Origin of the sequence: Micromonospora sp. WMMD712 (genome assembly GCF_029581295.1) — a bacterium.
Taxonomy (GTDB): Bacteria; Actinomycetota; Actinomycetes; order Mycobacteriales; family Micromonosporaceae; genus Micromonospora; species Micromonospora carbonacea.
In genome coordinates this window covers 3234773-3349690 of record NZ_CP120743.1, presented here as the reverse complement: position 1 = coordinate 3349690, position 114918 = coordinate 3234773, and the positions used below count along the sequence as shown (strand labels likewise).

Here is a 114918-nt window from a genome sequence, read left to right as displayed (position 1 = left end):
GCATCACCTACGAGCACCGGCTCATCGACGACATGGTGGCCGCCGCGCTCAAGTGGGAGGGCGGCTTCGTCTGGGCCTGCAAGAACTACGACGGCGACGTGCAGTCCGACACCGTGGCGCAGGGCTTCGGCTCGCTGGGCCTGATGACCTCGGTCCTGATGACGCCGGACGGCCGCACCGTCGAGGCGGAGGCCGCGCACGGCACGGTGACCCGGCACTACCGGCAGTACCAGAAGGGCGAGAAGACCTCGACCAACCCGATCGCCTCGATCTACGCCTGGACCCGGGGCCTGGCCCATCGGGGCAAGCTGGACGGCACCCCCGCCGTCACCGAGTTCGCCAACACGCTGGAGCAGGTCATCATCGACACCGTCGAGGGCGGCCAGATGACCAAGGACCTCGCGCTGCTCATCTCGCGCGACGCCCCGTGGCTGACCACCGACGAGTTCATGAACGCGCTGGACGAGAACCTGGCGCGTCGGCTCGCCGCCTGACCGTACCGTCGCACCTTCCGAAGCCCGCCGGCCGCCCGCCGGCGGGCTTCGGCGCGCCTGCGGCCGTCCCGCCGTCACTCGGGGTGAGGCGGCTCGTTGTGCAGGATGGACGTGGTGCCAGTCGCGTCCAAGGGGGGTTGACCGCGGTCGCCGCGCGGCACGAGTGCCGACGAAACCAGCCCCCCCGGCTGTCGCACACAGCCAGCCGTCCCTTCCCTGCGGGGGGCCCGTCCCGGGCCCCCCGCGCCCTGTTGCGCCGCGCCCGGCTGTCCCGCCTGTTAACAGGGGGCCCTTGCCATACAGAAAGCGTTAACGAGGGGCCCCTGCTTTCAGCAGGGCGGCGGCGCGCTCCGGGGCGATGTCGTTGATGAACACCCCCATGCCCGACTCCGAGCCGGCCAGGAACTTCAGCTTGTCCTTCGCCCGCCGGACGCTGAACAGCTGGAGGTGCAGGTGCCCCAGCTCGCGGTCGATCCGCACCGGCGCCTGGTGCCAGGCCGCGATGTACGGCATCGGCATGTCGAACAGGGCGTCGAAGCGGCGCAGCAGGTCCAGGTAGAGCGGGCCGAACGCGTCGCGCTCGGCGTCGGTCAGCGCGGGGATGTCCGGCACCGGCCGGTGCGGCGCGAGGTGCACCTCGAACGGCCACCGGGCCGCCGCCGGCACGTACGCCGTCCAGTGCTCGTTGGCCGCCACCACGCGCGTGCCGGCGGCGCGCTCGGCGGCGAGCACGTCGGCGTAGAGGTTGCCGCCGCCGGTGCGCTCGGCGTGGCGGCGGGCCGCGCCGAGCATCGCCCGGGTGCGCGGCGTGACGAACGGGTACGCGTAGATCTGGCCGTGCGGGTGGTGCAGGGTCACCCCGATCTCCACGCCCCGGTTCTCGAAGCAGAAGATCTGCTCCACCCCGGGCAGCTCGGCCAGGGCCGCCGTCCGGTCGGCGAGGACGTCGAGCACCGTGCGCACCCGGCCCGGCGGGAGGCCGGCGAACGAGGCGTGGTGGTCGTCGGTGAAGCAGACCACCTCGCACCGCCCCTGGCCGGGCCGGACCGGGGTGAACGGGGTGATCTCCGCCGGCTCGTCGGCGGTGCGCTGGCTCAGCGACGGGAACCGGTTCTCGAAGACGGCCACGTCGTAGTCCGGCGCCGGGATCTCGCTGAGCCGGTCGCCCCGGGACGGGCAGAGCGGGCACTGGTCGGCCGGCGGGAGGAAGATCCGGCTCTGCCGGTGCACGGCGACCGCCACCCACTCGTCGGTGAGCGGGTCGTAGCGGAGCTGGGACGCGGGCGGCGGCGGCGGAAGCTCGCGCCGGTCCGGCTGGTCGCGGACCGCGTCGTCCCGCTCGTCGAAGTAGATCAGCTCCCGGCCGTCGGCCAGCTCGATCGTCGTACGCTTCACTCCGCCGTTCCCTCCCTCGTCGCCGCGGCCACGCGGCCGGGGCCGCGATCCGCCGGGGCCGGCGTCCGACCCGGCGTCGGTCTGCTCGTCGTCCCCGCCCCCGCGACCAGGACCAGCTCGCCGACCCGCTCGTCGAGCACCTGCCGGGCCTGCGGGTCGAGCCGGTCGTCGGTGACCAGCACGTCGGCGGCGGAGAGCTCGACGATCGAGGAGATGCCGACGGTGCCCCACTTGGTGTGGTCCGCGAGCACGACCAGCCGGTCGGCGGCGGCCACCAGGGCCCGGTCGGTCTCGGCCTCCATCAGGTTGGGGGTGGTGAAGCCGGCCCGCTCGCTGATCCCGTGCACCCCGAGGAAGAGCAGGTCCAGGTGCAGCGACCGGATCGCCGCGACCGCGAGCGGCCCGACCAGCGCGTCGGACGGCGTCCGCACCCCGCCGGTGAGCACCACGGTCTGATCGGTGCGGCCCCCGGCGTGCAGGATCTCGGCGACCGGCAGGGAGTTGGTCACCACGGTCAGCCCCGGCACGTCGACCAGCCGGCGGGCCAGCTCGGCGGTGGTGGTGCCGGCCGAGAGGGCGACCGCCGCGCCGGGGCGCACCAGCTCGGCGGCGCGGGCGGCGATGGCCGCCTTCTCCGGCAGCTGGCGCACCGACTTCGCGTGGAAGCCCGGCTCGTCGGTGGAGCCGGGGCCGGTCGTGGTGGCGCCGCCGTGCACCTTGGCCAGCACGCCCTGCTCGTGCAGCGTGTCCAGGTCGCGCCGGATCGTCATGTCGGAGACGCCGAACTCGGCGGCCAGCTCGGTCACCCGGACGCCGCCGGTGGCCCGGACGCGGTCCAGGATGGCCGCCTGCCGTTGCCGCGCGAGCATTCCCGTACCTCCGACTCCCGCGCCCACTTCTCACGTGGTCGCACGCGTTCCAACAAAGCTGAACACTAGCGCGGCGGGTGGCCGTTGCGGAAGCGGAGCCGTAGGGGCGGTGGGCGCCGACACGTGCCCGGCACACGCCGCCGCCCGGCCCCCCGGCGAAGGACGGAGGAGGACCGGGCGGCGGCGACGCGGCGGAGGAACGGCGGTCAGGTGGACTGGAGGCGTGGCTCGACCCAGCCCGTCTCGGTCAGGTGGTGCATCACCGCCTGCACCGCCTCGTCGATCGACATGCCGGTGGTGTCGACCACGACGTCGGCGTCCGTCGGCACCTCGTACGGGTCGTCGATGCCGGTCATGCCCGTGAGCAGGCCGGCGCGGGCCCGCGCGTAGAGGCCCTTGCGGTCGCGCTGCTCGCACACCTCGATCGGGGTCGCCACGTGCACCAGCACGAAACCGGCCCCGGCCGCGTGCGCCATCTCCCGGGCGGTGGTCCGCGCCGCCGCGTACGGGGCGATCGGGCAGCAGATGCCGACCCCCCGGTGCCGGGCGATCTCGGCCGCCACCCAGCCGATCCGCCGCACGTTCAGGTCCCGGTCGGCCTTGCTGAAGGTCAGCCCGGCGGAGAGCTCCCGGCGCACCACGTCGCCGTCGAGCAGGGTCACCGTGCGGTCGCCGCCCTCGCGCAGCACGTCCGCCAGGCCCCGGGCGATCGTCGACTTGCCGGAACCGGAGAAGCCGGTGAGGAACAGCACCAGCCCCCGGTGCCGCCGGGGCGGCCGGGCCCGCACCAGCTCCTTCGCCACGGCCGGCGGGGTGTGCCACTCCGGCAGCGGGAAGCCCCGGTCGAGCAGGTCGTCGATCTCCGCCTGGCTGAGCGCCAGCCGCCGGTTGCGCGGCGGGATGTCCTCCCGCCAGCGCCACTGCCCGTCCCGGTTGTCGTAGGCCAGCTCGCGCGGGACCAGCACCCGCAGCCCCGCGCCGGAGAGCATCTCGCCGGTGGAGAGCAGGTGGGTCACCCCGTACGCGGCGGCCACCCGGGCCTGGAGCAGCGCGTCGCTGATCTCGTCCCGGCGGCGGGCCAGCGGCACCGCGACCAGCGTCGCCGGGGGCATCCGGTCCCGGGCGGCGAAGACCGCCCGCACCAGCGCCTCGGAGGGCAACCCGTTGATCGTCCCCTCGGCGACCGGGATCATCACCAGCAGGTGCGCGCCCAGGGTGCGCGCCGCGTGGGCGATCTGCGCGAGCTGCGGCCGGTGCAGCGGCCGGTCGGCGACCACCCCCAGCACCCGGCCCGGGGGCAGCAGCGCCCGGATCTCCTCCGGGCTGCGGCGCAGCCGCTGGAACGGGCCGTGGCCGCCGTCGCCGAGCCGGCGCACCGTGCCGCCGACCCCGGCGACGCCCTCGCGGGCCGACCACACGTCGGTGACCTCCAGCGAGGCCACCGGGGCGCCCTCGCCGTCGGAGAGCACCAGCACCCGGCGGGCCGGATCGGCCGGATCCAGGTCGCCGGCGAGCGACGCCGGGATCTGGAGGGCCACCGGCACCTGCCACGGCGCGCCGTCCGCGAGCCTGCCCCGCCGACTCACGGAGGCCAGATCCGCCCGGGTCATGAAGCCGGTCAGGGGCGCGTACGCCCCGGAGACCAGCAACTCCAGGTCGGCCAGTTCCCCGGGCCGCGGCGTGTACGCCGGCGCGTCCCGAAGCACCTCGTCGGGCAGCACCCACCCGTTGCTCATCGCACCCCCACTTTCCGGCCGGCTCACAGTTTCTCAGCCCGTCGCCGATCGGTCGAGAGTGCCATTCCCATCACTAGGGGTTGATCCTCGCCACGGGATCAGGTGGCGGCCCGCAGCGGGGCCGCGCCGAACGAGACCGAGAACCGCTTGCACCAGATCGAGACGCTGGTCAGGGCCGTCAGGTCGGTGCCCGCCGGGATGTCGTACGCCTGGTCGCCCCGGTTTCCCTTCAGCCGGCCCAACTCCACCCAGCGACCGTCGTCGAAGACCCGCCAGCCGGCGACCCCCTCGCGCACCGGCTGGTCGGTGAGCCAGACCCGGAGGTCCGGCCCGTTGCTGGTGTCCAGCCCGACGAGTTCCAGGCGGTGCCGCCCGTCGGCGGTCCGGACGATCCGGGCGCTGCCCGACGTGTCGTGCTCGTGGGTGACGAAGTCACCCCGGCTCACCAGCGTCGGCCCGGTCGGTCCGGTCGCGGCGGCCGGGCCGGTGGCGGAACCCGGGCCGGTCGCGGGCGGGCCGGCGGGACCCGCCGTCGCCGGGGCGGAGGTGGTCGCCACGGCCGACAGCGTCTCGTCGACCTCGGTGTCGGTGACCAGCTTCCAGGGCTGGAACCAGGCCAGGCCGACGACGGCCCCGGCGGCGACCACGGCGGCCGCGACCCAGGCCAGCGGCTTGCGCAGCAGGCGGGTGATCATGCGTCCAGTCTCGTCCGGCCCGCGCCCGGCGGCACCGGTCGCGCCGGTTACGGAACCCTTACCGGCGCGTCGGCCGCCCGTCACCTGCCGTCCATAGCCCATCCACAGGTCGTTCATACGCCGTTCGCATACCCGACCGGTTGGCTGCCCTTCGACCGATCCGCGCCGCCACGGAGCGTCCGCGCCGCCAGACCGGAGGAAGTGCGTCCATGCGTCTACGGTTCCCCCGCCGAGCCCGAACCCCGGAGCCGGCCGCCGACGACCGGGGTGGACCGGCCCCGGCCGTCCCGCCCGACGGCGATCCGGCCCCCGCCGCGGGCCCACCCCCCGCCGGCGCGGACCGGGCGGGGCACGCGCTGCGCGCGCCGAGCAAGCTGCACGCCTTCAACCGGTACGAGATCAAGTACCTCGTGGACGCCGCGAAGGTGCCGGGGCTGCGGCGGGAGCTGGCCGCCCGGCTGGCCCCGGACAGCTTCGCCGGCACCAGCGGGTACGGCGTGTGGAGCGTCTACTACGACACCGCCGACCTGCGGTTCTACTGGGAGAAGATCGAGGGGCTCAGGTTCCGCCGCAAGCTGCGCGTGCGCCACTACGGCGACCGGTCCACCATCGACGACGACACCACCGTGTACGTCGAGATCAAGCAGCGGGTCAACCGGGTCACCCAGAAGCGCCGCATCGCCCTGCCGTACCGGGTGGCGAGGCGGCTGCTCGACGAGCGGGCGCTGATCGAGCACGACCCGTCCCAGCGGGGGTTCGTCGAGGAGGTCCTCGAACTCGTCTCCGGGCTCGACCTGCGGCCGGTGGCGATGACCGGGTACCACCGCGAGGCGTACGTCGGCCAGGACGCCGACCTCGGCCTGCGGGTCACCCTCGACCACCGGGTCCGGGGCCGGGACCGCGACTTCCACCTCGGCGCGGACGCCGAGAACCGGCTCATCGTGCCGGCCCGCCTCGCGGTCGTCGAGATCAAGGCCAACGAGCGGGTGCCGTACTGGCTCACCGACCTCGCCGCCCGCGCCGAACTGTCGGTGGTGCGGGTCTCCAAGTACTGCCAGAGCGTCGAGGCGTTCGGCCGCGCCCCGCGCTCGCTGCACCACGTCCAGGACGACGACCCCGCCGCCGCGCTGGCGGCGGCCACCTTCGAGAAGTGAGGCCCGAACCCCGATGGACATCACGTTCCAGGATCTGTCCGGCACGTTCAGCGTGGGCGACATCGCCATCGCGCTGTCGCTGTCGTTCCTGCTCAGCGCCATGATCGGCTGGGTCTACCGGGCCACCCACCGCAACGTGTCCTACAGCCAGTCGTACGTCCAGACGCTGATCATCCTCGGCATGCTGATCTCGCTGATCATGCTGGTGGTGGGCTCCAACATCGCGCGGGCCTTCGCCCTGGTCGGGGCGCTGTCGGTGGTGCGGTTCCGCAACGCCATCAAGGAGACCCGGGACGTCGGGTTCATCTTCCTGGTGATGGGCGTCGGGATGGCCTGCGGCACCCGTTTCTACACCCTGGCGGTCGTCGCGGCCGTCGCGATCAGCCTGATCATCGTGGTGATGTACCGGTTCAACTGGTTCGCGCTGAACGTGCAGCGGCAGGTGGTCAAGGTCCAGGTGCCGGCCGGCGGCAACCACACCGCCGACATCCAGGACGTGCTGGTCCGCTACACCACCGAGTTCGAGCTGGTCAGCCTGGAGTCGATCCGGGCCGGCGCGCTCACCGAGCTGATGTACACCGTCCGGCTCAAGAAGGGCACCGAGCCGGGCGACCTGATCTCGGCGCTGAGCGAGCGGACCTCCGGCCAGCGGGTGACCGTGCTCACCGGCTACGACCAGACGGACCTGTGATGGCCGAGCCGCCCCGCGCCCGGTCCCCGCTGCCCCGGGCGCTGCGCCGCCGGCTGCCCGCCCGGGTCCGGCAGAACTGGAAGCTGCTCACCACCTGCGCGGCGTTCCTCGCCGTCCTCACCCTGGTGCTCGGCACCGAGCGGATCCGCCCGTACGTGACCAGCGCCGGCGACGTCGCGGCGGACTCGGTGACGGTGGACATCGCCGGCACGACCGACCTGTTCGACGCCACCGTCGCGCACTCGGTCTCGCTGACCTTCCGGGACACCGACTACCAGCAGATGCTGGAGACCTACTGGAAGGAGGGGGAGAAGGGGTACGTCGAGGCGGACCTGACCGTCGACGGCGTCAGCATCCCCAGCGTGGGCATCCGGCTCAAGGGCAACTCGACCCTGCAGGGCCTGACCTGGAAGGGCGAGTCCCGGCCGCGCGGCACCGGCGCCGGCCCGGAGGGCGGGATGCCCGGCGGCGGCGAGCGCCCCGCCGGAGCCGGCCAGCGGGCGGGCGGTCAGCAGGGCGGCCAGCCGGACCAGACCGGTCAGCAGGGCGGCCAACAAACGGGCCAGCAGGACGGCCAGACCGGCGGGCAGACGGGCCAGCGGCAGGCCGGCGGCGGGTTTCCCGGCGGCGGGATGACCCGCACCGCCCTGAAGGCCGAGGAGCCCGAGAAGCTGCCCTGGCTGATCAGCTTCGACGAGTTCGTCGACGGCCGCCGTTACCAGGGGCACCGCGAGGTGGCCGTCCGCGTCGCCGGCATGGGCGGCGGCTCCACGGTGCTCAACGAGGCGCTGGCGCTGTCCCTGCTCGACAGCACCGGCGAGGTCGCCCAGCGGTACGCGTACTCGTCGTTCACGGTCAACGACCGGCCCAGCACGGCGCGGCTGCTGGTCGAGCACCCGGACGAGAACTTCGCCGACCAGATGGGCGGCACCGGCGTGCTCTACAAGTCGCTGGCCAGCAGCAGCTTCACCGACCAGGGCGACGACCAGACCGACTACGCCGACGACTTCAAGCAGATCACGATGAAGGGCAGCCAGGACCTCCAGCCCGTGATCAACCTGATCAAGTGGGTGAACTCGGCCAGCGACGAGGAGTTCGACGCGCAGCTCGCCGACCGGGTCGACGTGGACTCGTTCGCCCGCTACGTCGCGTTGCAGAACCTGCTGCTCAACTTCGACGACATGTCCGGGCCCGGAAAGAACTACTACCTCTGGTACGACCTGGAGACGAAGAAATTCAGCGTGATCAGCTGGGACCACAACCTGACCTTCAGCGGCAACGCCTCCCAGGGGCCGCACGACAGCGGCGGCTTCGGCATGCGGGGCGGCGGGCAGGCCCCGGGCGGGACGCAGCCCTCCGAGGGCATGGAGCTGCCTGAGGGCATGGAGCTGCCCGAGGGGATGCAGCCGCCGGGCGGCGGGGCCACGGAGCAGGAGGGCGACGCCGCCGGGCCGGGCCGCGCGGGCGGCATGATGACCGGCCACAAGCTCAAGGAGCGGTTCCTGGCCAGCGACGCGTTCCAGGAGGTCTACGAGGACGCGTACCGCGAGCTGTACCAGCAGGTCTACGCCAGCGGCCGGGCGACCGGGGCGCTCGACGCGATCACCGGGGTGCTGAAGACCGTCGACGGGGTCGACGCGACGGCGGTGGACTCCGACGCCGAGCGGCTGCGCACCCTGGTCCAACAGCGCACCGAGAGCCTCAGGAACGACGAGGTGATCACCCGGAGCTGAGCCCGGGCAGCCGGGAGCCGGGGCGGCCGGGCGGCCGGGCGGCCGGGAGGCGGGGGAGCCGGAAGCGGGGGAGCCGGAAGCAGGGGAGCCGGGAAGCGGGGGAGCCGGGACGCCGGGCCCGGCGCGCCGGCTCCCCACCCGGCTGCCGGAACGGACAAGGTAGGGCCTGCCGGATGGTCCCCGCCCGCGCCGCCCGGCAGGCTGGGGGCATGGTGGCCGACACGGGCCGGGCGACGCCCCGGCGGACGTACCCGAAGCACGCCCGGCACTGGGCGACCAGCCTGGCGGCCGCCGGCGTGGCCGTGGCGGCGACCACCTCGGTCGCCCAGACGATCGACCGGTTCCACTGGTGGGCGGGCTTCGTGCTGATCCCCGGCGCGCTGATCGGCGCGGCCGGCGGGGCGCTGCTGACGCGCGGCGGTGGCCGGGCCTTCGCCGGATACGTCGTCGGCTGCGTCGGGCTGCTGGTCTTCACGGTCGGCGCGCTGCTGATGACCGGCACGATGGGCGGGGGCTGGCCCGTCCTGGTCATGCTGCCCTGCCTCGCGGGCGTCGGCACCTACCTGTGGCGGCCCGCCGACCCGCTGGCGCGCGGGCTGCACCGCACGGTCGCCCTGCTCGCCCTGGCCGGCGCGGGGGTCGGCGTGGCCCTGCTGCTGATCCGGCACCGCCTGGTCGACCCGGGGCAGACGCACTGGTGGGGCGGCTTCGTGCTGGCCGCCGGCCTGCTCGTCGGCGCGAACGCCGTCGAGGTGGCCCGGCACCGGATGCCGTACCGGCTCCAGGCGGTCACCCTGCTGCTCGGGCCGGCGGTGGTCGCCGCCCTGCTCGGCGTGCGCATGCTGCGCGGCTGGTGACCGGCCCGTCGCCCCGCCGCCGGTGCCCCCGCCGCCGGTGTTAAGAGGGGGCCCCTGCTATGCAGAATGCGTTAACAAGGGGCCCCTCCTTGCTACACGGCGCAGGCGATCACCAGTTCCGGGGTGCGGCCCGGCAGCAGGTCGAGCCGGCCGATCCGCCCCGCCGCCCGCACGTCGTCGACCACCAGCGTCAGTCGGTCGAGCAGGTCGGCCGGGCCGAGCGCCTCGGCCAGCGGCACCTCCGCCTTCATCGACAGTTTCCGCTCCGTCTTGGCGCGGCGCACCTGACCCAGCGCGTCGGACGCCAGCCGCAGCAGCCCCGCGTCGGCCGCGCCGCCGATCGCCCGGTCCACCTCGTAGGTGGTGGGCCACGGCGCGCGGTGCACCGAACCGTAGCGCCACCAGGACCACACCTCCTCGGTGACGAACGGCAGCACCGGGGCGAACAGCCGTAGCTGCACCGACAGGGCGGTGGTCAGCGCCGCCCGCGCCGAGTCGGCCCCCGGCCCGGTGCCGTAGGCGCGCTCCTTCACCAGCTCGATGTAGTCGTCGCAGAACCGCCAGAAGAACGACTCGGTCGCCTGCAACGCGGCCGTGTGGTCGTAGGCGTCGAAGGCCGCCGTGGCGGCGGCGACCACGCCGGACAGCTCGGCGAGCAGCGCGGTGTCCAGCGGCTGTGTCGCCGACAGCTCCAGGTCGCGGCGCGGAGTCCGACGCGCCGAGCTGGAGCTGTCGTTCGGGGCGCGCAGGGCGTCCGCCGCGCCCAGCCCGAGGGCGAACCGCGACGCGTTGAGCAGCTTGGTGGCCAGCCGCCGGCCCACCCGGATCTGCGCCGGGTCGAACGCCAGGTCCATCCCCGGCCGTCCGCTGGCGGCCCAGTAGCGGACCGCGTCGGAGCCGTACTGCTCCAGCAGCGCCATCGGGGTCACCACGTTCCCCTTGGACTTGGCCATCTTCTTGCGGTCCGGGTCGAGGATCCAGCCGGACAGCACCGCGTCCCGCCAGGGCAGCACCCCGTGCTCGGCGTGGGCTCGGGCCACCGTGGCGAACAGCCAGGTGCGGATGATCTCCTGCCCCTGTGGGCGCAGGTCCATCGGGAAGACCCGCCCGAACAGGTCCGGGTCGGTCTCCCAGCCGCCCACGATCTGCGGGGTCAGCGACGACGTGGCCCAGGTGTCCAGCACGTCCGGGTCGCCGACGAAGCCGCCCGGTCGCCCGCGCAGCGACTCGTCGTAGCCGGGCGGCGGCTCGCCGGACGGGTCGACCGGCAGCGCCGACTCGTCCGGTGTGAGAGGGTGGGTGAAGTCCGGCTCGCCAGTGTCGTCGAGCCGGTACCACACCGGCACCGGCACCCCGAAGAAGCGCTGCCGGCTGACCAGCCAGTCACCGGTCAGCCCGCCCACCCAGTGCTCGTAGCGGCTGCGCATGTGCCCCGGCACCCAGTGCAGCTCCCCGCCCCGGGCCAGCAGTTCCGCGCGCAGGCCGGCGTCGCGGCCCCCGTTGCGCAGATACCACTGCCGGGTCGAGACGATCTCCAGCGGCCGGTCGCCCTTCTCGTAGAACTTCACCGGGTGCACCACCGGGCGCGGCTCGCCCACCAGGTCGCCCGCGTCGGCGAGCAGCCCCACCACGGCCCGCCGGGCCCCGGCCACGGTCTGCCCGGCCAGCGCCGCGTACGGCCCCGCCGGCACCCCGGCCGGCGGCTCCGGCAGCAGCCGGCCGTCGCGGCCGACCACCACCCGCGTGTCGAGCGCAAGCTCCCGCCACCAGGTCACGTCGGTCAGGTCGCCGAACGTGCACACCATCGCGACGCCCGTGCCCTTGGCCGGGTCCGCCAGCGGGTGCGCGCGCACCGGCACCGCCACCCCGAACACGGGGGTACGCACGACCGCGCCCACCAGGTCGGCGTAGCGCTCGTCGTCGGGGTGGCAGACCAGCGCCACGCACGCCGGCAGCAGCTCCGGCCGGGTGGTGTCGATCAGCACCTCCCGCCCGTCCGGCCCGGCGAACCGCAGCCGGTGGTACGCCCCCGGCCGCTCCCGGTCCTCCAGCTCGGCCTGCGCCACTGCGGTGGCGAACCCGACGTCCCACAGCGTCGGGGCCTCCGCCTGGTACGCCTCGCCCCGGGCCAGGTTGCGCAGGAACGCCCGCTGCGAGGCGACCCGGGCCGCCCGGCCGATCGTCGTGTACGTCAGCGACCAGTCCACGCTCAGCCCGAGCCGCCGCCACAACGCCTCGAACGCCTCCTCGTCGACGGCGGTCAGCGTCTCGCACAGCTCCACGAAGTTGCGCCGGGAGACCGGGGTCGGGTTCTTCCGGGCGGCGTCGTCCACGGGCGCGTCCGGCGGCCGCCAGTGCGGGTCGTACGGCAACGTCGGCTCGCAGCGCACCCCGTAGACGTTCTGCACCCGGCGCTCGGTGGGCAGGCCGTTGTCGTCCCAGCCCATCGGGTAGAAGACCGTCCGGCCGCGCATCCGCTGGAACCGGGCCACCGTGTCGGTGTGCGTGTAGGAGAAGACGTGGCCCATGTGCAGCTCGCCCGATACGGTCGGCGGCGGGGTGTCGATGGAGTACACGTCGGCCCGCGCCTTGGTGCGGTCGAACGCGTACGTGCCGTCGTCCTGCCAGCGGCGCGCCCAGGTGTCCTCGATCCCGTCGAGCGTGGGACGCTCGGGGACACCGGCGCGGGCCGACCTGCCCGGTTCAGTCATCCGCCGATGGTAGGCACCGCCGACCGCGCCGGCCACGGCATATCGGCTCGCCGGGCGCCCGGTCAGCCCAGATCGGCGGGCGTCCGGTCAGCCCAGATCGGCGGGCACCGGTCAGACCAGCGAGTCGCGCCACTGGCGGCGCAGCGCCGCGTACCGGCCGCCGCAGGCGGTGAGCCGCTCCGGCGGGCCGTCCTCCACGACCCGGCCGCCGTCGAGGACGAGCACCCGGTCGGCCGTCTCGACGGTGGAGAGCCGGTGCGCGATCACCAGCGCCGTCCGGTCCCGCAGCACCGTGGCGAGCGCCCGCTGCACCAACCGTTCCGTGGGCACGTCGAGCGACGACGTCGCCTCGTCGAGGACCAGCACGCGGGGGTCGGCGAGGAACGCGCGGGCGAACGCCACGAGCTGCCGCTGCCCGGCGGAGAGCCGGCCGCCGCGGCGGCGCACCTCGGTGGCGTACCCGTCGGGCAGGGCGGCGATGAAGTCGTGCGCGCCGATGGCGCGGGCCGCCGCTCGCACCGCCGCGTCGTCCGCGCCCGGCCGGCCGAACCGGATGTTCTCCGCCACCGAGCCGCTGAACAGGTGGTTCTCCTGGGTCACCAGCACCACCGCCCGGCGCAGCTCGGCGTCGGCCAGGTCCCGCAGGTCGACCCCGTCCAGGGCGACCGCGCCCGCGTCCGGGTCGTGGAACCGGGCCAGCAGCTTGGCGATGGTGGACTTGCCCGCCCCGGTCGCCCCGACCAGCGCCACGGTCTGCCCGGCCGGGACGGTCAGGTCCAGGCCCGACAGGATCGGCGCGCCGGCCCGGTAGCCGAAGCGGACCGACCGGAACTCCACCGCGCCCCGCGCGCCGCCGCCGGGCAGCGGCACGGGGTGCGCCGGCTCGGCGACCCCCGGCCGCTCGTCGAGCACCCCGGCGAGCTTCTCCAGCGCCGCCGTCGCCGACTGGAGGGAGTTGTAGAACTGGCTCAGCTCCTGCATCGGCTCGAAGAAGCGGCGCAGGTAGAGCAGGAACGCGGCGAGCACCCCCACCTCCATCCCGCCGCCGAGCACCCGGGCCCCGCCGTAGCCGAGCACCACCGCCACGGTCACGTTCCCGATCACCTTGATCCCGGGGGAGTAGGTGGCGATCAGCCGGAACGCGTGCAGGCTGGCCTGGCGGTAGTCGTCGTTGACGGCCGCGAAGATCCGCTGGTTGCGCGGCTCCCGCCGGTACGCCTGCACCGCCCGGATGCCGCGCAGCGACTCGACGAAGTGCACGATGACCAGCGACACCGCCTCCCGGGTCCGCCGGTACGCGCCGGCCGAGGCGCGGGCGAACCAGCGGGACAGCCAGAACAGGAACGGGAACGCCAGCAGCGTCACCGACGCCAGCGGCAGGTCCAGCCAGAGCAGGATGCCGGCCACCGACAGGATCGACAGCGCGGCGAGGACCAGGTTGTCGACGCCCCCGTCGAGCAGCTCGGCGATCGAGTCCAGGTCGCTGGTGAGTCGGGAGATCATCCGGCCCGACGTGTAGCGCTCGTGGAAGCCGACGGACAGCCGCAGGAAGTGGCCGTACACCCGCTGGCGCAGCTCCAGCAGCACGGCCTGGCCGATCCGGGCGGAGAGGGTGAGGAAGCCGCGCCGGGCCGCGTACTCGACGACGGTGGCGGCGGCGAACGCGCCGGCGATGGCGGCCAGGGGCCCGCTGTCGCCGGCCCGCAGCGGCCCGATGGCCCGGTCGATGCCGAGCATCACCAGGTACGGCCCGGACATGGCGGCGGCGTTCTGGGCCAGCAGCAGCCCCACGGCCAGCCCCAGCCGGCCCCGGTGCGGGCGCAGCAGGTCGCGCAGCAGCGCCCGGCTGCGCACCCGCAGCCGCGCGACGGCCTCGGGGGTCGCCTCCTCGGCCCGGCTCCGGTCGGCCTCCGGGTCGGTGGCGCGCCCCCGCCACCGCTGGAGCTCCAGGCGCGTCGCCGGCTCGCGCCGGCCGGCGTCCCCGGCTGCGTCGGCTGCGGCGTCGTCGGCGGTCGTGGTCACGAGCGCACCAGCCCACGGCCGTCCGGCCCGGTCGACAGCGTGCCGGCGGGGCGGGCGTCGCCGGGCAGCGTGCCGGCGGGGCGGGCGTCGCCGGGCAGCGTGCCGGCGGGGCGGGCGTCGGCCGGGGGCGGCTCGGCCGCGGAGGGCTCGGCGGAGAGGACCGCCCGGTACGCCGGCACCGTGGCCAGCAGCCGCGAGTGGGTGCCGACCGCCGTGATCCGGCCCCGTTCCAGCAGCGCCACCCGGTCGGCCAGCGCGACGGTCGACGGCCGGTGCACCACGAGCAGGGCGGTGGTGTCCCGCAGCACCCGCCGCAGCGCCGCCTCGACCAGCGCCTCGGTGTGCACGTCGAGGGCGGACAGCGGGTCGTCCAGCACCAGCAGCGCCGGCCGGCCGAGGACGGCCCGGGCGAGCGCCAGCCGCTGCCGCTGCCCGCCGGAGAGGGTGAGCCCCTGCTCGCCGACCCGGGTGGCCAGCCCCCACGGCAGCTCGTACGCGAAGTCGGCCTGGGCCAGCGCCAGCGCCGCGCGGACCTCGTCCTCGTCGGCGTCCGGGCGGCCCAGCGTGAGGTTCTCCCAGACCGACATGGAGAACAGCGTCGGCTCCTCGAAGGCCACCCCGACCAGCCGGCGCAGCGAGGCCAGCCGCAGGTCCCGCACGTCGTGGCCGTCGAGGGTGATCCGGCCGGCGGTCACGTCGTGCAGCCGGGGCACCAGCGAGAGCAGGGTGCTCTTGCCGACCCCGGTGGCCCCCACCAGGGCCAGCGTCTCGCCCGGCTCCACGGTCAGGTCGATGCCGCGCAGCACCGGCGCGGGCGTGCCGGGGTAGCGGAACGACACGCCCTCGAACGCCAGCCGGCCCCGGACCCCCGCCCGGGCCAGGACGACGGCGTGCGGGGCGTCCACGATCGCCGGCTCGGTGTCCAGCACCTCCTGGATGCGGTCGGCGGCCGTCGCCGCCTCCTGGCCGTTGGCGATGATCCAGCCCAGCGACTGCACCGGCCAGACCAGCATCAGTTGCAGACTGACGAACGCGACCAGCTCGCCGATGGTCAGCGCGCCCCGGGCGGCGGCGACCGCCCCGGCGACCAGCACCACGCCGAGGGTCAGGTTGGGCACCAGGTCGAACAGCGCGGAGGTGCGGGCCAGCAGCCGGCTCTTGGCCACGCCGGTGTCGTGCAGCGCCCGCGCGCCGTCGGCGAACCGGGCGGCCAGCTCCGGCCCCCGGCCGTACGCCTTCATCGTGCGCAGGCCCTGCGCGGTCTCCTCGACGAGGGTGGCCACGTCGCCCTGCTGGTCCTGCATCCGCCGCGACGCCGCGTGGTAGTAGCGGCCGAAGCGGCGGCTGATCAGGAACAGCGGCACGGCGCTGGCCGCCACCAGCAGCCCCAGCGTCGGGTGCAGCCGGACCAGCAGCACCACCACGGCGACGTAGGTGACCAGGTTGAGCACCAGGAACAGCAGGCCGAAGGAGAGGAACCGGCGGATCACCGACAGGTCGCTGGTGACCCGCGACAGCAGCTGCCCGGTCTGCCACCGGTCGTGGAAGCCGGCCGGCAGCCGTTGCAGGTGGGCGTAGACGTCGGCCCGGATCGTCGCCTCCATGCCCACCGAGGACGAGGTCTGGGCCCACCGGCGGATGAAGATCAGCAGAGCCTCGGCGAGGCCGAGCAGCAGGGCCAGCCCACCGAGCCGGACCAGGCCGCCCGGGTCGTGCCGGGCGACCGGGCCGTCGACCACCCGCTGCATCACCAGCGGCACCGCCAGGCCCGCCCCGGTGGCCGCCAGCGCCGCCGCGAGCAGCCAGCAGAACGCGGCGGCGTGCGGGCGGAGGTAGTGGCGCAGCCGCCAGAGGTTGCGCAGCGGGCGAGCGGCGTCGCCACGGTGGGTTCGGACGCCGTCGCTCTCCGCAGGCACTAACCGACGGTAGCGCCTAAGTGGACGGTCGCCGCTGTCAACTTTCGGCAGTTCCCGTTGCCCGCAAGGGTTTCCGCCGTCGCGCCGGGCTCGTGTGCCGCGCCGGGCTCGTGTGCCTCGTGGGCGAGCAGCCAGCGCTTCACATCCAGCCCCCAGCGGTAGCCGCCGAGGCTCCCGTCGGTGCGCAGCACCCGGTGGCACGGGACGAACAGGGCGGCGGCGTTGCGGGCGCAGGCCGCCGCCGCGGCGCGCACCGCCGCCGGCCGCCCGGCCAGCGCCGCGTACGCCGTGTAGGTGACCGGGTGACCGGGCCCCACCTCGCGCAGCACCCGCCACGCGTGCGCCTGGAACGCCCCGCCGGTGTGCTGCTGCACGGGCACCGGGTCGATGGCCGTCAGGTCGCCGTCGAGGTACGCGGCTACGGCGGCGGTCACCGGCCCGAGGTCGCCGCGCCGCCGCACCGGGCCACGCAGCCCGGGGTGCACCAGCGGCAGCAGCGAATCCGGTTCGGCGGTGAAGCCGGCCGCCCGGACCGCCCCGTCGGGGCCGGTCACGATGCTCAGCGGGCCGGCCGGGGTGCCGACGACCGCGCCGTCGAGGGTGGTGGTCATGCTGCTCTCCAGAGTCGGATCACCGCGTACGAGCGCCAGGGGCGCCAGCGCCCGGCGTACGCGTCGAGGGTCGATGGGTCGTCGGGCAGGCCGAGCGCGGCGGCGCCGCGCCGCACGGCCAGGTCGGTGGTGAGGCCGACGTCCGGGTCGCCGAGGGCGCGCATGGCCACGTAGCCGGCCGTCCAGGCGCCGATCCCGGGGATCGCCAGGAGCCGCCGCACGGCCTCCTCCCGGTCCCCGCCCGGGTCGAGGTCGAGCGTGCCGTCGGCGACGGCCCGCGCGGCGGCGCGGATCGTCTCCCGCCGGGCCGCCGGCATCCGGAACGCCCCGTCGGCCGCCGCCAGCAGCTCCTCCGCGTCGGGGAAGCCCCGCAACCCGCCGTCGGCGGGGGCGGGCGGCAGCAGCCGGGTGAGGGTGGTGCGGGCCGAGGCCACCGAGACCTGCTGGGTGGCGACGGCGCGGACGAGGATCTCCAGGCCGTCGACGGCGCGGGGCAGGCGCACGCCCGGTTCGGCCGCCACCGCCGGGGCCAGCGCGGGATCGGCGGTGAGGGTGCCGTGGACGGCCGCCGGGTCGGCGTCGAGGTCGAACAGCCGGCGGCAGCGGGCCACCGCCGGGGCCAGGTCGCGCAGGTCGGCCAGCCGCAGCGTCGCCGAGACGTGGCCGTCCGCCGGGGTCAGCGCCACCTCCGCCGCGCCGTGCGGCAGCCGCAGCCCCCGGTGGTACGTCCCGTCGCGCACCTCCTCCACGCCGGGCAGCGCCCGCAGCGCGAGGAAGTCCAGCAGCGCCGCCGCGTGCAACGGCGGCCGGTACGCCAGCCGCAGCGTGATCGTGCCCGCCCCGCCCGGCGTCGGCCGGCCACCCCGGGCGGCCCGTAGCTGCGACGGGGCGAGGGCGTAGACCTCCCGCACCGTGTCGTTGAACTGCCGGACGCTGCCGAACCCGGCCGCGAACGCGATCTCGGCCATCCCGAGCCCGGTCGTCTCGATCAGGATGCGGGCGGTCTGGGCGCGCTGCGCCCGGGCGAGCGCCAGGGGCCCGGCCCCCAGCTCGGCGCGGAGCATCCGGTGCAGGTGCCGCTCGGTGTAGCCGAGCCGGGTGGCCAGCCCGGGCACCCCGTCCCGGTCGACGACCCCGTCGGCGATGAGCCGCATGGCCCGGCCCACCACGTCCGCCCGGACGTCCCACTCGGGCGAGCCCGGGGCGGCGTCGGGGCGGCACCGGCGGCAGGCCCGCAGCCCGGCCGACTGGGCGGCGGCGGCCGACGGGAAGAACCGGACGTTTCGCCGCTTCGGCGTCGTCGCCGGGCAGGACGGCCGGCAGTAGATCCCGGTCGACGTCACGCCCGTGTAGAACCAGCCGTCGAACCGCTGGTCGCGGCTGTCGACGGCCCGGTAGCAGCGCTCGAACTCCAACTCCACGCCCCCGATACTGCCCCGCCCTCCCGGCGCCCGGCTCGCGGAATTCGGACCTGGTTGCAAGGAAGGGCCCCTTGTTAACGCCTTCTGTAGAGGAAGGGCCCCCTGTTAACAACGGCGCTCCAGGCCAGCCCGCCCGTGTGCGCCGGGGCGGGCGGATCCGGGCGGGAAAGTGTCGGTCGTGGCCGGTACCGTCCCGCCACCAACTCAAGAAGGGGTGCGGCGATGGCGAGCCTGGTCGGGCGGGAGGTCCGCTGATGCGGTCGGGGCGGGCGCGGCTCGACCGCACGGTGGTCCAGGGCTTCTACGACCGGATGCGGGCGGTCGCCCCGGCGGCGTACGGGGCGATGGAGCGGGACCGGGCCGGCGACCCGGGGCGGGCGTTCCCGGACACGGCCTGCGGCCGGCTCGTCGCCTCGCTCGACGCCCCCGGCCTGCGCGCGCTCGGCATGTGGGCGCACCACTGGTGCATGCGGTTCTACGACGACGACACCCGGGTGGGGCTGCGCCTGGTGCGGGAGATCGCCGGTCGCCCCGGGCTGGGCTGGACGGTCGACGAGGTGCGCTGGATGCTCGGGGAGTCGGAGGCGGCCGGCCCGTCGGCGGCGCACCGGTTCACGCTACCGGGCGCGGCGGCCCGGGGCCTGCCGCCGACGGCCCGCCGGGAGTTCGCCGCCGCCGTGCTCTCCGGGGCCGGCAGCCGCGAGCCCGGATAGCCGGCGGGCGGCGACGCGTCTGCGGAGGTCGTCGTGTGCGCGGGCGGCGACGCGTCTGCGGAGGTCGTCGTGCGTGCAGGTGGTGCCGCGCCTGCGGAGGTCGTCGTGCGTGCAGGTGGTGCCGCGCCTGTGGAGGTCGTCGTGTGCGCGGGCGGCGACGCGCCTGCGGGCGGCGTCGTGCGGGGCCGCTGGTGGCCGGCGGCGCGTCGTCCGGGCCGGATGCCCGGCAGCGCCGGGAGTTGCCCGACGACGGTGGCGGCGATCGCCAGGGCGAAGCCCGCGAGCTGCGTCGCGCTCAACGCCTGGCCCAGCGCCAGCCAGCCGAGCGCGGCGGCGGTCAGCGGGCTCAGCGCGCCGAGCACGGAGACCTGGGTCAGGGGCAGCCGCGCCGCGCCGCGGAACCACAGGGCGTACGCGGCGGCGGTGCCGACGAGCCCGAGCCAGGCGTACCCGAGCAGGGCCGGGCCGTCGACGGGCGGCGGCGGTCCCTCGACCGCGACGGCGAGCGGCGCGATCAGCAGGCCCCCGGCGGTGAGCTGCCAGCTCGTCGCGGCGAGGGTGCCGACGCCGGCCGGGCGGCCCCAGCGGCGGGCCAGCACCAGCCCGGCCGCCATCGCGGCGGTGCCGGTGAGCCCGGCGGCGACGCCCAGCGGGTCGGTGCCGGCGTCGGGGCGGAGCACGACCAGCGTCACGCCCAGCGGGGCGACGAGCGCGGCGAGCACGGCCGGCGGCCGGGGGCGTTCGCCGAGGGCGCCCACGGCCAGCGCGGCGACCAGCAGCGGCTGTGCCGCGCCGAGCACGGCGGCGGTGCCGCCGGGCAGCCGGTACGCGGCGTAGAAGAGCAGCGGGAAGAACGCGCCGATGTTGAGCGCGCCGAGCGCGGCGGCCCGCCACCACCACGCGCCGTGGGGGCGGCGTCGGGTCAGGGCGAGCAGCAGCAGCCCGGCCGGGAGGGCCCGCACCACCCCGGACCAGAGCGGCCGGTCGGGCGGCAGCAGCTCGGAGGTGACCAGGTAGGTGGTGCCCCAGGCGGCGGGCGCGGCGGCGGTGGCCAGCAGGTCGGCGGTGCGGCGGGACATGAGACACCAATCATTAGCAACTAAGTAGCTTGTCGCTAAGCTAATCACCGCCGAGCCGACAGCGCCAGTGCGAGGTGCGGCACAATGCCGGGGTGACCGAGCGGGACGACGTCGACGCCATCGTCGAGCAGTGGCGGCGCGAACGCGCCGGGATGCGGCCCGAGCCGATGGCCGTCTTCGGCCGGATCTACCGCCTGGCCCGGCTGGTCGGCGACGAGCAGGAGCAGGTGTACGCGGCCTGGGGGATCAGCCGGGGCGAGTTCGACGTACTGGCCGCCCTGCGCCGGGCCGGGGCCCCGTACACGCTCGCGCCCAAGGCCCTGGCCGCCGGGCTGATGCTCACCTCGGGCGGGATGACCGGCCGCCTCGACCGCCTGGAGCGCGCCGGCCTCGTGCGCCGCGCCCCGGATCCGGCCGACCGGCGGGGCCTCCAGGTGACCCTGACCGACACCGGCCGGCGGGTCGCCGAGGAGGCCGCCGACGCCGGGCTGGCGACCCAGCAGCGGCTGCTCGACGTCCTCCCGCAACGGGACCAGGAGCGGCTGGCGGAGCTGCTGCGCGAGCTGCTCGCCGCTGCCGCCCCCGACCCCACCAGCCGCCGCCTCCGCCCGCGCCCCTGACCCCGCGCCCCTGACCCCGCGCCCCTGACCCCGCGCCCCTGACCCCATCCCACTCCTGACACCCCGCCCCGACCCACCCCCGCCCTGAGGCCGTGCCGCGCGCCCGACGCGCGTCGCGGCGGCCCGCCGAGGAGAGGACCGACCGCCGTGCCCGCCAGCGAACCCACCATCGTCGCCACCAGCATGGGCTTCCTCAGCCGCCGGCGCGGGCCCTACGACCTGCGCCCCGGGCCGGTCTTCGAGCTGGCCGCCGAGCTGGCCGAGGCCGGCCCCGAGCCCCGGCTGTGCTACCTCGGCCAGGCCGTCGGCGACCGGGACGCCTCCATCGCCGCCGTCCACGCGGCCTTCGCCGGCACCCGGTTCCGCGCGTCGCACCTGGCGCTGTTCCCGATGCCGAACGTCGACGACGTCCGGGCGCACCTGCTCGCCCAGGACGTGCTCTGGGTCGGCGGCGGCAGCGTCGCCAACCTGTGCGCGGTGTGGCGGGTGCACGGCCTCGACGAGATCCTGCACGAGTGCTGGCAGGCCGGGGTGGTGCTGGCCGGGGTCTCCGCCGGCTCGATCTGCTGGCACCTCGGCGGCGCCACCGACAGCTTCGGCCCCCGGCTGCGCGGCTTCACCGCCGGCCTGGGCTGGCTGCCGTACGGCAACGGGGTGCACTACGACAGCGAGGAGCAGCGGCGACCCCTGATGCACGCGCTGGTCGCCGACGGCACGCTGCCGACGAGCCACTGCACCGACGACGGCGTCGGGCTGGTCTACCGGGGCACCCGCCTGGTCGAGGCGGTCGCCGACCGGCCGGGCGTCGCCGCGTACGAGGTCACCCGCGCCGCCGACGGCGAGGTCCGGGAGGCCCGGATCGAGCCGCGCCTGTTGGCCGGGTGAGGTGAGCCGACCGGAGGTGGCCGGTGACCCGGTGGGGCGAGCTGACCGGAGCCGACGGGGGTCGGCCGCGTAGACTGGCCGGCCGTGAGCCTCACCATCGGGATCGTCGGCCTGCCCAACGTCGGCAAGAGCACCCTGTTCAACGCGCTGACCAAGAACGACGTGCTCGCGGCGAACTACCCCTTCGCCACCATCGAGCCCAACGTCGGCGTCGTCGGGCTGCCGGACGAGCGGCTGACCAAGCTGGCCGAGATCTTCTCCTCGCAGAAGGTCCTGCCCGCGCCGGTGTCGTTCGTCGACATCGCCGGCCTGGTCCGGGGCGCGTCGAAGGGGCAGGGCCGGGGCAACGCGTTCCTGGCGAACATCCGGGACGCGTCGGCGATCTGCCAGGTGGTGCGGGCCTTCTCCGACCCGAACGTGGTGCACGTCGACGGCAAGGTCTCCCCGGCCGACGACATCGAGACGATCAACACCGAGCTGATCCTGGCCGACCTCCAGACGCTGGAGAAGGCGCTGCCCCGGCTGGAGAAGGAGGCCAAGCTCCGCAAGGACCGGGCCGCCGCCGTGACCGCCGCGAAGCAGGCCGTCGAGGTCCTCGACGGCGGCACCACCCTGTACGCCGGCGCGGCCCCCGCCAAGATCGACCTGGAGCACCTGCGCGAGCTGCACCTGCTCACCACCAAGCCGTTCCTCTACGTCTTCAACGTCGACGAGGCCGAGCTGGCCAACGCCGGGTTCCTCGACGAGCTGCGCGCCCTGGTCGCCCCGGCCGAGGCGGTCTTCATGGACGCCAAGATCGAGTCCGAGCTGGTGGACCTGCCCGAGGAGGAGGCCCGCGAGCTGCTGGAGTCCATCGGGCAGTCCGAGCCGGGGCTCGACCAGCTCGTCCGGGTCGGCTTCCGCACGCTCGGGCTCCAGACGTACCTCACGGCCGGGCCCAAGGAGGCGCGGGCCTGGACCGTCCCGGTCGGCGCGACCGCCCCGGAGGCCGCGGGGGTCATCCACTCCGACTTCCAGCGCGGCTTCATCAAGGCCGAGGTCGTCTCCTACGACGACCTGGTCGCGGCCGGCTCGATGGCGGCGGCGAAGGCGGCGGGCAAGGTCCGCATCGAGGGCAAGGAGTACGTCATGCAGGACGGCGACGTCGTGGAGTTCCGCTTCAACGTCTGAGGCCGCTCCGCCGATGAGTTCGCCGGCCGGCGGCGGTCCATCCGACCGACCACCGACGAACGGAGCACCATGGCCAAGCTGCTGTACTCGGCGACGGCGTCGCTCGACGGCTACATCGCCGGCCCCGGCGGCGACATGTCCTGGCTGACCGAGCACCTGACGGGCGAGAACCCGACGGCGGACCGCCTGCTGGCCGAGGTCGGCGCGATCCTCGCCGGCAACGGCACCTTCGGCGGCGGCGACCCCAACCGGGGCACCGACAAGGAGGGCGCGTTCGGCGGGCAGTACCACGGGCCGGTGTTCGTCCTCACCCACCGGCCGCCGGCCGAGCCGCACCCGGGGATCACGTTCGTCGGCGACCTGCCCAGCGCCGTGGCGCGGGCCCGGGAGGCCGCCGGCGACAGGTACGTCAACGTCCTCGGCGCGGACGTCGCCCGGCAGTGCGTCCGCGCCGGGCTGCTCGACGAAGTCCTGATCTTCTTCGCTCCGGTGCTGCTCGGCGCAGGGGTGCGCATCTTCGACGACCCGGGCGGGCCTGCCGTTCGACTGACGCCGATCCCCGGCGAGACGGTCCACTGGTACCGCGTCGCGTACTGAACGTTGCCGCTGCTTGATCGACAGGGTGCCCCGACGCAGGACATGATGTCCTGATGCGAACTCGGCTCCTCTTCGTCCGGCACGGCGAGTCGGTGCACAAGGTCGAGGATGTCGTGGGCGGCCCCGGTGGCTGCCGGGGACTGACCGACTCTGGCCACCAGCAGGCGCGCCGGCTGGCCGACCGACTGCGCGACGAACTCGCCGTCGCCGGGCCGGTGGCGGTCTACTCCTCGGTGCTGCGCCGGACCGTCGAGACCGCGTGGCCCATCGCCGAGGCGCTGGGCGTCAGCCCGGTGCCCGACTGCGGGCTCTGCGCCTGGCACACCCCGCCGTACGCCGACGGGCTGCCCACCGCCCAGTTCCAGACCGAGCACGCCGTGGAGGGCGGCGGGGTGTTCCGGCCGTTCGAGGAGGGCAACGAGAGCTGGGCCGAGCTGGTCGTCCGCGTCAGCCGCGCGATCATGGACATCGCGCACCGGCACTGGGGCGGCACGGCCGTGCTGGTCGGGCACACCGAGACGGTCGAGGCGTCCTTCCACGCGCTCGCCGCCCAGCCGCTGTTCCGGGCGTTCGACATGGAGGTGGCGCCGGCCTCGATCACCGAGTGGACCACCGACGGCGATCCGACGGGCTGGCCGCCGCCCCGCTGGACCCTGCGGCGCTTCAGCGACGTCTCCTGAAGCCCTCGGGGGTGTCGGTTCCGACGTGCACACTGTGCGGATGACGGAACGACTGGCACCCGTGCTGCGGGTCGCGGACGCGGAGGCCACCGCCGGGTGGTATGCCCGGCTCGGCTTCCGCAAGCAGTGGGAGCACCGGTTCGCGCCGGAGCTGCCGAGATACGTGAGCATCGCGCGCGGCGGCATCGAGGTGCACCTGTCGGAGCACACGGGGGACGCCCGGCCGGGCACCTCGCTCTACCTGTACGTCGACGACGTCGACACGGTCGCGGCGGACTGCGGCGGCGTCGAGGTCGCCGAGCGGGACTGGGGCCGCGAGTTCCAGCTCACCGACCCCGACGGCAACCGCATCCGGGTCGGCACCGTCCCCGCCTGATCCCGCCCGCGTTCCTGGAGGGTCGGCGGGACGAGTCCGGCTCAGGCACCGCGCAGGGCGTCGTCGACGCCGGTCTCGCGGCGGCCGAGGTGCACGGGGTCGCGGCCGGAGAGCAGGTCGACGGCGGCCTTCACGCAGGCCCCGTACTCCCGGGTGGAGCTGACCTGCCACGTCCTGGCGTACGCGCGGGCGGTCTCGTCGCCCACCCCGCTGGCGTCGACGCCGAGCCGCCGGCACACCGCCACGGCGCGGGGCAGGTGGAAGGACTGCGTCACCACCGTGGCCCGCTCCACCCCGAAGATCCGCTTCGCGCGGGCGCACGAGTCGTACGTGTCGAAGCCCGCGTAGTCCAGCACGATCCTCTCCGCCGGCACCCCGTTGTCGAGCAGCCAGCGCCGCATCGCGGTCGGCTCGTCGTAGTCGGCGTTCATGTTGTCGCCGGAGAGCAGGACGGCGCGCACCTTCCCGGCGACGAACAGCCGCCGGGCGATCTCCAGCCGGGCGGTGAGGAACGGCGACGGCGTCCCGTCCGGGTGCACCTTCGTGCCGAGCACCAGCGCGACGGGGGCCTCCGGGACGTCCGCCTCGGCGAAGACGTGCCCCTGCGCGCCGTCGCGGATCCACGTCACGCTGGCCACGGTGCCGCCGGTCAGCAGCGCCGCCCCGACGACGCCCGCGACGGCGGCGCGGCGCAGCCAACGCCAGCGCCTGCGCGTGCCGCCGGCCGTGCGCAGCCTGCCGATCATGGTGGACAGTCGACGCCGCATGGGTACGAGTATTCCCGATCATCCGCGCGACTGAGCGTTGATCAACTCCATGTCGGGGACATGGCGGTATCAACCGGCCCCCGACCGGACCATGTCCCCGACGTGGTGTGGATCAAGGGTGATCAGGCGAGCCCTGACCGGCGCGGTGCGCCTCGCCCGGGTGGTGGCCCGCTGGGCGGGGGTGCTCTCCTGCGCGGACCCGGGGGAGACCACGGTGTCGGCGGAGGACGAGCAGGGCGTACGGCATCGGGTCTTCTGCGACCTGCGGCTGCCCGGCGGCCGGCGCTGCCTGCTCCGCGCCGACCACGACGGCCCCTGCGCCCGCCGTCCGGCTCGCTGAGGCAGGCGGCCGCCGCTCGGTTCGCCGGCATTCGGGGAATTCGACTACGAAGCTCCCGGTAGTCGCCCGGTGTCTTTGGGTGGCTGACAAGAGCGGTCGCCGACGGTACGCTATGGGCGCTCGAAATCAGAGCAAGCTATCCACCAGAGCCGCTGTGTCGAATCGCCACCAAGATGCATTGCGGGCAATGCTCGTGCGCCGATTGCTGCGACTGGCGACCACGCCTCCGTCCCCGTGGTGGCTGCATCTTTCGATGACCGACGCCATTGCCGTGCATCACTACTAATGGGCTTCGTTTGAGGAGAGGTTAGCGATGCATCGGCCCAGAATGTCTCGATGGCGGCTACTGTCCGCCGTGTTGCTCGGCGTCCTGCCGGTTCTCGTCGCCGTCCCGTCCGCGGCGGGTGCCGGGCGCGGCGTGCTGCTGCCGGACTCGACGCCGACCTTCCAGCACCAACTGCTGGCCAAGGCCACTCCCGACGAGTGCTTCGCCGGGGTCGGGGTGCCCTACCCGGCCGGGCCGCCCTGCGCGCAGGGGCAGGCCAAGGTCAACCAGGCGTACGTGTGGTCGCTCGCCCAGGCGAACGGCCGGCTGTGGTTCGGCACCGGGGCGAATGTGAACTGCATCGTCGCCGGCACCACTCTCGCCCAGCCGACGCCCCGGCTGTATGACGACTACGTGTGCGAATACGCGAGCAGTCAGATCGTGGTGCAGAATCCGACCATGCCGACAAATGTCGGCGATCACCGGCAACCCCGGGTCTACGTCCACGATCTCGCCTCCGGTGTGCTCACCGAGAAGACGGACGTCATCAAGAACCGGTCGACCGACGACCTGAACCGGTTGAAGCGGACGCTGGGACTGCGGGCCGGCGGGACCAACCAGGGAGTCGTCTTCCTCGCCGGGCCGGCCCTCGGCGCGACGGTCAACATGTTCGCTTTCGACACCGTCACCGGCGACTATCTCGGCTCGGCCAACTTCACCAAGTACGGCAACATCCGCCACTTCCTGGTGGCCGACGGCGTCCTCTACGCGGGCGTCGGGGTGGGTGCCAACGGCAAGGACGGCGGATACCTGCTGCGCTGGGCCGGCGACCGGACCAACCCGTTCAACTTCGTCGAGGTCGGCAAGCTCCCGGCCCAGATCGCCGACCTGACCGAGCACGACGGCCGGATCTTCGTCAGCACCTGGTCGGCGTGGAGCGGCGGCGGCTCGCTGGCGGGCGGGTCGGCGGGCGGGTCGGCGGGCGGTAACCCGCCGCACACCGTCCTCGACCCGCTGCTCGAACGCCTCGGCGTCCGGCCGATCCAGGACGTCGACCCCACCATCGCCGGGGTGTGGATGAGCCCGCCGCTGAAGAACGGCGCGCCCGGCCTGACCACGGACGACGTCACCGGCTGGGAGCAGGTCTGGAGCGTCCAGCAGTACGAGCCGGATCCGCTGATCGCCACCACCTACGGGCTCGGCGCGCTGGTCTCCTACGGCGGCTACCTCTACTGGGGCACGATGCACGTGCCGATGAAGTCGACGAGCGTGGTCGCCGCCATGTACCCGCCGGCCGACGAGTACGCGGCCCGGGACACGCTGGAGAACACCCAGCGGGCGGTCAGCATCTTCCGGGGCCGGGGGTTCGGCCCGCTCCTCGGCGGGATCGACCTGATCGAGGACGTGGACCTGCTCTACGGCGAGCCGCAACTGCCCGTCTACAACGCGCAGGCGAACGCCGGCGCGGGCGGCTGGGAGAACATGACCACCGGCTACAGCGCGCAGTTCGGGCGGATGGGGTTCGGCAACATCTACACGAACTACACCTGGACCATGGCCGTCACCGACGGCCGGCTCTTCGTCGGCACGATGGACTGGAGCTATCTCGCCAAGGACCTGCTGCCGCAGACGGCGGCGCAGCTGGGCTTCAGCGGCGCGGTCGAGGGGCTGAGCGACGGGCTGGACCCGATCACGATCGACCCGGAGCTCTACGGCGGCGACCTGTTCATGTTCGACTCGAACCTGCACCCGGCGACGGCGGTGGACACGAAGGGGCTGGGCAACCAGCTCAACTACGGCTTCCGCACCATGATCACTGACGGGAAGACCCTCTACCTCGGCATGGGCAACCCGATGAACCTGCGTACGGACCCGACCGACGACATCCCGGAAGGCGGCTGGGAACTGCTCAAGCTGACCTGGAGCTGACCCTGACCCCGGTGGGTCGCCCGGCAAGCCGGGCGACCCACCGGGGCGGGCTCGGGGCGGCGGGGCGGGCGGGTCGACGGGTCAGAGGTGGCCCTGCATCTGGCCGCTGCGTCCCACGTCGCCCTGGCGGCCGTGCCGCTCGGCGGCGTAGCGCTGCTGGTCGGCGGCTGCCGCACGGGCCGCCGCCGAGTCCTCCGGCGACGACTGCCGCCGCCGGTCGCGCCAGGCGACCACCAGGAACGCGCCCACGATCAGCGCCAGGGTCGCCCCGAAGAGAACCGCCAGTGTAGTCATGTCCTGACGGTAGGCCACCGGGTCGACCCCGGGACAGGGGCCGGAGCCGGCTTCGGGCCCGGTCAGGAGATGTAGTGCAGGATCACGTTGTGCACGTGGTGGCTCTTCTGCGCGCCCCGGAACTCGACCTCGTACGTGTGCGTGCCGACGTGGATGGCGATCGAGCCGGTGGAGAAGAACTCCCCGCCCCACGACTTGTTGCTCACCACGCTCACGCTGGTGATCTTCGAGTAGGGGATGCTGGTGATCGCGTACCGCTTGCCGACGAAGGAGCGGTCCTGGATGATCACCCGCCGGTCGGTGAGGCCGATGAACCCGGTGCCGGTGCCGACGGCGTCGTAGACGGCGATGATCTGCTCACCCGTGAGCAGGCCGCTCTGGATCTGCTGGAACTGCTCCTTGCGGTCGTATGTCGCATTCGCCATGACCCCACGGTAGGCGGGCCCGCCAAACAGGCGACCGCTCAGGAGCCGGTGACGGTGCGGTACGCGTCCTCGATGCGGGCGGCCAGCAGGACCTCGCCCTCGCTCAGCGGCGCGCCGTCGCCGTGCCCGACCCGGATCTGCGTCCGGTCGTCGCGGCGGCTGATCTCGGGGCGCAGGTGCAGGGCGTCGGCGACCACCTTGACCCGTTCGGTCAGCGCGGCGTGCTGGGTGTCGTCGATCTCCAGCGTGCGCCGGATCTGCTCGCCCTCTCGGGTCCACCCGGTCAGCAGGGTGAGTGCGTCGCTCAGGTAGTCGTGCTTCGCCCGGCTCCTGAACAGCACCCGCATCACCGCACCTCCCAGGCGTCGTTGCCGGCTTGTGGCCAAATCGTCGCCGTCCCGTGTCTAAGTCGGTAACCCCAGTCTGTCGTCCGACCGAGGGTGTGTCCACGCCCACACTTCCCACTTCTACTGGCCTAGCGGACGGCCACGGTACCCAAACCGCCTATTGATCTGGCACGCTGGGAGCCCGTGCGGACCGAACGGGCTAACGAAAGCGGACAGACCGAGCGACGGGACCCGAAGGTGGTCGTCGGCGCGGCGATCATCGCCGACGGGCGGGTGCTCGCCTGCGCCCGGTCGGCCCCGCCCGAGGTGGCCGGCATGTGGGAGTTCCCCGGCGGCAAGGTCGAGCCGGGCGAGAGCGAGACCGCCGCCCTGGTCCGCGAGTGCGCCGAGGAGCTGGCCGTACGCGTGGAGATCGGCGACCGGGTCGGCCGCAACGTGCGGATGGCCCACGGCCGTTCGGTGCTGAAGGTGTACGCGGCCCGCCTGCTGCACGGCGACCGGCCGAAGGCCCTGGAGCACTCGGCGCTGCGCTGGCTCTCCGCGGCCGAGCTGGACACCGTGACCTGGCTGCCCGCCGACGCCCCCATCGTCGCCGCCCTGCGCCCCCTGCTCGCCACCGACTGAAGCCGACGGGCAGCAGCGAAGCGGGGACAGCCGGGCAGCAGGGAAGCGGGGACAGCCGGGCAGCAGGGGCGGCAGGACCAGGCGGGCGACCCCGGAAACGCCGACGGGGGCCGGCGGCCTGCGCCGCCAGCCCCCGTCGTCTCGTCGTGGTCAGTGCTTGTCCTGCTCCGGGTGGGCGAAGTTGAGGTGCTCCGGGGGCAGCGGGAACTGCACGTCGTCGCCGAACGGCGACGGCGCGGCGGCCCGGTCGAAGGTGAGCTCCGTCAGCGGCAGCTTGCCGTTGTCGTCCACGGCCGGGGCGGTCGGCTTCGGCACCTCGCGGTGCCAGTTGACGCCGGCCTGGGCCTGCGCCTCGGCGGCCTGGTCGTGGGAGCCACCCGCGTGCGAGTGGACCCCGCCGGCGGCGGCGTGGGAGTGCACGGCGCCGCTGTGCGAGGCGCTGGTCACGCTGGTCTGAGGCACCTGACCCCTCCGGAAGATCTTGCTACCGAGCCATACCAGGGGATCGTACCTGCGGTCGACCACGCGCTCCTTCATGGGGATGATCGCGTTGTCAGTGATCTTGATGTGCTCGGGGCAGACCTCGGTGCAGCACTTGGTGATGTTGCAGAAGCCGAGGCCCTGCTCCGCCTGCGCGTACTCCTTGCGGTCGGTCTTCGCGTCGAGCGGGTGCATGTCCAGCTCGGCGGCCCGGATGAAGAACCGGGGACCCGAGAACGCCTGCTTGTTCTCCTCGTGGTCGCGGACCACGTGGCAGACGTTCTGGCACAGGAAGCACTCGATGCACTTGCGGAACTCCTGCGAGCGCTCGACGTCGACCTGCTGCATCCGGTACTCGCCCGGGGCGACCCCGGCCGGCGGCGCGAACGCCGGGGTCTCCCGCGCCTTCTCGTAGTTGAACGAGACGTCGGTGACCAGGTCCCGGATGATCGGGAACGTGCGCAGCGGGGTGACCGTGACGGTCTCGGCCTCCTCGAAGGTCGACATCCGGGTCATGCAGCCCAGCTTGGGCATCCCGTTGATCTCCATCGAGCAGGAGCCGCACTTGCCGGCCTTGCAGTTCCACCGGCAGGCCAGGTCCGGCGCGTCGGTGGCCTGGAGCCGGTGGATGACGTCGAGGACCACCTCGCCCTCGTTGACCTCGACCTGGTAGTCCTGCAGGTCGCCGCCGCTCTCGTCGCCCCGCCAGATCCTGAAGTGACGCTTGGTTCCCATTACTTGCCCGCCTCCTCAGCGAGGGCGTCGAAGTCCGCGAGCTCCTCGTCGGTCAGGTACTTGGCCAGTTCGGCCCGGTCGAACAGGGCGACCAGCTCGGCGCGCATCTTCGGCAGCGGCTTGTGGGTCAGCCGCACCGTGTCGCCGTCCAGGGCGCAGACCAGGTTCACCATGCGCCACTTCGGGTCCATCGCCGGGAAGTCCTCCCGGGTGTGGCCGCCGCGCGACTCCTGCCGCTCCAGCGCCGCCTTCGCGGTGCACTCCGAGACCACCAGCATGTTGCGCAGGTCCAGCGCGAGGTGCCAGCCCGGGTTGTAGCGCCGCCCGCCGGCCGCGCTGACCTTCGCCACCCGCTCGCGCAGCTCGGCCAGCCTGACCAGCGCGTCGGCCAGCTCGCCCTCCCGGCGGATGATCCCGACCAGATCCCCCATGACCGCCTGGAGGTCCTGCTGGAGGTGGTACGGGTTCTCCCCGGTGTCGCGCTGCAACGGCGCGAGCGCCGTCTCCACGGCCGCCTCGACCGCGCCGATCGACACCTTCGGGCGCGAGGTCAACTGATCGGCGTACGACGCCGCGTGGCCGCCCGCCCGCTTGCCGAAGACCAGCAGGTCCGACAGCGAGTTGCCGCCGAGCCGGTTGGAGCCGTGCATGCCGCCGGACACCTCACCGGCGGCGAACAGCCCGCGCACCGTGCCGTACGCGGCGCCCGAGTCCGGGTCCACCTCGACGCCGCCCATCACGTAGTGACAGGTCGGCCCGACCTCCATCGGCTCCTTGGTGATGTCGACGTCGGCCAGCTCCTTGAACTGGTGGTACATCGACGGCAGGCGGCGACGGATCTCCTCGGCCGGCAGCCGGGACGCGATGTCGAGGTAGACGCCGCCGGCCGGCGTGCCCCGACCGGCCTTGACCTCGCTGTTGATCGCGCGGGCCACCTCGTCGCGGGGCAGCAGCTCCGGCGGACGCCGGTTGTTGTCCGGGTCCTTGTACCAGCGGTCCGCCTCGGCCTCGTTGTCCGCGTACTGCTTGCGGAACACGTCCGGGACGTAGTCGAACATGAACCGCTTGCCGTCGGAGTTCTTCAGGATGCCGCCGTCGCCGCGCACCGACTCGGTGACCAGGATGCCCTTCACCGAGGGCGGCCACACCATGCCGGTCGGGTGGAACTGGAGGAACTCCATGTTGATCAGCGTCGCCCCGGCGCGCAGGGCCAGCGCGTGCCCGTCGCCGGTGTACTCCCAGGAGTTCGACGTGACCTTGTAGGACCGGCCGACGCCGCCGGTGGCCAGCACCACGGCCGGGGCCTCGAACAGGATGAACTCGCCGGACTCCCGGTAGTAGCCGAACGCCCCGGCGACCTTGTCGCCGTCGAGCAGCAGCTCGGTGATCGTCGTCTCGGCGAACACCTTGATCCGGGCGTCGTACGAGCCGAACTCGGCCTTGTCCTCCTGCTGGAGGGAGACGATCTTCTGCTGGAGGGTGCGGATCAGCTCCAGGCCCGTCCGGTCGCCGACGTGCGCCAGCCGGGGGTACTCGTGGCCACCGAAGTTGCGCTGCGAGATCTTCCCGTCCTTGGTGCGGTCGAACAGCGCGCCGTACGTCTCCAGCTCCCAGATGCGCTGCGGCGACTCCTTCGCGTGCAGCTCGGCCATCCGGAAGTTGTTGAGGAACTTGCCGCCGCGCATGGTGTCGCGGAAGTGCACCTGCCAGTTGTCCCGGCTGTTCACGTTGCCCATGGCGGCGGCCGCGCCGCCCTCGGCCATCACGGTGTGGGCCTTGCCGAACAGCGACTTCGAGATGATCGCCGTCTTCTTGCCCGCGAGCCGGGCCTCGATCGCCGCGCGTAGGCCGGCGCCGCCGGCCCCGATCACGACGACGTCGTAGTGGTGTCGTTCGATGCGATTCGTGGTCGTCATGTCAGGCCCTCTAGTTGATGAACCGCAGGTCGTTGAACCAGCCGGCCGCGACCGCCATGACGTAGAAGTCGGTCAGCGCCAGGGTGCCGAGGGTGATCCACGCGAGCTGCATGTGCCGGACGTTCAGCCAGGACACGCCGGTCCAGGCCTTGTATCGCACCGGGTGCTTGGAGAAGTGCTTGAGCCGCCCGCCGATGATGTGCCGGCAGGAGTGGCAGGAGATCGTGTACGCCCACAGCATGACCACGTTGACCAGCAGGACGACGTTGCCCAGCCCGAAGCCGAAGCCCTCCGGCGAGTGGAAGGCCAGCACCGCGTCCCAGGTGTTGATCAGCGAGATGATCGCGGCGGCGTAGAAGAAGTAGCGGTGCAGGTTCTGGCCCAGCAGCGGGAACCGGGTCTCGCCCGAGTAGCTGTCGTGCTTGTCCGGCACGGCGCAGGCCGGCGGGGACAGCCAGAACGACCGGTAGTAGGCCTTGCGGTAGTAGTAGCAGGTGAGCCGGAACAGCAGCAGGAACGGCAGGGTCAGCGCCGCGTCCGGGATGATCCACCAGCCGGGCAGGAACCTGCCGAAGTGGGCGGCCCCCTCGACGCACCGGTCCGTGACGCACGGGGAGTAGAACGGGGTCAGGTAGTGGTACTGCTCGACCCAGTACCACTTGTGCATGAAGACCCGGACCGTCGCGTACGCCACCCAGGCGCTGAGCCCGATGACGGTGATCAGCGGAGCGAACCACCACCGGTCCGTCCGCAACGTCTTCGCCGCTATGGCGGCGCGCGCTCGCGCTCCCCGCGGCCTCGTTGCCGTTGAAGTCATTCGGTCGTCTCCCTGACGGGGCCCTCACGGGCGGCAGTTGTTCCGGTCGGCACGCGGACCGGCGACCCCGTACCCGCTGCCACCTCACCGCGCACACCAACGACCACACCGGCCGTACCGGCGCAGCTAGTTGACACACGTTACGCCGATCTCCGTGGGCCGTCCGCGCAAGGGAGTGTCCCGTGTGTCCGGCCTGCGGAAAAGTCCCCGCAACACGATCGATGTCGGATGTTAAGAACCTCACTCTCCGGCCGCCGCCAGAACCGGCGAGGATCATCCGCGCGGGTCAGCCCGACGCGCCCCCGGTGAAGTTCCAGGACGCCAGCCGCAGCGCCGGCGCGTCCCACCAGACGCCGTCGAACCGGTCCGGCTGCCGGACCGCCCGGCGGCCGATCCCGAGCACGGCCCCCGGGCCCAGCGCCCGGGGGTAGGACTCGGTGAACCGGAAGTTCTGCACCGCCCGCACCGGCACCCCGCCCTCCACGAGCCACACCCCGTTGCGGGTCAACCCCGTGATCACCAGGCTCTTCGTGTCCAGCACCCGGGTGTACCACAGGTCGCTGACCAGCAGGCCCCGTTCCATCCCGGCGACCAGGTCGGCCGTGGCGTCGTCGACCAGCGGCCCCGCCGGCGCCGGCGACCCGTGCCCTGCCCCGTCGCCGTGCCCTGCCCCGTCGCCGTGCCCTGCCCCGGCGGCGTGCTGAGCCCGGTAGCCGCCGGCCGGCGCGTGCGCCGCAGCGCCGTCGCCGCCCGCCGGGGCGGGGCCCGACAGCCGCAGGTTGGCCGGCATCGGGCCGAAGGTGGCCGCCTCCGGCGACGCGTGCCCGGTCGAGCCCACCCCGGCCGCCGCGCCGCTGCGCCGGTCGTGCGCCACGGCGACGGTGGTGCCGGCGTCGACGAGCGTCAGGGCCCGCCGGCCCGTGCCCTCCACGTCGAACGGCAGCCCCGACCCGGCGAGCGGGTCGTCGACCAGCGTGACCGCCGGGTCGAACTGGGCCACGCCCGGCTCGGCGAAGGACTGCCGCTCGGCGTGCCGCTTGCCGTTGAAGCCCCACATGGCGAAGTTGTGCAGCAGGTCGGCGACGGCGGCCGGCTCCAGCACCACCTCGTAGCGGCCCGGGGGCAGCTCGACCGGGTCCACGGCCGCCCGCGCCTTCGCGGCGGCCCGGGCCCCCAGCGCCGCCCCGTCGAGGTCGGCCAGCCGGTCGACGTGCAGCCGGGCCACGCCGTCCGCGCCGCCGGTGCGGGCGATGCCGTCCATCGCCGCCGCGGCGGCGACGCCCTGCGCCGAGTGCCCGGTGGAGTTGGCGAACGCCGCCGCCCGGTAGCCGGTGCGGCAGTAGCCGGCGGCCTCCAGCCCGCCCACGGCGTCGACGAAGGCGCGCACCCGCTCGGCGCGCTCGCCCGGCTCGGCGAAGGCCGTGGCCTCGTCCCAGGCCGGGGCGGCGGGCACCGGCGAGCGCGGGGTCAGCCCCGGCCAGGCCGGATCCGGCGGGCAGAGGCGGGCCGCCGCGAGGACCCGCTCGACCAGGGCGGCCAGCCCCTCCGGGGTGACCAGGCTGCCGCCGCCGGCCGCCGTGCGCCCGTCGACGTGCACGCGCAGCCGCACGGAGACGCCCGACTCGGCGACGTTCTGGTGCACGAAGGAGTTGGCGAACCGGGTCAGCGCCAGGTCGGCGCGGGTGACCACCACCTCCGCCTCGGCCTGCGGCCCGGCCAGCCGGCGGACCAGGTCGACCACCTGGTCGGCGAGCCCCAGCACGTCCTCGCTCATGCGACCACCCCGCTGCGTTCGGCGGCCGCGGGAGACCTCACCGCACCGAGCCTGCTGATTCGCTCGCTCACGCGCGCACCCCCACTCGGACGTTGCGGAACCGGGCCGGCGCGGCCGGGTGACCCGTGTGGCCGACCTGGCCCGGCTGGCCCTTGCCGCAGTTGGGCGTGCCCCAGGCGACGGTCTCGGCCGAGAGCATGTCCATCGAGCGCCAGAACAGCGGGCCGATGCCCGTGTAGGTCGGGTTGCGCAGCATCCGCCCCCGCCGGCCCCGCTTCACCTCCCAGCCGATCTCGCAGCCGAACTGGAAGTTGAGCCGCTTGTCGTCGATCGACCAGGAGCGGTTGACGTCCATCAGCACCCCGTCGTCGGTGGCGGCGACGATCTCGTCGAGGGTGTGCGGGCCGGGCTCCAGCCCGACGTTCGTCATCCGCACCATCGGCAGCCGCGCCCAGCCGTCGGCGCGTACGCTGCCGCCGTAGTCCAGGCCGGCGACGGCGGCCGAGTCGCGGCCGGCGAGCACCCCCACCCACCGGCCCTCGCGCACCGCGTCGCGCCGCACCGCCGGGGAGCCCTCGTCGTCGAAGCCGAAGCTGCCCAGCGCGCCCGGGATGGTCGGGTCGATGGTGACGTTCATCAGCTCGGAGCCATAGCGCAGCGAGCCGAGCTGCGCCAGGTCCAGCCAGGACGTGCCGGCGAAGGCGGCCTCCCAGCCGAGGATGCGGTCCAACTCGATGGCGTGCCCGACGGACTCGTGGATCTGCAACGCGAGCTGCTCGCCGCCGAGGATCAGGTCGGTCTCGCCCGCCGGGCACTCGGGCGCGGTGAGCAGCGCGCGGCTCTCCTCGGCGACCCGGGCGGCGTGCGCGGCCAGGTCGAGCCGGGTGACCAGCTCCCAGCCGGTCGTGCCGTACTGGCCGCGGTAGCTCGGGTAGGACCGGCGCTGGGTCTCGCCGTCGCCGATCGAGGTGGCCGAGATGCCGCCGCCGCACTCGCGGATGCGCTGGTCGATGCGGTGCCCCTCGCTGGAGACGAACCACTTCGTCGTGTCCCACACCTGGTAGAGGCCCTCGGCCAGGTCGGCGCCGTGCTCCCGCATGGTTGCGGTCGCGCCGACCAGCAGGTCGCCCTTGGCCGACAGGGTCACCCCGAGCGGGTCGACCTCGCACGCCGAGGACCAGCTCGCGACGACCGGCTCGGCCGGCACCAGGTCGACCGGCGGGCCGGGGACCCGGGCGCTCGCGGCGGCGATCAGCGCGGCCCGCCGGCCGGCGTCGCGGGCGGCGGCGTCCGACAGCTCCGGTACGGCGTGGAAGCCCCAGCCCGACCCCACCAGCGCCCGGACGCCCAGCCCGAGGCTCTCGTCCTGGGTCAGCTCCTCGACGTCGCCGTTGCGGGCCGACATCGACTCGTAGCGGCGGTGCATCACCCGGGCGTCGGCGTAGCGCGCGCCCGCGTCGAGGGCGGCCTGCACGGCGGCGGACGCCGCATCGAATCCGGTCATGACGGCGCTCCGCCGCGCCGAGACACCGGGCCAGCCTGAGACACCGGGCCAGATGGATGGTTCGCTCGCTGGCGCTCGCTCATGCGCCCGACCCTAGGGGACGGGACCGACATCCGTCAGGGGACGAGATCCTCGGGCCGGATCTTCGCCCGGACGGGCTCGACCAACTCCAGCACCTCGCCCCGCTTGGCCGCAGAGTGCTCCACATAGTGGGCGTGCCGCCGCCGGTGCAGGCGCAGCGCGCCGGTCTCCTGCTCGACCAGCAGATACCAGTCGATCCCGGCGGCAGCGTAGTAGTGCATCTTCAACACCTTGTCGGTGGACGCGTTGCCCGGCGAGATGATCTCGCAGACCAGCCGGACGTCGCCCGCCGCCACGTAGACGTCGTCGAGGTCGACCGGGTCCGTGACGACGAGGTCGGGGACGGGGACGCGCCCGGGCCGGAGCCGGACGTTCACCGCCTCCAGCAGCTCCAGCCCGACCGCCTCGGCGGCCGGTTCGAGGATGTTGCCCAGCTTGCGGGAGATCCGCTGGTGGCGTGGGGTGGGGGCTGGGGTCACGTGGAGGCTCCCGTCGAAGAGTTCGACCCGTTGCGACGTCTCGCCGAGGGCGAGGTACTCCTCCTCGGTCCACGGTCCGTCGTGGTCGAACACCGCCGCGGTCATGGTCACCCCCACCTCGATCGATCGGGCACGGATCCTCTCCCGGCCACCCCCCATCATGGTCGCACCCGAGGTGCGACCTGTGCGGCTTCGCCGGTCTCGCGATCAGGGGTGTCGGAGGGAGTTGCCGAGTCGTTACGCTCAGCACCGCTGACAGCCCTCGGTCTGTAGCTTATTTTCAGCCTCAGTGATCTGTTGTAGTTTCTCTTCTTCGTCACTGGGGAGGTGGTCGTGGGCGAGCCGGCACCGGCGTCCGACCCGTACCTGCGGGTCGACGACCTGCGGGTGCGCTTCGACACCGCCGACGGCACCGTCCGCGCGGTCGACGGGGTCTCCTTCGCCGTCGAGCGGGGCCGCACCCTCGCCGTCGTCGGCGAGTCGGGCTCCGGCAAGAGCGTCACCTCGCTGGCGATCCTCGGCCTGCACGACCCGAGGCGCACCACCGTCACCGGCGGGATCTCCGTCGGCGGCCGGCAGCTCGTCGGCCTGCCCGAGGAGGACGTCCGCCGGCTGCGCGGCCGGGACGTCGCGATGATCTTCCAGGACCCGCTGTCGGCGCTGCACCCCTACTACACCGTCGGTCGGCAGATCGCCGAGGCGTACCGGGTGCACCACCGCCGGGCCGGGCGGCGGGAGGCCCGGCGGCGGGCCGTCGACATGCTCGGCCGGGTCGGCATCCCCCAGCCGGAGCGGCGCTACGACCAGTACCCGCACGAGTTCTCCGGCGGCATGCGGCAGCGGGCGATGATCGCCATGGCCCTGGTCAACGACCCGGCCCTGCTGATCGCCGACGAGCCGACCACCGCCCTCGACGTCACCGTGCAGGCGCAGATCCTCGACCTGCTCGCCGACCTCCAGGCCGAGTTCCGCTCGGCGATCATCCTGATCACCCACGACCTCGGCGTGGTCGGCCAGGTCGCCGACGAGGTGCTGGTGATGTACGCCGGCCGGGCCGTCGAGCACGGCAGCGCGGAGCAGGTGCTGCGCCGGCCCCGGCACCCGTACACCTGGGGTCTGCTCTCCAGCGTGCCGTCGCTGCACGGCGACGCCGAGGCGGACCTGGTGCCCATCCCCGGCAACCCGCCCAGCCTGATCGACCTGCCGCCCGGCTGCGCCTTCCACCCCCGCTGCCCGTACGCCGACCACACCGGCGGCCGCTCGCGCGCCGAGGTGCCGGCGCTGGCCCCGGCCGGCGAGCCCGGCCACCTGGCGGCCTGCCACCTGCCGGCCGACGAGCGCGCCCGGCTGCACGCCGCAGGCGTCGCGCCCACGGGAGCGGCCCGATGAGCGAGCCGCTGCTGCGGGTCAGCGGGCTGACCAAGCACTTCCCGGTGCGCACCGGGTTCCGCGCCACGGGCCTGGTGCGGGCCGTCGACGGCCTCGACCTCGCGGTGCGCCCTGCCGAGACGCTCGGCCTGGTGGGGGAGTCCGGCTGCGGCAAGAGCACCACCGGCCGGCTGCTGGTGCGGCTGCTGGAGCCGACCGCCGGGCGCATCGAGTTCGCCGGCCGCGACATCACCCACGCCGGGCGGCGCGAGCTGCGCCCGCTGCGCCAGGACCTCCAGATCATCTTCCAGGACCCGTACGCGTCGCTGAACCCCCGGCACACCGTGGGCCGGATCGTGGCGATGCCGCTGCGGGTCAACGGGATCGACCCGCCGGGCGGGGTGCGCCGCCGGGTGCAGGAGCTGCTGGAGCTGGTCGGGCTCAACCCCGAGCACTACAACCGCTACCCGCACGAGTTCTCCGGCGGGCAGCGCCAGCGCGTCGGCATCGCCCGGGCCCTCGCGCTGCGGCCGAAGCTGATCGTCGCCGACGAGCCCGTCTCCGCCCTCGACGTGTCGATCCAGGCGCAGGTCGTCAACCTGCTGCGCGACCTGCAACGCGACCTCGGGCTGGCGTTCGTGTTCATCGCCCACGACCTCGCGGTGGTGCGGCACTTCTGCCAGCGGGTCGCCGTCATGTACCTGGGGCGGATCGTGGAGATCGGCGACCGGGCGGACATCTACGAGCGGCCCCGGCACCCGTACACCCGGGCCCTGCTGTCGGCGGTCCCGGACCCGACGCGGCTCGGCCCCGGCGGGCGGATCCGGCTGACCGGCGACGTGCCGACGCCGCTGGACCCGCCGTCGGGCTGCCGGTTCCGCACCCGCTGCCCCAAGGCCCGCGACGTCTGCGCCACCGAGGAACCGGCCCTGGTGCCCCGCGACGGCAGCGGGCAGTCGGTCGCCTGCCACTTCCCGGAGCCGGACGGTGCCGGCGACCTCCCGGGGCACGACGGTGCCGGCGACCTCCCGGAGCCGGACGGGCGCGGCGCGACCGGCGCGAGCGGCGTGAGCGGCGTGAGCGGTGCGGAGGTGACGGCGTGAGCCTGTCCCCGGTCGAGGGCGTGGCCCTCGCGGAGATCGAGTCCACCGGCGACGGCCCCGGGGGCTCCCGCGTCGTCGGCCGGTCGCCCGGCCAGCTCGCCTGGGCCCGGCTGCGCCGCGACCGCACGGCCGTCGTCAGCGCCGCGGTGCTCGCCTTCTTCCTGCTGGTCGCGCTCGCCGTGCCGCTGATCGAGGCGCTGTACGGCATCGGCCCCCGCGAGCAGTTCCAGGGCCGGCTGGACGGCTTCGGCATGCCGCTCGGCTATGCCGGCGGCGTCACCGGGGAACACTGGTTCGGGCTGGAGCCGGGCCTGGGGCGGGACATCTTCATCCGGATGGTGCACGGGCTGCGCACGTCGCTGTTCATCGCGATCGCCGCCGCCGTGATCACCGCCGCGATCGGAGTCGTGCTCGGCACCCTCGCCGGCTACCTCGGCGGCTGGCTCGACGCGGTGGTCAACTGGATCACCGACCTGACCCTGGCCATGCCGTTCCTGATCATCGCGCTGGCGCTGACCCCGACGATCGCGCTGCGCTTCTACGGCCAGCGCGAGGAGGTGCCGCCCGCGTTCCAGATCGGCGTGCTGATCGCCATCTTCGCCCTGTTCGGCTGGACCAGCACCGCCCGGCTGGTGCGCGGGCAGGTCATCGCGCTGCGCGAGCGGGAGTTCGTGGAGGCCGCCCGGGCCAGCGGCGCCGGGCTGGGGCACATGCTGTTCCGCCAGCTCCTGCCCAACCTCTGGGCCCCGATCCTGGTGTCGTTCTCGCTGGCCGTGCCGTCGTACGTCACCAGCGAGGCGGCGCTGTCGTTCATCGGGGTCGGGCTCACCGACGCCACGCCGAGCTTCGGCCGGATGATCTACCGCAGCCTCGACTACCTCCAGACCGACCCCGCGTACGTCTTCTTCCCCGGCGTCACGATCTTCGCGCTGGTCTTCGCCTTCAACCTCTTCGGGGACGCGCTGCGCGACGCGCTCGACCCGAAGTCGTCCCGGTAGGAGGGCTGCACCGTGGCGCGGTTCCTGGTCAAGCGGCTGCTCTCGGCGGCGCTCACCCTGTTCGCGGTGAGCGTGCTCAGCTTCCTGATGTTCTTCGCCCTGCCCCGCGACCCGGTCAGCGGCATGTGCCCCAAGAACTGCAACCCGGAGCGCCTGGAGCGGGTCCGCCAGGAGTTGGGCCTGCGCGACCCGCTGATCAGCCAGTACGCCGGCTACATGAAGGGCATCGTCACCGGGCGGGACCTCGGCAGCGCCCAGGGCGGCCGGTGCGACGCACCCTGCCTGGGCTGGTCGTACGTCACCAACGAGGCGGTCAGCGACACCATCGCCCGGGTGCTGCCGGTGACCCTGAGCATCGTGATCCCGGCGGCGGTGCTGTGGCTGCTGCTCGGCGTCGGCCTGGGCATGGTCTCGGCGCTGCGCCGGGGCACCTGGCTGGACCGGCTGGCCATCGGCTTCTCGCTGACCGGCGCGTCGTTGCAGCTCTACTTCGTCGGGGCGGTGCTGCTGCTGGTCTTCGTCTACCACCTGCGGCTGCTGCCGGTGCCCGGCTACACGCCGCTGTTCGACGACCCGCTCAAGTGGGCCAGCGGCCTCGTGCTGGCGTGGGTCTCGCTGGCGTTCCTCTTCTCCGCCATCTACGCCCGGCTGTCGCGGGCGCAGATGCTGGAGACGCTGTCGGAGGACTTCGTCCGCACGGCCCGCGCCAAGGGCCTGACCAAACCCCGGGTGTACGGGCGGCACGCGCTGCGCGCGGCCATCACCCCGGTGGTGACCATCGCGGGGCTGGACGTGGGCGGGGCGCTGGGCGGCACGGTCATCACCGAGACCACGTTCGGCATCCAGGGGCTCGGGCGTACGGCCGTCGACGCCGTCCGCGCCGGTGACCTGCCCACCATCATGGCGACCGTGCTCATCGCCGCGGTGTTCGTGGTGCTGGCCAACGTCGTGGTGGACCTGCTCTACGCGGCGATCGACCCCCGGGTGCGGCTGCGCTGATCGTTTCGACGGGATTGATCGACAGTCGTATCGACCGGATTCATCGACAGAGGAGGTAGGAGATGCGACCACGCGCAGCGGCCGGCGTCGGCGGCGCCATCGCACTGGTGGTGGCGCTGGGGGCGTGCTCGGAGAACACGGGCGAGGGCACCACGGTCGACACCGGCCGGCAGCAGACCGGCGTCATCGCCACCGACCCGAAGGACTCGCAGGGCCCGGCGGCCGAGGTGAGCGGGGCGCGCAAGGGTGGCACGTTCACCATCATCCGGGAGACCCCGATCTCCCACCTGGACCCGCAGCGGACGTACTCGTTCGCGGGCCTGATGGCCAACCCGCTCTTCGCCCGCTACCTGACGACCTGGAAGGACGACGGCAAGGGCGGCCTCGTGCTCGTCGGCGACCTGGCCGAGACCCCGGGCACCAACGTCGACAACGACTGCAAGGTCTGGCAGTTCACGATCAAGCAGGGCGTGAAGTTCGAGGACGGCAGCCCGATCACGTCGAAGGAGATCGCGTACGGCATCGCCCGCTCCTTCGACCCGGACCTCGCCGGCGGCCCCACCTACCTGCAGGAGTGGCTGGCCGACACCCCGCAGTTCGACACCAGGTGGGACTTCAAGAAGAACAAGGGCGCGCTGCCGCCCGGCCTGACCACCCCGGACGAGCGGACCCTGCGCTTCGAGTTCGCCAAGCCCCGCTGCGACCTGCCGTTCGCGGTGTCGCTGCCGACGACCGCGCCGCTGCGGCCCGACAAGGACACCGGGGTCAACCTGGACCAGCGGCCGTTCTCGTCCGGGCCGTACAAGATCGCCAACAACCAGGTCGGCGTGCAGCTCACCCTCGACCGCAACCCGAACTGGGACCCGGCCACCGACCCGGTGCGCCACCAGTATCCGGACCAGTTCGTGTGGAGCTTCGGCCCGACCGCCGACGCCGCCAACAACCGGGTGATCGCCGACAACGGCCCCGACCAGAGCGCGCTCGCCTTCAACTCGGTGCCGCCCTCGCTGGTCGCCCGGGTGGCCCAGGACGCGGCGCTGAAGTCGCGCACCATCCTCTCGCCGACGCCGAGCGCCAACCAGCTCGTCATCAACAACCAGCGGGTGACCGACCTGAAGGTCCGCCAGGCGCTGAACTACGCCATCGACCGGGAGGGCCTGGTCAAGGCGCTCGGCGGGCAGACCGTCGCCCAGCCGCTGACCACCCTGATGCCGCCGGCCACGATCGGCTACCAGGCGTACGAGGCGTACCCGGCCGGGGCGAACGGCGACGTCGACAAGGCCAAGGAGCTGCTCGGCGGCAAGACGCCCGAGCTGGTCCTCGGCGTGGCCGACAACACCAACGAGCAGGTGCAGGCGACCCAGCTCAAGGGCAACCTGGAACGGGCCGGCTTCAAGATCACCGTGCGGAACATCCCGGACGACGCCAAGCTCGACGAGGTCAAGAAGAAGAACAACCCCTGGGACCTCTACATCGGCAACTGGGCGGCGGACTGGCCCAGCGGCGCGTCGATCCTGCCGGTGCTCTACGACGGCCGCACCATCAAGGCCGAGGGCAACAGCAACCAGTCGTACTTCAACGACCCGGCGATCAACGCCGAGTTCGACCGGATCCTCGCCCTGGAGCCGGCGAAGCAGGGCCCGGAGTGGGCCAAGCTCGACCAGCGGATCATGACTGAGCACGCCCCGGTGGTGCCGCTCTACGTCGACGTGGCGTACAACGTGCACGGCTCCAAGGCCGGCGGGGTCTTCATCTCCAGCGTCTTCGGCTACCCGTCCTTCGTCAACGCGTACGTCAAGGGCTAACCCCCACCTCGCTGCCCCACCCCGCCCCGGTGATCAAGAAGTTCGTGTCAACATCGAGATCGACTCTGACGTATTTCTTTGATCACTGAGGGGCGGGGCGGGGAGCCTGCGGCAGGAGCGCACGTTCACGCGCTTCACCGGCCGGGCCGAGGCCGCTGACCGCGGTGGACGAGCGCGGCCGGTCCGCGCAGACTTTCACGGTCGACGTGGTGGTGCGGGCCGGGACCATCGGGCGGCGCGTGGTCGCCCAGGGGCAGGACATCTACGCGGTCAGCGCGCCGCTGGTGGTCGAGGCAGTGGACCGCGTCCTCACCGGGCGGACCCGGGTAACCGGGGTCGCGTCCGCAGGCCGGATCTTCGACGCGCCGGACTTCCTGCGCGCCCTCGCCGCGCACCTCATGGTCGAGACGCCCGCCTGAGTCAGGCGCGCTCGGCCAGGACCGCGCCGGCCACGCCGAAGTCGATGAGGCCGCAGAGGCGGCCGTCCCGGACGAGCACCAAGTTAAGAAGGGGCCCCTGCTATACAGAAAGCGTTAACAAGGTGCCCTTCCTTACCCCAAATGGGTGCGGAGGAAGTCGAGTTCCAGGCGGAGCAGGCGTTCCGAGAGGCCGCCCGCCGCCAGGTGGGTGGCCCCGGTCAGCGGCAGCACCGAGTGCGGGCGGCCCGCCGCCAGCAGCGCCGCCGACAGCCGCAGCGTGTGCGCGGCCACCACGTTGTCGTCGACCAGGCCGTGCACCAGCAGCAGCGGCCGGGCCGGCTCCCCGGGCACGGGTCGCTCGGCCGCCAGCTCCAGCAGCGAGTGGTGCGCGTACACGTCCATGCCGTCCTCCGGCAGGCCCAGGTAGCGCTCGGTGTAGGCCGTGTCGTACAGCGTCCAGTCGGTGACCGGGGCGCCGGCGATCCCGCAGCGGAACAGCTCCGGGTGGCGCAGCACCGCCAGCCCGGCCAGCCAGCCCCCGAACGACCAGCCCCGGACGCCGACCCGCTCCAGGTCCAGGTCGGGGTGCTTGTCGGCGAGCGCGGTCAGCGCGTCGATCTGGTCGGTCAGCACCACGTCGGCCAGCCGGCGGTGCACCGCCTTCTCGAACGACGGGGCCACCCCCGGGGTGCCCCGGTTGTCGACGGTCACCACCGCGAAGCCCGAGTCGGCCCACCACTGCCGCTCCAGCCAGGCCGCCCGCGCGGCCACCACCTCCTGGTGCCCCGGGCCGCCGTAGACGTCCAGCAGCACCGGCAGCCGGGTGCCCTTGACGTGCTGGGTGGGGTAGACCACCGCGCTGGGCAGCCGCCGGTCGGTCACCCGCACCATCGTCGGCCGGGGCGCGTACGGCGGGGCGGCGGCCAGCGAGCGGAGCTGGGCGACCTCCCGGTCGCCGCGCCACACCGCCCAGGTGGTGCCCGGCTGGTCCAGCGACGCGGTGCCAACCACCAGCGTGTCCCCGCCCACGGCGGCCGTGTGCCAGCCGGGGGTGCCGCTCATCCGGCGGGCGTCCACCCCGCCGCCGATCAGCGTGCGCACCCGGTAGAGGTGCCGCTGGCTGGGCTCGCCCTCGCTCGCCTCCACCAGCAGGTCGGCCGGGCCGTTGCCGCCGGGCAGCCGGCCCACCACCCGGCGCACGTACAGCGACGGCGGGGTGAGCAGGGTGCCGTCGGCGAACAGGCAGCGGGCGTCGTACCCGTCGTGGGCCAGCTCGCCGCCGACCAGCACCCGGCCGTCGGGCAGGTGGGCCGGGGTGCCGGGGATCGGCTCTACCCAGCGCGGGTCCGCCAGCTCGGCGTGCACCTGGGTCTCGCCGGTGCGCGGGTCGACCGCGAGCACCAGGCCGTGCTGCTGCGACCGGCGCAGCACCGTGAGCAGCGGGTTGCCGTCGGCCCAGTCGACGGAGGCGAGGTACGGGTAGGTCTCCCGGTCCCAGTGCACGTCGACCCAGCCGTCGTCGAGGTCGAGCAGGTGCAGGCTGACCTCCGCGTTCGGCCCGCCCGAGCGGGGGTACGCCACCGTGGTCGGCGGGCTGGCCGGGTCGGCCGGGTCGTGCAGGTGCCAGCGGGGCAGGCGGGACTCGTCGACGCGGGCGGCCAGCACGCCGCGCCCGTCGGGCGCCCACCAGTAGCCCCGGAACCGCTGGAACTCCTCGGCGGCGACGTGCTCGGGCAGCCCCCAGGTGACCCCGCCGTCCTCACCGGCCAGCAGGCTGTCGGTGCCGTCGGGGGCCACCACCCGCAGCTCGCCCCGGCGGACCCCGTCGGCGGCGTCGGTGACGTACGCCAGCCGCTCGCCGGTGGGGTCGGGGCGCGGGTCGAGCACCGGGCCGACGGTGGCCACCTCGACCACGTCGCCGTGCACCAGGTCGGCCCGGAACAGCCGCCCGGCCAGCGCGAACACCGCGATCCGGCCGGCCGCGTCCAGCGCGTACGAGCCGATGCCGGCGGCGCTGAGCCGCCGCCGCTCGCGCAGCGCCCGCTCGCCGGGGGTGAGGGCGACCGGGTCGCCGCCCGCGCCGAGCAGGGCCACCGGGTCGGCGACCAGCCGCTCCTCTCCGGTGGCCGGGTCGAGCAGCCAGAGCGCGTCGGCGGGATCCTCGGGACCGGCCGAGCGCAGGAACATCACCCGGGACCCGTCGCCGGCCACGGTGACGGCGCGCGGCGCCCCGTGGCCGAACCGGCGGGTGCGGGCGGCCAGCTCCGGAAAGTCCACACGTCGGATCGTAGAGCCGCCCCGGGGGTGATGTGGCGGACCTGGCGGGACGCGTCGGGGCCGGCGCGGGCGAACCGCCGGTTAGAGTGACCGTCGTGACGACGCTGCCCGACCGCCGCCTCCTGCTGGTCCACGCGCACCCCGACGACGAGTCCATCGGCACCGGCTCGACGATGGCCCACTACGCCGCCGCCGGCGCCCACGTCACGCTGGTGACCTGCACGCTCGGCGAGGAGGGCGAGATCCACGTGCCGGAGCTGGCGCAGCTCGCCGCCGCCGAGGCCGACCAGCTCGGCGGGTTCCGCATCGGGGAGCTGACCGCCGCCTGCGCCGCGCTCGGCGTCACCGACCACCGGTTCCTCGGCGGCGCGGGCCGCTACCGCGACTCCGGGATGATGGGCCTGGCCACCAACGACCACCCCCGGGCGTTCTGGCGGGCCGACCTCGACACGGCCGCCGGGTTCGTCGTGGAGGTCATGCGGGAGGTACGCCCGCAGGTCATGATCACGTACGACCCGAACGGCTTCTACGGCCACCCCGACCACATCCAGGCGCACCGGGTGGCGATGCGGGCGCACGAGCTGGCCGCCGCCGAGGGGATCGCCCCGGCGAAGGTCTACTGGACGGCCATGCCGCGCAGCGTGCTGGAGGCCGGCCTGAGCCACTTCACCGAGGCGGCGGACAACCCGTTCGAGGGCATCGGCAGCATCGACGACCTGCCTTTCGGCACCCCCGACGAGCAGATCGCGGCCCGGATCGACGCCACCGACCAGCACGCCGCGAAGGAGGCGGCGATGCGGGCGCACGCCACCCAGATCCCGGCCAACTCCTGGCTCTACTCGATCGCCGGCAACTTCGGGGCCGAGTTCATGGGCGTGGAGTACTTCACGCTGGCGGTGGGGGAGAAGGGGCCGGGCAGCGGCCCGTACGGCTGGGAGGACGACCTGTTCGCCGGGCTCGGCCTCGACGGGGACGGCTCGGGGCGGGCCCCGGTCGCGGCGGCCGGCGTCCGGTGACCCTCCCCGCCGCGCCGATGTCGGTCGTCCCGCCGCAGGCCCCCGCCCCGTCCCCGCCGGGGCGGCCGGGCTGGCCGTGGCGGCTGCTCGACCTCGCCCTGCGGGTCGCCGGTGGCGTGGTGGCCGTGGTGGGCGCGGTGGCGACGGGCCTGCTGGAGCTGATCCTGTCGACCGTCCGGGTCTCCGGGACGCTGGTCGGCGTGTCGGTGCCGGTGGCGGTCCTCGCCAACGTCGCGCTGAGCTGGTTCGCCCACGCGGCGGTGGGCCGCCGCTGGGCGGTGGTGCTGCCCGCGACGCCGTGGTTCGTGCTGATGGGCGCGGCGGCGATCCGCACCAGCGAGGGCGACCTGCTGCTGGCCGGGGACAACTGGGTCGGGCTGGCGATGATCGTGGCGGGCGCGATGACGTTCGCGGTGATGGGGTTCCGGCAGGTGCTCGCCCCGCCACCGGCCCGTCGCGACGGGTGATGACGACGCACAGGTTGCGGTGGTAGATATTCCTGCCAGGAGGCCCGCCGTCGGGGCGGGCGGTGCGGCGGGAGGCGTGCGATGAGGGATCGGTGGCGGGCGGTCGGGGTGCTCGCGGTGGCGCTGTTCGCGGTCAACGTGGTCGCCCGGGTGGTCATCAGGCTCGGCTTCGACGGCGACGACACCGCCGCCGACCGGGTCTCGTTGGCGATGTTCCTGGTGATCGGGCTGATCCTCGCGGTGCTGGCGTTCCGCTGGGGGCAGGACCGCCCGGTGGGCCGCTGGGTCGCCGACATGGCCGCCGCCGTGGGGGTCGCGCTGCTGCTGACCGTCCTGGTCGGGCCGCTGCTGGTCGGGCAGAACCCGTTCGGCGGTGGCGCGGGCACCTTTTTCGCCCAGATCTGGCTCTATCTCGCGGCGACCGCCGCCGGTGTCCTCGTCGGCTACCTGACCGTCACCGCGCTCGGCCGCGACCACCGCTCGCGGATGCTCAAGCGCTACGCCGAGATCAAGACCGCCAAGCCGCGCCGGCCCGTGCGCCGCTGACCGTCACCCTCGCCGTCGCGGGTCAGGGGGCGACGCGGGTGAGGTAGGTGTGGTGCGTGGTGAAGCCCAGGCCACGGTAGAGGTTCACCGCCGGGATGTTGCGCTGCTCCACCTGGAGGAACGCGCCGGAGGCGCCCAGGGCGGCCCCCCAGTCGGCCAGGGCGCGGATGACGTGGGTGGCGAGGCCGAGGCGGCGGGCGTGCGGCAGCGCCTCGATCAGGCTCAGCCCGAGCCAGCGCCCGTCGCCGGTGACCGTGCCGCGGCCGACGGCGAGCAGCGCGCCGTCGGCGTACACGTGGGCGAAGCGGACCTGGTCCACGGCGGTGAGCACGTGGCGGGCGGCGTCCGGGAAGCCGCCCTTGCGCCCGGCGGCGACCGCGAGCCAGTCGTCGGACGGCGCGGCGGCCAGTTCGACCGGCGGCAGGCCGGCGCGGTGCGGCGCGGCGGGCGGGGTGCCGGCCCCCGGCTCGACCTCGCCGTGCCGGCCCGGCGGCGTGTCGGGGCGGTCGGAAGGTGGGCCGGCCTGGTCGGCGCGGCCGGCGCGCAGCGGGGCGAGGGGTGCGGTCTGCACCAGCGTCAGCGGCCGGGAGGTCCAGCCCCGCGCGTCCAGCTCGGCCCCGACCGGGGCGGCGAGCGGCAGCGGCGTGTTGACCATGGCGGGCTGCCCGAGGTCGGCGTACCAGCGTTCGACGGCGTCCAGCGCGGCCGGCAGCGGCCGGTCCGGGTCGCCGACCGGCAGCGCCGAGTTCGCCCGGCCCGTCCAGCCCTGCGCGCTGCGCAGCAGCCAGTCGCCGAGCCGGCCCCGGGTGGGCGCCGGCCACGCCTCGTCGGAGGCCAGCTCCAGCGCCACGACGGCGGCAGCGGTCGGCCGGCGCGCCGGCGGCACCCGCTTGGCCCGGTGCACCTCGGCAACCGGCACCCGCAGCCGGCCCTGATCGGTGGTCAGGGTGACGTGGGTCTCGGTCAGCTCGACCAGCTCGCCGAGGGCATCGGAAAAAAGCGGGCGACCCTCGCGAACCCCCACAATTCGGCGGACCACGATCCGGTGTCCCACATCCTGCTGTCGGAGCACGATCGACCCCCTCCCCGGCGAGATACTAGGCTCTAACCGTCGCGGGTGATCGCGGCGTGTCTTGCGGAGGAGAAGACCGGTGACCTACATCATCGCCGAGCCCTGCGTGGATGTGCTCGACAAGGCATGCATCGAGGAATGCCCGGTCGACTGCATCTACGAGGGCAACCGGATGCTCTACATCCACCCCGACGAGTGCGTCGACTGCGGTGCCTGTGAGCCGGTCTGCCCGGTCGAGGCGATCTTCTACGAGGACGACGTCCCGGAGCAGTGGAAGGACTACACCGGGGCGAACTACGAGTTCTTCGAGGACCTGGGCTCGCCCGGTGGCGCCTCGAAGATCGGCAAGGTGGAGAAGGACGCGACGTTCGTCGCGGGCCAGCCGCCGCGCGGAGAGGGCCACTGAACCGGCCCGCGCCGGTCTCGTCGCGGCTGCCCGAGTTCACCTGGGACACCCTGGACGCCGCGGCCGCCCTGGCCGCGGCGCACCCGGACGGCCCGATCAACCTGTCGATGGGCACCCCGGTCGACCCGGTGCCCCCGGTGATCCGGAAGGCCCTGGCCGACGCGTCCGACGCGCCCGGATACCCGCTGACCGCCGGCACCCCCGCCCTGCGGGACGCCGTCGCGACGTGGGTCGCCCGGTCCTGCGGCGCGCGCGTCGACGGCCTCGGCGTGCTGCCCACCATCGGCTCCAAGGAGCTGGTGGCGTGGCTGCCCACCCTGCTGGGCCTCGGGCCCGGTGACGTCGTCGTGGTGCCGTCGATCTGCTACCCGACGTACGAGGACGGGGCGCGGATCGCCGGGGCCACCACCGTGCGCACCGACTCGCTGACCGCGCTCGGCCCCGACCCCCGGGTCCGCCTCGTCTGGGTCAACTCGCCCGGCAACCCGACCGGCCGGGTGCTGCCCGCCAACCACCTGCGCAAGGTGGTCGACTGGGCACGGGAGCGGGGGGCCGTCGTCGCCAGCGACGAGTGCTACCTGCCGCTGGGCTGGTCGGCCGCCGCCGAGCCGGTCTCGGTGCTCGCGCCCGAGGTGAGCGGCGGGTCGTACGACGGGCTGCTGGCCGTGCACTCGCTGTCCAAGCGGTCCAACCTGGCCGGCTACCGAGCGGGCTTCGTCGCCGGGGACCCCGCCCTGGTGGCGGAGCTGCTGAAGGTGCGCAAGCACGCCGGCATGATCGTGCCGGCCCCCGTGCAGGCGGCGATGATCGCCGCGCTCGGCGACCAGGAGCACGCCGACGCCCAGCGGGAGCGCTACCGGGCGCGGCGGGAGCGGCTGCTGGCCGCGTTCACCGGGGCCGGGTTCACCGTCGAGCACTCCGAGGCCGGGCTCTACCTGTGGCTGACCCGGGGCGAGGACTGCTGGGCGACCGTCGACTGGCTGGCCCGCCGGGGCATCCTGGTCGCCGCCGGCGTCTTCTACGGGCCGGGCGGCGCGCGGCACGTCCGGGCGGCGCTGACCGAGTCCGACGAGCACGTCGCGGCGGTCGCCGCCCGCCTCGCCCAGCCCTGACCCGGGCCTGACGTCCGGCCGGCGCGGAGCCGGCCTGATCTCCGATGCGCCCCGGGCGCCCCGGCCGGGATCGGCCGCAGCACCCGGGGCGTCACTCGTCGATCCGCCGGAAGATCGCGAGTAGGAGGTCGCGGCTGTTCCACTCCAGCACGTCGCTGGTGTGGCGCTCCCGCAGCGCCACCGTGCGGCCGTCGTGCAGGGTCAGCTCGGCCTTCAGCGGCACCTCCCGCTTGATCGCCACCGAGGCGATCTCCTCGTACGGCCAGAAGGTGTGCCGCTGCGTCAGCTCGGCCACCGGCACCGACGCGACCAGCGCCCGCAGCCGCCTCTCGCCCTGGCTCGCCCTGCCGGGGTCGGCGACCAGCACCAGTCCGCGGTCCAGGACCAGCACGTCGTACTCCGTACCGTCGATCTTGATGTTGGCGAGCCCGCCCACGACGTCGGCGTCGCGGGCGGAGACCCGCCGCTGCACCACGGTCGCGTCGGACGGGTCGACGCCCAGTTCGGCGAGGCGGGCCAGCGCCTCGTCCAGAGTCGCCGGGTCCACCGCCAGCTTGGCCACTTCGGTGAGGTCCCACGGCTCGCCGTCCGCGCCGACCAACTCGGCCGGCCCGGACCAGGACAGCCGGAACCGCGCCCGGCCGGCGACCAGGGCGGCGTCGACCAGCAGCGACTCCATCGGCCCGGCGAAGCGCGCCGCCGCCTCTCGGTGCGGGCCCACGGCCAGGAACTGCGTGGCGAACTCGCCCAACCGGCCCGCGCGGACCAGGTCCAGCACCGTGGCGAGGCCCGGCTCCGGCGCGCCGGTGAACGGGCCGGCGGCCCGGTAGACGGCGTCGGCCTCGGCCTGCACCCCTGCGGCGACCGCCGCCGCGACGAACTCCGGCCACGGCAGGAGCCGGCGGTCCTCGTGCCTGACCACGGCTTGCTGCAACGCCCGGCACGAAGCGTCGATGTCGGCCAGTAGCACGGCGGCGGGACGCTCGTCCGGCGTGGGCGTGGGCGCGTCGTCCGGCGCGTCGTTCATCGCGGCCACCCGTACGCCGATCGGCGGGTGGGTGTCCCAGCGGGACGCCGCCCTGTCGGGCGTGCTCTCGCGTAGCCCGCTCAGCTCGTCGCCGCGGGCGGCGAGCATCCGGCCGAAACCGCCGAACAGGTCGTCCGGGGCGAGCCCCGCCGACCAGCCCGGCTCGACGTAGCGACGCAGGTAGGACGCCCAGGCGGCGTCGAGCGCCGGTAGGGTACGCAGCGCGGAGCTGGCCGCCTCCCGGCCGGCCAGCCGCACCGAGGACCGGTCGGCCTCCAACTCCTGGCGGCGCGACGCGGCGTTGTCCACCAGCAGGTAGAGCTTCGCGTACCCCCGGAAGACCCAGCCCACCGGGTTGCGCGGTCCGATCCGCGCGATGGTCTCCGCGATCGCCAGCCGCCCCCGGTACGCCACCCCGCCGAGCCGGGTGTGCCGGCCCGAGTAGTGGCCCAGCTCGTGCGCCAGCACCGAACGGAGCTCGTCCACCCGCATCGCCTGGAGCAGCGGCAGCCCCACGCACATCGTCCGCCGGCCGCCGACCAGGCCCAACAGAGTGCTCTGCTCGGCGACCGCCGCGTTCACCTCGGGCACCAGCCGGATCTCATCCGGGGCACGGGTGCCGACGGCAGCCGCCAGCTCCCGCACGGTGGCCCAGAGCTGCGGGGCCTCGCGCTCGCCGAGGGCCAGGCCGGGCACGGGCTCGTGCCTCGTACGGATGGCTCGCCACAGCCCCGCCAGCGCGGCGCTCAGGGCGACCACCAGCGGGATGGTGATCTTGGCGGTGATCAGGTCGCCCGCCCACTGGTGGACCCAGAGGGCGAGCCCGACGGCGGCGGCGAGCTGGAGCAGCGCGACGACGTAGAAGCCGACCAACATGAGCACCGAGGCGAGCGCCCGGTACGTCGCGGACATGGTGCGGCCCCTTCCCCGTACGCCCCCGGTGTGGTGGGCGGCGGAGGGGACCGTACGGCTTTCGATCTTTGCGGAGCAACTCCTCTTCCGGGCGGGGAGATATCCTCGGGCCGGACCGGGTCGGGGAGATCTCGACGGGCACCGACCGAGACGCCGAGGTGCGAGATGGTGGACAGTCTCCGGGCCGCGGTGGTGGGCACCGGGCTCATCGGCGGCTCGATCCTGCTCCGGCTGCGGGAGCGGGGCGTCGACGTCGCCGGCTGGGACCCGGACGCCGCCACCCGGGCGGAGGGCCGCGCGCGGGGTGTCGCCTTCCCCGACGCGCTCGCCGACGCCGTCCGCGACCGGGACGTGGTGTTCCTCTGCGGCCCGCTGTCCAGCCTGCCGGAGACCCTGCGCACCGTCAGCGGGCTGACCGGCCCCGACTGCGTGCTCACCGACGTCGGCAGCACCAAGGGCGGGATCGCCGCGTACGCGGCGGCGCACGGGCTGACCGGCCGCTTCGTGCCGGGACATCCGATGGCCGGGACGGAGCGCGCCGGGCTGACCGCCGCCAGCCCCGCCCTCTTCGACGGGGCGGCCTGGGTGCTCTGCCCCACGGCGGCGGGCCTCGACCGGTTCCGGGCGCTGGCCGCCCTGCTCGTGGGGGTGTTCGGCGCGCGGATCGTACCGCTGGATCCGGACGCCCACGACGCGGCCGCGGCCCTCGCCTCGCACCTGCCGCACCTGTTGGCCGGAGTCCTGGCCGCCACGGTGGCGGAGGCCGACCTGCGCGACGCCGCGCTGGGCCTGGCCGCCGGCAGCTTCCGCGACGGCACCCGCGTCGTCGGCACGCCGGCCGCCCGCACGGTGGACATGCTGCTGAACAACCGCGACCAGGTTCTCGCCCAGCTCGACCGGGTGCGCGGCCTCCTCGACCGGTACGCCACCGCGCTGCGCGGCGGCGACGCGGCGGCCCTGGCCGGTCTCCAGCAGCGGGCGCGCGGGCTCCGGCTGGCGCTGCTCGACCGGGAGCTGCCCGCCGCCGCCCCCCGCGCCTTCCCGCGCGCACTCCCGCACGGCCTTCCACCCGCACTTCCGCGCGCACTTCCCCATGACCTTCCGCACGACGCGGAGCCCGCCGACGCGGAGCCCGCCGACGCGGCCTACGGCGAGCTGGCCTACCTGCTGTCGCTCGGCGCGGCCGGCGGCTACCTGACCGGCTGCGTGGTCACCGACGCCACGGTGACCTACACGGCCCACCTGCCCGCCGCCCACCTGCCCGCCGACCCGGGTTAAGAAGGGGCCCCTGCTCTACAGAATGCGTTAACAAGGTGCCCTTCCTTTAGGGTGAAGGCATGGTGGACGGACCGGTCGTGGCGGTGCGCGGCGAGGCGTACCGGGAGGTTCCGCCCGAGCTGGCGCGGTTCGCGGTGACCGCGACGGCCCGGGACCGCAGCCGGGAGGCCGTCCTGAGCCGGCTCGCCGAGCGGGCCGCCGCCGTGCGGGTGCTGCTCGACGCCGCCGAGCCGGCCGTGGACCGCCGGGAGACCGGCGACCTGCGGGTGTGGCCGCAGACGCGTCGCTCCGGCGAGCGGGTGGTGGCCTGGCACGGCAGCGTCGCCACCACCGTCACCGTCACCGACTTCACCGCGCTGGGCGAGCTGATGCTGCGGCTGGCCGACCAGGACCAGGTCGAGATCGCCGGCCCGTGGTGGTCGCTGCGGCCGGACAGCCCCGCCCACCGCGACGCCCGGCACGCCGCGATCGCCGACGCGCTGGCCCGCGCCCGGGAGTACGCGGCGGCGCTCGGCGCGCGGGTGACCGCCCTGCTGGAGCTGGCCGACACCGGTCCGGCCCCCCAGCCGATGTTCGCCCGTGCCGCGTTCGCCGACGGCGGCGCGGAGTCCGGCGGCCCGCCGGAGCTGGACCTGGACCCGCAGCCGCAGACCGTGCACGCGGCGGTCGAGGCCCGGTTCACGATCTCCGAGCCGGTGCTGGGCTGATGCCGGCCGCCGACGTGCTGGCCGTCGAGGAGCTGGTCGCGCGGGCCCGTGCCCTCGCCGACGCCGGCCCCCGCCAGTTGCTGGGGATCGCGGGCGCGCCCGGGGCGGGCAAGTCGACGCTGGCCGAGCGGGTCGTCGCCGAGCTGGGCGGGGTGGCCCGGCTGGTGCCCATGGACGGATTCCACCTGGCGCAGGCGGAGCTGCGCCGGCTCGGCCTGGACGCGCGCAAGGGCGCGGTGGACACGTTCGACGTGGTCGGGTACGTGTCGCTGCTGCGCCGGCTGCGTCGGCTGGAGCCGACGTCGGTGTGGGCCCCGGAGTTCCGCCGGGACCTGGAGGAGCCGGTCGCGGGGGCGATCGAGGTGCCGCCGGAGGTCCGGCTGGTGGTGACCGAGGGCAACTACCTGCTGCTGCCGGACTACCCGTGGGACGAGGTGCGGGCGCTGCTGCACGAGGCGTGGTTCCTGGACCTGGACGTCGAGGTGCGGCGTCGCCGGCTGACCGCCCGGCACGAGGCGTACGGGCGGTCGCCGGAGCAGGCGCGGGCCTGGGCGCTGGGCAGCGACGAGACCAACGCGGCCCTGGTGGCCGGCACCGCCGGCCGGGCGGACCTGGTGGTCCGGCTGGCCGACCCGCCGCCGGCCTGACCAGGGCGGCACCGGCCACGCGGCCCGGGGGCGGATCGGCCGACGCCGCGCCGGCCAGGTCGCCGGACGCCGCGCCGGGCACGTCAGCCGACGCCCTGCCGGGGCGTCGGGATGCCGCGCCGCAGCAGCCAGGTCACCCGGGCCCGCTCGCGGCGGAACTCGGCGGCGTCGGGATAGGCGCTGTGGTTGCGGATCGGCGGGTCGGCGACCTCCCCGCCGGTGGGGTGCAGCGCGTCCGGGTCGTGGACGGCCAGGTTCCGTTCGCCGGCCGTCACCGGCCAACCCAGCGGGTCGGTGTCCCGCCAGAAGTTGGTCCAGCCGGGCCGCCCGGACGGCCCGCGCAGCGCGTCGGCCAGCGCCGGCAGCCGGTCCGGCCCGAAGTACGCGGGGAAGATCCGTCCGTACAGCCGGGTGAGCTGGCAGCCGTAGGAGAAGAACCAGATCCGCCGCCGCCACCTCGCGGGGAGCTGGAGCAGCACCGCCGCGCAGATCACCGCGCCCTGGCTGTGCCCGGAGAGGATGATCCCGTCGACCCGGCGCGGGTCGTGCTCGCCGAGCGCGAGCAGGCCGGCGGTGCGGGTCTGGAGTTCCGGCACGGCCCGTTCGGCGTAGCTGGGCGGGGCGAGCGGGTGCGCGGCCCGGGGCCAGAAGGTGCCGATGTCCCAGAGCACGCCGACCGAGCGGCGCACGGTGTCGTTGCGGTAGACCATGAGCCCGACGGCGGCGATGGCCACCGGCAGCCAGCCGAGCAGGCTGTCGCCGGCGTCGGCCACCGTCTTGACCACGGTCGGCCACCCGTTCACGGCAGCGGCGTCGGGCGGGACGTGGGACAGGGCGGCGGCGGAGCCGAGGGTGGCGAGCGCGGCGCCGACCGCCGCGTACCAGCCGATGAGGCGCAGCGCGTGCTCGCCCACCAGCCGGTGCAGCGCCCGGTAACCGCTCACGTCGCGGCAGCGCCGCCGGTCGTGCGCGGAGAGGGCGTTGTCGCCGGGCACCAGCCCGGCGTACTCCTGCCGGCGGAGCCGGTGGAACAGCAGGCCGGCGCGGAGCGCGACGCCGGCCAGGGCGAGCACCGCGACGGCGAAGGCCAGACCGGCCCACATCACCGGCAGCGGCGGGACCACCCCGGTCCGGCCGCCTGCCGGGTCGCCGTCGGTGAGCCGGTCGGTGACCCAGTAGAGCACCCCGGAGCAGTACGCGATGCCGAGCAGCCAGCCGAATCCGGCGATCACCGCCGGCCCGCGCCCGCCCCAGCCGAGGTCGGTGTGCGGCTGCCCGGGCCGGGGCGGCGCGGCGGGGCCGGTGCGGGGCAGCAGCAGCCCGCCGCCGGCCAGCGCGATCGCGGGGACGGTGAGCATCCAGTCGTCCAGCCGGTGCGGGGCCGGCGGGACGGCGGGCAGCCAGCCGGCGATCCAGGCGACGCCGAGCGGCAGGAGCAGCGCGGCGGCGACCGGCGCGGCCAGCGCCCGCCGGCCGGACCGGGCGACCGCGCCGATGGCGGCGAGCAGGAGCACCTGCCCGGTGCCGTACCAGGCGATGATCCAGTCGTAGCCGGGCAGCGAACGGTCGACGAGGCAGCCGGCCTGCGCCGGGTCGCGGATGCACCCGGCGGGCGGGCGCAGTTGCGCCAGCGGGGTGCCGGCCGGGCCGTCGGGCAGCAGCAGGAGCAGCACCGTGCCGGTCACCCCGGCGCAGGTCAGCACGATGACGGCCGCGCTCCACGGGCCGAGGGGGGTGTCCCCGGCGCGGCGGCTGAGCCAGGGCCGGCCGAGGGCCACCACGGCGATCAGCACCACCGCGCCGAGCACCGCCACGGTGGGCCAGGCGACGGCGGCCCGTACACCCAGGGGCGGGTCCATGGCCAGCACCGTGCCGAGCGGCACGGCGGCCGCGACCACCGCGCCGACGCAGAGGTGCAGCACCCCGGCGCGGCGGAGCTGCCCCTCGCCGCACCAGAAGGTGGGGTCCTGCAACGGGTTGGCGCTGCCGGCCTCCCCCGGCGGCGGGCCGTCGGCGGGAGCCGGCCCCCCGGCGGGGTCGCGGGGCGGGGCCGGGGCGCGGGCGGGGTCGGCCGGCGGCCGGGCGGCCGGCGCGGCCGGCATCTCCGCCTCGTACTGGTAGGTGCGCCAGGCGAGCAGGCCGAGCAGCGCCAGCAGGCCGAGCGGGATCACGAGGCCGACGACGAGGGAGTGCGCGCCCTGCCGCCACCAGCCGTGGGCGAGGAACTCCCACACGCCCGGGACGCGGCGCAGGCACTCCTCGTCGACGCACTGCCAGGCGACGAGGTCCACGCCGATGCCGGTGGCGGCGAGGACCAGCGTCCCGGTGAGGCTGAGGCAGAACAGCCGGACCAGCCAGGCGGTGATGCCGGACCGGCTGCCCCAGCGTTCCTCGTCGGGGTCGGGTGGGATGCCGGGCCGGGCGTGCAGCGCCACGTTCGCCAGGGTGAAGGGCAGCAGCAGCGTCCAGAGGGCCCGCTCGACGTCCCGCGCGGTCCGCGCGCCGGAGGTCAACTGCCCCCAGCTGTACGCCTCGACGACCACCGCGTCGTCCGGCCCGACGTCGGTGGAGCGGTAGAAGCCGGTCACCTCGTCGCCGGCGACGAGCCAGGGGCGGGGGCCCTCGTCGCCGGGCTGTGGGGCCAGGCCGAGCACCTGGTCCGGGGGAGTGTTGGACACCCCGTGTACGCGCAGTTCGAGCACCCGACCGGCCATCGGTACCTCCTAGTGATGGCTCCACTACCCAGAGTGCACCTCCCGGGCTCGCTTCTGCCACCCCTGGGGCGAGATGTTTTCGCAGGTAAGCGCCGTGTTGACCGGATCTTCGGCCGCTCAGCCGATGTCGCGTACCACCCGGGCGGGGTTGCCCACGGCGACGACGTTCGCCGGCAGGTCGCGGGTCACCACGGCCCCGGCGCCGACCACGGTGTTGTCGCCGATGGTGACCCCGGCGAGCACGATCACCCCGCCGCCGAGCCAGACGTTGTCGCCGAGGGTGATCGGCTGCGCCGCCTCCCACTTCTGTCGCCGTGGCTCCGGGTCGACGGGGTGGGTGGCCGTCAGGAGCTGCACGTTCGGTCCGATCTGGACGTCCGCGCCGATGGTGATGGGGGCGACGTCGAGGAAGACGGCGTTGAAGTTGACGAACCCGCGCGGCCCGAGGTGGGTGTTCCAGCCGTAGTCGCAGTGGAACGGCGGGCGGACCCAGGTGTCCTCGCCGACCGAGCCGAGCAGCTCGCGCAGCGCGGCCAACCGGGCCTCGGGGTCGGCGGCGGAGCTGCGGTTGAACGCCTCGGTGCGGCGCGCGGCGAGGTCCAGGTCGGCGAGGAGCTCGGGACCCTCGGCGCGGTAGGGCTCGCCGGCCAGCATGCGGTCCTTCATGGAGGTCATCGGACGATGATGCCCGGTCGAATCTCCCTCTTGTGCGAAGTTTGTCACATTTACGTCTTTACCCTGCATACTCGGTATGCAATTCTACTCCTGTCAATGCGACCCCGTATTGACTACGCCTTGCGAGGAGGATCGAGTTGCATCGAAAGGGAAGAAAACCGGCGGGCCTGGCGCTGGCCCTGGGTCTGGTGCTCGCCGCTCCCCTGACCACCCCGGCCGCCGCCGCCCCGGCCACGTCCCCCGCGGCCGTTCCACCCGGGACGCCCGCCGCCGCGGCTGGCGCGACCGGCGCGACCGGTCCGGCGGGGCCCGTCGCCGGCCGACCGGCCACCGTCACCCTGGTCACCGGTGACCGGGTCACCGTCACCGGCTCCGGCGCGGTGAGCATCCGCCCCGGCGCGGGGCGCGACAAGCTGCGCTTCCTGGTCCGGCGCGACCGGGGCCACGTCACCGTGCAGCCGCAGGACGCCCTGCCCCTGCTGCGCTCCGGCCGGGTGGATCCCCGGCTGTTCGACGTGACCGAGCTGATCGCCGCCGGCTACGACGACGCCCGCCGCGACAGCCTGCCGCTGCTGGTGTCGTACCGGCCGGGTGACGCCCGCCGGGCCGTCGCCGGCATCGCCGGCACCCGGGTGACCCGCGACCTGCCGGCCATCCGGGGCGCGGCCGTGACGGCCGAGAAGGCCCGGGCCGGCGCGGTCTGGGGCGCGGTGACCACCGGGCGGGCGGCCGCCCGGGTCGACACGGCGGGGGGTGTCGACCGGCTCTGGCTGGACGGCAGGCGTCGGATCGCCCTCGACCACAGCGTGCCGCAGGTCGGCGCGCCGACCGCGTGGGCGGCCGGCCTCACCGGCAAGGGCGTCACCGTCGCGGTGCTGGACACCGGCGTCGACGCCGAGCACCCCGACCTCGCCGGCCGGCTCGCCGAGTCGCGCAACTTCAGCGGTGTGGCCGAGCCGAGCGACACCATCGGCCACGGCACCCACGTCGCCTCCACCATCGCCGGCAGCGGCGCCGCCTCCGGCGGGAAGTACCGGGGCGTCGCGCCGGACGCCACGCTGGTCTCCGGCAAGGTGTGCGAGGAGAACAGCTGCCCCGACTCGGCGATCCTCGCGGGCATGCAGTGGGCCGCCGTCGACAAGCGGGCCACCGTGGTCAACATGAGCCTCAGCGGCTGGGACACCCCGGAGACCGACCCGCTGGAGGAGGCGGTGCAGACCCTCACCGCGCAGACCGGCACCCTGTTCGTCCTCGCCGCCGGCAACGCCGGAATGGACGCCTCCGTCGGCTCACCGGCCAGCGCCGACGCCGCCCTCGCCGTCGGCGCGGTCGACCGGGACGACGAGCTGGCCGACTTCTCCAGCCGCGGCCCCCGCACGGGCGACGAGGCCCTCAAGCCGGACATCACCGCCCCCGGCGTGGACATCGTCGCCGCCCGCGCCGCCGGCACCACCCTCGGCGAGCCGGTCGGCGACCAGTACGTGACGGCCTCCGGCACGTCCATGGCCACCCCGCACGTCGCCGGCTCGGTGGCGCTGCTCGCCCAGCGGCACCCCGACTGGAAGGCCGGCGCGCTGAAGGCCACCCTGATGGCCGCCGCGAAGCCGCACCCCGGGCAGACCGCCTACCAGCAGGGCGCGGGCCGGGTCGACGTGGCCCGGGCCATCGGGCAGCAGGTCACCAGCGACCCGGTGAGCGTGTCGTTCGGCCGGGCGAAGTGGCCGCACGACGACGACCCGGTGCTCGACCGCACGCTCACCTGGCACAACTCCGGGACCGCCCCGGTCACCCTCGACCTCACGATCGAGGCCACCGGGCCGGACGGCGAGCCGGCCCCCGCCGGCCTGTTCCGCCTCGGCGCGCCCCGCGTCACCGTGCCGGCCGGCGGCACGGCCGGGGTGACGGTCAGCGCCGACACCCGGGTCGACGCCCCGGACGGCTACCACACCGGCCGGGTCGTCGCCCGCTCCGGCGACACGGTGGCGGTCACCCCGATCGCCGTGCACCGCGAGGTGGAGAGCTACGACGTCACCATCAGCCACATCGGGGTCGACGGCAAGCCCACCACCGACTACGGCACCAGCCTGATGGACCTGGACGGCTTCGCCTTCCCCGTCGACCTCTACGGCGGCGTCCCGACGGCCACGGTGCGCCTGCCGAAGGGCCGCTACGGGCTGGGCAGCTACCTGTTCGCCACCGACGAGGCGGGCGAACCGGTCGGGGCCACCCTGCTCGCCCGGCCCGAGCTGGTCGTCGACGGGCCGGTCGAGCTCACCGTCGACGCCCGCGCCGGCAAGCCGGTGCTGGCCACGGTGCCCGAGCGCGGCGCGACGGCGGAGCTGGTCGACGTGAGCGCGGTCTTCTACGGGGCCGACGACAGCGTCTACTCGTTCAGCCTGTGGAGCTCCGGCTTCGCCGGGGTGACCAGCGGGCAGCTCGGCCCGGCCAGCACGCCGGACCGCTTCGTCGCCACCATCGGCAGCCAGTGGGTCGACGCGGACGCCGAGAGCAGCCCCTACCTCTACGCGCTGCTGGAGGCGTTCCCGGGCCGGCTGCCGACCGGCTTCGTCAAGCACTACCGCGCCAAGGACCTCGCCACCGTCGTGCAGACCTTCCGGGACGCGTACCCGGGGACGAAGGCGGAACGGATCGTCTACGGCGAGCCGGAGTACAACACGGGCGGGTCCGCGCTGGTCGTGCCCACGGCGGTGCCCGGCAGGCGGGTCGAGCACTTCAGCACCAACGCCGTGAGCTGGAGCACCGAGCTGGACTTCGGCGCCCCGACCGAGGACGGCTGGCTGGACGTGCAGGCGCTGCTGGCGTCGCCGCTGACCCGGTACCGGCCCGGCGAGACGCGGCACGAGACCTGGGGCGTCGCCCCGTTCGCGCCGTCGTTCCCGGTGCGGCGCTGGGGGACCGAGGGGATCACCCGCCAGGGCGACCTCATCGTGGTCGACCTGGCCGCGCACAGCGACCAGGCCGGGCACGTCGGCGGGTCCCTCAACGAGACCCAGTGGACCCGGCTCCACCGCAACGGGAAGCTGGTCGGCGAGAGCGGATACCCCGGCTACGGCGAGTTCGAGGTGCCCCCGGGCGCGGCGGACTACCGGGTGGAGACCCTCGTCACCCGCGACGTCGCCGACCTGAGCACCGAGGTGGCCGCCGCGTGGACGTTCCGCTCGAAGCACGTCGCCGGTGACGACTTCGTGCCGCAGCCGGCGGCGGCGGTGCGCTTCGCCCCGGCGCTGCGCCCCGACAACAGCGCCCCGGCGGGCCGCACCTTCACCGTGCCGGTGCGGGTCGAACCGCAGGACGGCGCGCCGGCGGCGAAGGTGGCGTCGCTGACCGTCGACGCCTCCTACGACGGGGGCAGGACCTGGCGCAAGGCGGAGCTGCGCCGCCAGGGGGCCGGCTGGGTGGCGACGCTGCACCACCCGGCGGGGCCCGGCTACGCGTCGCTGCGCGCCACCGCGAAGGACACCGCCGGCAACACGGTGACCACGCGGATCATCCAGGCGTACCGGCTGAGGTGAACCGGCGTCCGGGCCCGGCGGTCCCCTCCCGCCGGGCCCGGACGCGCGGCCCTGCCGTCGGTCGCCGGCGCGCGGCCCCATCGTCGGTCGTCGGCGCGCGGGCCGCCGCCGGCCCTCGGGCGCAGGGCCGCCCGGCCGTCGGCGCGGGCGTCAGTCGTTGGCGTGCAGGGCGGCGTTCAGCTCAATGCCCCGGCCCGTGCGCGGGCGGGCCTCCAGCGCGCCGGTGACCGAGTTGCGCCAGAACAGCAGCCCGTTCACCCCGGACAGCTCGCGGGCCTTGACCACCCGGCCGTCCGGCAGGGCGATCTTCGAGGCCGCCGTGACGTAGCAGCCCGCCTCGACCACGCAGTCGTCGCCGAGCGAGATGCCGACGCCCGCGTTCGCGCCCACCAGGCTCCGCTCGCCGATGCGCACCCGGTCGGTGCCGCCGCCGGAGAGGGTGCCCATGATCGACGCGCCGCCGCCGATGTCGGAGCCGTCGCCGACCACCACGCCCTGCACGATCCGCCCCTCCACCATCGAGGTGCCCAGCGTGCCGGCGTTGAAGTTGACGAAGCCCTCGTGCATGACCGTGGTGCCGGCGGCCAGGTGCGCGCCGAGCCGGACCCGGTCCGCGTCGGCGATCCGCACCCCGGAGGGCACCACGTAGTCGGTCATCCGGGGGAACTTGTCCACCCCGTGGACGGCCAGGTGGCGGCCGGCGGCCCGCTCGATCACCCGCAGCTCGTCGACCCGCTCCGGCGGGCACGGCCCGGCCGACGTCCAGGCCACGTTGGCCAGCTTGCCGAAGATGCCGTCGAGGTTCAGCTCGTTGGGCCGCACCAGGCGGTGGGAGAGCAGGTGCAACCTGAGGTACGCGTCCGCGGCGTCCTTGATCGGGTCGTCCAGCGAGCCGATCACGGTGACCACCTGGACCGTGCGCAGCCCCGGCAGCGCCCGCTCGCCGACCGCGCCCGGCGGCAGGTCCAGCACGTCCGCCTCGTCCTCGCCCGGGACCAACGGCAGCTCGCCGAGCCCCAGCTTGCCCGTCGGATACCAGGTGTCGAGCACCTGCTCGTCAGCGGTGATCGTGGCCAGGCCGATGCCCCACGCAGGCTGTGCAGTCGTCACGCCTGTGACGGTACCGTGCGAACCATGGAGAACCCGCTGACCCCCGAGGTCCTCGCCGATCCGGTGGCGTTGACCCGTGCACTGGTCGACATAGAGTCCGTCTCCCTCCACGAGAAGGCCATCGCCGACTGCGTCGAGGAGGTGCTGCGCGGGGTGCCGCACCTGACCACGTTCCGGCACGGCAACACCGTGATGGCGCGCACCGACCTGGGGCGGTCCTCCCGGGTCGTGCTCGCCGGGCACCTGGACACCGTGCCGCTGAACAACAACTTCCCGTCGACCATGCGCGGCGACCTCATGTACGGCTGCGGCACCTCCGACATGAAGTCCGGCGTCGCGTACGCGCTGCACCTGGCGGTCACCCTGCCCGACCCGCGCTACGACGTGACGTACTTCTTCTACGAGGCCGAGGAGATCGAGTCCAAGTACAACGGGCTCTTCCTGGTCGCCGAGGCGCACCCGGAGTGGCTCCAGGCGGACTTCGCGGTGCTGCTGGAGCCGACGTACGGCATCGTCGAGGCCGGCTGCCAGGGGACCATGCGGTCGGTGGTGACCACCACCGGCGTCCGGGCCCACTCGGCGCGCTCCTGGCACGGGGTGAACGCCATCCACGGCGCGGGCGAGGTGCTGCGCCGGCTGTCGGCGTACGAGGCGCGGCGCGTCACCATCGACGGCTGCGACTACCGCGAGGGCATGAACGCGGTGCGGATCAGCGGCGGGGTCGCCGGCAACGTGGTGCCCGACCGGTGCGAGATCGAGGTCAACTACCGGTTCGCCCCCGACCGGACGCCTGCCGAGGCCGAGGCGCACCTGCGCGAGGTCTTCGACGGCTTCGAGCTGCGGGTGACCGACGTGGCCGCCGGGGCGGCGCCCGGGCTGGAGGCGGCCCCGGCGAAGGAGTTCCTGGCGGCCGTCGGCGCCGCGCCGATCGGCAAGCTCGGCTGGACGGACGTGGCCCGGTTCGCCGCGATGGGCATCCCCGCGCTGAACTTCGGCCCGGGCGACCCCAACCTGGCCCACCACCCCGACGAGCACGTCGAGATCGGCAAGATCCGCGACGGCGCGGCGACCCTGCACCGCTGGCTCGCCCCGGCCTGAGCGCCCCGGGGCCTGAGCGCACCGGCCCCGGCCCGGCCTGGGCGCACCGGAACCGGTCCGGTCTGAGAGCACCGGAACCGGCCCGGCCTGGGCGCACCGGAACGGCCCGGACGCGCCGAGGCGGCCCGCGGCACCGCGCTGCGGTGGGCGGGCCGCCCCGGCGACCTGCGGTGGTCGGTCAGGCGGTCGGGGTCAGGGACGACTCGGGGCGGGTGTCGGTCGGGTCGCCGGTGAGGTCGGCGACGGGGGCTTCCATCTGCCGGGCGCGGCGGCGCTCGGCCACCACGTCCCGGATCCGCCGCTGCATCTGCCGACGGATCCGGATCATCTCGCTGTTGCTGATCACGCTGGCTCCTCCCCCGAAGGCGCGTGCCGGGGCATACCCGGTATATGAATGGTAAGACGTACGGGCGAGCGAATTAGTTGCCCTGGTCGCGGAAAATTTCTCCGGCCCGCCCCTGGTGCGGGCGTCGCACCCCGCTACCACCCCTCCACTACGGTTGCTTCCATGAGTGACAGGGCTGCCAGGAGCGACAGCGACGGGCGCGGTACGGCCCGCGGGCCGGGGCGGGAGCGGCACCGGGGTGCGGTCACCCTGCGTCGCGGCGCGATCCCGACCAGCACCGCCGACCAGCGGCTGCTGGACTCCCGGGGCCGGGGCGACTGGAAGACGAAGGACGCCTGGCGGGCGCTGCGCATCCTGTCCGAGTTCGTGGAGGGCTTCGACACCCTCGCCGACCTGCCGCCCGCGGTCAGCGTCTTCGGCTCCGCCCGCAGCAAGCCGGACAGCCCCGAGTGCCGGCTGGCCGAGGAGCTCGGCGCCGCCCTGGCCCGCGCCGGGTACGCGGTGATCACCGGCGGCGGGCCGGGCGTGATGGAGGCGGCCAACCGGGGCGCCAGCGAGGCCGGTGGGCTCTCCGTCGGGCTCGGCATCGAGCTCCCCTTCGAGCAGGGCCTCAACGACTGGGTCGACCTGGCCATCGACTTTCGGTACTTCTTCGCCCGCAAGACCATGTTCGTCAAGTACGCGCAGGCGTTCGTGGTGCTGCCCGGCGGGTTCGGCACCATGGACGAGCTGTTCGAGGCGCTGACGCTGGTGCAGACCGGCAAGGTCACCCGGTTCCCGGTGGTGCTGATGGGCACGGAGTACTGGCGGGGCCTGCTCGACTGGCTACGCGACACGATGGCCGTCGACGGCAAGATCGGGCCGGCCGACCTGGAGCTGATCTGCCTCACCGACGACGTCGACGCCGCCGTGCGGCACATCGTGGCCGCCGAGGCGGCGCTCTCCGCCGAGCAGGCCGCCGTCGAGCAGGCCGCCGTCGAGCGGACCGCCGCCGACCAGCAGGCCGCCGACCAGCAGGCCCGGGAGGGCTGAACCGGTGGCCGCGATCTGCGTGTTCTGCGCGTCCTCCCGCACGCTCGACCAGCGCTGGCTGGACCTCGCCGCCGAGACCGGCCGGGAGATCGCCCGACGGGGGCACACCCTGGTCAGCGGCGGCGGCTGCGTCGGGATGATGGGGGCGGTGGTCGAGGGGGCCCGGTCGGCCGGCGGCCGTACGGTCGGGGTGATCCCGCAGTCCCTGGTCGACCTGGAGGTCGCCGATCTCGCCTCGGACGAGCTGCTGGTCACCGCCAGCATGGCCGACCGCAAGACCCTGATGATCGAGAAGTCGGACGCGTTTCTCACGCTGCCCGGCGGGCTGGGCACCCTGGACGAGCTGTTCGAGGTGTGGACGACCGCCACCCTCGCCCTGCACGCCAAGCCGATGGTGCTGGTCGACACGGACGGCTTCTACCGCCCCCTGCTCGACTGGCTCACGCTGCTCACCGACCGTAACTTCCTCAAGCCGGCGGGCATGGACCTCCTCCTGCTGGCCGACACCGTCCCCGACGCCCTGACCACCCTGGAGTCCCACCTCCCCTGACCCCAGACCCGCCCCACCCCGTCTCGCGGCGCGGGGGCGGGGGAGTGGGTGGGGCGCGGTGGGGTGGGTGTCGGTGGGGCGTGGTGGGATGGGGGGATGCAGGCGTACCGGCTGGTGCGCCGGCCTGTCGAGACGGCCCGGGGGGACCGTCGGCCCGACGGGGCGGCGTTGGGGGGCGGTCGGCCCGAAGGTGAGGCCGGCGGCGGGTGGCGGGCCGACCCGGTGCAGGCCGAGGTCGTGGCGCACACCGACGGGCCGATGCTGGTCGTCGGCGGGCCGGGCACCGGCAAGAGCAGCGTCCTGGTGGAGGCGGTGGCCGCCCGGGTGGCCGAGGGGGTCGACCCGGAGCGGGTGCTGGTGCTCACCTTCGGCCGGCGGCAGGCCACCGACCTGCGCCGCCGGATCGAGGCCCGGGTGGCGGGCGACGGGCAGCGGGTGCTGCGCGAGCCGCTGGTGCGCACCTTCCCGGCGTACGCGTTCGGGCTGTTGCGCCGGGCCGCCGCCGAGCGGGGCGAGCCGTCGCCGCGCCTGCTCACCGGCCCCGAGCAGGATCTGATCATCCGGGAGCTGTTGGACGTGGTCGGCGAGGATCCCGACGACGACCCGGTCGGCTGGCCGGAGGACCTGCGGCCCGCCCTGCGTACCCGGGCGTTCGCGGCCCAGCTCCGCGACCTGCTGATGCGGGCGGCCGAGCGCGGGGTGGGCCCGGTGGAGCTGGCCCGGCTGGGCGAGCGGCTGGGCCGCGCCGACTGGCCGGCCGCCGCGCGTTTCCTGCGGGAGTACGTGGCCGTGCTCGCGCTGCGCGACGTCAGCAACCGCGGCTCGATCGCGTACGACCCGGCGGAGCTGGTCCGCGCCGCGACCGGCCTGCTGCTCGACGATCCGGAGCTGCTGGAGGCCGAGCGCCGCCGCCTCGCCCACGTCTACGTCGACGAGCTGGCCGACACCGACCCCGCCCAGCTCGACCTGCTCGCCGTGCTGGCCGGCGGCGGCAAGTCCCTGGTCGCGTTCGCCGACCCCGACTCGGCCACGTACGCGTTCCGGGGCACCGACCCGGCCGGGGTGGCCGCGTTCCCGCACCGCTTCCGCACCGCCTCCGGAGCACCGGCCGCGCAGGTCGTGCTGACCACCTCGTACCGGGCGGGGCCGGGGCTGATCGCCGCGACCCGGCGGCTCGCCGGCCGGCTGCGTGGCCCGGCGGCCCACCGGCGGCTGCGCCCGCTGCCCGACGCCCCGCCCGGCACGGTGGAGGTACGCACCTTCCGCTCGGCCACCAGCGAGGCCGCCTGGCTGGCCCAGGCGCTGCGGGCCGCGCACCTGCTCGACGGGGTGCCGTGGTCGCGGATGGCGGTGCTGGTGCGCTCGACGGCCCGGCAGTTGCCGTCGCTGCGCCGGGCCCTGCACACGGCCGGGGTGCCGACGGTGGTGCACGGCGAGGACCTGCCGCTGCACCTCCAGCCGGCGGTCGCCCCGCTGCTGCTCCTGCTGCGGTGTGCCCTGGAGCCGACCCGGCTGGACGAGGAGGCGGCGGTGGCGCTGCTGCACTCGCCGCTGGGCGGGGCCGACCCGCTGGCCGAGCGGCGGCTGCGCCAGGGGCTGCGGGCGCTCGCCCTGGCGGTCGGGGACCGTCGCCCCTCCGGCGAGCTGATCGTCGACGCGTTGCGCGACCCGGAGGAGCTGTCCGGGATCGACCGGCACTGGGCGGAGCCGGCGCAGGCGGTCGCCGGGCTGCTGGCCATCGCCCGGGAGGCGGCCCAGCGGCCGGGCGCCACCGCCGAGGACGTGCTGTGGGCGGTGTGGGACGCCAGCGGGCTGGCCGAGCGCTGGGCCGGCGCGATCACCCTCGGGCGGGCGGCGACCGGGGAGCACGAGACCGCGCGGCGGTGGCGGGCGGAGGCCGCCGACCGGGATCTCGACGCCGTGCTGGTGCTCTTCGACGCGGCGGCCCGGTTCGCCGACCGGCTGCCCGGCGCGCGCACCGAGGTCTTCCTCGACCACGTGCTCGGCCAGGACCTGCCGGCCGACACGCTCGCGCCGACGGCGGACCGGGGCGAGGCCGTCCGGCTGCTCACGGCGCACGCCGCGAAGGGACTGGAGTGGGACCTGGTCGCCGTCGCCGGGGTGCAGGAGGGCGTCTGGCCGGACCTGCGGCTGCGCGGCACCCTGCTCGGCTCCGAGCGGCTGGTGGACGTGCTCGCCGGCCGCGACGCCGGCCACGACCTCGACGCCGGCCGTCAGGGCGCCGGCGACGGCCGCCGGGGGCCGGGGGACGCCGGCCGCGATTCCGGCGAGGGTCGCCGGGGTTCCGGGGACGTCGGGCGGGCGGTCCTCGTCGGGCAGACCTCCGCCCTGCTCGACGAGGAGCGCCGGCTCTTCCACGTGGCGGTGACCCGGGCCCGCCGCCGGCTGCTGGTCAGCGCCGTCGCCTCGGCCGCGGTGGGCGGCGACGACCACGAGGAGCAGCCCAGCCGGTTCCTGTACGAGCTGGATCCGACCCGGCCGCCCGGCGACGCCGGCGGCCCGGTCCCCGGCGGCGGCCCCGACCCCACCCCCGGCGGCGGGGCAGCCGGAACGGCGGGCACCGCCCCCGGCGGCGGCCCCGACTCCGCCCCCGGCGGCGGCCCCGACTCCGCCCCCGGCGGCGGCCCCGACTCCGCCCCCGGCGGCGGGCGAGGCGGAACGGCGGGTGCCACCCCCGGTGGCCCGGCGGGCATCCCCGGTGAGCCGGCCGGCGGCGCTGCGGAGCCCGGCCGGGGGAGCCTGCCGGTGGCCGGGCCGCCCCGGGCGTTGACGCTGCCGGCGCTGGTCGCGGAGCTGCGTACCGCCGTGGCCGACCCGGCCGCGCACTACCACCGGCGCAGCGCGGCGGCGGCCGAGCTGGCCCGCCTCGCCGCCGCCGGGGTGCCCGGCGCGCACCCGGACGACTGGTGGGGCCTGCGCGGCCTCTCCGACGACCGGCCGCTGGTCGACGAGGGCGAGCCGGTGCGGGTCACCCCGTCGGGCATGGAGAGCGCGCTGCGGTGCAGCCTGCGCTGGCTGCTGGAGCGGCACGGCGGCAGCGGCCCGGCCAGCGCCGCGCAGGGGGTGGGCAACCTGGTGCACGCCGCCGCGATGCTCGCCGAGGACGCCAGCGCCGACCGGTCCGCGCTGCTGGAATACGTGGCGGCCCGGTTCGACGCGATCGAGCTGGCCGCCCGGTGGATGGTGGGTCCCGAGCGGGAGCGCGCCGAGGCGATGGTGGACAAGCTGCTGCGCTGGCTGGCGGGCAACCCGCGCCGGCTGCTGGCCATCGAGCACGAGTTCGCCGTCCGCCTGGACGACCCGCAGCGGCCCGTCGAGCTGACCGGCCGGGTGGACCGGCTGGAGGTCGACGCCGCCGGCCGGCTGGTGGTGGTCGACCTGAAGACCGGCAAGTCCACCGTGGTCACCGAGCGGGAGATCGGCGAGCACCCGCAGCTCGGGGCCTACCAGGCGGCGGTCGAGGCGGGGGCGTTCGCCGAGCACGGCGACGAGTCCGGCGGGGCGGCCCTGGTGCAGCTCGGCACGGGGGCGCGCGACGCCCGGGAGCAGAGCCAGCCGGCGGCGGGGCAGGGGCCGGCGGCCGGCTGGGCGACCGCGCTGGTCCGGCGCACCGCCGATACGATGGCCGCCGCCACCTTCGCCGCGGTCGCCAACTCCACGTGCCGGGTCTGCCCGGTGCGCACGAGCTGTCCGGTGTCCGGGCAGGGCCGCCAGGTGGTCGAGCCACCAGCCCCCCGCCGGGAGCAGCCAGAGTGAGCGCGAGGAGTGAGCTTGCGAGCCCCGCAGGCGCGAACTGAGATGAACCCGTGAGCCTGCGAGCCGCGCCGTCGCGACCTGAGGACACCCCGTGACCCAGCCCGCCCTGTTCAGCGCCGCCGCCCCGGCGCCCCGGGCCGCCGACTCCGGGCCCCGCTACACGCCGGTCGAGCTGGCGAGGCTGCTCCGGTTGCCCGCGCCCACCCGGGAGCAGGCCGCGATCATCGCCGCGCCGGTCGAGCCGCTGCTGGTGGTCGCCGGGGCCGGCTCGGGCAAGACCGAGACGATGGCCGCCCGGGTGGTCTGGCTGGTCGCCAACGCGTACGTCCGGCCGGAGCAGGTCCTCGGCCTGACGTTCACCCGTAAGGCGGCCGGCGAGCTGGCGCACCGGGTGCGTACCCGGCTCGACCAGTTGGTGCGCCGGCTGGGGCGGCGGGGCCGCGACCCGCTCGACGACCCGCTGGCCGGCGAGCCGACGGTGTCCACCTACCACTCGTACGCGGGCCGGATCGTCACCGAGCACGGGCTGCGCGCCGGGTACGAGCCGTCCACCCGGCTGCTCACCGAGGCGTCCCGCTGGCAGCTCGTGGACCTGCTGGTGCGCAACTACGACGGCGACATGACCGGCGTGGACCGGATGCCCAGCACGATCACCGACGCGGTGCTGGCGCTCGCCGGTGAGCTGGACGAGCACCTGGTCGACCCGGACGCCCTGGCCGCCTGGACGGGCCGGTTCTTCGCTGACGTGCAGTCCCGCCCCGGCCGCGTCTACGCCGACGTGCGCCGGGCGCTCGCCCTCCAGCAGACGCGGCTGAAGCTGCTGCCGCTGGTCCGCGCGTACGGCCGGCGCAAGGACGACTTCGAGGCGATGGACTTCGCCGACCAGCTCGCCCGGGCGGCCCGGGTGGCCCGCGACCACCCGGCGGTCGGCGCGATCGAGCGGGACCGGTTCCGGGTGGTGCTGCTCGACGAATACCAGGACACCAGCCACGCCCAGGTGGTGCTGCTCAACGCGCTGTTCGGCGGCGGCCACCCGGTGACCGCCGTGGGCGACCCCTGCCAGTCCATTTACGGCTGGCGCGGGGCCAGCGCGGGCACCCTGGACCGCTTCCCGGCGGAGTTCGCCCGCGTCGACGGCACCCCCGCCGCCGTGCTGGGCCTCACCACGAGCTGGCGCAACCGCCCGGAGATCCTGGGGGTGGCGAACGCCCTGGCCACGCCGCTGCGGGCGGCGGGCGCCCGGGTGCCGGAGCTGCGCGCGGCGCTGAGCGTCGCCGCACCGATCCCGCACCGCACGCCGGGTGGCCTGGCCGCCGGCACCGTGCACTGTGCGCTCCTGCCGACGTACGCCGACGAGGCCGACTGGATCGCCGACAGCGTCCTCGCGGCGTGGCGGGGGGCGGCCGGGATGCCGGGCGCGTCGCCCGAGCACGTCCCGGTGCGGCTGCGGCCCACCACCGCCGTGCTGGTGCGGCTGCGCAGCCAGATCCCCGCCCTGGCCACGGCGCTGCGCGCCCGGGGGCTGCCGGTCGAGGTGGTGGGGCTGGGCGGGCTGCTGGACACCCCCGAGGTGCGGGACGTGGTGTGCACCCTGCGGGTGCTCGCCGACCCGACCGACGGGGCGGCGCTGCTGCGGCTGCTGACCGGGGCGCGCTGGCGGATCGGGCCGCGCGACCTGGTGGCCCTGCACCGGCGGGCCCGGTCGATCGCCGGCCAACGCCGCCGGCTCGCCGCCGGGGACGAGCCGGAGATCGCCGTGGACCTGCTCGACGAGGCCACCCTCGTGGAGGCGCTGGCCGACCTGGGGCCGGCGCAGGCGTACTCGGACCAGGGCTACGCGCGGCTGCGCGCGTACGGCGAGGAACTGGCCCTGCTGCGCTACCGGCTGGACCAGACGCTGCCGGAGCTGATCGCGGACGTCGAGCGGACCATCGGCCTGGACGTGGAGGTGGCGGTGCGGGCGGGCCGGGACGGCACCGGCGACGCCGGCCTGGCCCGGGGCCACCTGGACGCCCTCGGCGACGTGGCGGCCCGGTTCAGCGGGGAGTCCCCGGCGGCGACCCTGTCGGGGTTCCTGGCCTACCTGTCCGCCGCAGAGGACGAGGAACGCGGCCTCGCCCCGGGCGAGGTGGAGGTGGTCGACGGCGCGGTGCAGATCCTCACGGCGCACTCCGCGAAGGGCCTGGAGTGGGACGTGGTGGCGGTCGCCGGCCTGAGCCGGGGCGTCTGGCCGGGGCCGGTGCGCAACTCCGATCACTGGCTGGGCGGGCTGGGGGTGCTGCCGTTCCCGCTGCGCGGGGACGCCGACGGGCTGCCCGAGCTGGGTCTGGCCGACGCCGCCGACCAGCGCGCGGTGGCGCGGGCGCTGGCCGACTTCACCGACGCGTGGCGGGCGCACGACGAGCGGGAGGAGCGCCGCCTGGCGTACGTGGCGGTGACCCGTCCCCGGCGGCTGCTGCTCTGCTCCGGCTACTGGTGGGGCGAGGGGACGAAGCGTCCGCGCGGCCCGTCGGCGTTCCTGCGGGAGGTGCACGACGCGTGCTCCGGCGACGGGCTGCTGGTGGACCGGTGGGCCCCGGAGCCGGCCGGTGACGCGGTGAACCCGACCACGGAGGTGGTGCTGCGCGCCGAGTGGCCGGCGGATCCGCTGGGCGGGCGTCGTCCGGCGCTGGCCGAGGCCGCCGCGTTGGTGCGCCGCTTCCTCGCCGACCCGGACGCCGCACCGGCCGCCCCCGGTGGCGGGGCCGCCGTTCCGGACGGGGGACCAGCGGCCCCCGGTGGCGAGGCCGCCCTCCCGGCCGCTCCTGGTGGCGGGGCCGCCCTCCCGGGTGGCGGATCCGGCGGCCCCGGCGGGGGCCGGGGGCCGGTCGTCGCCGAGGACCCGGAGGTGGCGCGCTGGCGGCGGGAGGCCGACCTGCTGCTCGCCGAGCGGGCCGAGCTGGTCGCCGGGGCGGGGGCGGTCGAGGTGGCCCTGCCCGGGCAGCTCTCCGTCACCCAGCTCGTCGCGCTGCGCCGCGACCCGGCGGAGCTGGCCCGCGCCCTGCGCCGGCCGATGCCCAGCGCGCCGAACCCGTACGCCCGGCGGGGCACCGCGTTCCACACCTGGCTGGAGCAGCGCTTCGGCGCGGACCGGCTGCTCGACGTGGACGAGCTGCCCGGGGCGGCCGACGCCGACGCCGCGCCGGACGAGGCGCTCGCGGAGTTGCAGGCGCGCTTCCTGGCCGGCGAGTGGGCGCAGCGGGTGCCGGTGGAGGTGGAGGTGCCGTTCGCCACGGTGATCGCCGGGGTGGTGGTGCGGGGCCGGATGGACGCCGTCTTCGCCCGGCCGGGCGGGCGGTTCGACGTGGTCGACTGGAAGACCGGGCGGCAGCCCTCGGGGGCGGCGGCCGAGGCGGCGGCGGTGCAGCTCGCCGTCTACCGGCTGGCCTGGGCCGAGCTGGCCGGGGTGCCGGTCGACCGGGTCGGCGCGGCCTTCCACTACGTGCGGGACGGCGCGACCGTCCGTCCGGCGGACCTGCTGGACGCCGACGGCCTCACCGCGCTGGTCGCGGCCGTGCCGGAGGTCGCCCGCGACCAGGTCGCCGCAGGCACCGACGCTGCGGCGGGCGGTGCGCGGTCGGCAAGTTCCCGGTGACGGGCGACGGGCGGCGTGATCCGTGATAGTCTGGCTGCGTTGCAGTTATGGTTCCCAGAGACTCTGTGTGCGCCTGGCGGATTGTGGCCCCAGGCGCTCTTTGTTGTGTCCGGAGTTCTCCGGGCGGGGCGAACCAGAAGCGACAGGTGGTCCGCGCACCCCGCGCGGAGCGCTCCTCTTCGGGCCCGCAACAGGTGCGGGTCCGACGTTCCGTCAAGGAGACGAAACACATGGCAATTGGCACCGTCAAGTGGTTCAACGCTGACAAGGGCTTCGGCTTCATCACCCCGGACGGCGGCGGCGCCGACGTCTTCGCCCACTTCTCGGCGATCCAGACCTCCGGCTACCGGAGCCTGGACGAGAACCAGCGGGTCGAGTTCGAGATCACCCAGGGTCAGAAGGGCCCGCAGGCGGAGAACATCCGCCCGCTCTGATCTCCGGCACCCGTTCCACCCGTAACATCCGTCGCGCCCTCCGGGCGTGACGACGTGGCCGGTCCGCCCCTCGTGCGGCGGGCCGGCCACGACCCCATTCGGTTCGTGCTTGTGAGTCCCGGCGGCCCCGTCCGCCGGTCGACAGCGCCGCCCCGGCGCCCTCCCTCGACACGTGCCGCGTCGAGGAAGGCTCTGCCATGACCACCGTTCTGCCCTCTTTCTCCGCCACCGGCCTGGCGTCGGCGTTGCTCGCCGAGCTGACCGCGCAGGGCATCACCGAGCCGTTCCCGATCCAGGCGGCGACGCTGCCGGACTCGCTGGCCGGCCGGGACGTGCTCGGCCGGGGCCGCACCGGCTCGGGCAAGACCCTCGCCTTCGGGCTGCCGCTGCTGCACCGCACCGCCGGCCGGCGCGCCCGCCCGGGGCGTCCGCTGGCGCTGGTGCTGGTGCCGACGCGCGAGCTGGCCCAGCAGGTGACCACCGCGCTCGCCCCGTACGCCCGGGTGCTGGGGCTGCGCGTCGCGACCGTGGTCGGCGGCCTGTCGCTGGGGCGGCAGGCGGACGCGCTGCGCGCCGGCGCCGAGGTGGTCGTGGCGACCCCCGGCCGGCTGCACGACCTGATCAACCGCGGTGACGCCCGGCTCGACCAGGTGGCCGTGACGGTGCTGGACGAGGCCGACCAGATGGCCGACATGGGCTTCCTGCCGCAGGTCACCAAGCTGCTGGAGCAGGTGGCCGGCGACGGCCAGCGGATGCTCTTCTCCGCCACCCTCGACGGTGGCGTGGACAAGCTGGTCCGCCGGTTCCTCACCGACCCGGTGTCGCACTCCGTCGATCCGGGCACCGCCACGGTCACCGCGATGACGCACCACGTGCTGCACGTCGAGGCGGAGGACAAGCCGGCCACGCTGACCCGGATCGCGGCCCGCGAGGGCCGCACCATCCTGTTCATGGGCACCAAGCACCGCGCCGACCGGCTGGCCCGGCAGCTCCTCGCCAAGGGCGTGCGCGCGGCGGCCCTGCACGGCGGCAAGTCGCAGCCGCAGCGCACCCGGATCCTGGAGCAGTTCCGCACGGGCCAGGTGACCGCGCTGGTCGCCACCGACGTGGCGGCCCGGGGCATCCACGTCGACGGCCTCGACATGGTGGTCAACGTCGACCCGCCGACGGAGGCGAAGGACTACCTGCACCGGGGCGGGCGCACGGCGCGGGCCGGCGAGTCGGGCACGGTGGTCACCCTGGTCCTGCCCGAGCAGCGCCGGGAGGTGTCCCGGCTGATGGCCACCGCCGGCATCCGGCCGCAGGCCACCCAGGTCCGCCCGGGCGAGGAGGCGGCGCTGGCCCGGGTCACCGGCGCCCGGGAGCCGTCGGGCGTGCCGGTGACCGTCGTCGCTCCGCCGTCGCAGCGGTCCGCCCCGGCGACGTCGGGCCGGGGCTCCCGGTCCGCCCGCGCCGCCCACGGCGCGGCGGCGTCCGGCGGCGCGCCCCGTCCCGCCGGCGCGCAGGGCGACACCCCGGCCGGCCGCGACGCGGCGGCCGGCGAGGGCCGGCGCGCCGGGCACCGCTCGTCGGGCCGGTCGCGTCGCCCGCGTCGCCCCCGTTCCGCCTGACCGTCCGCCGGTCGGGAGCCGCGCCCCTGCCTCTGGCTGATTCGAAAACCAGGCGTGCCTGAGCCGATAATCAGGAGGCTGAGTCGGGAATCAGGCAGGCGTGGGTCCGATCGGCGACTGTCGCCCGCGCGCCTGGTGGACGATGCTAGCCGTGGGGGAACACGGCCGGTGGGGACCGGCCTTGCTGGGGGGAGGAAGACCATGACGGCCGACGTCGAGTCGGGGGCGGCACGGGAGTTGCTGGTGGTGCTGGCGGTCGCGGGGGCGGGACTGCTGCTTGCCACGGCGGCGGCCTTCTCGCCGTGGCACCCCGCCCGGAGCGCCCGGCCGCCCGCCGGGGTGGTGGGGCTGCACAACCCGGACGGGGCGGACGCGAAGCTCACGGGCACGGTCATCGGGGTGACCGACCGCGCCGCCGGCTGAGTTCCTCGTCAGCGGAGAGTGGCTCGAAGAGCCGCAGGTGTGGGGTGCGGATGAGCCGGGCTCGCCCGCACCCCACCGTGACCGTTACCTACTCTTTCCCCGCAGCGTCGCGACCAGCAGAGCCACCGCGTGCACCAGCACCGCCAGGCTCAGGACGATCGCTGCGAAGTTCTGGGCGTACGGGTCGAGTTCTCCCGTCGTGACCAGGTAGGTCAGGGCCGCGTTGCCGACGGTGGCTCCCGCCACCACGGCTTTGGTGGTTTGATTGCTCATGGCGTCCTCCGGGACGTTCCGAACGACCGCCGCCTCCCAACCTCCAAGCCCGGACGCGGCGGTCGTTCCTACTTCGAGCCCCCGGCTGGGGACCTGCCTCATGCATGCGGGACGCACGGGTCGCATGGCAAGCCCGAAGCGAACTCGATCGACGGACCAGGGTCGCATGAGGGTCAGGCGGATGTCAGCACGACCGAGACCGGGCCGCACTCCATCTCGAAACTTGCGAACACGGCCTCCGCCATCGGCGTGCCGGAGTCCTGACCGGCGCGCAGGGAGCGGTTCAATAGGGCTAAGAGGCTGTCGATGCCGGTCAGGATGGCTCGTCCAGGTACGAGCGCCGACTGAGAGTACGATCTCGCGCGATCGGTCATGCCGTTAAGGCACAGCAGTGCCCGGGCCTCGTCCCCGCTGCCGTCGTCGACAAGCATCTGTTGGACGACCGCGCTGGTGACCCGTTCGGGGGCGAGGATCAGCGAGCCGGTCCGGCCAGCGGGGAGCCGGAACTGCACACAATCGGCCATGGCCTGCACCTGGAGGTGGTATCGCTCCAAGAGGCTGGCCAGGAGGTCGATCACTTCCGGTAGATCCTCCGCCAGGCTGAAATCGGTGAAATAGTCGCCGTAGGAAGGCGCGTCGGGATCGTCGGCGACCGGTTTCTCACTCAGGCCCACCGGAAGCCGGGCCTGCAGTCGTTGCTGCCGGCGTTCGGCGGCGTCAAGCGCGTCCCGGGCGGCCTCGATCTCCACTTCCGTCAGGCCCAGCCGGGGCGCTGTCAGGAGATCCCGTAGCTCCTCGGGCTCCTCGTCGCCGGGCAGGGCGATCAGCCGTTCCCGGTGCAGCGCCTCGATGTGCAGGTTGAGAAGCGGAGTGAGCCATGCCGGGACACCTGACCACATCGCCTCGGAAAGCGGCCTCAGTCGCTGGGTGCGCGGTCCGGTGTCCCGGTGCCGCGCGAAATGGTCGGCGGCGCTGAGGACGTTGCTCACCTGGTCACATAATTGCTCGACGTCCGCGAGATGGAGCTCGACCCGGCGTACTTCCTTGGAGGCCCGCCCGCGACGCCGCCGCCGCTCACGCTCGTAGCGGGTGCCGGCCTCCACCCGTCCCTTGATGTCTGCGAACGGCACACCGTGCAGCCAGAGATAGGCGACGAGCGCGCGCAGCACCACATTGACGTCACCCAGCCCGTCCGAGTTTGCCAGAAGGCGGACCACGGCGCTCTCATCGCTGTGTCCCTGGTCGCACAGAACGGACTCCGGCAGGGGGCTGAGTGAGGCGTTGGGGTCGCGCTGCCGCAACTCACGAAGCAATTGCTCGTCGGCGGCGCGTCGCGCGTCGTGGCCGTGCGCACACAACGGCGCGATGAGGCAGCCGACCGATTTGGCCGTTTCCTGTTCGAGGTCGCCATGCGTCCAATCCGGGTCCCACGGCGACATGGAGATCCAGTTGAGCCGGCGTACTGGAATGCTGGTAGCCGCCACGGCGATCAGGTCGAGCATGCTCGCGCCGGAGACTGCCAGGTCGGCGAGCCGCTCCAGCACTGAGGCCGTTGACAACGGCAAGCTGTTGACGGCGACCGCCACACCCAGTGGGGAGGCCTTCCATCCGTGGGCATCCAGCTTCGCGACCAGCCCCCGGTCAATCAGCCGCTGCAACATGTCCTCCGCGCGGGGCAGTTCCCCGGGGGCCAGTTCCGCCAGGAGGGTTGCGTTGACAATCTCCTTCGCCCGGGCGGCGTGCTCCGACAGAGGCTGGCTCCGGCCTCGCGCGGTCATGTCCTGAAGCACCAGCGAAGCCATGTCGTTGCTGGTCATCCGGCTCGCGACCTCGGTACCGCCGTGCCTGGGCAGGATGAACCGCTGCCACAGGCCGTCGACGGTGCTGAGCGTCATCACGTCTGTCTCATCGTTGGGCCGGAGCTTGCGGTGTAGGTGTTCGGCGTCCTCCGTCAGCACCCAGGCGTCGCCGCTGCTGCTCAGCCCGAGCCGGCCGGCTCGCCCAATGCGGTTCTTCACGTCTCCGAGTCCTAGCGACCGGAGCTCTCCGTTGGGGGCGCCGGTGCTCACTGTGCAACTGGCGAGTACGACCGCGTCAACGGGCAGGTTCAGGCCGACGCTGAGCGTGTCAGTCGTCACCAGCACCCGTAGCAGCCCGTTGCGGAACTCGTCCTGAACGATTTCCCGGAGCGGGCGGGTGAGCTGCCGCGTGTGATAGGCGCAGCCGGTCATCAACGCGGTCTCGACGTCCTTCCTGGCACCGTGTGCGGCGGTACGGGTCAAGCGCTGGCGCCGCTCCTCTGCCACCTCCGTGGCGAGCGACTCGTCGCGGTATCGGCCGAACCGCCAAGGGTTGTTGCGCGTGCGCCGGACGGCACCGAACTCCAGGTCCATCGCGGCCTGGATCGCCTGGGCCAGCGAGAACGCACTTTTCCGCGACCGGGTGTACACCAAGATGCGAAGGTCGGAATTCTCCCTCAGTTTCTGCACGACCACCGCCGGTGCCAGCATGTTGCCGCCGCTGCTGGCACGGGCGAGGATGGAGTGCTTCGCACCGTCGTCCTTCGCCCAGTCCGACAACATCTGGGACTTCAGGTCCAACTGGGACTCTTCGATGCTGCCGCTGCTGGCGTCGTCCTCGTGGTCGCTGATGGCGCTGGTGTCGCGCAGCTTGCGCCACACGAAGCCGTCGTAGGCGCGGACGTCGAGCGACACTGGGCGCTCGGCGGTGTGCCGGTGCCGTTCCTGGTCGACGTCGAGCCATTCGGCGAGTCGCGCCCGGCTGTCCTGCGACAGCACCGCGCTGATGCCGATGATGGGCAACCGCGGGTAGTTCAGGCGGACTTTCGTCAGCATCGACTCCAGCCTCGGGCCACGCCCTTCGTCGTCGAGGTACTGCAACTCGTCGACGATCAGGACACGACAGCCTTTCAGCGGGTCCTGACCGCTGCTCAGGTAGGCATCAAGCGTCTCGTAGATCATGACCGCGACCTCGTACCGTCCCGAAGCCAGATCCTCGACGTTTTCGGGGTAGTCGCGACTTCCGCCCAGCACCCGGAACTGCAGTCCAGCGTCCATGAACCAGTCGGTGAGCTCGTCGACGACGTCGCCGACGAGCGCCTTGAGTGGCAGGGCGATGACCGCCCGGCGATTGCGGTGGCCTAGTTCCCGCCGTCCGACCACATATCCGGCGGCGAGCTGACCCAGAAGCGACTTGCCGCTGCCGGTCACGGCGCTGAGGAGCATGTTCTCGCCCGCGCCCAGGGCTTTGGCCAGGATCGGAATGGTCTCGGCCTGATAGCTCGTCAGCTGTGGGGTGCCGCTGTACCGCGCCAGCCGCCGCCGGGTCGCGGCGGCTAGGCTTGGCGGGAGCATCTGGTCAAGGCCGCTGAGCGAATCGACTTGTCCGAGCTGCTGCGGCACGGGCTCGATCGAACTGCCGACCCGGCGGACGATGTCCCGGGCGGCGAGCTGCTCGCCCTGAGCCCCCTTCGACCCTGCCCGGGTCCGGCGCAGCGCCCAGTCCTTGCGGCTCTTAGGAGTGTCATCGTTGGGGTAGATCCCCTGATTTGGCTTGTATGCTGCTTTTCCGACTGATTCCCGTCCATCCAGCCCGGCGAGCACCAGTTCGTACCAGCACCAGATTGATTCCTGCCTGATGCGCAGGTCGGTGTCGGAGGAGTTCGGTCGGAAACCGAACTCCTCCGACAAGTCGGTCAGCGTTCCGGCGATCAGCGCATGCAGCAGATGCCCTTTTGCGGCGACGTCGCCGCTCTTCCGCCAGACTTCCTCGAAAGCGGCGGCGCTCTGCGGGTGACGCTCAAGGAGCGCCGCGCGGCCCCGCAGAACCTGCGGGTGTTCCTCGGTGATGCCGGACGCCACCCGGAAGAACTCGTACTCCGCGAGCGACAGCAGCTTCTTTTGCACCGATGTGGTCTGTCCCAGGCGGATCAGTCGAGTGATCTCCCGGGCTTCGTTCAGCGCAACGGACAACGACTGCCAAGCCGTGTTCCATGCCAGGTCGTCCTTGACGGCACCGGGTGTCGCCGTGATGTCGTTGGTCATGTCCTTACCCCTTCGCGCAAGCCCGGTCCGATGAGACGCCGGGATCTGTCTCGTGCATGCGGGTCGCACAGGTCGCATGGCAACTTCTGACAGGACGTCTTGGTGAACGGGGGTCGCACGGAGGTCGCAAAGTTGACAACTCGTGGATAGGCGCCTTTGTGGGAGGCCCGCGTCACCACACGTCACGGCTCCTTGACCCTAGAGGGGGCGCGAGGTGGGCAAACCGTCCGACAGGTCGGAAATCGAGCACCCGATCGTCCTTACAGGACGCAATCGGGCTGGTGCTGGTGCCGCCCGAAAGCCCGAGTCCCTCAGGTGCTGGGGAACGCTTATCCGGACCTCAGGCCCGCTTCGCTGCCCTGGCCGGCGGCGTACTCTTGGCTCCCTTCGGTGAGCAGGGCGGCCAGGGTCGTGCGGTCCACCACCAGGGCGATCGCCCCGTCGACCGCCAGCCACACGTCGCGCAGCCCGGCGGCCACCCCGTGATAGCCGGCCACCTCGGCCGGCAGGCCGCGCACCGAGGTGAGCGACCCGCCGACCGCGCGCAGCACGTCCCCGACGCTGATCTCGGCGGCCGGCCGGGCCAGGGCGTAGCCGCCGTCGGTGCCCCGGTGGCTGAACAGCAGCCCCGCCCGCCGCAGGTCGAGCAGGATGCCCTGGAGGAAACTCAGCGGGATGGCCTGGCTCTCGGCCAGGGCCGCCGCCTTGACCAGCTCGCCGCCGGGCGCGGGGCGCGGGCTGCGGGCCGCGGCGGCGACGGCCAGCATGGCCCGGAGCGCGTAGTCGCTGCGCGCGGAGACGTACACGTCACTGCCCGGCCTGGTCCAGCACGCCCCAGCGGCGACGGATCGCCTGGTCCGCAGCCCCGAACGCGGCGTCGACCCCGAGGCCGACGACCAGGATGACGATCATCGTGGAGAGCAGCCAGGGCGCGTCGGCCAGTTCCCGTGCGTACGTCAGTTGCGCGCCGAGCGAGGTCTGCGAGATGCCCACCACGATCAGCTCGCCGGCCATCAGGCTGCGCCAGGAGAACGCCCAGCCCTGCTTGAGCCCGGCGACGATGGCGGGCAGGGCGGCCGGGGCGATGACGTACCGGTAGAGGTTGAGCCCGCGGGCGCCGAGGTTGCGCCCGGCCCGTTGCAGCAGCGGCGGCACGTAGTCGACCCCGCTGATCACCCCGTTGGCGATGGACGGGGCCGCGCCGAGCACCACGACGAAGAAGATGGCCTTCTCGCTCAGCTCGAACAGCAGGATCGCCAGCGGAAACCAGGCGATCGACGGCATGGTCTGCAATGCGGTGATCATCGAGCCGATGGCCGCCCGCAGCACCCGGAACCGGGCCACGGCGAGGCCGAGCAGCAGGCCGACGCCGACGGAGAAGACGTAGCCGAGGGCGGCCCGGCGCAGGGTGGTGACCAGGCCGTCCCAGAGCTGCGCCCCGCTGGCCTGGCGGACCAGCTCCTGCCAGACGGGGCCGGGCCCGGGCAGCGAGTACGGCGGCCAGATCTCCGCCCACACCACGACCTGCCAGGCGGCGATGGCGATGGCCAGCGCGGCCAGCTTCGGCCAGGTGGACGCCCAGATGGTGGCGGCCCGGGTGGTCGTCTTCTGCCGGCCGGCGATCTCCAGCGCGTCGAGGCCGGAGATCTCGGCGTCGGCGCGCGCCTCGGCGATCGTGTCACTGGCCATGGCGGCCCACCTCCGTACGGAGCCGGTCGGTGACGTCGGCGGCGATCGACGCGATCTCCGGGGAGTCGATGCGTCGGGGCCGGGGCACGTCGACCCGGGTGGAGTAGATGATCCGGCCGGGCCGGCTGGAGAGCAGGATGATCCGGTCGGCCAGCCGCGCCGCCTCCCGGACGTTGTGCGTCACGAAGAGCACGGTGAGCTTGCGCTCGGCCCAGATCCGTTCCAGCTCGTCGTGCAGGATGTCGCGGGTCATCGCGTCGAGCGCGCCGAACGGCTCGTCCATCAGCAGGACCGGGGTGTCCAGGGCGAGGGTGCGGGCGAGCGCGACCCGCTGCCGCATGCCGCCGGAGAGCTGGTGCGGGCGCTTGCGCCCGAACTCGGCCAGGTGCACGGTGCGCAGCAGCTCGGCGACCCGTTCCCGGCGCTGCGCCCGGGGCAGCCGGCGCAGCTTGAGCGGCACGTCGACGTTGCCCTCGACGGTGAGCCACGGGAAGAGGGCGGACTCCTGGAACATCAGGCCGGGGTTGACCCCGTCGCCCAGCTCGATCCGCCCGCTGCTGACCCTGTCCAGGCCGGCGACCAGGTTGAGCAGGGTGCTCTTGCCACAGCCGGAGGCGCCCACGAGGCAGACGAACTCGCCGGGGGCGACGTCGAGGGAGACCCCGTCCAGGGCGAGGACGGCGTGCTCGCCCTGCCCGTACACCTTGGTGACCCCGTGCAGCGCGACCGAGCCGGTCGCGCTGCGGGGCGTCGTCGTGGTCGACGTCATGGTTGGACGACCTCGGGCTTGCCCTGGTTCTTGAGCACCTCGTTGAGGTACTTCAGGTCGTAGAGCCCGTCGAGGCTGACCGGCTGGGTCAGCTCGACGGCGACCGCGTGGTCGAGACCGGCCTTCAGCGAGGAGGCGATGGGGTCGTTGGTGAACTCCAGCGTCGGCCACGCCTGCTTGATCAGCTTCACGTCGAGCGGCTTGCCGGTGATCTTGCCGATGTGGTCGGAGATGGCCTGCTGCGACTCGTCGGGCCTGGTGTTGACGAACTCGTTGGCCGCCACCTGGCCCTCGACCAGCTTCTTCACCACGTCGGGGTGGGCCTTGAGGAACTTGGTGGAGACGATCAGGTTGGTGATGACGAACTTCTTGTCCGGCCACAGGTCGCGCTCGTCGACGAGCACCTTGCCGCCGGCGTTGACCAGCCGGGAGACGAACGGCTCGGGCACCCAGGCCCCGTCGATCGCCCCGCTGCTGAACGTCTCCACGGTCTGTGCGTTCTCCTGGGGGACGACCCTGACGTCGCCGCCGCCCTCCTTGGTGGCGGTCAGGCCCTTCTCCCGCAGCCAGTAGCGCAGCGCCACGTCCTGCGTGTTGCCGAGCTGCGGGGTGGCGATCTTCTTGCCCCTGAGCTGCTCGACGGAGGTGATCTCCGGCTTGACCACCAGGGCCACGCCGCCGGACGCCGCGCCGGAGATCACCCGGACCGCCTCGCCCTTGGACTTGGAGAACGCGTTCACCGTCGGGTTCGGACCGATGTACGTCGCGTCGAGCGCGCCGGAGAAGATGGCCTCGATGGCGGCCGGGCCGGCGTTGAAGGTCTTCGTCTCCAGCTTGACGTCGCCGCCGAGCTTCTCGGCGAAGATGCCCTTCTCCACCCCGACGACCGCCGGGGCGTGGGTGATGTTGGGGAAGTAGCCCAGCCGGAGCGTGACCGGGCCGGAGCCGCCCGCGGCCGCGCCGTCGTCCTCGCCGCAGGCGGCGGTGGCACCCAGGGTCGCCGCGCCCACCACGGCGAGGGTGGCCAGGGTGACCGTCCGACGGAGGGGTAGCCGTCTCATCGTCTGTCCAATCCGCAGTATTCCTACTTAGTTGGTAGGAAGACTGGGGCAGGTGCTGGCCGGCGTCAAGGGCCGTCCACATCGCGGGATTCGCGCTCGAAATTATTCCCGTTTTTCCTACCTTCTTGCTAGGTTTGGTCGACGTGACCTTCCACTGGTTCCTCCCCACCTCCGGCGACGGGCGCCAGGTCGGCGCCGCCACCGTCACGGCCGGCGCGGCCCGGCACGAGCGGGCCGCCACCGTCGGCTACCTGGCCGAGGTCGCCCGCGCCGCCGAGGCGGCCGGCTTCGCCGCGCTGCTCACCCCGGTCGGTTCCGGCTGCCCCGACCCGTGGATCGTCTGCGCCGCCGTCGCCCAGCACACCGACCGGATCGGCCTGCTGGTCGCGGTGCGGGCCGGATTCGCGCTGCCCACGCTCGTCGCCGCCCAGGCCGAGGCGTTCCAGGCCGTCTCCGGCGGGCGGCTCGCGCTCAACGTCGTCACCGGCGGCGACCCCGCCGAACAACGGGCGTACGGCGACTTCCTCGACCACGACGACCGGTACGCGCGCACCGGCGAGTTCCTCGACGTGCTCCGCCGCACCTGGCGCGGCGTGCCGTTCGACTTCGCCGGCGCGCACTACCGGATCACCGGCGGCGGCCTGCCCGCCCCGCTGGCCGACCCGCCGCCCGTCTACCTCGGCGGGGCGTCCCCGGCCGCCGAGGCGGTGGCGGCCCGGCACGCCGACGCGTACCTCATGTGGGGTGAGCCGCCGGCCGCGGTCGCCGCCCGGGTGGCCCGGGTGCGGGCCCTGGCCGCCGAGCGGGGCCGCGCCCTGCGCACGGGCCTGCGGCTGCACGTCATCGCCCGGCCGACGGCCGGCGAGGCGTGGGCGGAGGCCGACCGGCTGCTGGCCGGGATGAGCCCCGGGCGGATCGCCGCCGCGCAGGCCCGGTTCCGCCGGATGGACTCCGTCGGCCAGGCCCGGATGGCCGCCCTGCACGGCGGGACCGCCGACGGGCTCACCGTCGCGCCGAACCTGTGGGCCGGGATCGGCCTGGTCCGCGAGGGCGCCGGCACCGCGCTCGTCGGCAGCTACGCCGAGGTCGCGGCCCGGATCGACGAGTACGCCGCGCACGGCGTCGACGAGTTCGTCCTCTCCGGGTGGCCGCACCGCGAGGAGGCCGAGCGGGTCGGCGCGGAGGTGCTGCCCCGGGTGGCCGCCGTCGCACCCGTGGGCTGAGCCGACGCGCTAGGGTCGACCCGTGGCGGCGCGGAGATCCAGAATTCCAGCGACGAAGTATCCGGTCGAGCGGTTCACCCTCGGCAACGGCCTGCGGGTGGTGCTCACCCCCGACCGGAGCGCACCGGTGATCGGGGTGGCGGTCGTCTACGACGTCGGCATCCGCTCCGAGCCCGAGGGGCGCACGGGCTTCGCCCACCTCTTCGAGCACCTGATGTTCCAGGGCTCGGAGAACCTGGAGAAGCTGGCCCACTTCCGGCACGTGCAGGGCGCGGGCGGCACGTTCAACGGGTCCACCCACCACGACTACACGGACTACTACGAGACGCTGCCGAGCAACGCCCTGGAGCGGGCGCTGTTCCTGGAGGCCGACCGGATGCGCGGCCCCCGGCTGACCGAGGAAAACCTGCGCAACCAGGTCGACGTGGTCAAGGAGGAGATCCGGGTCAACGTGCTCAACCGGCCGTACGGCGGGTTCCCCTGGCTGACCCTCCCGCCGGTCATGTTCGACACGTTCCCCAACGCGCACGACGGCTACGGCTCCTTCGACGACCTGGAGTCCGCCACCGTCGACGACGCGGCCGACTTCTTCCGCCGCTACTACGCCAGCGGCAACGCCGTCCTCGCCGTCAGCGGCGACGTCGACGTCGCCGAGGCCACCGCGCTGATCGAGCGGCACTTCGGCGACGTGCCGGCCCGGCCCGCCCCCGACCGCCCCGACTTCGCCGAGCCGGACCTGACCGCCGAGCGGCGCTCGTCGTACACCGACGCCCTGGCCCCGCTGCCGGCGGTGGCCTCGGCCTGGCGGGTGCCCGACCCGGTCACCGACTTCGCCGGCTACCTGCCCTACGTGGTGCTCGCCGAGGTGCTCACCGACGGCGACGCGTCCCGGCTGGTCGAGCGGCTGGTCCAGCGGGACCGCGCGGTGACCAGCCTCGGCGGTTACGTGGGCTTCATGGGTGACCCGTTCGACGTGCGCGACCCCACCGCCCTGCTGCTCCAGGCGCACCTGCCGCCCGGCGGCGACGTCGACAAGGTGCTGCGCACCGTCGACGAGGAGCTGGACCGGCTGGCCAGCGACGGCCCGGCCGCCGGCGAGCTGGCCCGCACCCAGGCCCGGATGGCCACCCACCTGCTGCGCGACACCGACGCGGTGCTCGGCCGGGCGCTGCGGATGGCGGTGCTGGAGCAGCAGCGCGGCGAGCCGGGGCTGCTCAACGACCTGCCCCGGCTGGTCGGCGAGGTCACCGACGAGCAGGTCCGGGCCGCCGCCGCCACCCTGCGGCCGGAGCGCCGCGCGTCCGTCGAGGTTGTTCCTGGGGGTGCCCGATGAGTGTGGCAGACGTGTCGCCGCGGGCGTTGCCGCCGCTCGGCCCCAACCGCAGGCTCAAGGTGCCGAAGCAGGCCGAGCGGAGGCTCGGCAACGGGCTGACCGTCATCGTGGTGCGCCGCCCGGCCGTCCCCCTGGTCGAGCTGCGGCTGTGGATGCCGACGGGCCGGACCCACCTGGCCCGGGGCGCGATGCTCGCGCAGACCATGCTCTCCGGCACGCAGTCGATGACCAGCGTGCAGATCGCCGCCGAGCTCCAGGCGGTCGGCGGCGGGCTGTCGGCCGGCATCGACCCCGACCGGCTGATGCTCTCCGGCGCGGGCCTGGTCACCGGGCTGGACCGGATGCTGGAGATCCTGGCCGACGTGCTGACCGGCGCGACGTACCCGGGTCAGGAGGTCGGCACCGAGCGGGACCGGCTGGTCGACCGCATCCAGGTTGCGCAGAGCCAGCCGGCCCACCTGGCCCGCACCGCCCTGCTGCGCCGGGTCTACGGCAAGCACCCGTACGCGGTGCAGACCCCCGAGCCGGAGCAGGTGCGCGCGGTCCGGCCGGCGGCGCTGCGCCGGCTGCACGCCGAGCGGGTCCACCCGGCCGACGCGGTGCTGGTGCTGGTCGGCGACGTGCAGCCCGAGCGGGCCCTGGACGCCGCCGAAAAGGCCCTCGCCGCCTGGAACGGTGGCGGCCACACCGCCGAGCTGCCGCCCGCCCCGCCGCTGGAGCCGGGCCCGCTGCTGCTGGTCGACCGGCCCGGCTCGGTGCAGTCGTCGCTGCGGATCGCCCTGCCGGCGGTGCCCCGCACCCACCCCGACCACGCCGCGCTGCAACTGGCCAACCTGGTCTTCGGCGGCTACTTCTCCTCCCGCTGGGTGGAGAACATCCGGGAGGACAAGGGCTACACGTACGGGCCGCATTCGCTGGTCGAGCACTCGGTGGCCGGGTCGGTGCTGATCGCCGGCGCCGAGGTGGCCACCGAGGTGACCGGGCCGGCGCTGCTGGAGACGACGTACGAGCTGGGCCGCCTCGCCACCCTCCCGCCGAAGCCGGACGAGCTGGAGCAGGCCCGCCAGTACGCCCTCGGCACCCTCCAGCTCGGCATGTCCACCCAGGCCGGGTTGGCGTCGCTGACCAGCGCGTTCGCGGGCAGCGGGCTGCGCCTGGAGTTCCTCGCCGAGCACGCCGCCCGGCTGGCGAAGGCCACCGTCGACGACGTGGCCGAGGCGGCCCAGCGCTACCTGGCCCCGACCGGGGCGGTCACGGTGGTGCTCGGCGACGCCGAGCGGATCGCCCCCGCGCTGTCGGCCATCGCCCCGGTCCGCACCGAGCCGGTCCGGCCGTGACCGCCGTGGGCGGGCCGCACCGGGGCGGGGGCGGGGAGACCGCCCCGCCGCTGGCCCGCTCCACCCTGGACCGGGCCGCGCACCGGCGCACCGACCCGCAGTGGCTGGCCGAGGCGTGGGAGCGGGCCCGGGTCCTGGTGCTCGACTCCGCCGCCGACGGCCGGGCCCTGGTCCGCGCCGGGGCCTCCCCGCCGGAGCTGGTGCTGCTCGGCTCGGGCGAGCTGCCCGAGGTGCCCCGCTCCGTGCCGATGTTCCTCGGCGTCGAGCCCGACGGCGTGCCCGTGTTCGCGGTGGACTCGCCGCTGCCGGAGCTGCCGGGCACCCGGGCGGTGGGCCTGCGGGAGGTCGGGCACCTGCTGCTGGACCGGGACGCCGGCATCTTCACCGCCGCGCTGGCGCTGACCAACTGGCACGCCCGGCACGGCTTCTCCTCGGTCACCGGCCAGCCGACCCGCGTCGACGAGGCCGGCTGGTCCCGGGTGGACGAGACCGGCGACCGGGTCTGGCCGCGCACCGACCCGGCGATGATCGCGCTGGTGCACGACGGGGTGGCCGGGCCTGAGGGCGCCTGCCTGCTCGGCAGCAACGCGGCCTGGCCGCGCACCGGGGGACAGCGCCGCTTCTCCTGCTTCGCCGGCTACGTGGAGCCCGGCGAGTCGGCCGAGGACGCCGTCGTGCGCGAGGTCGGCGAGGAGGTCGGGGTCGCGGTCGGGAACATCACGTACGCGGGCAGCCAGTCCTGGCCGTTCCCCGGCTCGCTGATGCTCGGCTTCGTCGCCCTGGCCGACCCGGCGCAGCCGGTGCGCGTGGACCCGACGGAGATCGCGTACGCCCGCTGGTTCACCCGCCGGGAGATCGGCGCGGCGCTGGCCGGGCGGCCGGTTACCGTCGACGACGACGGCGAGCACCTGCTCCTGCCCCCGCCGTCGTCGATCGCCCTCTTCCTGATCCACCGCTGGCTCGACGGCCACTGCTGACACCGGCTCGTGGTGGCACCGGCTCCTGCTGACGGCGGCCCTGCGGCGACGGCCGCGGACGCGCCGGGTGCCCGACGCTCGGCCCGCGGGGGCAGCTCGCCGTCACCCTGAGTCGCAGAGCCCGCCTGCGTGGCCCCGGGCGGCAACCCTGCGTTCCGTCCCCTTTGCTCTGCACCCGGATCCGCAACGGTTGCCGATAGTAGTGGAACCATCTGGTCGCCGCCGGCCGCCCTTCTGCAAGGCCGCTGCTGCCATGGGTGCTGCGTGGGTGGGTGCAGAGCAAAGGGAGCGCGGGAGTGTGGCGGGGGTCGAGAGGCGTGACGGAGGGTGAGATCGACCAAAGCGCGGGAGCGCCTCGGTCGTCAGTGCGGAGAGTGAGCGGCGTGGGAGCCCGGTCAGCAGCGTGCCGGGTCCAGCAGCGCGCCGGGTCCAGCAGCGCGCCGGGTTAGGCGGGGCCGGGCTCAGCGGGGGGTGGCGTCGTCGATCGGCAGGACCTTGACGCGCTGCCTGCCGCGGCGGACCGCGCCCACCGTGGACAGGGCCCGGGCCAGCAGCAGGGCGGCCTCCCGGTCCTCGGCGTGCACCACCTGGCGGCGCGGCTCGGGGGAGACGGTCTCGTCGCGCACCCGGCCGCCGCCGGCCCAGGCGACCGCGATGTCGACGTCTGCGGCGGCACGGATGTCGGTGCGAACGATCAGGAACCGCATGGTGGTCTCCGATGCGACGGTGACGGGCGGCACTCGGTGGAAGTTCCACGTCACTCTGTCGACACATGTTACGCCCGACCGGCGTCCCAGCAAGTGGAACGAGGCGTTCGGCGGCCCGGATCCCCCGATCGGATGACGGCGCGCCGACCCTGGTCGCGGGCCCGGACACGGATCGGGGCCGCCGGCACGGGCCGGCGGCCCCGATCGGGCCGGGACGGTCAGCTCAGGTCGAACTGCCCGTTCTTCGTGCCGGCGAGGAAGCCCGCCCAGCCGGCGCGGTCGAAGAGCAGCACCGGGCCGCCCCGGTCCTTGCTGTCCCGCAGCGCCACGGCCGCCGGGCCGCCGCGCAGCGGGGCCACCTCGACGCAGTTGGAGGTCTGGCTGCGGGTGCTGGTCCGCCAGGGCGCGTCGGCCAGCCGCCGGGCGAGAACGGAGGACACGTCGGGGATCTCGTTCATGGTCTGCTCCTGATTGGACTGTACCGATGGAACGAGTGGCTGCGCGCGGCCGGGCGGGCCGGGTCCGGCGTCGCCTCGGCGGGTCACCGATCCGTCAGGCGGTCGGAGTGCCGGCGGCGTTGGGCCGGCGCCGTTGCCGACCCGTTGGCCGCCGTGGACGGGCCTGCCGCCTCGGCCAGCCGCCCCGCCGCCTCGAAGAGCCAGGAGGTGGTGTCCGCTGCGGAGAGCGCCGCCGAGCGCAACCACTCGAAAGCCACTTTATAGGCATTTAGGGTGTTTGCCTCGGTCGACATGGCGTTGGTGAAGCCACCTTCTATCGCCAACGTCTCCGGATCGAGCGGGTCGGCGAACCGGTAGATCGAGAACGCCGTCGGCGGGAGGTACCAGTTGCCGATCGGGGTGTCCCGCAGCAGCACGTGCAGGGTGACGTGCGGCAACACGGCCAGCTCGCAGAGTTGGGCGAGCTGTTCCCGCAGCACCTCCGGCGGGCCGGCCCGCCGGCCCAGCGCCGACTCCTCCAGCACCGCCGTGTAGCGCGGCGCGTCGTCGGGGTGGCTCAGCAGCGACTGCCGGGCCACCCGGGCGGCCACCTCGTCCTCCGGCGACCCGACGTGCTCCGACTCGCCGGCCCAGAACTCGACCTGGCGGGCGGAGACGATCCGCAGCCGGGCGTACCCGATGGTCTGCAGCAGCCCCGGCACCAGGACCGGGTTGTACTCCAGGATCTCGGCGCAGCCCGCCTCCAGCTCGGCGAAGCTCCGCTGCTGCGGGGTCATCACCGAGTATCTGCGCAGCCAGCCCCGCATGTCCCCGGCCTCGCCGGTGATGCCGAGCAACTCGTCGCGCTGCGCCTCGGTCACGCCGAAGAGGTCGAGCAGGGCGGCGACGTCGGCGGGGTCGGGACGGCTGCGGCCGTTCTCCAGTCGGGACAGTTTCGACGCGGATGCCCAGCCGACCCGCGCGATGACCTGGTCACCGGTCAGGCCGGCGGCTTCGCGCAGCTTACGCAGCTCAAGGCCCAACCTGCGGCGGCGCAGCACTGGGCTCGGTCCGGTAGGAGGCACGGTGTCCTCATCTCCGTCGACCGCCGCGGGACGCGACGGTAACTGTATGAAATTCGCCCCCCACGGTCAGTATGGACGGCGCGGCCGGTGTCGGGAGCCTCCGACAGGCGCGTGTCTTCCAGAAACCGTCCCGCCCGACAACCGAGAACCCCCCTCCCCGCCCCGAGAAGAGGAACCCGATGCGCACCGTCCTGGGTCGCCCCGACTTCCGCCTGCTGTTCGGCGCGCTCCTGGCCAGCATGGCCGCCGAGTCGATCCTGCTGCTCGCCCTCGCGATCTGGGTCAAGGACCTGACCGGCTCCGACGGGCTGGCCGGCGCGACCATCTTCGCGATCATCGCGCCGATGATGCTCGCGCCGCTGGTCGGCTGGGTCGTCGACCGGTACCCCCGGCGGCCCTTCTTCGTCGCCGCGAACCTCGCCACCGCCGCCCTGCTCACCCCGCTGTTCGCGGTCTCCCGCCCCGGCGACATCTGGATCATCTACGTGGTGGCGGGCCTCTACGGGCTGTCGTACCTGACGCTGAGCGCGGCCCTGGCCGGGCTGATCCGGCAACTCGTCCCGGTCGAACTGCTGGCCGACGCCAACGGCGTGCTGCAGACCGTGCGACAGGGACTGCGGCTGGCCGGCCCGCTCGCCGGGGCCGCGCTCTACGCCGCCGTCGGCGGCTGGCTGCTGGCCGGGCTGGCGATGGCCGGCTTCGTCACGGCCGCCGCCGTGGTCGCCCTGCTACGCGCGCCCGAGGACGCGCCCGCCGACGGCGGGTCGCGCTGGACGGCCGAGCTGGGCGCCGGGCTGCGGCACCTGGTCGGCGAGCCGGCGCTGCGCCGGGCCCTGCTCGGCTACGGCCTCGGCTCGCTGGTGATGGGCTTCACCGAGTCGCTGATCTTCGCGTACGTCGATCAGGGCCTGCGCCGCGACGCCGCCTTCGTCGGCGTGCTGGTCACCGTGCAGGGCCTCGGCGGCCTGGTCGGCGGCCTCTTCTCCGCCGCCCTGGTGCGCCGCGCCGGTGAGGTCGGCGCGCTGGCCGTCGGGGTGACCCTGTTCGGTCCCGCCGCCCTCGCCCTGGCCTACCCGGCCCTCTGGCTGGGGTTCGCGGCGCTGCTGCTGGCCGGGCTCTCGCTCCCGCTGATCACCGTGGGCCTCAACACACTGATCCAGCGCCGCACCCCGGCGGGCCTGCTGGGCCGGGTGGTCGCGGCGGCGGAGGCGCTGGTCAGCGGCCCGCAGGCGGTCTCCATCGGGGCCGGCGCGCTGCTCGTCGGCGTGCTCGACTTCCGGCTGCTGTTCGTGCTCGTCGGCGTGGTCACCACCGGGGCCGGCGTCTTCCTGTGGCGGGGCCGCCGGCTCTCCGCGCCGCCCGCGCCCAGCGTGCCCCGCATCCCGCTGCAACGCCGGCCCGCCCCGCCCGCCGGGTCCGAGGCCGAGCCGCAGGTGGCGCGCCCCGCCCGCTGACGCGCGGAGGTGGCCGCCCCCGACCTCGGGGCGGCCACCTCCGGACGGACGCGGGGTCCGGTCAGCCGGGCAGGCCGGCGAGGTGCTGCTTGACCTGGGTGATCGACGGGTTGGTGAGCGCGCTGCCGTCGGCGAAGCGCAGCGTCGGGACCGTCTGGTTGCCGCCGTTGACGCTCATCACGAACTCGGCCGCCTTCGGGTCCTGCTCGATGTCGACCACCTGGTAGGCGATGCCCTCCCGGTCGAGCTGCGACTTGAGCCGGTGGCAGTAGCCGCACCACGGGGTCGAGTACATCGTCAACATGATCGCGTCCTCCAAGGTCCGTTCCGCCCGTCCGGTCAGGCCAGGCTAACCGCTGCAACATCCGGGAGAGCTGAGATGATTCCTCGCTGTGGGGGTTCACTCAGGCTCGGAACGGGTGCTCGCCGGGCTGGATCCGGAGCAGCGCGCCGCGGTGACCGCCCCGGCCGGCCCGGTCTGCGTCCTGGCCGGCGCCGGCACCGGCAAGACCCGCGCGGTCACCTCCCGCATCGCCCACCGCGCCCTGACCGGCGAGGTCTCCGGGCGGCACGTGCTCGCGGTGACCTTCACCGCCCGCGCCGCCGCCGAGCTGCGGGCCCGGCTCACCGCGCTCGGGGTCGGCGGGGTGCAGGCGCGCACGTTCCACGCCGCCGCGCTGCGGCAGGTGCGCTACTTCGCGCCCCGCCTGCTCGCCGGGCGGGCCATGCCGGAGCTGCTGGACAGCAAGGCGCGGATCGTCACGCTCGCCGCCGCCCGGGTCGGCCTGCGTGCCGACCGGGCCGCCGCCCGGGACCTGGCCGGCGAGATCGAGTGGGCCAAGTCGTCCCTCGTGGAGCCGGGGGAGTACGTGGCCGCCGCCGCCAAGGCCCTGCGCGACACCCCGCACGAGCCGGCGAAGGTGGCCGAGGTCTTCGTCGCGTACGAGAAGCTCAAGCGGGCCAACGGCGTCATCGACTTCGAGGACATGCTGCGCGCCGCGGTCTGGGGCATCGAGGAGCACCCCGACGTCGCCGAGCAGGTCCGGGGGCAGTACCGGCACTTCGTGGTCGACGAGTACCAGGACGTCAACCCGTTGCAGCAGCGGCTGCTGGAGGCGTGGCTCGGCGGCCGGGACGACCTGACCGTGGTCGGCGACGCCAGCCAGACCATCTACTCGTTCACCGGGGCGACCTCGGCCTACCTGGTCGACTTCCCCCGCCGCCACCGCGGGGCGACCGTGGTCCGGCTGGTCCGCGACTACCGCTCCACCCCGCAGGTGGTCGGCCTGGCCAACGCGGTGATCTCCCAGGCCCGGGGCACCGAGGCGCGGCTGCGGCTGGAGCTGGTCGGGCAGCGCCCGCCGGGCCCCGAGCCGGAGCTGCGGATCTTCACCGACGAGCCGGCGGAGGCCGCCGCCGTGGCGACCCGCTGCAAGGCCCTGGTCGACGCCGGCACCCCGGCCCGGGAGATCGCCGTGCTGTTCCGCACCAACGCCCAGTCCGAGGCGTACGAGAAGGCGCTCACCGAGGCCGAGGTGCCGTACGTGGTGCAGGGCGCCGAGCGGTTCTTCGAGCGGGCCGAGGTGCGGCAGGCGATGGTGGCGCTGCGGGCCGCCACCCGTTCGATCCCCGGCGAGACTCCGCTGCGCGACGCCGTGGTGGAGGGGCTCGCCGCCGTCGGCTGGGCCCCCGACGCCGCCCCGGCCGGCGGCGCGGCCCGGGAACGCTGGGAGGCGCTCGCGGCCCTGGTGCAGCTCGCCGAGGAGCACGCGGCCAGCCCGCCCGTGCTGCCGATCGGCGAGGCCGCCGCCGTGCAGCGCCTCGTGACGCTGGCCGACTTCAACGACGAGCTGGCCCGCCGCGCCGCCGCGCAGCACGTGCCGACCGTCGAGGGGGTGACCCTGGCGTCCCTGCACTCCGCCAAGGGCCTGGAGTGGGACGCCGTCTTCCTGGTCGGGCTCTCCGAGGGCACCCTGCCCACCACGTACGCGCGCACCGCCGAGCAGGTCGAGGAGGAACGCCGGCTGCTCTACGTCGGCATCACCCGCGCCCGGGCGCAGCTCTGGCTGTCGTACGCGGTGGCCCGCTCGCCGGGCGGCCGGGCCCGGCGGCCGTCGCGGTTCCTGCCCCAGCTCGACCGCTCCGGCGGTCCGACGGAGCGGGCCGGCGCGGCGACGCCCCGGCGGGCCGAGCGTCGCCGCAACCAGGTGGTGTCCTGCCGGATCTGCGGCGCGACGCTGCTCGCCGGCCCCGACCGCAAGCTCGGCCGCTGCCCGACCTGCCCCTCGGACATCGACGAGGAGCTGTACGAGCGGTTGCGCGACTGGCGGGCCCGGGTGGCCGCCGCGCAGAAGGTCCCCGCGTACGTGGTCTTCACCGACGCCACCATCACCGCGCTGGCCGAGCGGCGGCCCGGCCGGGCCGAGGAACTGGTCGCGATCGCCGGCATCGGCCCCCGCAAGATCGGCCTGTACGGCGAGCCGGTGCTGGCCCTCGTGGCCGGCGCGGCGATCGACGAGGTCTGCCCCGAGAAAACTTTGAAAATCGACCCGTAAATTCGTTTGCCCTCGCCCCGGGGCGAGGAATAGCCTCAGGGCACACCTCGCGAGCAGCGCCATTCCGGCTGCTCACGGGGGTGGAGACCCAGTCGGCATCGAGGAAACGTCAGGGAGGTGGCACCAATGGAGATCTACACCAACGAGCGTCCGCTGGCGCTGCCCGCTGCCGTCGCTCCGCTGTCGGCTGTCCGGGTGGTCCCGGCCGCTCGACCGTCGGCTCCGCAGGCGCACCAGGTCCGGGTTCAGGCCGAGCTGAACCTGACGGTCGCGCCGCTCACCGGAGCCGAGGGGACCAGTGGCTTCACGGGCATGGACATCGAGGGCGCCAAGCAGGGCACCGATGTCCGCGGCGTTCCACCTCGAGGTAGACCGGTCTGATCACCAGACCAACCGGCTCACCTCGAGGCCGCGGAACCCGCTACCGGGATCCGCGGCCTTAGTTTTTGCCCCGCCGAAGTACGTCGGCAATCCGATCCACGAGATCGAAGTGAGAGAGAGGTGACCGGGAGATGAGTCTGGCGTTGGCCCCCGTCGACCTGAGCGTCGAGCTGGAGGCGAACCTGCCCTGCCGGAAGTTCGACCCCGACCTGTGGTTCTCCGACCAGCCCGCCGAGCTGGAGTTGGCCAAGTCGCTCTGCGGGGACTGCCCGCTGCGCGTCGAGTGCCTCGCCGGCGCGGTGGAGCGGGCCGAGCCCTGGGGCGTCTGGGGCGGCGAGATCTTCGAGCGTGGCGCGGTCGTCCCGCGCAAGCGGCCCCGGGGCCGCCCGCGCAAGGAGGACGTCGCGCGCGACGCCGCACTGAAGGTCGAGGCCGAGGCGCGCCTGGCGGCCAGTGGGCTGTCCACGTCGCGGCACGCCGTCCGGTTGGCTGCCTGACACACCCGATCCGCACCATCCCGCCGGTGTCCACCGGCCCGAGCAAATCAGAGAAGGTCGATACCCATGCTGCACATTCCCCACGGCGCCGTCGAGCTGCAACTACTCCACGAAGCGTTGTCCCGGGCCCGAATGCCCCGGCCTCAGGCCGGTCGCACCACCACGAGCACTGAGGCAACCCGCACCACCCGAACCGCCCGTACCGTCGCGATGAACAGTCGCAACCAGTCGGCACGCGACCTGGGCGTCCACTGACCGATCACCACACCCGCGCGGGGCGGGTCGGCCGCCGGCCGACCCGCCCCGCGTCGTCGTGCCGGGGCACCGCCACCGGCCCGCCCGTCGCCCCTCGTCAGGTGGCGCCTGCCGCCCGGTGCTGCCCGTGGCCCCGGATCAGCCGACCGGGGCGAAGCCCGGCAGCCAGCGCTCCAGGATCGACCGGTACGGCGCCTTCGCCTCCAGCTGGCACAGCACCCCGATCGAGCCGAGCGTCACCCGGTGGATCAGCAGGTACGACGGCGGCAGGTTGAGCTGCCGACCGAGCTGGTACGCGGGCGAGCGCGGGCTGGCCAGCCGGGTCGCCTCGGCCCGCAGCCAGGCCCGGGTGAACCGGAACTCCTCCTCGGCCACCGGATCCAGCATGGGCCGGATGAAGTCGAGCACGGCCTGGGCGTCGATCTGCTCCGTCCGGCTGACGAAGCCCTCCTCGCGCAGCCCGTCGACCACCGCGTCCGCCTCGCCGCGCAGGGCCAGCCCGGCCAGCCGGCCGATCGGCTCGGGCGTGCCCTCCGGCATCCGGGCCACCGCGCCGAAGTCGATGACGCCGAGCCGGCCGTCGGGCAGCAGCCGGAAGTTCCCCGGGTGCGGATCGGCGTGCAGCAGCCCGGCGCGGGCCGGCGCGGACAGGTGCAGGATCGCCATGAGCCGGCCGGCCTCGTCGCGCTGCTCCTCGCCGCCCGCGCGGATGATCTCGGCGAGCGGGGTGCCCTCGATCCACTCGGTGACCAGCACCCGGGGGGTGGCGGTGAGCACCGCCGGAATGAAGATCTCGTCGTCGTCGGCGTACGCGGCGGCGAAGGCGCGCTGGGACTCGGCCTCCAGCTCGTAGTCCAGCTCCTCGGTGATCCGCTCCCGCAGCTCGACCAGCAGCGGCTTGACGTCCAGCCCCGGCTGGATCGCCCGGAACATGCCGCCCAGCCGGGAGAGCTGCTTGAGGTCGGCCAGCAGCGCGTCGCCGGCCCCCGGATACTGGATCTTGACGGCGACGTCCCGGGGCGCGCCGTCGTCCGGGTCCCGCCACACGGCCCGGTGCACCTGGCCGATGCTGGCCGCGGCGGCCGGGGTGTCGTCGAAGGAGACGAAGCGCTCCCGCCAGGCCGGGCCGAGCTGCTCGGCGAGCACCCGGTGCACGGTGGCCGCCGGCAGCGGCGGGGCGGCCTCCTGGAGCTTCGTGAGGGCCTGCCGGTAGGGGGCGGCGATCTCCTCGGGCAGGGCCGCCTCGAAGACCGACAGCGCCTGGCCGAACTTCATCGCCCCACCCTTGAGCTGGCCCAGCACGCTGAACAGCTGCTCGGCGGTGCGCTGCTGGATCTCGGCGGAGATCACGTCGGACGCCAACCCGGTGACGCGCTTGCCCATGCCGAGGACGGTCCGGCCGGCGAAGCCGAGCGGCAGAGCGGCGAGCTTGGCGGTCCGGGACACGGCCCGGCGCGGGATGTCGGTCACCCGGCCATTGTTACCGACTCGGCGGCCCTGCGGCTGCTCCGCTGCCGGGCCGGGGCCGCCCGCCCCCGGATCGTGGCGGCCCAGCCCTCGTCCCGCCCTCGGCTCGTGGCGGCTTCGCCCTCGTCCCGGCCCCGGCTCGTGGCGGCCCATCCCTCATCCCGCCCTCGGATCGTGGTGGTCCCGGCTCCCCGGGATCGTGGCCGTCCGTGGTGCGGCCGGGGCTCGCCCCGGGGTCAGTGGCCCGGCCCGGCGCAGCGGCACGACGGGTGGGGCGGCCAGGCCCGCCGGCGCAGCCGGCCCGCCCCGGTGATCTCCACGGCGCAGCCGAGGGTCTCCGGGGTGCCGCCGTCGAGGTGGGCCAGTGCCTCGGCGGCGGCGTACCCGGCTGCGGCGAGCAGGGTCGCCGTCCCGCCGGCCTGGCCCGGGGCGTCGGTGGCGAGCTGCGCGGCGAGCGTCGGCCAGCCCGGGTCCCGGTCCGTGCGGTGCAGGTCGACGCAGCGCAGGCAGGGCCCGATTGGCGGACGGACCAGCGGCCCGACCGTGGGCACCCCCTCGCGGAGGCCGAGCAACAGGTGCGGTTGACGGCGCTGGGCGAAACCGGCGGCGACGAGGGCCGCCGGCCGGTCGAGGCCGACCTGGAGCACGAGCTCGGGCCGACCGCCGCGCAGCGGGCGGGTGACGGTGCCGGGGGCGACCCGGTCCACCGCGTCGCGTAGGGCGGCGGCGAGCGGCCGACCCAGGTCGGCGGCGGCGAGGCCCGTGCCGACCAGGTCGGCCGGGCACACCGGCCCGGCCAGGTCCGGGCGCACGTGCCCGACCCCGGCCTGGGCGAGCGCGACGGCGACCGGCGCGCCGAGCCGCCCGCCGCCGGTGACCAGCACCCGCGCGGCCCGCCGTCGCCGCAGCACCTGGGCCGGCGTGCCGGGCAGCGCCGGAGCGGCGAAGGCCAACGCCCCGGCCTCCGCGCTGAGCCGCCGCCGCGCCGGGCCCGTGAGGTCGCGGGGAAGCAGCGTGTGCGCGGGTACGACCAGCCCGGCGGCGCACAGCGCGTCGACGAGCCCGCGTGCCTCGTCCCGTGCCACGTCGGCCCCGGCGGCGTGGGCGAGCACGAGGCGTTCGCTGCGGGTGCCGTCGAGCAGGTCGAGCACCCGCACGGCGCGGGGGTTGGCCACCTCGACGAGGACCGCCCGGCCCGGCTCCAGGCCGAGCTGGAGCGTGTGCCGGTCCCGCCAGAGGCGGGTCAGGCCGGGCAGCAGGATGGGGCGGGGCAGCGGATCGCGGGTCATGACGACGAATCGTGACCGAGTCCCTGCTTTCCGTCGATCGTTGTCCACAGGTGCGCACCCGCTTACGCAGGGTTGTCCACAGCAAATCGCGGGTTATCCACAACCGGCGGGTAACCATGTCGGGTGACCGACACTCCCGCACCCCGGAAGGCGACGGGGGAGGGCGGCCGATGGCCGCCCTCCCCCGTGCCGGACCCGGACGGGTCAGACCTTCGCCTTGCCCAGGATGCGGTTCACTGTTGTGCCGCACACCGGACACTTGCCCTTGGCCATGTTCATCCCGGTCTTCGAGACCTCGACGTGCCCCTCGAAGTCCCGCTTCTCCTTGCACTTCACGCAGTAACCGTTGTAGGTCTGGGCCTGGTCGGCCACGGTGTCCTCCTCGTCTCGTCCGCCGGTCAATCCGGTTCCGGCGGGTTGCCCGGCGGCGGGCCACGGGGGGCGCCGGCGCTGGGACTTCTCCGCGGCCACCCTCGTGACCGCTGGTCCGCGGACCCTACCCAGGTGCGGGCGGTTCCATGTCAGCTGTGCTTCGACACTGTGAGCAAGTCGACGTCGAGAGTGTGCATGCCGAATTACGTCGGATAAGTCAGTTTCGCGGGGACACGCCGGGTGAACCCACTCAGATCGCCCGAGAGGCGGCCCCGGGCGGGCGGCCGGCGGCGTGATCACATACCGTGGGGCGGAGGCGCGCGCCGTCCCGACGCGGCCACCACGAACCGTGACGGAGCCCTTCCGTGACGGTCCGCAAGGATTTTTTTCGGGACTCCTGGTCACCAACCATGACTTTCCGGGCGCGTGTCGTGGTGTTGACTCTTGCGGACCCCTGGTCAGTACCCATTAGCTTTCCTTCGTGACAGCAATCCAAGGCTGCGCGGCCCGCTGATGGCAGGGGCGCGGAAGCCGGTCGTCGAAGTACGGCGCAGCCAGCGCCGGCGACGCACGGTGTCCGCCTACCGCGACGGCGAACGGGTCGTGGTGCTGATCCCCGACCAGTTCTCCCGGGCCGAGGAGACCGAGTGGGTCGACCGGATGCTGGCCCGGTTGGCCGCCCGCGAGGGGCGCCTGGTCCGCACCGACGACGAGCTGTTCGGCCGCGCCACCCGGCTCCGCGGTCTCTACCTCGCCGAATACGGCGACCAGGCCGTCCCGGTGAGCGTCCGCTGGGTGACCAACCAGAACGGCCGCTGGGGCTCCTGCACCCCCGCCGACCGCACCATCCGCATCTCGCACCGCATCCAGGACATGCCCGACTGGGTGATCGACTACGTCCTGCTGCACGAGCTGGCCCACCTCATCGTGCCCAGCCACAACGCCCGGTTCTGGGCGCTGGTCGGCCGCTACCCGAAGGCCGAGCGCGCCCGCGGCTACCTGGAGGGCGTCGCCGCCGCCTCCGGCACCCCCCTACCCCACTAAATCCCCACCACCCCCACCCACCCGCCGCTCCCACCCCACCCACCCCGTGCCCCACTCCGCCCCGCCCACCCCCGTGCCCCGCCCCGCTTCGCCCCATCCCGCCGCCCCGCCCCGCCCCCGCGATCTTGCAGTTGGGGCCCCGGCAAAGGGGGTGAAGCGGACTTTTGAGGGGCCGAAAGTGCAAGATCGGCGCGGGGTGGGGCGGCGGAGAGGCGGTGGGGCGGCGGAGGGGTGGGGCGGCGGAGAGGTGGGGGAGAAGGGTGGGGTGGGGTGGGGAGCAGGGGGTGGGGCGGGGGGCCGGGGTTCGTGGCGGGCTCGTCTAGGGTCGGCGGGTGGCCCGACGTGTGGTGGTGGCGTTGCTCGGCCCGGTGGCGTGGACGCCCCCGGGGATCGACCCGGCGGCCTGGCGGGCCGCGCTCGCGGAGGACGTGGTGGACCTGCTCGCCACCCTCCAGGAGGTCGAGACCGCGATCGCGGCCGTCCCGGCCGACCGTGCCCTGGCGGAGTCCGTCACCTGGCCCGGCATGGCCGTGTACGAGGTGCCCGCCGCCACCGGCACCGCCGTCCTCACCGCGCTGGCCGGAGCCGGGTACGACGAGGCCGCCGTCGTCGCCGCCGATGCCCCGGACCTGCCCGGCCTGACCGTCGGCAAGCTGCTCCGCCCGCTGACCACCCGGCCGGTGGCCCTCGCCCCGGTCGAGGGCTCCGACACCGGCCTGCTCGGCGTCGCGTCCCGGCTGCCCGTGCCCGCGTGGCTGCCCGAGGTCGACCTGGACGCCGCGCATCCGGCCGAGGTGCGCCGGTCCGCCCCGCGCCCCGGGGACGTGGCCGTCACCGCCGCCTGGCGGCGGATGCGTGGCCCGGCCGACCTGGCCGCCCTGGACCCCGCCGTCGAGGGCTGGGAAACCACCCGCGCCCTGCTCTCCGCCCGCCCCTGAACCCGCCTCCCGCTCCACCCCACCCGCCCCGCCGCCGCCCCGCCCGGCCCTCGGTGATCAAGAGTTTGCGCCACCGTGGAGATCCACACTGACGCTTCTCTCTCTTGATCAGCGGGGCGAGGTGGAGACGGTGCGGGGCGGGGGAGCGAGCGGGTGGGGTCAGGGTTGGGGGGTGGGGGGGTCCGAGGGGCCCGGGGTGGGCGGGGGCTGTTCCTCGGGGCCGCCCGGGGCGGTGAAGTCGAAGGTGGCCAGCTCGTCGTCGAGGTCGAGCCGGGCCGTGGCGAACGCCACCGGGTCGGTGAAGTCGTCGTCGGAGGGGAGCAGGTCGGGGTGGCCCCAGACGGCGTCCCGGCCGGCGATGCCCCGGTGCTCGGTCAGCGCCGCCCACAGGGTCGCCGCCTCGCGCAGCCGGCGCGGGCGCAGCTCCAACCCGACGAGCGCGGCGAACGTCTGCTCGGCCGGCCCGCCGGCCGCCCGCCGACGGCGGAACGCCTCGCCGAGGCGTACGACGTTGGGCAGGCGCTCGCCGGCGGCGTCGTCCACCACGTGGCAGACCCAGCCCTCCACCAGGGCGAGCGCGGTCTCCAGCCGGGCCAGCGACGCCTTCTGCGCCGGGGTGTCCTCCGGGGTGAAGATGCCCTCCAGGGCGATCGCCTGCATCGACTCCGGGTCGGTCGGGTCGACCCGGCCCATCGCCTCCTCGATCGCCTCCCGGTTGACCCGGATGCCCGAGGCGTACGTCTCGACGGCGGTGAGCACGTGCCCGCGCAGCCACGGCACGTGCTCGAAGAGCCGCTGGTGGGCCGCCTCGCGCAGGGCCACGTACAGCCGGACCTCGTCCTCCGGCAGCTCCAGGCCCTGCCCGTACACCCGGATGTTGGCCGGGATCAGCGCGGCCGTGCCGGCCGGGCCGAGCGGCAGGCCGATGTCGCCGGCGGAGAGCACCTCGGCGGCGAGCGAGCCGAGGGCCTGGCCGAGCTGCCCGCCGAAGAGCGCGCCGCCCAGCGTCGCCACCATCGACTGCATCGGGCCGAGCTGGGCGCGGGCCTCCGGCGGCACCAGGTCGCCCATCGCGCCGACCATCCGGCTGGCCACCGGGTCGCACAGCTTGCGCCAGACGTCGAGCGTCTTGTAGATCCACTCGTTGCGGTTCCAGGCCAGCGAGGTGCGGATGCCCGTCGGCCAGGCGGTGGCCGGCTCCAGCCAGAGGTCGGCCAGGCGCAGCGCCTCCTCGACCGCGTGCCGCTCGTAGGGTGAGGCCGCCGGGTCGCCGGTGGCGGCGAGCTGACTGGCGGCCACCTGCCGGGCCAGGTCCCAGTTGACCGGTCCGCCGCCCTGCGCGGAGAGCAGGTGCTGCAACTGCGACATGAACTGCTGCATCGCCGCGGGATCGTTGGGGTCTGGTGGTTGCCCACCCGGGAGCGCGAAACCGAACGGAATATCAGGCACGACCTCTACGGTACGCGGGCTGCGCCCCAGGCAGCCGTCACCGGCGTTGCGCTGAGGGCGAAGTCCCCGTCACCCTCGGGCACCCACCACCGCTCGGTACGCTCACCGCCATGAGACGTCGCGGCGTGACCGTCCTCCTGGGTGCCCTGTTGACCGCCCTGCTCAGCTTCGGCGTGCTCAACGCGCCCATCCCGTACGTGGTGCTCGGCCCCGGCCCGACGGTCAACACGCTCGGCACCGTGGACGGCAAGGAGGTCATCCAGGTGACCGGGCGGGCGACGTCCACCTCCGCCGGCCAGCTCCGGCTGACCACGGTCGGCGTGCAGCCCACGGTGCGGCTGCGGTCCGCGCTGGCCGGCTGGTTCTCCGCCGACGAGGCGGTGGTGCCCCGCGAGCTGGTCTACCCGCCGGGGGAGACCCAGCAGGAGGTCGAGCAGCGCAACGAGGAGGACTTCCGCAACTCCCAGACCAGCGCCGAGACCGCCGCGCTGCGGGAGCTGGGCTTCCCCGTCCAGGTGCTGGTCAAGACCGTGACGGCGGGCGGCCCGTCGGAGGGGGTGCTCAAGCCGGGCGACGTCGTCACCTCGGTCGACGGCGCGCCGGTCACCAGCGCGGGCAAGCTCACCGAGCTGATCCGCGCCAAGCCGGCCGGCACCGCCCTGACCGTCGGCTACACCCGCGCCGGTGCCGCCGCCACGGCCCGGATCACCAGCCGGGAGTCCGACGGCCGGCCGCGCATCGGGGTCGAGATCGACCAGCAGCAGCCGCACCCGTTCACCCTCTCCATCGACCTCGGCGACATCGGCGGGCCGAGCGCCGGCCTGATGTTCGCCCTCGGGATCGTGGACAAGCTGGAGCCGGCCGACCTCACCGGCGGGATGGTCATCGCGGGCACCGGCACCATCGACGACGAGGGGCGGGTGGGCCCGATCGGCGGGATCGCCCAGAAGCTGGTCGGCGCGAAGGACTCCGGGGCGAAGGTGTTCCTGGTGCCGGAGGCGAACTGCGCGGAGGCGGTGCGTAACCCGCAGCCGGGCCTGCCGTTGCTCAGGGTGGGGTCGCTGGCCGACGCGCTCACCGCCCTGGAGACCCTCCGCGCCGGGGGTCAGCCCACCCGCTGCTGACCGATGCGCCCGCCCGACCCGCCGCCCGGCGTGACCGTGGGCCGACACTCTCAGGAACACCCCGTACTCTGGGTGCCTGGTCGGAGCCGATCACATCGAGCGTGCGGAGCCAAACAGTGGTCATGCGTAGCAGCCCCCTGCCGAGGATGAGCCGGCGCGGACGCGTCACCATCGGCGTCCTGGTCGGGGTGTTCGTCCTCTTCACCCTCCTCGGATGGGGGGTGCAGGCGTGGACGGACTGGCTGTGGTTCGACGAGGTGCGATACACACAGGTCTTCACCGGCGTGCTGGCCACCCGGCTGCTGCTCTTCCTCGTCGTCGGCCTCGCGATGGCGCTGGTCGTCGGCGGCAACCTCTGGCTGGCGCACCGGCTGCGCCCCAAGCTGCGGCCGCACTCGCTGGAGCAGGCCACCCTGGAACGCTACCGGATGCTGCTCGGCCCCCGGCTCGGCCTGTGGATCAGCCTGGTCGCCCTGGTGGTCGGCCTCTTCGCCGGGCTGTCGGCGCAGAGCCGGTGGAACCAGTGGCTGCTGTTCCGCAACGGCGGCGACTTCGGCGTCAAGGACCCGGAGTTCGGCGTCGACGTCGGCTTCTACGTCTTCCAGCTGCCGTTCTGGCGCTACGTGCTGGGTGTCGGCTTCACGGCGGTGGTGCTGGCCCTGCTCGGCGCGCTGGCCGTGCACTACATCTTCGGCGGCGTGCGCCTACAGGGCGTCGGCGACCGGATGACCAACGCCGCGCGGGCCCACCTGAGCACGCTCGTCGCGGTCTTCGTCCTGCTCAAGGCCGTGGCGTACGTGCTCGACCGGCGCAGCATGCTGCTGGAGTACAACGAGGGCGCGAAGCTCTACGGTGCCGGGTACGCCGACATCAACGCGCTGCTACCGGCCAAGGAGATCCTCGCCTACATCTCGGTCGTGGTGGCCATCGCGATCATCGTCTTCTCCAACGCGGTGATGCGGAACCTGGTGTGGCCGGGCATCTCGCTGGCCCTGCTCGGCGTCTCCGCCGTCGCCATCGGCGGCATCTACCCGTGGGCCGTGCAGACCTTCGAGGTCAAGCCGAGCGCCAAGGACAAGGAAGCGCCGTACATCGAGCGGAGCATCGACGCCACCCGGGCCGCGTTCGGGCTGGCCGACACGAAGATCCAGCCGTACGCGGCGAGCAACCTGGTGCCGCCGGCGAGCCTGGGCACCGACGCCTCCGTGGTGCCGAACGTCCGCCTGCTCGACCCGCAGCTCGTCTCGGAGACGTACACCCAGCTCCAGCAGGTCCGGGGCTTCTACGACTTCGGCCCGAAGCTGGACATCGACCGGTACGCCGTGGGCGGCAAGACCTCCGACTACGTGGTCGGCGTCCGGGAGGTCAACTACGGCGAGCTGACCGACCAGCAGAACACCTGGATCAACCGGCACACCGTCTACACCCACGGCTACGGGCTGGTGGCCGCGCCGGCCAACCAGGTGGTCTGCGGCGGCCAGCCGTACTTCGTCTCGGGCTTCCTCGGCGAGAAGACCCAGGAGGCGTGCTCCTCGCAGACCGAGCAGATCCCGGCCACCCAGCCGCGCATCTACTACGGCGAGCGGATGGAGCCCGAGGACTACGCGATCGTCGGGCAGGCCAACCCGGAGCGCAACGCCGAGTTCGACCGGCCGACCCAGACCGGCGGCGAGCAGTACTACACCTACACCGGCGAGGGCGGCGTCGAGATCGGCTCGTTCACCCGCCGGCTGCTCTACGCCATCAAGGAGCAGGAGTCCAACTTCCTGCTCTCCGAGGCCGTCAACGAGAACTCGAAGCTGCTGTACGTGCGCAACCCCCGGGACCGGGTGGAGAAGGTCGCGCCGTTCCTCACCCTCGACGGCGACCCGTACCCGGCGGTGGTCGGCGGCCGGGTGCAGTGGATCGTCGACGGCTACACCACGGCCGCGACCTACCCCTACGCCGAGCGGGTCAACCTCCAGGCGGAGACCACCGACGAGCTGACCGGCCGGGGCACGTTCCAGCTCGCCCGGGAGAACGTCAACTACATCCGCAACTCGGTCAAGGCCACGGTCGACGCGTACGACGGCACGGTCCGGCTGTACGAGTTCGACCAGACCGACCCGGTGCTCAAGGCGTGGAACAAGGCGTTCGGCGGGGACCTGGTGCTGCCGAACGACAAGATCCCGGCCGAGCTGCGGGAGCACTTCCGCTACCCGGCCGACCTGTTCAAGGTGCAGCGCAACCTGCTGACCAAGTTCCACGTCACCGACCCGGGCGACTTCTATTCGGCGCAGGACTTCTGGCAGGTGCCGAACGTGCCGGACAACCCCGACGGCGGGCAGAAGCAGCCGCCGTACTACCTGTGGACGCAGTTCCCGGGGCAGAGCGCGCCGCGCTTCCAGCTCACCTCCGCCGTCACCCCGAACGGCCGGCAGAACCTCGCCGCGTTGATCTCCGGGTCGTACGTCGACGGCAAGCCGCAGCTGGAGGTGCTGGAGCTGCCCGACCAGACCCGGATCTCCGGGCCGGTGCAGGTGCACCAGCAGATGACCAACAACGCCAACATCCGGCAGCAGCTGAACCTGCTCTCGTCCAACCAGGCCCAGGTGCAGTACGGCAACCTGCTGTCGCTGCCGTTCGGCGACGGGATGCTGTACGTCGAGCCGGTCTACGTCAAGAGCAACCAGCAGGACGCGTACCCGCTGTTGCAGAAGGTGCTGCTCTCCTACGGCGACGGCGGCTCGTACGTGGTGCTCGCCAACAACCTGACCGACGGCATCAAGCAGCTCGTCGACCAGGGCAAGCAGGCCGCCGAGGGCGGGACCCCGCCGCCGACCGGCGGCACGCCGCCGCCGGGCGACGGCAGCAACGCCCCGCCCCTGACCGGCGAGCTGGCCGAGGCGGCGAGCAAGGTGCAGGCGGCCATCGCCGAGGTCAAGGCCGCCCAGACGTCCGGTGACTTCGAGCGGTACGGCCGGGCGCTCAAGGCCCTGGACGAGGCGATGACGGCGTTCCAGCAGGCCCAGCAGGCGGCCAGCCCGACCGCTCCGGCCGCCCCGTCGGGTTCGCCGTCCGCCTCGCCCAGCGGTGGCTCCGCCCCGTCGCCGTCGGCGCCGGCAGGGGGATGACCAGCGGTTACGCCCCGGCCCGTGGGCCGTTTTGCGGCCCGCGGGCGCGGTGCGTTAGGGTTAACGAGCCGACGCGGGGTGGAGCAGCTCGGTAGCTCGCTGGGCTCATAACCCAGAGGTCGCAGGTTCAAATCCTGTCCCCGCTACTCGTTCGGAAAGGCCCCGGAGTTCGCTCCGGGGTCTTTCGCGTGGGCCGTGTCGAATCGGTCGGGCGGTGTCGGCGGATCGGCATCCCGGCGGTTCCGGCGGTACGGCGCTCCTGAGGGTTCGGGTTCCTCGGGTTCGGCGGTCCCGGGGGTGCGGCGGTGCGGCGCTCCTGGGGGTTCGGTGGTCCGGTGCCGCGCCGGTCGGCGGCCGGGCTGAGCTGCGGTGCGGTGGTCCGGCGGCGGGCTTTCGGGGGGTTGCTGAGCTCCGCTGCGGGGATGCGCTAAGCTTTGTGAGCCGACGCGGGGTGGAGCAGCTCGGTAGCTCGCTGGGCTCATAACCCAGAGGTCGCAGGTTCAAATCCTGTCCCCGCTACTCGTTCGGAAGGGCCCCGGAGTTCGCTCCGGGGCCCTTCGCTTGTCCCACCCCGTATGCGCGGGCCCTCCGCCTTTCCTCCGCAGCGCTGGGCCCTCTCCACACCCCGCCGCGAGGCTCCGCGCGCCGCCGGGCACGCCGTCCGGCGAATCCCCGGCCGTCCCGCGTGCTCCACTTGCGTTCCTCGGCGAGGATGGGGGCATGTCTTCGTGGAACAAGTGGTGGGGCCGGCTCAGCACGGTCCTCGGTGCGGTCGTGCTGTCGGTCTTCGTCCCGGTCGCGGCCTGGGCGTCCACCGGCACGGGTGAGCTCGTGGTGGAGGCCGCCAAGCGGCGGTCGAGGGGCGGCGGCATCGGCTTCCTCGGGCTGCTGTGCTGCCTGGTCGTCGTCGGCGGGATCGTCCTGCTGGTGGTCCTGCTCATGCGCAACCGGCGCAACCGCCCGCCGCGCTGACCCGGCGGTCCACGGCCCGCCCCGGCCCGGGCCCGTGCCCGGCCCGCGTCCGTGTGCCCGGCCCGGCCGGGGCCTGCGTGCCCGACATCGCGCTCGAACCAGGATCGAGTGGCCTCCGGCCGCTCGGAGGCCACTCGATCCGCGATTGAGCACGATCTTGCCGGCGGTGACCCGAGGGCGGTCATCCGCGGCGCGCACCGAAGGCGGGCGCCCGGGGCCGGCGGGCACCCGAGAACGGGCACCCGCGGGCGGGCCCGGGCGGGTGGCGGGTCTCGGGCGGGTGGTCAGGAGGCCAGGGCGGCCTCGGCCTGGGCGACGAACCGGGTGGCGGCCGCGCGGGTCCCGGCCCGGCCGGAGCGCACGCCCTCGGCCGTCTCGACCAGCAGGGCCCGGACCCGGGCGTGCCCCTTCGGCGGCGGGCCGGGGGCCGGGCCGAGCTGGTCGGCCACGGCCTCGGCGAGGGCGGCGGCGGCCTGCTGCCCCGGGTCGGCCAGGCTCTCCCGCACGTACCGGCGGATGGCGAGGTTGGGGCTCACCCCGCGTTCGTGGCCGAGGGCCAGACCGGCGTCCATGTTGTTGGTGAGGAACTGGATGACGTCGGCCACCAGGGCGGGGTGCCGGGTGCCCCGGAAGCCCGCCCAGTACATCGAGGCGCGCGGCCACTGCGCCGCCGGTGGCCCGGGGAACGCGGCCAGGGCCAGCTCGTCCCGGGTCTGCCGGCGGAACTCGGGGAACTGGTGGGCCCAGGCGAACGACGCGGCCGTGTGGCCGGTCACCACCAGTTGCCGACCCGGCTCGCCGCCGTCGGCCTGGTCGACCAGGGCGGCGCTCGGGGTGGCCTGCCGGGCCCGCGCGTTCTGCCACAGCTCGAACCAGTCGACCAGCTCGGTCGCGCCGAAGCCGAGCTGCCGGCCCCGGTACAGCTCGGTGCCCCCGGACCGCAACCACAGCCAGAGCGCCCGGTGGTCCCCGGACGGGTCCATGGTGCCGGCCACCCGGCCGTCGGCGGCCCGGGTGACCCGGGCCGCCCAGTCGACGTACGCGGGCCAGGACATGCCGGTGCGGGGCTCGGCGACGCCGAGCCGGCGCAGCAGGCTGCGGTTGTAGACGAGGGCGGCGGTCGTCTGGGCGGCGGCGACCGCCACGGTGCGGCCGTCCACCTCGCCGTAGCGCGCCAGCTCCGGCGGGAGCCCCCGCAGGTCGAGCCTCTCGTCGGTGACGTACCCGCCGAGGTCGAGCAGGATCTCCCGCCGGGCGTACTCGGCGAGGACGGTGTCGTCGACCTGGATCAGGTCGGGCACGTTGCCGCCGGCGGCCTGGGTGGCGAGCCGGTCGTAGTAGCCGGGCAGGCCCTGCCAGGTGACCCGGAAGCTGACCAGGTTGTTGCGGGAGGAGTAGAGCCGCAGCGCCTTCTCGGTCGTCTCGGCCCGGGCTGCGGTGCCGTACCAGAAGACCGAGAGCTCGACCGGCCCGTCCTCGACCGGGCGGTCGTCCTCCCGGCCGCCGCAGCCCGCGAGACCGGTCGCCGCGAGCGGCGCCCCGAGCAACGCCCCGAGCAGCCGCCGCCGGCCCGGGTCCGGGCCGGTGCGGGGCGGTGGGGTACGGGCGTCGGGCACGGGTGCTCCTGGTCTGTCCGGCGGGGGTCGGACCATTTACACAGCCGGGGAGGGCGGGTGTCAACGGCCGCCGGCCCGACGGGTGGCCGTCCCGGGGCGTCCGCCGGCCCGTGGTGTACTAGGGCGCGTGGAACTTCTGCACTCGGGCAAGGTCCGGGACGTCTACGCCGACGGCGACGACCTGATCCTGGTCGCCTCCGACCGGATCTCGATCTACGACGTGGTGCTGCCGACCCCGGTGCCGGACAAGGGCCGCCTGCTCACCGCGCTGTCCCTGTGGTGGTTCGAGCAGCTCGCCGACCTGGTGCCCAACCACGTCGTCTCCGCCACGGACGTGCCGGCGGAGTTCGCCGGCCGCGCGATCCGCTGCCGGCGGCTGGAGATGGTCCCGGTCGAGTGCGTCGCGCGGGGCTACCTCACCGGCGGCGGCCTCGCCGAGTACGAGCGCACCGGCGCGGTCTCCGGCGTGGCGCTGCCGAGGGGCCTGGTCGAGGCGTCGATCCTGCCCGAGCCGATCTTCACCCCGTCGACGAAGGCCCCCAAGGGCGAGCACGACGAGCCGATCACCTACCAGCAGGTGGTGGACAAGGTCGGCGCGGAGACCGCCGCGCGGCTGCGGCAGATCACCCTCGACATCTACTGCCGGGGGGCGGAGCTGGCCGCCGACCGGGGCATCCTGGTCGCCGACACCAAGATCGAGCTGGGCTGGGCGGCGGACGGCACCCTCGTCCTCGGCGACGAGGTGCTCACCTCCGACTCGTCGCGGTTCTGGCCGGCCGAGTCGTACCAGCCGGGCCGGACCCAGTTCTCCTACGACAAGCAGTACGTCCGGGACTGGGCGACCGGCGGCGGCTGGGACAAGCGGCCCCCCGCCCCCGAGGTGCCCGCCGAGGTGATCGAGGCGACCCGGGCCCGCTACGTCGAGGTCTACGAGAAGCTCACCGGTCGCACCTGGTCCTGACACCGCTCCCTTACCCCAGCCCCAGATCCTGCAGTCCGGCAGTGATACGCGCCGGTCGGCGCGGACGACCGTGCGCCTTGGAGTTGCCCGAGGATCGAGGCGTCCTGGAGGAACGCTCGGATCATCGCCCAGAGTGACTGAAAGTTGACACTGTGAGCACGTGGGCCCGGCTACGATCGTTGGGTGTGGTGATGTACGCGAGATTTAGGGGGTTTGACCTCGGAAGTCCCGCCGGTGATACTGCTGTCCGTAGGAACAGAGTCACGTTCAGCGACAGCAGCAGCACTCCAAGGGCGGATGCATGCCAAGGCGGCCGGGAAAGTCTCTTGATGTCCCAGATGGGGCCCAGCTCACCCAGTATGGCAAGGGTCCTCTCGGCTCTCCCACCCGCTTCCGGGACCGGCCGCGGGCGGAGATCAACGAGCCGGACGTGTCGTTGCTGTGGGGTCGGGTGACTGTCGATGAGGCGCGACGGATCGTCGACAAGTGGGGGAGCCCGCTTTCGGCGGTGCGGTACACGACTGCGGGAGTGCTCCGCGCAAGAGGCTTTATTGTTCGACACACGCCAACCGGCCCAAACCCGAAGCACATCAGTGTTTTCCCGCCAATTGACGGCAATGATCCCAAAGAGTGGGATGACGCTCTAGCCAAGAGCTTCTCTGACTGCTTCACTGAACCGCACGGAGGAGGTGGTACTCGTGAGTAGCTTCGGACCTGCGCCCGAGCTGGGAAACCTCGCTTGGGCGCCGCTGCCTACCGTCGATGCTGTTGAGATCATCGATAGATACAACGGTGTTCCCACTCTGGGGGTCGTTGAGGCGGGGGGCGAGCCTTGCCTGTTCTGGCGAGTTCTCTCTGACGACGATCACGTCTCGGTCTGGCTTTACGTGCCCCTGACCAGGGAGGACGAGGAGCATCTCGACGCGGACGACGACTCCGATGTCTTGGAATCGATCGTGATCGCATCGCCCGGGCCTCGATACACGACAATGGGTGTAGCCTACGATAATCGTCTCATTTTCGAGAGGGAATGGCAGCTTTCGGCCAATTTGACTGCCGATGAGGCGGCTTTGGCTTGCCTGGAGTTCTGTGCTGAGTCCATGCGGGTGGCACTGGCCCAGAATCCGCCCTTGCCAGCAACCCGCCGTAAGATCGTCCAGAAGGCATCTGACGCGGTGCGGCATCTCGCCCCTTGTTGACTTGACGCATTGTGACTATCGTCAGTCCACCCAGTCGAGGGTGCGCTGCACGGCCTTGCGCCACTGGCGCAGCTCCCGGTCCCGCTCGTCCGGGGCCATCGCGGCGGTCCACTGCGCGTCGGAGCGCCACTGGGCGCGCAGGGTGGCCAGATCCGGCCAGAAGCCCACGGCGAGGCCCGCCGCGTACGCCGCGCCGAGGCAGGTCGTCTCCGTGATCCGGGAGCGGACCACCGGCACGTCCAGCACGTCGGCGAGGAACTGCATGAGCAGGCCGTTGGCGGTCATCCCGCCGTCGACCCGCAGCCGGCGCAGCGCCACGTCGGAGTCGGCGTTCATCGCGTCGACCACCTCGCGGGTCTGCCAGGCCGACGCCTCCAGCGCCGCCCGGGCCAGGTGCCCCTTGGTGATGTAGCCGGTGAGCCCGGCGACCACCCCGCGCGCGTCGCTGCGCCAGTGCGGGGCGAACAGCCCGGAGAACGCCGGCACCACGTAACAGCCGCCGTTGTCGTCGACCGTGCGGGCCAGCTCCTCCACCTCGGCGGCGGTGGAGATCAGGCCGAGGTTGTCCCGTAGCCACTGCACCAGCGAGCCGGTGACCGCGATCGCGCCCTCCAGCGCGTACACGGCGGGCTGCCCCTCGATCCGGTACGCGAGGGTGGTCAGCAGCCCGTGCGAGGAGATGACCGGGCTCGCGCCCGTGTTGAGCAGCAGGAAGCTGCCGGTGCCGTACGTGCACTTGGCCTCGCCGGGCTGGAAGCAGGTCTGCCCGAACAGGGCGGCCTGCTGGTCGCCGAGGGCGCTGGCCACCGGCACCCCGGCGAGCGGCCCGTCGACGGCGGTGCCGTAGACCTCGGCGGAGCTGCGGATCTCGGGGAGCATCGCGCCCGGCACGCCGAGCGCGTCGAGCAGCTCCGGATCCCAGTCGAGGGTGTCCAGGCCCATCAGCATGGTGCGGCTCGCGTTGGTCACGTCGGTGACGTGCCGCCCGGTCAGCTTCCAGATCAGCCAGCTGTCCATGGTACCGAACAGCACCTCGCCCCGCTCGGCCCGCGCGCGCAGCCCGTCGACGTTGTCCAGCAGCCAGCGCAGCTTCGGGCCGGCGAAGTAGGTGGCCAGCCGCAGCCCGGTGCGCTCGCAGAGCCGCTGCTCGCCGTACGCCTCGGCGAGCGCGCGTAGCTGCGGCCCGGTGCGGGTGTCCTGCCAGACGACGGCGTTGGCGACCGGGCGGCCCGTGGCGCGGTCCCAGACGACGGTGGTCTCCCGCTGGTTGGTGATGCCGACGGCCGCGATCCGCTCCGGGCCGGTGCCGGCCGCGTCCAGCGCCTCGCGGACGACGATCCGGACGTTGTCCCAGATCTCCTCGGCGTCGTGCTCGACCCAGCCCGGCCGGGGGAAGTGCTGCCGGTGCTCGCGCTGGGCCACGGAGACGATCTCCCCGGCCCGGTCGAAGACGAGGCACCGGGACGAGGTGGTGCCCTGGTCGATGGCGGCGACGTACTCTCCGGTCACCGCAGCACCGTACCCGCCCCGCCGCCGGGGCGCCGCCCATCGTCGACGGGCGGGCCGGTGCGGTGTCAGTCCGACACGCGCCCGCCCGCGTCGAGGAGCGGGCCGAGGGGCGTGCCGATCCGGACCGTGGTGCCGGCCGGGCCGGTCTCGACGTCCATGGCGTCGCTCAGCTCCCGGGCCAGCCAGAGGCCCCAGCCGCCGGCGGTCTCGGGCGCGGGGCGGCTCCGGTCGTCGAGCCGCCGGGAGCTGATCCCCCGGCCGTGGTCGGCGACCTCGCAGACCAGCCGCCCCGGCTGCCGCCACAGCCGCAGCCACCCCCGCCCGCCGCCGTGCCGCACCGCGTTGGTGAGCAGCTCGTTGACGGCCAGCACGAAGTCGTCCAGCCGTTGCCCGCGCAGCCCGACGGCGTGCGCGCAGGAGGTGACCGAGTGCCGGAGCTCGGTCACCTGTGCCTGGTCGAAGGCCTCGGCGATCAGGAGGGTGGTGTCGATGGGCACAACCGTACGCCGTGTCGGTCGGGGCAGCCATGATCGTCCGCTGTTCCCGGGGCAGGTGGCGGGCGGGTCGCCCCGGACGGCAGGCGATCATGCAGGGCGCGGGCGTGTGGCATCGTGTCGGGGTGCCGTCGACGACCGGTGGATTCGAGGTCCCGCTCTGGCGGGCCGTCGCGGTGTTCCGGTTCGCCGCCCTGGCGTACGTCGGCCTGATCGTGGCGCGCGACGCCAGCGGGTACGCCCACCCGGTCGTCGCCGGCCTCGTCCTGCTGGTGATGCTCGGCTGGACGGTGACCACGGCCCTCGGCTACGCCCGCCCCGCCCGGCGGGGCTGGCCGCTGCTGGTCGCCGACCTCGCCGTCGTGGTCGGGGTGCTCCAGGTCAGCCCGTGGGCGGTCGGCCGGTCGGCCCTCGCGGCCGGCGCGCCCAGCCTCGCCGTGGTCTGGCTGGCCGGGCCGGTGCTCGCCTGGGCGGTCTCCGGCGGGCGGCGGCGCGGCACCGTGGCCGCGCTGGTGGTGTGCGCGGCCGACCTGGCGGCCCGGGAGCGGATCGGCCAGTCCGCCCTCACCGGCTGGATCCTGCTGCTGATGGCGGGGGCGGTGGTCGGCCACGTCGCCCGGCTGGCGGTGACCGCCGAGCAGCGGCTGCACCGGGCGGTGGAGCTGGAGGCGGCGACCCGGGAGCGGGAGCGGCTGGCCCGGGACATCCACGACTCGGTGCTCCAGGTGCTCGCGCTGGTGCAGCGGCGCGGCGCGCACCTGGACGGGGAGGCCGGCGAGCTGGCCCGGCTGGCGGGGGAGCAGGAGGCCGCCCTGCGTGCCCTGATCGCCGGCGCGGCGTCCCCCGGCGACGCCGGCCCGGCCGGGCCGGACACCCTCGACCTGCGCGCCCTGCTCGGCCGGTACGCCTCGGCTACGGTCTCCCTGTCGGCGCCGGCCACCGGCGTCCCGCTGCCCGCCCTGGTGGCCCGGGAACTC

Annotated in this window: 96 protein-coding genes, 2 tRNA genes and 2 pseudogenes (2 of these 100 only partly in view); 56 read left to right on the top strand and 44 right to left on the bottom strand. The window is 74.2% G+C overall.

The window, feature by feature from the left end:
- Positions 1 to 494, top strand: the end of a protein-coding gene (locus O7633_RS14230; protein WP_043965715.1) for an NADP-dependent isocitrate dehydrogenase. The gene continues 724 nt to the left of window position 1, outside the view; the window shows 494 of its 1218 coding nt (coding positions 725-1218); the start codon falls outside the window, past its left edge; the stop codon is at positions 492 to 494.
- A gap of 309 nt (positions 495 to 803) precedes the next feature.
- Here O7633_RS14230 and galT read toward each other — a convergent pair whose 3' ends face one another.
- The 4 genes from galT to O7633_RS14210 form a co-directional block, all read right to left on the bottom strand.
- Positions 804 to 1889 carry a galactose-1-phosphate uridylyltransferase gene (gene galT, locus O7633_RS14225; protein ID WP_074472604.1) on the bottom strand — a complete coding sequence of 362 codons (1086 nt, stop codon included), beginning with the start codon at positions 1887 to 1889 and terminating at the stop codon, positions 804 to 806.
- Entirely contained in the window at positions 1886 to 2758 is an 873-nt protein-coding gene (locus O7633_RS14220) for a DeoR/GlpR family DNA-binding transcription regulator (RefSeq protein ID WP_246384143.1), read from the bottom strand. The genes galT and O7633_RS14220 overlap by 4 nt, the downstream gene beginning before the upstream one ends.
- A gap of 206 nt (positions 2759 to 2964) precedes the next feature.
- The gene (gene cysC / locus O7633_RS14215) at positions 2965 to 4494 is read right to left on the bottom strand and encodes an adenylyl-sulfate kinase (protein WP_074472605.1); all 1530 of its coding nucleotides are present in this window, start codon (positions 4492 to 4494) and stop codon (positions 2965 to 2967) included.
- Positions 4495 to 4592: 98 nt separating this feature from the next.
- Positions 4593 to 5189 (bottom strand): DM13 domain-containing protein, encoded by a 597-nt coding sequence (locus tag O7633_RS14210; RefSeq protein WP_278129346.1) that lies wholly within the window; start codon positions 5187 to 5189, stop codon positions 4593 to 4595.
- Between the two features lie 209 nt (positions 5190 to 5398).
- On the opposite strand from O7633_RS14210, the gene O7633_RS14205 reads away from it, so the two are divergent.
- The 4 genes from O7633_RS14205 (at position 5399) to O7633_RS14190 (ending at position 9624) form a co-directional block, all read left to right on the top strand.
- Positions 5399 to 6343, top strand: coding sequence for a polyphosphate polymerase domain-containing protein (locus O7633_RS14205; protein ID WP_282328159.1), 945 nt, complete (start codon positions 5399 to 5401; stop codon positions 6341 to 6343).
- Positions 6344 to 6356: 13 nt separating this feature from the next.
- Positions 6357 to 7034, top strand: a complete 678-nt coding sequence (locus tag O7633_RS14200) for a DUF4956 domain-containing protein (RefSeq protein WP_091277146.1) — start codon at positions 6357 to 6359, stop codon at positions 7032 to 7034.
- Positions 7034 to 8767 carry a CotH kinase family protein gene (locus tag O7633_RS14195; RefSeq protein WP_282328158.1) on the top strand — a complete coding sequence of 578 codons (1734 nt, stop codon included), beginning with the start codon at positions 7034 to 7036 and terminating at the stop codon, positions 8765 to 8767. The genes O7633_RS14200 and O7633_RS14195 overlap by 1 nt, the downstream gene beginning before the upstream one ends.
- A gap of 209 nt (positions 8768 to 8976) precedes the next feature.
- The gene (locus O7633_RS14190; RefSeq protein ID WP_282328157.1) at positions 8977 to 9624 is read left to right on the top strand and encodes a hypothetical protein; all 648 of its coding nucleotides are present in this window, start codon (positions 8977 to 8979) and stop codon (positions 9622 to 9624) included.
- 92 nt (positions 9625 to 9716) lie between these two features.
- On the opposite strand, the gene valS is transcribed toward O7633_RS14190, so the two are convergent.
- The 5 genes and pseudogenes from valS to O7633_RS14165 all read right to left on the bottom strand — a co-directional run bounded on the left by valS (position 9717) and on the right by O7633_RS14165 (position 18305).
- Positions 9717 to 12335, bottom strand: a complete 2619-nt coding sequence (valS, locus tag O7633_RS14185; RefSeq protein ID WP_282328156.1) for a valine--tRNA ligase — start codon at positions 12333 to 12335, stop codon at positions 9717 to 9719.
- 111 nt (positions 12336 to 12446) lie between these two features.
- Positions 12447 to 14285: an ABC transporter ATP-binding protein gene (locus O7633_RS14180; RefSeq protein WP_282328558.1), complete on the bottom strand. Its 1839-nt coding sequence runs from the start codon at positions 14283 to 14285 to the stop codon at positions 12447 to 12449.
- A gap of 68 nt (positions 14286 to 14353) precedes the next feature.
- Positions 14354 to 16273, bottom strand: coding sequence for an ABC transporter ATP-binding protein (locus tag O7633_RS14175; protein ID WP_282328155.1), 1920 nt, complete (start codon positions 16271 to 16273; stop codon positions 14354 to 14356).
- A 116-nt stretch (positions 16274 to 16389) separates the two neighbouring features.
- A pseudogene (locus tag O7633_RS14170) lies at positions 16390 to 16884 on the bottom strand (methylated-DNA--[protein]-cysteine S-methyltransferase); the annotation flags it as partial.
- A complete protein-coding gene (locus tag O7633_RS14165; protein WP_282328154.1) occupies positions 16881 to 18305 on the bottom strand; it encodes an AlkA N-terminal domain-containing protein in 1425 nt (474 codons plus the stop codon). The pseudogene O7633_RS14170 and the gene O7633_RS14165, both read right to left, overlap by 4 nt.
- Positions 18306 to 18559: 254 nt before the next feature.
- On the opposite strand from O7633_RS14165, the gene O7633_RS33160 reads away from it, so the two are divergent.
- Entirely contained in the window at positions 18560 to 19018 is a 459-nt protein-coding gene (locus O7633_RS33160; RefSeq protein WP_074472609.1) for a hypothetical protein, read from the top strand.
- A gap of 260 nt (positions 19019 to 19278) precedes the next feature.
- On the opposite strand, the pseudogene O7633_RS33155 reads toward O7633_RS33160, so the two are convergent.
- Positions 19279 to 20097, bottom strand: a pseudogene (locus O7633_RS33155) (EamA family transporter); the annotation flags it as partial.
- Positions 20098 to 20189: 92 nt separating this feature from the next.
- Here O7633_RS33155 and O7633_RS14155 point away from each other — a divergent pair.
- The 6 genes from O7633_RS14155 to O7633_RS14130 all read left to right on the top strand — a co-directional run bounded on the left by O7633_RS14155 (position 20190) and on the right by O7633_RS14130 (position 24425).
- Entirely contained in the window at positions 20190 to 20717 is a 528-nt protein-coding gene (locus tag O7633_RS14155) for a MarR family transcriptional regulator (protein WP_282328152.1), read from the top strand.
- A gap of 147 nt (positions 20718 to 20864) precedes the next feature.
- Positions 20865 to 21602: a peptidase E gene (locus O7633_RS14150; protein WP_282328151.1), complete on the top strand. Its 738-nt coding sequence runs from the start codon at positions 20865 to 20867 to the stop codon at positions 21600 to 21602.
- An 84-nt stretch (positions 21603 to 21686) separates the two neighbouring features.
- Positions 21687 to 22772 (top strand): redox-regulated ATPase YchF, encoded by a 1086-nt coding sequence (gene ychF / locus O7633_RS14145; protein ID WP_282328150.1) that lies wholly within the window; start codon positions 21687 to 21689, stop codon positions 22770 to 22772.
- A gap of 69 nt (positions 22773 to 22841) precedes the next feature.
- Positions 22842 to 23369, top strand: coding sequence for a dihydrofolate reductase family protein (locus O7633_RS14140; protein ID WP_282328149.1), 528 nt, complete (start codon positions 22842 to 22844; stop codon positions 23367 to 23369).
- Positions 23370 to 23422: 53 nt separating this feature from the next.
- On the top strand, positions 23423 to 24049 hold the full coding sequence (locus O7633_RS14135; protein WP_043965748.1) for a histidine phosphatase family protein: 627 nt from the start codon (positions 23423 to 23425) through the stop codon (positions 24047 to 24049).
- Between the two features lie 40 nt (positions 24050 to 24089).
- Positions 24090 to 24425, top strand: coding sequence for a glyoxalase superfamily protein (locus O7633_RS14130; RefSeq protein WP_282328148.1), 336 nt, complete (start codon positions 24090 to 24092; stop codon positions 24423 to 24425).
- A 41-nt stretch (positions 24426 to 24466) separates the two neighbouring features.
- Here O7633_RS14130 and O7633_RS14125 read toward each other — a convergent pair whose 3' ends face one another.
- On the bottom strand, positions 24467 to 25192 hold the full coding sequence (locus tag O7633_RS14125; RefSeq protein WP_282328147.1) for an ElyC/SanA/YdcF family protein: 726 nt from the start codon (positions 25190 to 25192) through the stop codon (positions 24467 to 24469).
- 91 nt (positions 25193 to 25283) lie between these two features.
- On the opposite strand from O7633_RS14125, the gene O7633_RS14120 reads away from it, so the two are divergent.
- Both O7633_RS14120 and O7633_RS14115 read left to right on the top strand, forming a co-directional pair.
- A complete protein-coding gene (locus tag O7633_RS14120) occupies positions 25284 to 25532 on the top strand; it encodes a hypothetical protein (RefSeq protein ID WP_278129329.1) in 249 nt (82 codons plus the stop codon).
- A gap of 355 nt (positions 25533 to 25887) precedes the next feature.
- On the top strand, positions 25888 to 27726 hold the full coding sequence (locus O7633_RS14115; protein ID WP_282328146.1) for a hypothetical protein: 1839 nt from the start codon (positions 25888 to 25890) through the stop codon (positions 27724 to 27726).
- 81 nt (positions 27727 to 27807) lie between these two features.
- Here O7633_RS14115 and O7633_RS14110 read toward each other — a convergent pair whose 3' ends face one another.
- From O7633_RS14110 to O7633_RS14100, 3 genes are all read right to left on the bottom strand, one after another.
- Entirely contained in the window at positions 27808 to 28020 is a 213-nt protein-coding gene (locus O7633_RS14110; protein ID WP_282328145.1) for a hypothetical protein, read from the bottom strand.
- A 62-nt stretch (positions 28021 to 28082) separates the two neighbouring features.
- Positions 28083 to 28445, bottom strand: a complete 363-nt coding sequence (locus O7633_RS14105; protein WP_043965760.1) for a PH domain-containing protein — start codon at positions 28443 to 28445, stop codon at positions 28083 to 28085.
- Between the two features lie 38 nt (positions 28446 to 28483).
- Complete coding sequence (locus O7633_RS14100) at positions 28484 to 28792, bottom strand: 4a-hydroxytetrahydrobiopterin dehydratase (protein WP_278129324.1); 309 nt, start codon at positions 28790 to 28792, stop codon at positions 28484 to 28486.
- Positions 28793 to 28975: 183 nt separating this feature from the next.
- Here O7633_RS14100 and O7633_RS14095 point away from each other — a divergent pair, with 183 nt between their 5' ends.
- On the top strand, positions 28976 to 29416 hold the full coding sequence (locus O7633_RS14095; RefSeq protein ID WP_074472621.1) for a (deoxy)nucleoside triphosphate pyrophosphohydrolase: 441 nt from the start codon (positions 28976 to 28978) through the stop codon (positions 29414 to 29416).
- Positions 29417 to 29566: 150 nt separating this feature from the next.
- Here O7633_RS14095 and O7633_RS14090 read toward each other — a convergent pair whose 3' ends face one another.
- The 6 genes from O7633_RS14090 to O7633_RS14065 all read right to left on the bottom strand — a co-directional run bounded on the left by O7633_RS14090 (position 29567) and on the right by O7633_RS14065 (position 37307).
- Positions 29567 to 30631 (bottom strand): succinate dehydrogenase/fumarate reductase iron-sulfur subunit, encoded by a 1065-nt coding sequence (locus O7633_RS14090; protein WP_178066357.1) that lies wholly within the window; start codon positions 30629 to 30631, stop codon positions 29567 to 29569.
- On the bottom strand, positions 30631 to 32547 hold the full coding sequence (locus O7633_RS14085; RefSeq protein WP_074472622.1) for a fumarate reductase/succinate dehydrogenase flavoprotein subunit: 1917 nt from the start codon (positions 32545 to 32547) through the stop codon (positions 30631 to 30633). Before O7633_RS14085 ends, O7633_RS14090 begins: the two co-directional genes overlap by 1 nt.
- A 10-nt stretch (positions 32548 to 32557) precedes the next feature.
- Positions 32558 to 33364, bottom strand: coding sequence for a hypothetical protein (locus O7633_RS14080; RefSeq protein WP_278129316.1), 807 nt, complete (start codon positions 33362 to 33364; stop codon positions 32558 to 32560).
- Between the two features lie 286 nt (positions 33365 to 33650).
- Positions 33651 to 35138 (bottom strand): metallopeptidase TldD-related protein, encoded by a 1488-nt coding sequence (locus tag O7633_RS14075; RefSeq protein ID WP_282328144.1) that lies wholly within the window; start codon positions 35136 to 35138, stop codon positions 33651 to 33653.
- Positions 35139 to 35205: 67 nt separating this feature from the next.
- A complete protein-coding gene (locus tag O7633_RS14070) occupies positions 35206 to 36642 on the bottom strand; it encodes a TldD/PmbA family protein (protein WP_282328143.1) in 1437 nt (478 codons plus the stop codon).
- Positions 36643 to 36758: 116 nt separating this feature from the next.
- The gene (locus tag O7633_RS14065; protein ID WP_282328142.1) at positions 36759 to 37307 is read right to left on the bottom strand and encodes a Uma2 family endonuclease; all 549 of its coding nucleotides are present in this window, start codon (positions 37305 to 37307) and stop codon (positions 36759 to 36761) included.
- Positions 37308 to 37535: 228 nt separating this feature from the next.
- Between O7633_RS14065 and O7633_RS14060 the strand changes: the two genes are divergently transcribed.
- The 6 genes from O7633_RS14060 to O7633_RS14035 all read left to right on the top strand — a co-directional run bounded on the left by O7633_RS14060 (position 37536) and on the right by O7633_RS14035 (position 43894).
- On the top strand, positions 37536 to 38591 hold the full coding sequence (locus tag O7633_RS14060; RefSeq protein WP_282328141.1) for an ABC transporter ATP-binding protein: 1056 nt from the start codon (positions 37536 to 37538) through the stop codon (positions 38589 to 38591).
- A complete protein-coding gene (locus O7633_RS14055) occupies positions 38588 to 39673 on the top strand; it encodes a dipeptide ABC transporter ATP-binding protein (protein ID WP_282328140.1) in 1086 nt (361 codons plus the stop codon). The genes O7633_RS14060 and O7633_RS14055 overlap by 4 nt, the downstream gene beginning before the upstream one ends.
- Positions 39670 to 40671, top strand: a complete 1002-nt coding sequence (locus tag O7633_RS14050; RefSeq protein WP_278129307.1) for an ABC transporter permease — start codon at positions 39670 to 39672, stop codon at positions 40669 to 40671. Before O7633_RS14055 ends, O7633_RS14050 begins: the two co-directional genes overlap by 4 nt.
- A gap of 12 nt (positions 40672 to 40683) precedes the next feature.
- Positions 40684 to 41670, top strand: coding sequence for an ABC transporter permease (locus O7633_RS14045; protein WP_282328139.1), 987 nt, complete (start codon positions 40684 to 40686; stop codon positions 41668 to 41670).
- Positions 41671 to 41732: 62 nt separating this feature from the next.
- Positions 41733 to 43475, top strand: a complete 1743-nt coding sequence (locus O7633_RS14040; RefSeq protein WP_282328138.1) for an ABC transporter substrate-binding protein — start codon at positions 41733 to 41735, stop codon at positions 43473 to 43475.
- Positions 43476 to 43639: 164 nt separating this feature from the next.
- Positions 43640 to 43894: a hypothetical protein gene (locus O7633_RS14035; protein ID WP_282328137.1), complete on the top strand. Its 255-nt coding sequence runs from the start codon at positions 43640 to 43642 to the stop codon at positions 43892 to 43894.
- Between the two features lie 132 nt (positions 43895 to 44026).
- Here O7633_RS14035 and O7633_RS14030 read toward each other — a convergent pair whose 3' ends face one another.
- Positions 44027 to 46171 (bottom strand): prolyl oligopeptidase family serine peptidase, encoded by a 2145-nt coding sequence (locus O7633_RS14030; RefSeq protein ID WP_282328136.1) that lies wholly within the window; start codon positions 46169 to 46171, stop codon positions 44027 to 44029.
- An 86-nt stretch (positions 46172 to 46257) separates the two neighbouring features.
- Between O7633_RS14030 and mshB the strand changes: the two genes are divergently transcribed.
- From mshB to O7633_RS14015, 3 genes are all read left to right on the top strand, one after another.
- Positions 46258 to 47187 carry an N-acetyl-1-D-myo-inositol-2-amino-2-deoxy-alpha-D-glucopyranoside deacetylase gene (gene mshB / locus O7633_RS14025; protein WP_282328135.1) on the top strand — a complete coding sequence of 310 codons (930 nt, stop codon included), beginning with the start codon at positions 46258 to 46260 and terminating at the stop codon, positions 47185 to 47187.
- Positions 47188 to 47204: 17 nt separating this feature from the next.
- Positions 47205 to 47654, top strand: a complete 450-nt coding sequence (locus O7633_RS14020) for a hypothetical protein (RefSeq protein ID WP_074472864.1) — start codon at positions 47205 to 47207, stop codon at positions 47652 to 47654.
- A gap of 81 nt (positions 47655 to 47735) precedes the next feature.
- Positions 47736 to 48200, top strand: a complete 465-nt coding sequence (locus O7633_RS14015; RefSeq protein ID WP_282328134.1) for a hypothetical protein — start codon at positions 47736 to 47738, stop codon at positions 48198 to 48200.
- 22 nt (positions 48201 to 48222) lie between these two features.
- Here O7633_RS14015 and O7633_RS14010 read toward each other — a convergent pair whose 3' ends face one another.
- Positions 48223 to 49272 carry a GNAT family N-acetyltransferase gene (locus tag O7633_RS14010; protein ID WP_282328133.1) on the bottom strand — a complete coding sequence of 350 codons (1050 nt, stop codon included), beginning with the start codon at positions 49270 to 49272 and terminating at the stop codon, positions 48223 to 48225.
- A 79-nt stretch (positions 49273 to 49351) separates the two neighbouring features.
- On the opposite strand from O7633_RS14010, the gene fdxA reads away from it, so the two are divergent.
- Both fdxA and dapC read left to right on the top strand, forming a co-directional pair.
- Positions 49352 to 49678 carry a ferredoxin gene (gene fdxA, locus O7633_RS14005; protein ID WP_007072862.1) on the top strand — a complete coding sequence of 109 codons (327 nt, stop codon included), beginning with the start codon at positions 49352 to 49354 and terminating at the stop codon, positions 49676 to 49678.
- A complete protein-coding gene (gene dapC, locus O7633_RS14000) occupies positions 49675 to 50790 on the top strand; it encodes a succinyldiaminopimelate transaminase (protein ID WP_282328557.1) in 1116 nt (371 codons plus the stop codon). Before fdxA ends, dapC begins: the two co-directional genes overlap by 4 nt.
- A gap of 91 nt (positions 50791 to 50881) precedes the next feature.
- On the opposite strand, the gene O7633_RS13995 is transcribed toward dapC, so the two are convergent.
- The gene (locus tag O7633_RS13995) at positions 50882 to 52729 is read right to left on the bottom strand and encodes a M48 family metallopeptidase (RefSeq protein WP_278129286.1); all 1848 of its coding nucleotides are present in this window, start codon (positions 52727 to 52729) and stop codon (positions 50882 to 50884) included.
- Positions 52730 to 52894: 165 nt separating this feature from the next.
- Between O7633_RS13995 and O7633_RS13990 the strand changes: the two genes are divergently transcribed.
- Genes O7633_RS13990 through O7633_RS13980 form a run of 3 tightly spaced genes read left to right on the top strand, consistent with a single transcriptional unit; the run spans position 52895 to position 55361 of the window.
- A complete protein-coding gene (locus O7633_RS13990) occupies positions 52895 to 54007 on the top strand; it encodes a prephenate dehydrogenase/arogenate dehydrogenase family protein (protein WP_282328132.1) in 1113 nt (370 codons plus the stop codon).
- Between the two features lie 59 nt (positions 54008 to 54066).
- Positions 54067 to 54714, top strand: coding sequence for an SIMPL domain-containing protein (locus O7633_RS13985; RefSeq protein WP_282328131.1), 648 nt, complete (start codon positions 54067 to 54069; stop codon positions 54712 to 54714).
- Positions 54714 to 55361 carry a nucleoside/nucleotide kinase family protein gene (locus O7633_RS13980; protein ID WP_282328130.1) on the top strand — a complete coding sequence of 216 codons (648 nt, stop codon included), beginning with the start codon at positions 54714 to 54716 and terminating at the stop codon, positions 55359 to 55361. Before O7633_RS13985 ends, O7633_RS13980 begins: the two co-directional genes overlap by 1 nt.
- A gap of 83 nt (positions 55362 to 55444) precedes the next feature.
- Here the strand turns inward: O7633_RS13980 and O7633_RS13975 are convergent, their stop codons facing one another.
- A complete protein-coding gene (locus O7633_RS13975; protein WP_282328129.1) occupies positions 55445 to 58075 on the bottom strand; it encodes a hypothetical protein in 2631 nt (876 codons plus the stop codon).
- Between the two features lie 117 nt (positions 58076 to 58192).
- Positions 58193 to 58750: a sugar O-acetyltransferase gene (locus tag O7633_RS13970; protein WP_282328128.1), complete on the bottom strand. Its 558-nt coding sequence runs from the start codon at positions 58748 to 58750 to the stop codon at positions 58193 to 58195.
- A 188-nt stretch (positions 58751 to 58938) separates the two neighbouring features.
- Between O7633_RS13970 and O7633_RS13965 the strand changes: the two genes are divergently transcribed.
- Positions 58939 to 62283 (top strand): S8 family serine peptidase, encoded by a 3345-nt coding sequence (locus O7633_RS13965; RefSeq protein WP_282328556.1) that lies wholly within the window; start codon positions 58939 to 58941, stop codon positions 62281 to 62283.
- A gap of 150 nt (positions 62284 to 62433) precedes the next feature.
- Here the strand turns inward: O7633_RS13965 and dapD are convergent, their stop codons facing one another.
- Positions 62434 to 63393: a 2,3,4,5-tetrahydropyridine-2,6-dicarboxylate N-succinyltransferase gene (gene dapD, locus O7633_RS13960; protein ID WP_282328127.1), complete on the bottom strand. Its 960-nt coding sequence runs from the start codon at positions 63391 to 63393 to the stop codon at positions 62434 to 62436.
- Positions 63394 to 63417: 24 nt separating this feature from the next.
- On the opposite strand from dapD, the gene dapE reads away from it, so the two are divergent.
- Positions 63418 to 64491 carry a succinyl-diaminopimelate desuccinylase gene (gene dapE / locus O7633_RS13955; RefSeq protein ID WP_178066336.1) on the top strand — a complete coding sequence of 358 codons (1074 nt, stop codon included), beginning with the start codon at positions 63418 to 63420 and terminating at the stop codon, positions 64489 to 64491.
- A gap of 178 nt (positions 64492 to 64669) precedes the next feature.
- On the opposite strand, the gene O7633_RS13950 is transcribed toward dapE, so the two are convergent.
- Positions 64670 to 64837 (bottom strand): hypothetical protein, encoded by a 168-nt coding sequence (locus tag O7633_RS13950; RefSeq protein ID WP_176734749.1) that lies wholly within the window; start codon positions 64835 to 64837, stop codon positions 64670 to 64672.
- Positions 64838 to 64999: 162 nt separating this feature from the next.
- Between O7633_RS13950 and O7633_RS13945 the strand changes: the two genes are divergently transcribed.
- From O7633_RS13945 to O7633_RS13915, 7 genes are all read left to right on the top strand, one after another.
- Entirely contained in the window at positions 65000 to 65869 is an 870-nt protein-coding gene (locus tag O7633_RS13945) for a TIGR00730 family Rossman fold protein (RefSeq protein ID WP_278129275.1), read from the top strand.
- A 4-nt stretch (positions 65870 to 65873) separates the two neighbouring features.
- Positions 65874 to 66419, top strand: coding sequence for a TIGR00730 family Rossman fold protein (locus O7633_RS13940; protein ID WP_074472647.1), 546 nt, complete (start codon positions 65874 to 65876; stop codon positions 66417 to 66419).
- A gap of 96 nt (positions 66420 to 66515) precedes the next feature.
- On the top strand, positions 66516 to 70196 hold the full coding sequence (locus tag O7633_RS13935; RefSeq protein WP_282328126.1) for an ATP-dependent DNA helicase: 3681 nt from the start codon (positions 66516 to 66518) through the stop codon (positions 70194 to 70196).
- 91 nt (positions 70197 to 70287) lie between these two features.
- Positions 70288 to 73830: an ATP-dependent DNA helicase gene (locus O7633_RS13930; protein ID WP_282328125.1), complete on the top strand. Its 3543-nt coding sequence runs from the start codon at positions 70288 to 70290 to the stop codon at positions 73828 to 73830.
- Positions 73831 to 74060: 230 nt separating this feature from the next.
- Complete coding sequence (locus O7633_RS13925; protein ID WP_043965813.1) at positions 74061 to 74264, top strand: cold-shock protein; 204 nt, start codon at positions 74061 to 74063, stop codon at positions 74262 to 74264.
- A gap of 197 nt (positions 74265 to 74461) precedes the next feature.
- Positions 74462 to 75874 carry a DEAD/DEAH box helicase gene (locus tag O7633_RS13920; RefSeq protein ID WP_282328124.1) on the top strand — a complete coding sequence of 471 codons (1413 nt, stop codon included), beginning with the start codon at positions 74462 to 74464 and terminating at the stop codon, positions 75872 to 75874.
- Positions 75875 to 76075: 201 nt separating this feature from the next.
- On the top strand, positions 76076 to 76297 hold the full coding sequence (locus O7633_RS13915) for a hypothetical protein (RefSeq protein ID WP_282328123.1): 222 nt from the start codon (positions 76076 to 76078) through the stop codon (positions 76295 to 76297).
- 84 nt (positions 76298 to 76381) lie between these two features.
- On the opposite strand, the gene O7633_RS13910 is transcribed toward O7633_RS13915, so the two are convergent.
- From O7633_RS13910 to O7633_RS13885, 6 genes are all read right to left on the bottom strand, one after another.
- The gene (locus O7633_RS13910) at positions 76382 to 76570 is read right to left on the bottom strand and encodes a hypothetical protein (protein ID WP_282328122.1); all 189 of its coding nucleotides are present in this window, start codon (positions 76568 to 76570) and stop codon (positions 76382 to 76384) included.
- A 173-nt stretch (positions 76571 to 76743) separates the two neighbouring features.
- Entirely contained in the window at positions 76744 to 80634 is a 3891-nt protein-coding gene (locus O7633_RS13905) for a DEAD/DEAH box helicase (RefSeq protein WP_282328121.1), read from the bottom strand.
- A gap of 329 nt (positions 80635 to 80963) precedes the next feature.
- Positions 80964 to 81440 (bottom strand): Rrf2 family transcriptional regulator, encoded by a 477-nt coding sequence (locus O7633_RS13900; RefSeq protein ID WP_282328120.1) that lies wholly within the window; start codon positions 81438 to 81440, stop codon positions 80964 to 80966.
- 1 nt (position 81441) lies between these two features.
- Positions 81442 to 82323: an ABC transporter permease gene (locus tag O7633_RS13895; RefSeq protein ID WP_043965819.1), complete on the bottom strand. Its 882-nt coding sequence runs from the start codon at positions 82321 to 82323 to the stop codon at positions 81442 to 81444.
- The gene (locus O7633_RS13890; RefSeq protein ID WP_282328119.1) at positions 82313 to 83092 is read right to left on the bottom strand and encodes an ABC transporter ATP-binding protein; all 780 of its coding nucleotides are present in this window, start codon (positions 83090 to 83092) and stop codon (positions 82313 to 82315) included. Before O7633_RS13890 ends, O7633_RS13895 begins: the two co-directional genes overlap by 11 nt.
- Positions 83089 to 84153: an ABC transporter substrate-binding protein gene (locus O7633_RS13885; protein ID WP_282328118.1), complete on the bottom strand. Its 1065-nt coding sequence runs from the start codon at positions 84151 to 84153 to the stop codon at positions 83089 to 83091. The genes O7633_RS13890 and O7633_RS13885 overlap by 4 nt, the downstream gene beginning before the upstream one ends.
- A 143-nt stretch (positions 84154 to 84296) precedes the next feature.
- Between O7633_RS13885 and O7633_RS13880 the strand changes: the two genes are divergently transcribed.
- The 4 genes from O7633_RS13880 to nudC are packed head-to-tail and all read left to right on the top strand — an operon-like array spanning position 84297 to position 89023.
- A complete protein-coding gene (locus O7633_RS13880) occupies positions 84297 to 85376 on the top strand; it encodes an LLM class flavin-dependent oxidoreductase (RefSeq protein WP_282328117.1) in 1080 nt (359 codons plus the stop codon).
- A gap of 22 nt (positions 85377 to 85398) precedes the next feature.
- Entirely contained in the window at positions 85399 to 86709 is a 1311-nt protein-coding gene (locus O7633_RS13875) for a pitrilysin family protein (RefSeq protein ID WP_282328116.1), read from the top strand.
- On the top strand, positions 86706 to 88046 hold the full coding sequence (locus tag O7633_RS13870) for a pitrilysin family protein (RefSeq protein ID WP_282328115.1): 1341 nt from the start codon (positions 86706 to 86708) through the stop codon (positions 88044 to 88046). Before O7633_RS13875 ends, O7633_RS13870 begins: the two co-directional genes overlap by 4 nt.
- A 5-nt stretch (positions 88047 to 88051) precedes the next feature.
- Positions 88052 to 89023: an NAD(+) diphosphatase gene (gene nudC, locus O7633_RS13865; RefSeq protein WP_278136247.1), complete on the top strand. Its 972-nt coding sequence runs from the start codon at positions 88052 to 88054 to the stop codon at positions 89021 to 89023.
- Positions 89024 to 89484: 461 nt separating this feature from the next.
- Here the strand turns inward: nudC and O7633_RS13860 are convergent, their stop codons facing one another.
- The 3 genes from O7633_RS13860 to O7633_RS13850 all read right to left on the bottom strand — a co-directional run bounded on the left by O7633_RS13860 (position 89485) and on the right by O7633_RS13850 (position 91252).
- Positions 89485 to 89730, bottom strand: a complete 246-nt coding sequence (locus tag O7633_RS13860) for a hypothetical protein (protein ID WP_282328114.1) — start codon at positions 89728 to 89730, stop codon at positions 89485 to 89487.
- Between the two features lie 218 nt (positions 89731 to 89948).
- Complete coding sequence (locus O7633_RS13855) at positions 89949 to 90188, bottom strand: DUF397 domain-containing protein (protein WP_074472658.1); 240 nt, start codon at positions 90186 to 90188, stop codon at positions 89949 to 89951.
- An 83-nt stretch (positions 90189 to 90271) separates the two neighbouring features.
- Positions 90272 to 91252, bottom strand: coding sequence for a helix-turn-helix transcriptional regulator (locus O7633_RS13850; RefSeq protein WP_074472659.1), 981 nt, complete (start codon positions 91250 to 91252; stop codon positions 90272 to 90274).
- A 179-nt stretch (positions 91253 to 91431) separates the two neighbouring features.
- Here O7633_RS13850 and O7633_RS13845 point away from each other — a divergent pair, with 179 nt between their 5' ends.
- Positions 91432 to 92706: an MFS transporter gene (locus O7633_RS13845; RefSeq protein WP_282328113.1), complete on the top strand. Its 1275-nt coding sequence runs from the start codon at positions 91432 to 91434 to the stop codon at positions 92704 to 92706.
- Between the two features lie 61 nt (positions 92707 to 92767).
- On the opposite strand, the gene O7633_RS13840 is transcribed toward O7633_RS13845, so the two are convergent.
- Entirely contained in the window at positions 92768 to 93010 is a 243-nt protein-coding gene (locus tag O7633_RS13840; RefSeq protein ID WP_043965836.1) for a mycoredoxin, read from the bottom strand.
- Between the two features lie 88 nt (positions 93011 to 93098).
- Between O7633_RS13840 and O7633_RS13835 the strand changes: the two genes are divergently transcribed.
- From O7633_RS13835 to O7633_RS13825, 3 genes are all read left to right on the top strand, one after another.
- Entirely contained in the window at positions 93099 to 95261 is a 2163-nt protein-coding gene (locus tag O7633_RS13835) for an ATP-dependent DNA helicase UvrD2 (RefSeq protein WP_282328112.1), read from the top strand.
- Between the two features lie 126 nt (positions 95262 to 95387).
- Positions 95388 to 95642 carry a hypothetical protein gene (locus O7633_RS13830; RefSeq protein WP_282328111.1) on the top strand — a complete coding sequence of 85 codons (255 nt, stop codon included), beginning with the start codon at positions 95388 to 95390 and terminating at the stop codon, positions 95640 to 95642.
- A 131-nt stretch (positions 95643 to 95773) separates the two neighbouring features.
- A complete protein-coding gene (locus O7633_RS13825; protein ID WP_074472662.1) occupies positions 95774 to 96139 on the top strand; it encodes a WhiB family transcriptional regulator in 366 nt (121 codons plus the stop codon).
- A 393-nt stretch (positions 96140 to 96532) separates the two neighbouring features.
- Here the strand turns inward: O7633_RS13825 and O7633_RS13820 are convergent, their stop codons facing one another.
- From O7633_RS13820 to O7633_RS13810, 3 genes are all read right to left on the bottom strand, one after another.
- Positions 96533 to 97864, bottom strand: a complete 1332-nt coding sequence (locus O7633_RS13820) for an AarF/ABC1/UbiB kinase family protein (RefSeq protein ID WP_282328110.1) — start codon at positions 97862 to 97864, stop codon at positions 96533 to 96535.
- A gap of 233 nt (positions 97865 to 98097) precedes the next feature.
- Positions 98098 to 99150 (bottom strand): hypothetical protein, encoded by a 1053-nt coding sequence (locus O7633_RS13815; RefSeq protein WP_282328109.1) that lies wholly within the window; start codon positions 99148 to 99150, stop codon positions 98098 to 98100.
- 204 nt (positions 99151 to 99354) lie between these two features.
- Positions 99355 to 99522 carry a DUF5679 domain-containing protein gene (locus O7633_RS13810; protein ID WP_007464795.1) on the bottom strand — a complete coding sequence of 56 codons (168 nt, stop codon included), beginning with the start codon at positions 99520 to 99522 and terminating at the stop codon, positions 99355 to 99357.
- Positions 99523 to 100035: 513 nt separating this feature from the next.
- Between O7633_RS13810 and O7633_RS13805 the strand changes: the two genes are divergently transcribed.
- Both O7633_RS13805 and O7633_RS13800 read left to right on the top strand, forming a co-directional pair.
- Positions 100036 to 100566 (top strand): M48 family metallopeptidase, encoded by a 531-nt coding sequence (locus O7633_RS13805; protein ID WP_074472666.1) that lies wholly within the window; start codon positions 100036 to 100038, stop codon positions 100564 to 100566.
- A gap of 332 nt (positions 100567 to 100898) precedes the next feature.
- Positions 100899 to 101504 carry a hypothetical protein gene (locus O7633_RS13800; protein ID WP_282328108.1) on the top strand — a complete coding sequence of 202 codons (606 nt, stop codon included), beginning with the start codon at positions 100899 to 100901 and terminating at the stop codon, positions 101502 to 101504.
- A gap of 159 nt (positions 101505 to 101663) precedes the next feature.
- Here the strand turns inward: O7633_RS13800 and O7633_RS13795 are convergent, their stop codons facing one another.
- Positions 101664 to 102884 carry a zinc-dependent metalloprotease gene (locus O7633_RS13795; protein WP_074472668.1) on the bottom strand — a complete coding sequence of 407 codons (1221 nt, stop codon included), beginning with the start codon at positions 102882 to 102884 and terminating at the stop codon, positions 101664 to 101666.
- A 179-nt stretch (positions 102885 to 103063) separates the two neighbouring features.
- Here O7633_RS13795 and O7633_RS13790 point away from each other — a divergent pair, with 179 nt between their 5' ends.
- The 5 genes from O7633_RS13790 (at position 103064) to O7633_RS13770 (ending at position 108162) form a co-directional block, all read left to right on the top strand.
- Positions 103064 to 104077 (top strand): PDZ domain-containing protein, encoded by a 1014-nt coding sequence (locus tag O7633_RS13790; protein WP_282328107.1) that lies wholly within the window; start codon positions 103064 to 103066, stop codon positions 104075 to 104077.
- 122 nt (positions 104078 to 104199) lie between these two features.
- The gene (locus O7633_RS13785) at positions 104200 to 107190 is read left to right on the top strand and encodes a UPF0182 family protein (protein ID WP_282328106.1); all 2991 of its coding nucleotides are present in this window, start codon (positions 104200 to 104202) and stop codon (positions 107188 to 107190) included.
- Between the two features lie 72 nt (positions 107191 to 107262).
- Positions 107263 to 107336: transfer RNA gene (locus O7633_RS13780), tRNA-Met, on the top strand.
- Positions 107337 to 107635: 299 nt separating this feature from the next.
- Positions 107636 to 107709: transfer RNA gene (locus tag O7633_RS13775), tRNA-Met, on the top strand.
- A 201-nt stretch (positions 107710 to 107910) separates the two neighbouring features.
- Positions 107911 to 108162, top strand: a complete 252-nt coding sequence (locus tag O7633_RS13770; RefSeq protein ID WP_074472671.1) for a hypothetical protein — start codon at positions 107911 to 107913, stop codon at positions 108160 to 108162.
- Positions 108163 to 108446: 284 nt separating this feature from the next.
- On the opposite strand, the gene O7633_RS13765 is transcribed toward O7633_RS13770, so the two are convergent.
- The gene (locus O7633_RS13765; protein ID WP_282328105.1) at positions 108447 to 109778 is read right to left on the bottom strand and encodes an extracellular solute-binding protein; all 1332 of its coding nucleotides are present in this window, start codon (positions 109776 to 109778) and stop codon (positions 108447 to 108449) included.
- A gap of 127 nt (positions 109779 to 109905) precedes the next feature.
- Here O7633_RS13765 and O7633_RS13760 point away from each other — a divergent pair, with 127 nt between their 5' ends.
- Positions 109906 to 110739, top strand: a complete 834-nt coding sequence (locus tag O7633_RS13760; protein WP_278129239.1) for a phosphoribosylaminoimidazolesuccinocarboxamide synthase — start codon at positions 109906 to 109908, stop codon at positions 110737 to 110739.
- Between the two features lie 698 nt (positions 110740 to 111437).
- Positions 111438 to 111938, top strand: a complete 501-nt coding sequence (locus O7633_RS13755; RefSeq protein ID WP_282328104.1) for a hypothetical protein — start codon at positions 111438 to 111440, stop codon at positions 111936 to 111938.
- Positions 111939 to 111959: 21 nt separating this feature from the next.
- Here the strand turns inward: O7633_RS13755 and glpK are convergent, their stop codons facing one another.
- Positions 111960 to 113447, bottom strand: coding sequence for a glycerol kinase GlpK (glpK, locus tag O7633_RS13750; RefSeq protein WP_282328103.1), 1488 nt, complete (start codon positions 113445 to 113447; stop codon positions 111960 to 111962).
- Between the two features lie 65 nt (positions 113448 to 113512).
- Positions 113513 to 113971 (bottom strand): ATP-binding protein, encoded by a 459-nt coding sequence (locus O7633_RS13745; RefSeq protein ID WP_074472675.1) that lies wholly within the window; start codon positions 113969 to 113971, stop codon positions 113513 to 113515.
- Between the two features lie 95 nt (positions 113972 to 114066).
- Here O7633_RS13745 and O7633_RS13740 point away from each other — a divergent pair, with 95 nt between their 5' ends.
- On the top strand, positions 114067 to 114918 hold the 5' portion of the coding sequence (locus tag O7633_RS13740; RefSeq protein WP_282328102.1) for a DUF5931 domain-containing protein. 282 nt of this gene lie beyond the right edge of the window; 852 of the gene's 1134 nt are visible here — the first part of the coding sequence; its start codon is at positions 114067 to 114069; the stop codon falls past the right edge of the window.

Coding starts and splice junctions, on each gene's coding strand:
- O7633_RS14220 (WP_246384143.1), bottom strand. CDS start 2,758: ATGCTCGCGCGGCAACGGCAGGCGGCCATCCTGGACCGCGTCCGGGCC.
- cysC (WP_074472605.1), bottom strand. CDS start 4,494: ATGAGCAACGGGTGGGTGCTGCCCGACGAGGTGCTTCGGGACGCGCCG.
- O7633_RS14210 (WP_278129346.1), bottom strand. CDS start 5,189: ATGATCACCCGCCTGCTGCGCAAGCCGCTGGCCTGGGTCGCGGCCGCC.
- O7633_RS14205 (WP_282328159.1), top strand. CDS start 5,399: ATGCGTCTACGGTTCCCCCGCCGAGCCCGAACCCCGGAGCCGGCCGCC.
- O7633_RS14200 (WP_091277146.1), top strand. CDS start 6,357: ATGGACATCACGTTCCAGGATCTGTCCGGCACGTTCAGCGTGGGCGAC.
- O7633_RS14195 (WP_282328158.1), top strand. CDS start 7,034: ATGGCCGAGCCGCCCCGCGCCCGGTCCCCGCTGCCCCGGGCGCTGCGC.
- O7633_RS14190 (WP_282328157.1), top strand. CDS start 8,977: ATGGTGGCCGACACGGGCCGGGCGACGCCCCGGCGGACGTACCCGAAG.
- valS (WP_282328156.1), bottom strand. CDS start 12,335: ATGACTGAACCGGGCAGGTCGGCCCGCGCCGGTGTCCCCGAGCGTCCC.
- O7633_RS33160 (WP_074472609.1), top strand. CDS start 18,560: ATGCGGTCGGGGCGGGCGCGGCTCGACCGCACGGTGGTCCAGGGCTTC.
- O7633_RS14140 (WP_282328149.1), top strand. CDS start 22,842: ATGGCCAAGCTGCTGTACTCGGCGACGGCGTCGCTCGACGGCTACATC.
- O7633_RS14135 (WP_043965748.1), top strand. CDS start 23,423: ATGCGAACTCGGCTCCTCTTCGTCCGGCACGGCGAGTCGGTGCACAAG.
- O7633_RS14130 (WP_282328148.1), top strand. CDS start 24,090: ATGACGGAACGACTGGCACCCGTGCTGCGGGTCGCGGACGCGGAGGCC.
- O7633_RS14125 (WP_282328147.1), bottom strand. CDS start 25,192: ATGCGGCGTCGACTGTCCACCATGATCGGCAGGCTGCGCACGGCCGGC.
- O7633_RS14120 (WP_278129329.1), top strand. CDS start 25,284: ATGTCCCCGACGTGGTGTGGATCAAGGGTGATCAGGCGAGCCCTGACC.
- O7633_RS14110 (WP_282328145.1), bottom strand. CDS start 28,020: ATGACTACACTGGCGGTTCTCTTCGGGGCGACCCTGGCGCTGATCGTG.
- O7633_RS14105 (WP_043965760.1), bottom strand. CDS start 28,445: ATGGCGAATGCGACATACGACCGCAAGGAGCAGTTCCAGCAGATCCAG.
- O7633_RS14100 (WP_278129324.1), bottom strand. CDS start 28,792: ATGCGGGTGCTGTTCAGGAGCCGGGCGAAGCACGACTACCTGAGCGAC.
- O7633_RS14090 (WP_178066357.1), bottom strand. CDS start 30,631: ATGGGAACCAAGCGTCACTTCAGGATCTGGCGGGGCGACGAGAGCGGC.
- O7633_RS14085 (WP_074472622.1), bottom strand. CDS start 32,547: ATGACGACCACGAATCGCATCGAACGACACCACTACGACGTCGTCGTG.
- O7633_RS14080 (WP_278129316.1), bottom strand. CDS start 33,364: ATGACTTCAACGGCAACGAGGCCGCGGGGAGCGCGAGCGCGCGCCGCC.
- O7633_RS14075 (WP_282328144.1), bottom strand. CDS start 35,138: ATGAGCGAGGACGTGCTGGGGCTCGCCGACCAGGTGGTCGACCTGGTC.
- O7633_RS14070 (WP_282328143.1), bottom strand. CDS start 36,642: ATGACCGGATTCGATGCGGCGTCCGCCGCCGTGCAGGCCGCCCTCGAC.
- O7633_RS14065 (WP_282328142.1), bottom strand. CDS start 37,307: ATGACCGCGGCGGTGTTCGACCACGACGGACCGTGGACCGAGGAGGAG.
- O7633_RS14055 (WP_282328140.1), top strand. CDS start 38,588: ATGAGCGAGCCGCTGCTGCGGGTCAGCGGGCTGACCAAGCACTTCCCG.
- O7633_RS14040 (WP_282328138.1), top strand. CDS start 41,733: ATGCGACCACGCGCAGCGGCCGGCGTCGGCGGCGCCATCGCACTGGTG.
- O7633_RS14020 (WP_074472864.1), top strand. CDS start 47,205: ATGTCGGTCGTCCCGCCGCAGGCCCCCGCCCCGTCCCCGCCGGGGCGG.
- O7633_RS14015 (WP_282328134.1), top strand. CDS start 47,736: ATGAGGGATCGGTGGCGGGCGGTCGGGGTGCTCGCGGTGGCGCTGTTC.
- O7633_RS13995 (WP_278129286.1), bottom strand. CDS start 52,729: ATGTCCGCGACGTACCGGGCGCTCGCCTCGGTGCTCATGTTGGTCGGC.
- O7633_RS13990 (WP_282328132.1), top strand. CDS start 52,895: ATGGTGGACAGTCTCCGGGCCGCGGTGGTGGGCACCGGGCTCATCGGC.
- O7633_RS13985 (WP_282328131.1), top strand. CDS start 54,067: ATGGTGGACGGACCGGTCGTGGCGGTGCGCGGCGAGGCGTACCGGGAG.
- O7633_RS13980 (WP_282328130.1), top strand. CDS start 54,714: ATGCCGGCCGCCGACGTGCTGGCCGTCGAGGAGCTGGTCGCGCGGGCC.
- O7633_RS13975 (WP_282328129.1), bottom strand. CDS start 58,075: ATGGCCGGTCGGGTGCTCGAACTGCGCGTACACGGGGTGTCCAACACT.
- O7633_RS13970 (WP_282328128.1), bottom strand. CDS start 58,750: ATGACCTCCATGAAGGACCGCATGCTGGCCGGCGAGCCCTACCGCGCC.
- dapE (WP_178066336.1), top strand. CDS start 63,418: ATGGAGAACCCGCTGACCCCCGAGGTCCTCGCCGATCCGGTGGCGTTG.
- O7633_RS13945 (WP_278129275.1), top strand. CDS start 65,000: ATGAGTGACAGGGCTGCCAGGAGCGACAGCGACGGGCGCGGTACGGCC.
- O7633_RS13935 (WP_282328126.1), top strand. CDS start 66,516: ATGCAGGCGTACCGGCTGGTGCGCCGGCCTGTCGAGACGGCCCGGGGG.
- O7633_RS13925 (WP_043965813.1), top strand. CDS start 74,061: ATGGCAATTGGCACCGTCAAGTGGTTCAACGCTGACAAGGGCTTCGGC.
- O7633_RS13920 (WP_282328124.1), top strand. CDS start 74,462: ATGACCACCGTTCTGCCCTCTTTCTCCGCCACCGGCCTGGCGTCGGCG.
- O7633_RS13915 (WP_282328123.1), top strand. CDS start 76,076: ATGACGGCCGACGTCGAGTCGGGGGCGGCACGGGAGTTGCTGGTGGTG.
- O7633_RS13910 (WP_282328122.1), bottom strand. CDS start 76,570: ATGAGCAATCAAACCACCAAAGCCGTGGTGGCGGGAGCCACCGTCGGC.
- O7633_RS13905 (WP_282328121.1), bottom strand. CDS start 80,634: ATGACCAACGACATCACGGCGACACCCGGTGCCGTCAAGGACGACCTG.
- O7633_RS13895 (WP_043965819.1), bottom strand. CDS start 82,323: ATGGCCAGTGACACGATCGCCGAGGCGCGCGCCGACGCCGAGATCTCC.
- O7633_RS13890 (WP_282328119.1), bottom strand. CDS start 83,092: ATGACGTCGACCACGACGACGCCCCGCAGCGCGACCGGCTCGGTCGCG.
- O7633_RS13885 (WP_282328118.1), bottom strand. CDS start 84,153: ATGAGACGGCTACCCCTCCGTCGGACGGTCACCCTGGCCACCCTCGCC.
- O7633_RS13870 (WP_282328115.1), top strand. CDS start 86,706: ATGAGTGTGGCAGACGTGTCGCCGCGGGCGTTGCCGCCGCTCGGCCCC.
- O7633_RS13860 (WP_282328114.1), bottom strand. CDS start 89,730: ATGCGGTTCCTGATCGTTCGCACCGACATCCGTGCCGCCGCAGACGTC.
- O7633_RS13855 (WP_074472658.1), bottom strand. CDS start 90,188: ATGAACGAGATCCCCGACGTGTCCTCCGTTCTCGCCCGGCGGCTGGCC.
- O7633_RS13845 (WP_282328113.1), top strand. CDS start 91,432: ATGCGCACCGTCCTGGGTCGCCCCGACTTCCGCCTGCTGTTCGGCGCG.
- O7633_RS13840 (WP_043965836.1), bottom strand. CDS start 93,010: ATGTTGACGATGTACTCGACCCCGTGGTGCGGCTACTGCCACCGGCTC.
- O7633_RS13830 (WP_282328111.1), top strand. CDS start 95,388: ATGGAGATCTACACCAACGAGCGTCCGCTGGCGCTGCCCGCTGCCGTC.
- O7633_RS13825 (WP_074472662.1), top strand. CDS start 95,774: ATGAGTCTGGCGTTGGCCCCCGTCGACCTGAGCGTCGAGCTGGAGGCG.
- O7633_RS13815 (WP_282328109.1), bottom strand. CDS start 99,150: ATGACCCGCGATCCGCTGCCCCGCCCCATCCTGCTGCCCGGCCTGACC.
- O7633_RS13805 (WP_074472666.1), top strand. CDS start 100,036: ATGGCAGGGGCGCGGAAGCCGGTCGTCGAAGTACGGCGCAGCCAGCGC.
- O7633_RS13795 (WP_074472668.1), bottom strand. CDS start 102,884: ATGCAGCAGTTCATGTCGCAGTTGCAGCACCTGCTCTCCGCGCAGGGC.
- O7633_RS13790 (WP_282328107.1), top strand. CDS start 103,064: ATGAGACGTCGCGGCGTGACCGTCCTCCTGGGTGCCCTGTTGACCGCC.
- O7633_RS13785 (WP_282328106.1), top strand. CDS start 104,200: ATGCGTAGCAGCCCCCTGCCGAGGATGAGCCGGCGCGGACGCGTCACC.
- O7633_RS13770 (WP_074472671.1), top strand. CDS start 107,911: ATGTCTTCGTGGAACAAGTGGTGGGGCCGGCTCAGCACGGTCCTCGGT.